Here is a 111,785-nt window from a genome sequence, read left to right on the forward strand (position 1 = left end):
GCCGGCTCAGGGCGTCGAGCTCGTGCGCGGGGAAGTACCCGTGGTGGCGGTAGACCGCCGCGCGTGCGATGAAGTCGGCCGCCGAGACCTCCGGGTGGAACTGCGTCGCGTACACGGCGGTGCCCACGCGGTACACCTGGACCGGGCAGCCGGCCGAGCCGGCGAGCCGCACCGCGTCGTCGGGCAGCCGGCTCGTGGCCTCCTTGTGGCCGACGAGCGCGTCGAACCGCGCGGGGAGGGCGCCCAGCAGCGGATCCTCGCGGCCGGCATCGGTCAGCGTGATCTCGACCGCCGACGCCTCCTCGCCGTGGAGCGTTCCGACCTCGCCGCCGAGCACGCGCGTCAGCACGCCGATGCCGTAGCAGGTGAAGAGCACCGGGTGGTCGGACGCGAGCGCCTGCTCGGCGACGCGGGCGAGGTCGTCCTCGACCCGGCGCTGGACGGGGTGCTTGTGCTCCACGGCGGTCGTCACGTTGTACGGGCTGCCGCCCACCACGACGCCCGCGTAGCGGCGCACGTCGACGTCGCCGATCGACTGGACGTCGAGCCGGAGGTGCTGGAGGCGGCCCGCATCGAGGCCGGCGGCGCGGCGGACCGACTCGTACTCGGGGCCGACGGCCTCGACCTCGGGTCGCGCCGACAGGAAGAGGAAGTCCCGGGTCATCGGCCGCGACCTCCCGTGCGCCGTCGGCCGCCTCCGCCGCGCCGAGTCGGCGTCGCGCCCCGGCGCCGTGCCGAGCGGTCGGACCCTCCTCCGGGTCGGCGAGCTCGCTCGTCGCGCGCCGATTCGTCGCCACGGCCCGCGTCGGCCGAGCCGCGCGAGCTGCGGGTCGTGCGGCCGCGCACGACGCCGACGAACTCCTGGATGTCGTCGTCGTCGCGCTCGACGGACCAGACGAGGGCGATGCGCGTGGGCGCGGCATCCGTCACCGGCACCGCCGCCACGTCGCGCCGGTGGTGCAGGCGGGCCAGGCTGTGCGGCAGGATCGCGTACCCGGTGCCCGCCGCCACGAGTTCGACCGTCATCGCGGGGTCGGGCTGCTCGGGTGCGCGCGGCTCGTCGGCGAGGTCGGCGAGCACCAGGGCCGACGCGTCGGCGAACGCGTGGTCCTTGGGCACCACCGCGACCGCGACCTCCTCCCAGAGCGGGATCACGTGGAGGCCCTCGTCGTCGATCGGCAGGCGCACGAACGCGAGGTCGGCGTCGCGGGCGCGCAGCTCGTCGAGCTGCTCGGGCTGCTCGACGCGCACGGCCTCCAGCGGCAGGTCGGGTCGGCGCTCGGCCCAGGCGCGGAGCCACTTCGCGGGGCTCACCCCCGCGACGTAGCGCAGCCGCAGCGACACGTGCGTCCCCTTTCCGCCGCGCCGCGCGGCCCCCTCAGGCTATCGTTCGCGCGCACGCGCCGGTCGTCCCGCGACGTCCCGCGACCGGCACCCGGCTGGGCGCCCGGGCGCCGGGCGACTACCGTGGAGGGGTGAACGCCGAGACGCCCCGCCAGTCCCAGTCGATGAAGCCGGAGACGGCGGCGAAGAAGCTCGGCATCCTCGTCGATGCGACGCCGGACGAGTTCCGCGCCGGACCGGTCACGCGCGACGAGCTCGCCGCGCTCCAGGTCGACCCGCCCGAGTGGCTCGCCACCCTGCGCCGTGAGGGCCCGCACCCGCGGGGCGTCGTCGCGGCCAAGCTCGGCGTCTCGAACTCGGGACTCGCGCGCGCGGGCATCACCGAGCCGCTCACGACGGCCGAGATCAAGGACCTGCTCGCCGCGCCGCCCGAGTGGCTCGTCGAGGAGCGCGCGCGGCAGGCCGGCGTGCGCGCCGAGAAGCGCCGTCTCGCGGAGCGCGACGCGGAGCGGGCGGCGAACGCCGACCGTCCGCGAGGCGGCGGAGGCGGTGGCGGCGGGGCCTGAGCCCCGCCGACGACGCGGGCCCGGTCAGGCCGCGTAACGCGCGGCGAGGAAGGCCCGCACGTCGCCGAGCTCGCGGTCGGACACCGAGTGGCCGACGCCCTCGTAGACCCGCTGGTCGAGCTCGACGTGGGCGGGCAGCCATTCCTGCGTGCGCCGGACCGACGCCGAGGGGATGACCTCGTCGATCGACCCGCGTCCCCAGAACACCGGCGGCGCGACCTCCGCGAGCCGGTCGTCGCCGGGCCGGTCGCCCGGCATCGAGAAGCCCGCGAGGCTCACCGCGAACGAGAAGCGGTCGGGCGCCCGGCGCAGCAGCTCGATCGCCATCGCACCGCCCTGCGAGAAGCCGAGCAGGCCGATGGGCGTGCCGTCGGGCACGGCGCGATCGACCCAGTCGAGGATCGCGGTCGTGGCCTCGTCGGCGCCGGACACGGCGAACTCCTCGCCCTGCGCGAGCAGCGGGAACCAGGCGTGCCCGTACCCCGTCGAGATCGGCGCGCGCAGCGACGCGATCGCCGGCTCGAGCGGCAGGTAGGGGCTCAGGCCGAAGAGGTCGCCCTCGTGCGAGTTGTAGCCGTGCAGCAGCACCAGCAGGGGTCGGCCGGCCCGGTCGGTCGGCGACGCCGACCAGAGCACCGCCTCGTCGTCGATCCGCATCCGGGCATCGTACCCCGGCGATCGGAGGCCGCCCGACCCGTGACCTCCGAGCATGCGACGGGCACGTGGGGCAGAATCGACCCATGGCCGTACGCACTCCCGACCCGGACTGGAACCCCGGCGACGAGCCGGTGGTCCAGCCGCCCACGAATCCCGGTTGGCTCTCGGACCTCGAGCTCGCGGAGGTGCGCGGGCGCCTCCCGCTGCTCTACGTCGAGGCCGTGCCCGTGCGCGTCGACGGCATGGGGCAGGTCACCGAGGTCGGCGTCCTGCTCCGCGCGAACGCCGTCGGCGAGATGACCCGGACCCTGGTGTCGGGTCGCGTGATGTACGGGGAGACCATCCGCGACGCGCTGTTCCGGCACCTGGAGAAGGACCTCGGCCCGATGGCCTTCCCGCTCCTGCCGGCGAGCCCGGTGCCCGCGACCGTCGCGGAGTACTTCCCGATGCCCGGGATCTCGCCGTTCACCGACGAGCGCCAGCACGCCGTGTCGCTCGCCTACGTCGTGCCCGTCACGGGCACGTGCGAGCCGCGCCAGGACGCGCTCGAGGTGACCTGGGTCTCGCCCGCCGAGGCGGCGAGCGAGGCGTTCGGCGACGAGATGGAGGGCGGCCGCGGCGCCCTGCTGCGACGCGCGCTCGCCGCCGTCGGCGCGCTCGGCTGAGATCGAGGGCTCCAGACCGGCCGGAGCGGGCCCGGCCCCGACGGCTCGGACGTGCGCGCTAGCGCACCATCCGCACCTCGTGGATCGTCTCGCCGAGGAAGGGCTCGTCGTGGGCGCCGCCGTCGGCGGTGAACCCGTTGCGCTCGTAGAAGTGGACCGCGTGCTCGTTCGCCGACGGCACCCACAGGTACACGGAGCCGTCGCCGACCGCGGCGTCGAAGAGCTTCTGGCCGATGCCGTGCCCGTGGTGGGCGTCGAGCAGGTGGATGAAGAACAGCTCGCGCTCGCGCGGCGCGTCGTCGTCGCGGGCGGGGCCCGCACCGGCGAACCCGACGATCTCGCCGTCGACCAGCGCCGCGACGTGCGTGAAGTCGTCGCCCTGACCCATCCAGTGCGTCCAGAGCTCCGCCATGCGGCGCGGCGAGAGGTTCTCGAGCGTCGCCGCGCTCACCAGCTCGTCGTAGTCCTCGTGCCAGCACTGGGCGTGCACGCGACCCAACGCCTCGGCGTCGGAATCGCGGACGGGACGGATGACGACTTCGGCAACGACCTCGGTGCTCATGGCGCTCAGGTTAACCCGGCCCGCCGTCGTGGACGAAATCGGGCGACGGGAGGAGTGCCCGCTCAGGGTGCGCACCGTCCCCGGCTCAGGGCGGCGGAGGCGGAGACGGAGGGTTGCCACTGGCCCTCCGGCGTCCGCGCGTCCATACCGTCGGAGGCATGACATCGAACACCTCGCGGATCAGCGCTGCCGTCGTGGCCGCTGCCGCCGTGGCCGGGCTCGCCGGCTGCGTTCCCACCGGACCGTCGGGTCCCGCTCCCGTCGGCTTCGACGGCGTCCAGTCCGCCACCATCCAGCTCGAGGCCGTCGGCACGTTCGTCTCGCCCGAGGAGGGCGGCTACGAGGCCGCTGGTCGCGGATCCGGCTTCATCATCACGCCCGACGGGCTCGCCGTCACCAACAACCACGTCGTCGCCGGCGCGGGCACCCTCAAGGTCTGGCGCGGCGGCGACACCACCGACGAGCTGAGCGCGAAGGTGCTGGGCACCTCGGAGTGCCTCGACCTTGCCGTCGTGCAGCTCGACGGCGGCGACTACCCGTTCCTCGACTGGCGGAATGGCGACATCGACACCGCGCTCGACGTGTACGCCGCCGGGTTCCCGCTGGGCGATCCGACGTTCACCGAGACCAAGGGCATCGTCTCGAAGGCGAACACCAACGGCGAGACGCCGTGGGCCTCGATCGACGGCGTCATCGAGCACGACGCGCGCATCCGCGGCGGCAACTCGGGCGGTCCGCTGGTCGACCCGCAGGGTGCGCTGGTCGGCGTCAACTACGCGGGCAACGACGCGCTCGACTACAACTTCGCGATCCACCGCGACGCCGTGCTCGACGTGATCCACGACCTCGTGGACGGCGAGGACGTGCTGAGCCTCGGCATCAACGGCGAGGCGCTCGTCGGGGAGGACGGCACGGGTCTCGGCATCTGGGTCAACTCGGTGACGTCGGGTTCGGCGGCCGACACGGCCGGGGTGGAGCCGGGCGACCTGCTCACCCGCATGGAGGGCGTCTCGCTCGGCCTGGACGGCACCATGAAGGAGTACTGCGACGTGCTGCGCACGCACGGCACCGACGCGGCGCTCGCGCTCGAGCTCTACCGGCCCGCCGACGGCATGGTCTACCGCGGCCAGGTCAACGGCGAGGCGCTTCGCGCCGTGCCCGTCGTGGGCAGCGGCACGGACGAGCCCGGCTCCGGTGGGGCGGTGACCGTGACCGACGACACCGGTGCGATCAGCGTCGAGGTCCCGGCATCGTGGTCCGACGTCGACGGCGCTGCGGTGACCGACGCCGAGGGCACGGTCTGGGAGTCGGTCTCCGCCGCGCCCGACCTCGCCGGCTACACCGGCTCATGGGGAACGCCCGGCATGACGGTCTACGCGTCCCGCGACGCCGCCGGGTTGTCGCCCGACGCGGCCGCGGACCTGCTCGCCGACGGCCTCGTCGACCAGGGATGCGTCTCGAAGGGCCGCGAGCCGTACGACGACGGGCTGCACGTCGGCGTCTGGGAGATCTTCACGGACTGCGGCGGCACCGCGACCTTCGTGGTCGTCGGCGCGAACGACGTGACGGGCTCGTACACGGTCGTGGTCGCCGCGCAGGCCGTCACGGACGAGGACCTGTCGGCCGCGGACGGCGTGCTCGGCAGCTTCTACGCCGCCTACTGACGCCCTGCGGCCGCCGCGTCCGCCTGCGCCCGCGCGGCGCGCCGACACCGGACGACGCGACGGCCCCGCACCCATCGAGGGTGCGGGGCCGTCCCGGTGCGCGGAGGGGTCAGCCCTGCGCGCGACGGTTGGTGCGCGTGTTGCGGTTCGGGGAGACGAGGCTGCCGACGCGGAGCGGCTGCTTCTGCGCGCCGCGCGACGACGAGGTCCGCTGCGCGCCGGTGGACTGCGACCCTCGCGACTGCCCCGAGCCCTGCTTCGGCGCGTGCGCCTTCGCCTCCGCCGGACGACCCGAACGGTCCCGGCGCGGTGCCGCGGGGGCCACGTCCGACTGGCCGCCGCGGCCGCGGCCGCGGCTCCGGCGACCCTGGCCCGCGGGCTGGGCGCCGCCTGCGGCGCGCTCCTCGCGCGCAGCGCGCTTGCGCTGCGCGTTCGCGCCCTGCGACCGGCCGCCGCCCTGCTGCGGCTTCGCCTCGCGCGGCGCGGGCTTCACGTACGGGGCGACCTCGCCGACGAGCGCGACGACCTCGGGAGAGGCCGGCGACACCCGCTGCGGTGCGACGCGGATCTCGGCCTTGCGGAGCAGCTTGCCGAGGTCGTCCATCTGGCCCGGGAGCGCGATCGTGACGACGTCGCCCTCGCTGCCGGCGCGGGCGGTGCGGCCGGAGCGGTGCAGGTACGCCTTGTGCTCCATGGGCGGGTCGACGTGGATGACGAGCTCGACGTCGTCGACGTGGACGCCGCGCGCCGCGACATCCGTCGCGACCATGACCTTGACCGAGCCGTCGCCGAACGCGGCGAGGTTGCGGTCGCGCTGCGGCTGCGACAGGTTGCCGTGCAGGTCGACCGAGGGGATGCCCTGGTCGGTCAGCTTCTTCGCGAGCTTCTTGGCGTGGTGCTTGGTCCGCATGAACAGGATGCGCCGGCCGGTGCCCGAGGCGAGCGCCTTCACGAGGTCGTGCTTGGCGTCGGTGTCGGCGACCTGGAACACGTGGTGGGTCATCGCCGCGACGGGCGAGTGCGCCTCGTCGACCGAGTGCAGCACCTCGTCCTGCAGGTAGCGCTTGACGAGCTTGTCGACGCCGTTGTCCAGCGTCGCCGAGAAGAGCAGGCGCTGGCCGTCGCGCGGCGTCTTGTCGAGCAGGCGGATCACGACGGGCAGGAAGCCGAGGTCGGCCATGTGGTCGGCCTCGTCGAGCACGGTGATCTCGACCGCGTCGAGGTGCGCGAATCCCTGCGAGATGAGGTCCTCGAGCCGGCCCGGCGTGGCGACGACGATGTCGACGCCCGCACGCAGCGCCTCGACCTGGCGCTTCTGGTTGATGCCGCCGAAGATCGTGGTGACCTTCAGGTCGTACGCCGCGGCGAGCGGCTCGAACGTCTGGGTGATCTGGGTCGCGAGCTCGCGCGTGGGCGCGAGCACGAGGCCGAGCGGACGGCCCGCGCGGCGGCGGCCGCCGGCGAGCTCGGTGCCGAGGCGCGCCACCATGGGCAGCGCGAACGCGATGGTCTTGCCCGAGCCGGTCTTGCCGCGGCCGAGCACGTCGCGACCCGCGAGCGTGTCGGGCAGGGTGCCGACCTGGATGGGGAACGCCGTGGTCTTGCCGTCGGCGGCGAGGGCCGCGACGAGGGGGGCGGGCACGCCGAGCGCGCCGAAGGTGATGTCGGTCAAGGATGGTCCGTTCCGGATGGCACGGCCGGGCGCGCCGCTGCACTGACGCAGTCGGCGGGGAGGCCCGACGGTGGGGGAGTTGGCGAAGACGCCGGTCGGCGAATCCGTTCGCCGTATGAAGTCAATCGACGGGCTGGGCCCGGAAGCGTGTCTACGACGCAGGCGGCGCGATCGTCGCGCACGCCGGGGACCACCATAGCGGATGCCGCTGCGCGTGACCTGCGCGCCCGGCCGGGACGATGCTCAGCGCGGCATCCGCTCGCCGACCGGGATCTCCTCGCGGACCGTGTTGCCCGGCGGCGCCAGCGGGCACGACCACGACGGGTCGTACGCGCAGGACGGGTTGTACGCGAAGTTCAGGTCGACGACGAGGCTGTCGTCATCGCCGCCCGAGCCGAGGTCGGCGCCCTTGATCGTGTCGAGCAGGTAGCGTCCGCCGCCGTACGTGCCGCCCGGCGCGCCGGCGAGCCCGTCCTTGACGGGCAGGAAGATGCCGCCGCCGTAGGCGGTGAGCCGCCACACGTCGAGCGTGCCGAGGTAGGGGATCCGCACGGTGCCCACGAGCGAGAACGGGATCGGCCCGTCGTTCGAGCTGTCGACGACCATCCGCTGCGGTTCGTCGGGTCGCCGCACCTCGAGCTCGAAGCGCCAGTCGGGGTCGTACGACGCGACGTCGAGGCCCGTGAATCGCGCGCGGTCGTCGGGGAGGAGCGGCGACTGCGGATGTCCGGCGAACAGCTCGTCGCGCCCGGACTTCCAGAGCTCGTGGCCCTTGGCCGGGTCGTGCACGTTGAGGTGCCGCACGCCCGCGTAGAGCCCGAAGACGCGGCGGCGCCAGTCCGCGAGCTGCAGCGCGCCGAGCGTCGCGGTCACGAGGCCGCTCCCGACGCCCGGGCCTCGGCGCGGGCCGCATCGGCGGTGCCGGGCGGGTCGTAGGCCCAGGTCGGGGCGAGCTGCCGCAGGCGCCGCCCGCGGTACTGCCAGAACGCCCAGGTCGGGTACCAGTACAGCGCGTCGAGGGCGCCCGCGCTCGCGCGAAGCTGGTCGCGATACAGGGTTCGGCCGTCCGGGAGCGGCGACACCGCCATCCGGTGGTCCCACGACCGGAACGCGGAGAGGGGTCCGGTGACGGCCCCGCCGCCGTCGCGCAGCATCCGCACGCCGGGCGGCAGCCCGCCCGGATAGGACACGTCGACGAACTCCTCGCCGCTCGGCGCGATGCCGAACGCGAGCGTGCGCAGACGATGCGGTCCCTCCGGCCACGTGGTCGGGAACCCCTCCGCCTCGAGCGACTCGAAGTCCAGCCACGGCGCGACGACCTCGCGCAGCACGGCCGGGCTGCGGATCGCGCGCCACGCGGCGTCCGCATCGCAGTCGAGGGTCAGCTTCAACAGCACCCGCATGACCCGACCATATGGGCGGCCGCAGGGCCGAGCCAAGCGGCCCCGCCGGATTCCGGGCGGTCGCACGGCGACCGCCCTGCTGCCGTGCGGGCGCACGGGCTAGGCTCACGACCATGCCCGACGCCGCCGCATGGCTGCCCTCCCTCGTGGTGTTCGGCGCGGCCGCCCTGGCGTTCGCCGCCGGGCTCATCGTGTTCCGCCGGCTCGGGGTGCGGCGGGAGGTGCGCGACGCCGATGCCGCCCGCGAGCTGGAGACCGCGGCGAAGGCCCGGCTGGTCGGCGCCGACGAGGCCGTGCGCGACGCGCTGCAGGAGATCCGCTTCGCCGACGCCCAGTTCGGCGCCGAGACCGCGCGCGAGCTCGAGCGGACGGTCGCGCAGGCCCGCGGGTGGCTCCGCGAGGCGTTCCTGCTGCAGCAGCGGCTCGACGACGCCGAGCCCGACACCGCGGCGGAGCGGCGGGGCTGGAGCACCCGGATCGCGATGCTGTGCGACTCGGTGGAACGCTCGCTCGCCGATTCCGACGCCGTCCTCGCCTCGCGCCGCGCCGCGGAACGGGGCGCCGCCGACGACGCGCCCGCGCTGCGGGACCGGGCGTCGCGGCTGCGCACGCGTGCCGCGGACGCGGCATCCACGCTCGAGCGGCTCGCGAGCCGCTTCTCGGCGTCCGCGCTCGCCGGGGCCGGAGGGTCGCTGTCGCGGGCCGAGCACGACCTCGCGGTCGCGACCGGCGCGATCGACGAGGCCGGGGAGCGCCTCGACGGCCGGGCGGCGGCACCCGTCGCCGGCCTGCTGGAGCGGTCCGCGCACGCGCTCGACCGCGCGGAGGGCGAACTCTCCCGCGTCGAGCACGTCGAGCTCGACCTCGCGCAGGCGTCGGCGGATGCCGCGGAGCAGGCCGCCGCGCTCGACGAGGAGCTCATCGCGGCGCGGCGCGAGCGCGACCGCGCGGCCGACGTCGACGCCGGATCGGCGCTCGCGGTCGCGATCGGCGAGCTCTCTCCGCTGCTCGTGGGCCGGGAGTCGCGGGCCGGCGATCCGTTCGCCGAGCGCGACCGGCTGCGCGCCGCGCGCGACCGGCTCGAGGCCGCGCGGGCGACCACGCGGCGCGCGGGCGACCGGCTGGACGGCGCACGCGGCGCCCTCCCCGGTGCCATCGCGATCGCGGAGAGCCAGATCCGGGTGGCTGCCGACGCGGTCGAGCGGGCGCGCCGGTTCGCGGGCGCCGACGCCCGGACCCGCCTCGCCGAGGCCGAGCGCCAGCTCGGCATCGCCCGGCGCGAGTCGGATCCCGTCGCGGCGCTCGACGCGGCGAGGCGGGCGGCCGCGCGCGCGAGCGACGCCGAGGCGCTCGCGCACTACGCGGCGCTGCACCGCTGAGCGGCGCCGCCGCTGCCGGCGCTACTTGCCGCCGGCGATCAGGATGTCGGCGCCGGACGTGTACGACGCGTCGTCCGAGAGCAGGTAGGCGACGGCGCCCGCGATCTCGTGCGGTTCGCCCGGGCGGCGCATGGGGATGTTCCCGGCGCGCTCGTCGGGCGCGTTCGGCCGCCCGGCCGCCGCGTGGATCTCGGTGCGGGTCGTGCCGGGGGAGACGGTGTTGACCCGCACGCCGACCGGACCGAACTCCTTCGCGAGCCCCGTCGTCATGATGTTCAGCGCCGCCTTGCTCGCGGCGTACGGGATGTAGGTGTTCGGCGCGCCGTGCGTGGCCGCACCGGACGAGATGTTCACGATCGATCCGCCCGCCCCGCCGAGGTCGGTGGCCATGTGCGCGATGGCCGCGCGGCACAGTGCCATCGGCGCGAGCACGTTGATGCGGAACACCAGCTCGGACTCCTCGATCGAGCCCTCCAGGAACGGGCCGATGCGGCCCGTGATGCCCGCGTTGTTGACGAGGCCCGTGACGCGTCCGAACCGGCGGACGGCCTCCGGGACCACGTCGGCGACCCGGTCGAGGTCGGCGAGGTCGAGCTGCAGCAGCTCGACCCGGGCGCCGGCGGCGCGGCAATGCTCGGCCACGGCCTCGGCCTCGTCGAGCCGCTCCCGCCAGGTGAGCAGCAGGTCGTGGCCGTCGGCGGCCAGGCGCTCGGCGATCGCGCGCCCGATGCCGCGGCCGCCGCCGGTGACGATGGTGACGGGCCGGTCGTCGACATGCGAGGTCATGCACCCACCCTACGAGTGGGGCGCGAAGGTGCGATCGCGTAGCCTGACGCGGTGAGCGAGACCAGCCCCGCGGCGGACCCGGCCGCGCAGTCGACGTACCAGGTCCGGTTCGACCAGGGGGCGCACGGTGCGCGGCGCATCGCCACGGGCGCCGACGTCCTGGTCTGGGCCGACCAGGTCGGCGCCGGGACGTCCGATGCGGATGCCGCGACGGCGCCGCCCGCCGACGTGCTCGGGCTCGCCCCGGCGGTCGTGCTCGCACGGCTCGGCGACGCCCCTGCGGTGGCGGCCTGGATCCTCGCGGAGCAGGAGCGCCTCGGCCGGCGGGCCTTCCTCGCGATCGTCGCCGCAGGGCGCACCGACGGCGGCTTCGCGGCCGACGACGTGCTCGCCGCGGGCGCCGTGATCGACGCGCTCGCCGAACTCGGCATCGACGACACGTCGCCGGAGGCCGCGGTCGCGTGCGCGTCGTTCACGGGGCTCCGGCGCGCGGTCGCGCACCTGGCCACGGCGTCCGTCGGCGGACGGGAGGCGATCGCGGCGGGCGCCGAGCCCGCGGTGCTGCGCGCGGCGGCGATCCGCGACGGCGAGGCCGTCGCCCGGGTGCTCACGCCGCGCTGAGCGACACCTTCCCCGACTTCCGCGCCCGGTGGGCGCGGACCTTCGCCCGGTTGCCGCAGCGCTGCATCGAGCACCAGCGGCGGCTCGCGGCGCGCGAGGTGTCGAGGTAGACGATCCCGCAGCCGCCCGCGCAGATGCGGATGCGGCCCTCGTTGGCCTCGCCGAAGCAGTCGACCGCGTCGCGCGCGATCGTCGAGAGCGCCTGGCCGACGGTCTGCACCGATCGTCCGGCCTGCCGGGAGCCGCCGCCGAGCGTCGGCGGGATGTCGGGCGTCGCGGCGTACAGGTTGACGACGTCGATGTCGGCGGTCGCGAACGGCTCGCCCCGCCCCGCGGCGAGCGCCAGCCTCGTGATCGCGTCGCGCAGCGACGTGGCGTCGAAGAGATCGCGCGAGCGCGACGCGGCCACGGTCATCGGGAAGCGCTCGCGCATCCAGGACGTCAGGTCGTCGGGCGCGTGCAGGCGCTCCGGTGCGACGGCGACGGGCAGGCCGCCGGTGTACGCGAAGTCGAGCGCGAACGAACCGGAGTCGAACCACCATCGCCCGCTGTCGTCCGTGAACCACTGGCCGACGGGGATCGAGACGGTCGAGACGGGCACCGGACCAACCTACCGGCTCGCCCGATCGCGGACGGCCACGATCGGGTCACGGTCGATCCCGCGCCGCACGGCCGGCGCTCAGTCGGCCGCGGCGCTCGCCGCGGCGCGGCGCATCGCCGCCGTGATCTCGCGCCGCCGCCACACGATGAGGTTGCGGCGGTCGAACCCGCGCCGGCACAGGCCGCAGCTGAGCGGGCGCCCGGGCTCGCGGTAGCGGTAGTGCTCGTGGCCCACCGGGCACCGGCCGATCCAGGGCGCCAGCTCGTCGGCGACGGCCCCGTCGTGGGTGCGGCGCCCGACGTACCCGATCTCCGCCGCGATGGTCGCCCAGCGCGGGCCGTGGCCGGCGCGCGGGCCGGCCATCGCGTGGGCGACCTCGTGCAGGAGGATCTGGTGGATCTCGTCGTCGTCGTACCGGGCGGCGAGGTACCGGGAGACGGAGATGCGCTTGGACGTGTAGTTGCAGAGCCCCGCCCGCTTCTTGGCGTTGTCGAACGCGAACGTCCACTCGGCCGGATCGAGGTGCAGGGTGATGAGCGCCTCCGCCCAGACCCGAACCCTCGCGAGATCCGCCATGCGATCGAGGATAGCCCGCACCGCGCGGCATGCCGCCGATCCGGGGGACCCCCGATCGGGGGCTGGACTCACCCCGCGGGTCCGAGGCGGATCCGCACCAGCCGGTCGTCCCCGTCGCGCGGCAGGCCGCGCCCGTCGGTGTTGTTCGTGACGACCCAGAGGTCGTCGTCGGGTCCCGGGACGACGTCGCGCAGCCGTCCGAGTTCGCCGGCGAGCGCGTCCGCGACGTCGGTCGGGGAGGTGAGCGCGGGGGAGGCGAACCAGAGCCGCTCGCCGCGGAGCGCCGCGAGCACGAGCGTGTCGCCGACGACGGCGAGGCCGCTCGGGCTCGCCTCGGAGGTCGGCCACTGCACCGCGGGATCGTGGAACCGGTCGTCGTCGGCGCGGCCCTCCACGACCGGCCAGCCGTAGTTCGCGCCCGGCTCGATGCGATTGAGCTCGTCCCACGTGTTCTGGCCGAACTCGGTCGCCCACATGCCGCCCGCGGCATCCCATGCGAGGCCCTGGGGGTTGCGGTGGCCGAGGCTCCAGACGAGCGTGCCGAACGGGTTGCCGGGGGCGGGTTCGCCGTCCCGCGTCATCCGCAGGATCTTGCCGCCGAGCGAGCCCGGGTCCTGGGCGAGCCCGCCGTCGCCGGTGTCGCCCGTCGTCGCGTAGAGGTAGCCGTCGGGGCCGACCGCGAGACGGCCGCCGTTGTGGCGGCCGCCGCGCGGGATGCCGTCCAGCACGACCTCCGCCTCGCCGAGGCCGAGCTCGCCCGGCGCCCCCGTGAGCGGCATCCGCACGATGCGGTTGTCGTCCGCGGTCGACAGGTAGGCGGCGACGGATGGCGCGGCCGAGCCGTCGCCCGCGAGGTGCGCCAGCCCGAGCAGGCCGCCCTCACCGCCGGGCACGACCCCGGGCACGACGGCCGCCTCGCGGAGGCTCCCGTCGGCGAGGACCTCCACGATCCGGCCGGTGTCGCGCTCGCTCACGAGCACGCCGCCGTCCGGCAGCCGCAGGATCGACCACGGGGCGTCGAGCCCGGTCGCGAGCGTCTCCGGCTCGCCGACCGGTGCGAGGGCGGGCGGCGCGGAGGCCACCGCCGGCGTCGTCGGGTCCGGCGACGGCGGCACGACGACCGGGCCGTCGCCGCCGCCGCCCGAGCACGCCGTGAGCAGGGCGGCGAGTGCCGCCACTGCCGCGAGGACCCCCACGGCTCCCGGTCGGTGAGACCCGGACGGACTCGGCGATGCGCGCATGGACGACCTCCTCCGCATCCCAGTCTGCACGGTGGCGGACGGCCACGGCCCCCCGCCGGCGCGGGACAATGGAGGCATGGAGCACGCGATCGACCTGAACGCGGACCTCGGCGAGTCGTACGGCGCCTGGCGCATGGGCGACGACGCCGCCATGTTCGAGGTCGTCTCGAGCGCCAACGTGGCGTGCGGGTTCCACGCCGGCGACCCGCTCACCATGCACCGCAGCGCCCGCCTCGCGGTGCGCCACGGCGTGGTGCTCGGCGCCCACCCGGGGTACCGCGACCGTGCCGGATTCGGGCGTCGTGCGCTCGACGTCTCCGCCGAGGAGCTCGCCGCCGAGGTGGTCTACCAGCTCGGCGCGCTCGCCGCCGTCGCCCGCGCCGCCGGCACCGAGGTGCGCTACGTCAAGGCTCACGGGGCGCTCTACCACCGGCTCGGCGCCGACCGCTCCGCGGCCGCCGCGACCGCCGCAGCGCTCGTCGCGGCGGCCCCCGGCATCGTCGTGCTCGGTCCGCCCGAGAGCGAGTTCGAGCGCGCCGCCGCCGAGGCCGGCATCCGCTACGCCCGCGAGGCGTTCATCGACCGCGGCTACCTGCCCGACGGCCGGCTCGTGCCGCGCGACCACCCGGATGCGCTCGTCGAGGACCCGATGCGCGCGGCGGACCGCGCGCTCGAGCTCGTGGAGACCGGCGGCATCGCCGCGGCCGACGGGGCGCGGGTCGAGCTGGCTCCCGACTCGCTGTGCCTGCACGGCGACACGCCCGGCTCGGTGGGCATCGCCCGCGCCGTGCGGGCCGCGCTCGCCGAGGCGGGCCACGACGTACGGCCGTTCGCATGAGCGACCGAGCCGTCCGGGTGCTGCCGGCGGGCCGGGCCGCGCTGCTCGTGGAGTGCGACGGGCTGGACGAGGTGCTCGCACTGCACGACGCCCTCGCCGGCTCCGCGCCCGACGGCGTGGTCGAGCTCGTCCCCGCGGCCAGGACCCTCCTCGTGGCGCTCGACCCCGCCCGGCTGCCCCTCGAGTCCGCCGAGAACTGGGTGCGCCGCACGGCCCGCGACCGTGGGTCGATCGACGACGGCCGGGCGGGAGCGCCCGGCGGGGCGGGTGCGCCGCCCGCCGGGGCGAGCAGCGCTGCGGACGACCGCATGGCCGACGCCGTCATCGAGGTCGACTACCGCGGCGAGGACCTGCTCGACCTCGCGGCCGTGCTCGACGTCACGCCCGAGCACCTCGTCGCCCGGCACGTCGCCGCGCACTGGCGGGTCGCGTTCATCGGCTTCGCCCCCGGATTCGGCTACCTCGTCGCCGACGACTGGCCCTTCGACGTGCCCCGGCTCGACGTCGCCCGCACGCGCGTCCCGCCGGGTGCGGTGGGCCTCGCCGGCGCGTTCTCCGGCGCCTACCCCCGTGAGAGTCCGGGCGGCTGGCGCCTGATCGGCCGCACCGACGCCGTGCTGTGGGATCCGGCCGCGGATCCGCCGGCCGCGCTGCTGCCGGGCCGCGGCGTGCGCTTCCGCGAGGCGACCCGATGACCCGGCTGCGCGTCGAGGCGACGGCGGGGCGCGTGCTCGTCCAGGACCTCGGACGGCCCGGGTTCGCCCATCTCGGCGTCGCCGCCTCCGGCGCGCTGGATCGGGGTGCGCTCGCCCTCGCCAACCGGCTCGTCGGCAATCCCGACGCGCACGCGGGGCTCGAGGTCGTGCTCGGCGGCCTCCGCTTCGTGCCCGATGCCGACACCTGGTTCGCGGTCGCCGGCGCGTGGGGATCGGTGCGCGTCGCCGGTCACGAGGTCGGCCCCTACCGGGCCGCACGGGCGCGCGCGGGCGAACCCGTCGAGCTCGCGCCGGCCGACCGGGGCCTGCGGTACCTCGTGGCCGTCCGCGGCGGCCTGGACGAGTCGCCCGTGCTGGGCTCGCGCAGCCGCGACACGCTCTCGGGGATCGGCCCCGAGCCGGTGGAGGCCGGGCGCATCCTCGCGGTGGGACCCGAGCCCGCGGCATCCGTCCCGCTGCTCGACGACGACGCGGCGTGGCCGCCGCCGCTCGGCGCCGTCACGCTCGGCCTGCTGCCGGGTCCGCGTGCGGACTGGCTGACCCCCGGAGCCCTCGCGGCACTGCACGAGTCGTCGTGGCGGGTCTCCGCCTCCGCCGACCGGGTCGGCGCGCGCCTCGAGGGGCCGGCGCTCGAGCGCCGTGTCGCCCGCGAGCTCGTCAGCGAGCCCACCGTGCCAGGCGCCGTCCAGGTCACCGGTGCGGGGGTGCCCACCGTGCTGCTCGCCGACCGGCCCGTGACGGGCGGGTACCCGGTCGTCGCGATCGTCGAGCCCGCGTCGCTCGACCGGCTCGCCCAGGTGCGGCCCGGGCAGGCGGTGCGGTTCCGGCACGCCTGAGCGGGGGCTACGGCTTCGCGAGGAACACCGAGCGCGACGGCGGCGGCGACGGCACCGCCGTGCCGTCCGTCACGACGGGCGCACCCGCGATGAACCGCACGAGCTCCTCGCCGTCGACGAGCTTCGCCGGAACGGGGTCGCTCGCGAGCCGGCGCGGCAGGCCCTCGAACGGCAGCGGGTCGTGGGAGGCGTACATCACCACGTTGCCGAACCGCCGGCCCTTCAGCATCGAGGTGTCGGCCGCGAGGGCGACGTGCTCGTACACGTGCGCGAGCGTCGCCGCCTGCGAGCGCGCGAACGCCAGGCCCGCGCCGTCCGCGACGTTCACCGCGACGATCCCGCCCGGCGCGAGCCGCGGCGACACCAGGCCGTGGAACTCGGCGCTCGTCACGTGCGCGGGCGTCCGCGCACCCGAGAAGATGTCGACGACGGCGAGGTCGACCGCGCCGTCCAGCCCCGCGGGGAGCTTCGCGAGCACCTCGCGGGCGTCGCCGTGCCGAACGCGTACCTGCGCGGTGCGCGGGAGGGGCAGGTGCGCCCGGACCAGGTCCACCAGGTCGGTCTCGAGCTCGACGACCTGCTGTCGCGACCCGGGTCGCGTCGCGATCACGTACCGGGGCAGGGTGAACGCGCCGCCGCCGAGGTGCAGGGCCGTGATCGGCTCGCCCTCCGGACGCACGAGGTCGGCCGCGTGCCCGATCCGACGGACGTACTCGAACCCGAGCCACTCCGGCTCCTCGAGGTCGACATGGGACTGCGGGGTCCCGTCCACGTAGAGCGTCCAGGACCCGGGGCGCGACCGGGACTCCTCGAGTCGGGCGAGGTGTCCGCTCACGGCGAGGCGTCGTTCGAGTTCCGGCACGGATGCCACGCTACCCGCGACCGCTCAGCACGCGCCCCACAGCACGACGTCCAGCCGCGACCCCTCGAGCAGCTCGGCCGGGAAGGGCCCCGCCTCGCGGAGCCGCTCGACCACGCGCCGCGCGACCGGGTGCCCCGCGACGATGACGGCGTTGCCCTCCTCGGCCCCGGCCAGCACCGACGGAGGACCGGCCACGACGACCTCGATCGAGGGGTCGGCGCGGGCGATGCCCCGCGCCTGCGCCGCGAGGCGCGGCCCGCCCGCGGCGTCGGCGACGTTGACCACGAGGAGCCCGCGAGCGTCGAGCCGTTCGAGGCAGGCGCCGAGGAACGTCGGGTCGTCGACGAACGCCGGGGCCTCGAGCCGGGCGTAGAGGTCGACGATGACGAGGTCGAACCTGAGGTCGGGGGCCAGCCGCGCGAGCGCGTCGCGGGCGTCGGCGACGAGGATCGAGATCCCGGCGTCGACGGGGATCGGCAGCCGTTCGGTCACGAGCGCGACGAGCCGGCCGTCGGCCTCGACGACGACCTGTCGCGAGTCGGGGCGGGTCGCGGCGACGTAGCGCGCGAGGCTCATCGCCCCGCCGCCGAGGTGCAGCACCGAGATCGGCGCGCCGGGATCGGCGACCGCGTCGACGACGTTGCCGATGCGCCGCACGTACTCGAAGAAGAGGCGCGTCGGGTCGTCGGCGTCGACGTGCGACTGGGCGGCGCCGTCGACGAGCAAGGTCCACCCCCGCGACGAGAACACGTCGCGCTCGAACTCGATGCCCGGCGCCATGCGGGCATCGTCCCACGCGGCGGAGCCGAACGGCCACCGGGATGAGCAACGCCTGCTCAGTCGCCGGTCGCGGGGGCGCGGCATCCTAGGATCGCAGGGACGAGGGAGGGCGGCATGACCGAGCTGTACGACGAGGTCGGCGGGCCGGACGGCGTGCGCACCGCGGTCGCGTTGCTCTACCGGCGCGTCGTCGCCGACGACGAGCTCGGCCCGTGGTTCCGCGACGTCGACCTCGACCGGCTCCGGTCGCACCAGCGCGCGTTCCTCTCGGCCGCGTTCGGCGGTCCGCAGGTCTTCTCGGGCCGCGGGCTCGCAGATGCGCACGCCGGCCTCGAGATCACGGATGCCGCGTTCGACCGGATCGTGCAGACGCTGCTCACGAGCCTCGCCGATCTCGGCGTCGGCCACGGCGCGGTCGCGCGCGTGGGCGAGCGGCTCGAACGGGTGCGCGGCGAGATCGTCACCGCCTGACGTGGCGACGCCGGTCAGATCCGCAGCTCGCGGCGACCGCGGATGCCGAGCTTGCCGTACGTGGACTGCAGGTGGTTGTTCACCGTGCGCGGCGAGAGGAAGAGGCGCGCGGCGATCTCGTTCGAGCTGAGCCCCTGCGCCGCGAGCGAGGCGACCTCCCGTTCGCGCGGCGTGAGCGGTTCGGTGCCCTCCGCGAAGCGGAGCAGGGGCGTCCGCGCGCCCTCGCAGGCGGCGGCGAGCGCCGTCGCCTGCCGCAGGTCGGCCGTGGCCTCGCGCCCGCGGCCGTCGGCGCGCGCCGCCCGGCCGGCCGAGGCGAGGGCCTCCGCCGCGTACAGCCGCGACCCGACGCGTTCCCACTCGGCCGCCGCCGCCCGCAGGTCGCCGGGGCGGGCCTCCGCCTCGGCCCGCGCGTGGGCGGCGCGCCCGGCGACCTCGACGGCGCCGGTCGCCGCTGCGAGCTCCTCGAGGCGGTCGGCCGCCCGCGCGGTGTGCGTGCGCGAGCCGAAGCGCGCGACGTGGTGCAGGAGCGTCGAGGCGACCGTCACGGCGCCCCGCGGCAGCACCAGGTCGACGCGGTCGAGCAGCCGCGCGCTCGCGCGGTCCGCGGCGCCCTCTGCGGCGTCGATCCACGCGTCGGCGAGGGCCGCGAGCGAGCTCTGGTGTTCGAGGCCGGGCACCACGCGCTCGCGATGGGCCCGGGCGGCGGCCGCATCGCCCTGTTCGGCGGCGACGATCGCGAGGAAGCAGCGTGCGAACTCGCGCAGGGACTTGGGGCCGTGCAGCTCGGCGCCGCCGACCGTGTCGCGGAACCAGCGCGCCGCGGTGTCCAGCCGCCCGAGCTGCCAGAAGACGCGGCCCATCGTCAACTCGTCGATGCGCGCCGTCAGCTCGTCGTCGTCGCGGATCGCGTCGTGGAGCGAGTCGACGACGGTGCCCCGGGCCTCCTCGAGCCGATCCGCGGCGATCAGCACGTGCGCGAGCACGACCTCCGCCCTGCGCGGCGCGATCAGGGACCCCGGACGGCGGGCGAGCTCGACGGCGCGCTGCGCCGCCTCGACCGCCTCGTCGGTCCGGCCCACCAGCGAGAGGGGCATCGCGGACGCGAGGTCGAGCACGGCACCCGCCGGCGCGTCCGCCGCGAGCGAGGCCGCGACCGACTCGACCGAGGCGAGCGCCGCCGTGCCGAGCTCGAGGTCGACCTGCAGCGCCGACTTGCCGAGCCCGATCGTCGCGGACTGCCCGGGCAGTTGGACCTCGAGCGACTCGAGCAGCTCCAGGCCCCGAGCCGTGCCGAGCGGGTCGCCGCCGAGCACGTCCGCACGCGCCCGGCCGATCGCGGCCAGCAGCATCTCGTCGGCGCCGTCGTCGAGGCACGCGCGCTGCGCGCGGTCGAGCGACTCGAGCGCGTCCGCGCCGCGTCCGAGCGACCAGAGCAGCTCGCCGTGGAGCAGCAGCGTGGGGGCGTCGCCGGCACCCGCCTCGACGGCGGCGGCCGCCAGCCGCTCCGCCGTCCGCCGGTCGTGCGCCGAACGCGCGAGGGCGGCGCACCTGGCCAGCAGCGTGGGGTCCGACGGGCGACCGGCGTCGAGCCGCCAGACGGCCACCCGGAGCTCGTCGCCGGCGTCCATCGGCCGGGACGCGACGAGGTCGGCCTCGTCGAGCAGGAGCGACATCGCGCGGATTCGCGGCATCGAATCGCGCACGGCCGCGGCGTAGTGGGGGTGGGCGAGTCCGACCCGCACGCGCGGGGTCGACTCGTCGACGCGGACGAGTCCGCGCATCTCGAGCCCCGCGAGCGCCTCGGCCGCACCGGGCCGGGCGAACTCGTCGAAGGCGAGCGGCTCGCAGAGCGCCAGTCGCTCGATCGCGTCGCGTTCGGCGTCGTCCAGCCCCCGGAGACGGGCCCGGATCAGGTCCCGCAGCGCGGGGGTGCCGACGGGATCGCCGACGAGCTGCCACAGGCCGTCGCGTGAGGCGAGGGAGCCGGCCTCGGCGGCGCCGATCGCGAGCTCGCGGAGGAACAGCGGGTTCCCGTGCGCGGCGCGGTGGAGCTCGACGACGTCGCGGTGCGCGACCACCCCGCCCAGCACGCGGGTGAGCAGCTCCGCGACGTCCTCGACGCGGAGCGGACCGAGGTCGAGCCGGACGGCGTCGGCGGATGCCGCGAGCGGCAGCAGCCCGTCCGGCACCGGGTCGCCCTCGCGCACGGTCGCGGCGAGGCGGAGCACGCCGGCCTCGACGAGCTGGGCGACGAGCGACACGGACACCGGGTCGGCGACGGTGACGTCGTCGATGGCGAGCAGGACCGGGCGCCCGTCGGCCAGTCGGCGCACCGCCGAGGAGGCCGCCGCGAAGAGCGCGACCGGGTCGCCGGCCGCGGTGACGAGCGACGCGGGCTCGCGGGCGAGCACGGGGGCGAGCGCCGACAGGGGGATCGCGCTCAGGGCCGGGTTGCCGCTCGTCGTGAGCACGAGCCATCCGTCGTCGGCGAGGCGTTCCCCGACGGCCTGGACGACGCGCGACTTGCCGATGCCCGAGGCGCCGTAGGCGAAGGCCGCTCGCGACGTCGCCCCGAGCGCCGTCGCGGCGCGCTCGACCTCTGCATCGCGCCCGACGAGGGGCCAGCTCTCGTCGAGCGCGAGGGGCACGTCGGCCGTCCCCCCGGGGTCCAACGACACCATCTCGGTCCTTCAAACTCTCCGGCGAGGCCGGTGGTCTCACTGTACGGCGTCGGCCTGCGGCGATGGCCGTGCGGATTGACCCCCGAACGGGGGAAACCGTGCACGCCGGCCGACCCGTGCCGGCCGCGGCGATGCAGCGCGCCGTGCCTGCCGGGTGAGCAATGCCGGCGGGAGCCTGAGCAACCGTCCGGACGGAATGAGCAGGCCGTGCCCATCCGAGCCCGCGGCCAGGACGGGATGCTCGTCCCGGCGCGACGGACGCGCCCCGCGGAGCCGAGAGGGCACGCGAACCCAGACCTCAGGAGCATCGATGTCATTGCCCGCACTCCTCCACGACCGGGGCTCCGCGCGCCGTCGGACCGCCGACGGCCGTGCGGCCGCGCTCGCCCTGGCCGTCGTCGTCGCCACCGGCGGCGTGCTCGGCGCCGCCGCCGGTGCCCGCGCCGACGAACCGGCCGCGGAGCCGCCCGCGGCGATCGCCGCGCCCGTCGCCGTCAACCATCCGCCGGTCGCCGGCGACGACGCGTACTCGCTCGAGCAGGGCTCGACGCTCGACGTGCCGGCCCCCGGGTTCCTCGCCAACGACGTCGATCCCGATGGCGACGCGATCGTGGGCCATGTCACCGACACCACGAAGGCCGCCTCCGGCTTCGACTGGTTCCCCAACAGCGGCGGCTTCACGTACGAGCCCGCTCCCGCCTTCGTCGGCACCTTCGTCGTCGGGTACCAGGTCCGCGACGAGCACGGCGCGCTCAGCAACTGGGCGAGCATCACGTTCGAGGTGCTGCCCGCGGGCGCTGGCGGATCGGGCGAGCCGTGCGAGGCCGGGTCGAGCCCGGAGTGCACGCCGGCCGAGCCGGGCGAGCCGGTCGAGCCGGTCGAGCCGGGCGAGCCGGGCGAGCCGGGCGAGCCGGGCGAGCCCGCCGAGCCGAGCGAGCCCGCCCCGGCCGACCCCGAGCCCGCGGCGGCTCCGACGCCGCCCACGCCTGCACGCGCCGTCGCGCACGTGCCCGCCGCGACGACCCCGGCCTCCGCCCTCGCCGAGACCGGCACCGACCTGCGGCTCCCGGCCGCACTCGCCGCCATGCTCCTCGCCCTCGGCCTCGTGCTCCGGTTCTCCCGGCGCCGCGCGACGGACGACTGACCCGGATGCCGCGGCGCCGATGGGGGAACGCCGACGCCGCGGCATCCGCATCACCGCTCAGCGATCCCCGACCCACCACCACCGCCCAGAAGGAGCAGGAACCATGAAGATGTTCAGTCAGTTGCGCGACATGGCCGAGATGGTCCAGGCCGCGCCCGGCCTGATCGACCAGGCGAACGCGCTCGCCGAGCAGTCGTCCGCCTACCGCAGCCGGATGGATGCCATGGCCGTGCAGGCGATGCAGGCCGAGCCCGCCGCGGGCGCGCTCGAGCCGATCGCCGGCGTCGACCTCGACCGGTACGCGCGGATCGTCAAGGGCATCGCAGCGTTCGGCTACGACGAGGCCGAGCTGCCCGTCGTGGCCGGCATGTTCGGCGTCGACCCCGAGGCGTGGGCGACCGCGCAGGCCGGGTGGGGTGCACGGATCCAGGCCGACCGCGGCGTCGGCCGGGCGTTCAACGAGCGCTACGCGGCGGTGTGACATGCCGTTCCTCACCGATCTCCGGACCCTCCGGGCCCAGTCGACCGCCATGCGCGAACGGATGGACGTCGGCGCATCGCTCGCCGCCGCCCGGCAGTCGCTCGAGCAGGCGAACCGCGTGATGGCCTCGGCCGTCGCCGCCCACGACCCCGCGCTCGACCTCGCCCGGGTCCGTGCGACCGCGAGCGTCGTCGCCGCCCGGCAGCTGCCGATGGCCATCGGGATGGACGCCGTCGTCGAGCTCGAGCTCGTCGCGACGATGCCGGGCGGCATCCCCGTCCCGGCGACGCGGACCGTGCCCGTCGCACCGCTCCAACTCGCCCGGGTCACGCCGGGCTCGATGGTCGACGTGAGCCTCGTGCCCGGCCGCCCGGACACGCTGCGCATCGAACTGGCCGGCTGACGCGCGGCCGGGTCCGCCCGACGGGAGCGGATGCCGCGTGGGATCGATCCCACGCGGCATCCGCACGTCGAGGCCGGGGCAGGGGGCCGTGGCCGTCGTCAGACGGACGCGCTCGACCGGCCGAGCGGCGCGCGCACGGCCCGGGCCGCCGTCTCCGGCGAGACCACGCCCTGCAGGCGCAGCCACTCGACGGCGCGACGTCGATCGTCGAGCAGGCGGTCGCGTTCCGCTTCCGGGAGCGCGGCGAGGGCGGCGTCGAGCCGGCGTTCGCGGTCGAGGCGGCTCGGCGCCGATCGCTCGCCGGATCCCGTACCGCGGACGTCGACGTCACCCGTCGGAGCCGGTCGGCGAGAGGCGCGACGCGAGGCCCGCGCCACGACCCCACCCAGCACGGCCACCCCGACCGCGGACGCGGTCCAGGCCGGCCACCCCGGCACATCCTGCCGCGCGCCGACCAGTGCCGTGCCCACCGCGATGAGCGTCGCGAGCACGGCCGTCGCCGCGCCGATGCCGCCACTGTCCGGTCGCCCGCGCGCGATGCGGGCGAGGAGCACGAGCTGGACGACGGCCGCGACGAGCAGCGACGCCCCGGCGACCGGCACCGCGACGCGACCGTCGACGTCGTCGATGCCGAGCGGGTCGCCCGCGAGCACCGCGAGGCCGAGGACGGGTGCGGCGAGCACCGGCACGGCGATGAGGGTCGCGACCGCGATCCCCGCTCCGAGCAGGAACCCCACGCGGCGACGCGCGACGAGCACGCCGGAGCCGGCCGGCCCGAGGGCCCGCAGCGCGGCCGGGTGGTCGCGGAGCACATGCGCCTCGAGCTCGTCCCAGTCGACGCGGGCTCCGCGGGGCAGCGTGCGCACCCAGGCCGCGGCGTCCGGGACGCCTCGCGCGCCGGTCACGCCCGGTGCCACGCCGGCCACGTCTCGCGGTCCGACCGCGTGCCCACGCCCTCCGGAAGTGGACGGGCGACCCACGGGTGCCCGGCCCGCACCCGCTCGACGGTGCGCGCGAGCTCGCGGACCGGGTCGGCGACGTGGGGGAGCAGTGCCGGCAGCGTCGGATCGAGCGTCACGAGGACCATGGTCTCGTCGTCGGCGAAGCACGCCTGGATGCCGATCAGCTGCTCGCCCCGCTCACCGGGCAGGGCGTCGGCGTGCACCCACTCGACGCCGGGGCCGAGCCGGGCGCCGTCGACGTGCTCGGCGCGCGAGGTGGGCCGGGCCCGCAGCTCGTCGGCGATCGCGGCCCGGCCCGGCGACGCGAGCACCGAGATCCGCACCGTCGCGGGGAGCGGGACGACACTCGGCCAGAACGTGAGCACGAGGTGGTCCTCGCCGCGGCGGTCCACGGCGTGGGCGAGGAGCGCCGGCACGAGCTCCGCGGCATCCGCCGGCCAGTCCTCGCCGAGCGCACGGACGCGGTCGACGTTGGACCGCACCCACGCGTCGCGGTCGTCGGCTCCGATGCCGGCGGGCACCACGAGCCAGCGCGGACCGAGGTCGGCGACGAGTTCGCCGGCGCTCACGCGGCGGGCCCCGCGGTCGGCGGAAGCCACCGGAGGGTGGCCACGTGCGCGTCGATCGCGAAGCGCGTGGCGGACCGCAGCGGGTCGTCGTCGGGGGCGTCCGGCTCGTGCGGCAGCACGGCCGTGAGGAGCAGGGCGCGGCGGCGACGGCTGCCGGGCACCGGCGTGAGGTACCGCACCGTGGTGACCCCGAGGCGCACGCCGTCCTCCTCGCGCACCTCGCGCTCCTCGAGCCGGATGAACCGCTTGTCGTCGCCGAGCGGCGTCGCGCCGCGCGCGATGAGGCCGGCGACGAACTCGTCCAGCGTGGCGCCGTCGGGGCCCGACTGCACCGACGCCGTGACCGACGCCGGCACGAACGGCACGCCGTCGCCGCTCGAGGTCTGCAGCATCACGGCGACGCCGCCGGCGCGCCGGAGCGCCTCGAACGCCTTCGAGATCGAGGTCCGCGCCGCCGCCCAGAGGTCCGGACGGTGCGCGGCGAGGAGCTCGGCGCGGACGTCGGCGAGCAGCCGGTCGCGCGCATCGTCGTCCGCCTCGAGCCGCGACCAGCCCTCCGGCAGCAGCATCGTGAACTCGGGATCGCGGGCGGCCCCCAGCGCCTCGCGCAGGCTCTCGGTCATCCGTCGACCCTACCGACCGGCGCCCACGAGGCCGTCGTACGTGCGGCTCCAGAGCCCGTCGCCCGTGCCCCACGAGAGCCCGGTGTTGATCCGGCCGAGGTGGGTCCAGGCCGTGCTCACGAGGATGTCGGCGGGCTTGGCGGAGCCGATCGCGCTCGCGGCCTTGCCGGTGAAGAAGCGCGAGATGGAGTCGACGAGCCGGCCGTCGGCGCCGTGGTTGCGCACGAGCTGCGCGAAGCCGTTGCGGATGCCCTCGACGCCGGAGCCCGAGAAGCGGAACGCGGCACGACCCGAGCCGATGACGGTCGAGACCTCGGTGCGGATGGCGCTGCGCCCCGCGCCGGTGAGGACCCCGCCGAGCAGGTCGTCCGCGAACTTCGCCGATCCGAGCTTGCCGAGGCTCCCGAACGGGATGACCCCGATCGCGGCCAGCACCACCTCCTTCGTGCCGGCGTCGCCGCGCGAGGCCTGGTACACGGTGAGCACGAGGGTGGCGATCGCCACGGCGGCCGCGAGCGCGGCGACGAGCGGGCCGCCGACGATGATCGAGGCGATGACGAGCACGTAGCCGACGACCTTGAGGACCTCGAGCGCGCCCGCGACGAACCCGTCCGCCCGGTCCCAGAACCCGTCCTCGATCCGGCCGTCGAGGACCTCGCCGACGTTCGAGGCGGCGCGCTCGAACGCCTCCTCCCACGTGTCGTACTCGCGGTCGAACCACTCGGCCTCGTCCTCCCAGGCCTCGTACGCGGCCTGCTTCGCGCGGTCCTGCTCGGCCTGCGCGGTCGCCTCGTCGCCGTCGGGGTCGACCGGGAGGAGGAACGGCGGCCGCTCGCCGTCGAGATAGCCCGGCGTGGAGACGAACTCGTGCCACCGCTCGTCGCAGGCGTCGGCCCGGCGGTCGAGCCGCGGCTTGACGTCGGCGAGCGCCTCGCCGTAGGCGCGGACCACGGGCCCGGTGGGCCGGTACATCTCGCCTGCGCGGCGGAGCTCCTCGTGGACGTCGCCCACGACCTCGCGCAGTTCGTCCATCGCGAGCCCGCGCTGTCCGGCCGCGCCGTCGGCGATGGACCGGAGCGTGGCGGCGGAATCGATCATGTCGATGCCGAGCTGCTCGATCTCGGCGCCGCGGCGGATGATCGTCGACGGGGTGCCCTCGAGGCGGGCGATCGTGCGTCCGCGTGGCGAGTTCGGGTGCATGCAGGGTGCCTTCCGGTCGGGCGGATGGTCAGTCGGCGTCGAAGCCCGCGGCGGTCTCGCGGTCCCAGTCGCGGAAGCCCTCGAGCACGCCGTGGACGTGCTGCTGGACCTCGGCGACGTCCTCGGCGAGGTGCTTGCGGCGGTTGTCCCAGCGGTCCTCGAAGTCCTCGACCGCCTCGCGGAGGTCGTCGCGGCCGAAGGGGTCGCCGATGGCGTCCTCGAGCACGTCCGCGCGGGTCGCCGCCTGCTGCAGCTCGGCGGTGATCGACTGCAGCTTGGCATCGAGTTCGGCGAGCACCTCGTAGCTCACGACGACGTCGGTCATGCGGACTCCTCTCGGTTCCGCGGGACACGGTACCGGGGGCGCCGGAGGCGGCTCCATGGGGAGCGATCCCCATGCGGTGCAGGGCCGACGCGCGCGTCGGCGGGCCGGACGGAGGGGTCGTGCATCGGCGTCGGCGCGCGATCGCGCGGGTTATACCGGAGAACCGGGCACAAATCAAGAATCCGACTGGACATGGCGCGCGATCCGGTCTATGCTTGACCTTTGCGCTCCCAGACCCACTCTGCCTTCATATTGCGGTCGGCTTCTGCATGCCGGGTCATCCCCGGCATCCACCACGTCTGAGGGGTCCACTCCACCACCACCGACAGTGAACCGGCCCCTCACGGGGCCATGGAGGTCATTTCCTTGGCTGCTGCGCGCAACGCAACCACGCCCACCCCCAAGAACGGACGCGGTGCAAGCCGCCTCTCGTTCGCGAAGGTCACCGACACCCTCACCGTACCGGATCTGCTCGCCCTCCAGACCGAGAGCTTCGACTGGCTCGTCGGCAACGAGGCGTGGCGTGCCCGCGTCGAGGAGGCCATCGAGTCCGGCCGTCAGGACCTTCCCGAGGCCACCGGCCTCGAGGAGATCTTCGAGGAGATCTCGCCCATCGAGGACCTCGGCGAGACCATGCAGCTCTCGTTCTCGAACCCGGAGCTCGAGCCGCCGAAGTACACCATCGACGAGTGCAAGGAGAAGGGCAAGACCTACTCCGCTCCGCTGTACGTCAACGCGGAGTTCATGAACCACCTCACCGGTGAGATCAAGACCCAGACGGTCTTCATGGGCGACTTCCCGCTCATGACCCCGAAGGGCACCTTCGTCATCAACGGCACCGAGCGCGTCGTCGTCTCGCAGCTCGTGCGTTCCCCGGGCGTCTACTTCGAGCGCACGCCCGACAAGACCTCCGACAAGGACATCTACTCGGCCCGCGTGATCCCGAGCCGCGGCGCCTGGCTCGAGTTCGAGGTCGACAAGCGCGACCAGGTCGGCGTCCGCATCGACCGCAAGCGCAAGCAGTCGGTCACCGTCTTCCTGAAGGCCCTCGGCCTCACCTCCGAGGAGATCCTCGAGGAGTTCGCCGGCTACGAGTCGATCGCGCTGACCCTCGAGAAGGACAACATCCTCACCAAGGAGGAGGCGCTCAAGGACATCTACCGGAAGCTCCGTCCGGGCGAGCAGGTCGCGGCCGAGGCCGCGCGTGCGCTCCTCGACAACTTCTACTTCAACCCGAAGCGCTACGACCTCGCCAAGGTCGGCCGGTACAAGATCAACAACAAGCTCGGCCTCGAGGCGCCGCTCACCGACTCGGTGCTGACGGTCCAGGACATCGTCGCCACGATCAAGTATCTCGTCGCCCTGCACGAGGACCGCGCCGAGCTGCCGGGTCGCCGTGGCGGCAAGGACGTCACCATCCGCCTCGACGTCGACGACATCGACAACTTCGGCAACCGCCGCATCCGCGCCGTCGGCGAGCTGATCCAGAACCAGGTCCGCACGGGCCTGTCCCGCATGGAGCGCGTGGTCCGCGAGCGCATGACCACGCAGGACATCGAGGCGATCACCCCGCAGACCCTGATCAACGTGCGACCCGTCGTCGCCGCGATCAAGGAGTTCTTCGGCACCTCGCAGCTGTCGCAGTTCATGGACCAGAACAACCCGCTGGCCGGCCTCACGCACAAGCGCCGCCTGTCGGCGCTCGGCCCGGGCGGCCTCTCGCGCGACCGCGCGGGTGTGGAGGTCCGCGACGTGCACCCCTCGCACTACGGCCGCATGTGCCCGATCGAGACGCCGGAGGGCCCGAACATCGGCCTCATCGGCTCCCTCGCGTCGTTCGCCCGCATCAACTCGTTCGGCTTCATCGAGACGCCGTACCGTCGCGTCGAGAACGGGAAGGTCACCGACCGGATCGACTACCTCACGGCGATGGAGGAGAACGACTACATCGTCGCGCAGGCCAACGCGCCGCTGAAGGCCGACGGCCACTTCGTCGAGGACCGCGTCCTCGCCCGCCGGAAGGGCGGCGAGGTCGACCTGTTCCCGGCCGAGGAGATCGGCTACATGGACGTCTCGCCGCGCCAGATGGTGTCGGTGGCGACCTCGCTCATCCCGTTCCTCGAGCACGACGACGCGAACCGCGCGCTCATGGGCGCCAACATGCAGCGCCAGGCGGTGCCGCTGCTGCGCAGCGACTCGCCGTACGTCGGCACGGGCATGGAGGGCTACGCCGCCGTCGACGCCGGTGACGTCATCACGGCCGACCGCGCCGGCGTGGTCGCCGAGGTGTCCGCCGACGCCGTCACGCTGCAGCTCGACGAGGGCGGCACGCAGACCTACTACCTGCGCAAGTTCGACCGCTCCAACCAGGGCACGTCGTACAACAACCGCGTCGTGGTCTCCGCCGGCGAGCGCGTCGAGGTCGGCGAGGTCATCGCCGACGGTCCCGCGACCGACAACGGCGAGCTCGCGCTCGGCAAGAACCTCCTCGTGGCGTTCATGCCGTGGGAGGGCCACAACTTCGAGGACGCGATCATCCTCAGCCAGAACCTGGTGAAGGACGACGTCCTCTCCTCGATCCACATCGAGGAGTACGAGGTCGACGCCCGCGACACCAAGCTCGGCAAGGAGGAGATCACCCGCGACCTGCCGAACGTCAGCCCGGACCTCCTGGCCGACCTCGACGAGCGCGGCATCATCCGCATCGGCGCCGAGGTCCGCCCCGGCGACATCCTCGTCGGCAAGGTCACGCCGAAGGGCGAGACCGAGCTGTCGGCCGAGGAGCGCCTGCTCCGCGCGATCTTCAACGAGAAGAGCCGCGAGGTCCGCGACACCTCGCTGAAGGTGCCGCACGGCGAGCAGGGCACGATCATCGGCGTCAAGGTGTTCGACGCGCAGGACGGCGACGACGAGCTCGGCTCGGGCGTCAACCAGCGCGTGGTCGTCTACATCGCCCAGAAGCGCAAGATCACCGAGGGCGACAAGCTCGCCGGCCGCCACGGCAACAAGGGCGTCATCTCGAAGATCCTGCCGGTCGAGGACATGCCGTTCCTCGCCGACGGCACGCCGGTCGACGTCATCCTCAACCCGCTCGGCATCCCCGGTCGAATGAACTTCGGCCAGGTGCTCGAGACCCACCTCGGGTGGGTCGCCAAGCAGGGCTGGAAGGTCGAGGGCGACCCCGAGTGGGCCAAGCGCCTGCCCGAGGTCGCACGCGAGGCCGAGCCCGGCACCAAGGTCGCGACGCCCGTGTTCGACGGCGCGCTGGAGCAGGAGATCGCGGGTCTGCTGGACTCGACCCTGCCCAACCGCGACGGCGAGCGCCTCATCGACTCCAGCGGCAAGACGCAGCTGTTCGACGGGCGCTCGGGCGAGCCGTTCCCGTACCCGGTGTCGGTCGGCTACATGTACATCCTGAAGCTCCACCACCTCGTCGACGACAAGATCCACGCGCGCTCGACCGGTCCGTACTCGATGATCACCCAGCAGCCGCTGGGCGGTAAGGCGCAGTTCGGCGGCCAGCGCTTCGGCGAGATGGAGGTGTGGGCGCTCGAGGCCTACGGCGCCGCGTACGCCCTGCAGGAGCTCCTCACGATCAAGTCCGACGACATCCTCGGCCGTGTCAAGGTCTACGAGGCGATCGTCAAGGGCGAGAACATCCAGGAGCCCGGCATCCCCGAGTCCTTCAAGGTGCTCATGAAGGAGATGCAGTCGCTGTGCCTGAACGTCGAGGTCCTCTCGGCCGACGGCACCGCGGTCAGCCTCCGCGACACCGATGACGAGGCCTTCCGCGCTGCGGAGGAGCTCGGCATCAACATCTCCGCGCGCTTCGAGTCGTCGAACATCGACGAGATCTGATCCGCCAGGCACACGAGAACGACTTCAGGAATCTAGGAGAGAAATTGCTCGACGCAACGACGTTCGATGAGCTCCGTATCGGCCTGGCGACCGCCGAGGACATCCGCAAGTGGTCCTACGGCGAGGTCAAGAAGCCCGAGACCATCAACTACCGCACGCTGAAGCCCGAGAAGGACGGGCTCTTCGGCGAGCAGATCTTCGGACCCAGCCGCGACTGGGAGTGCGCCTGCGGCAAGTACAAGCGCGTCCGCTTCAAGGGCATCGTCTGCGAGCGATGCGGTGTCGAGGTCACCAAGTCCTCGGTCCGCCGCGAGCGGATGGGCCACATCGAGCTGGCCGCGCCCGTGACGCACATCTGGTACTTCAAGGGCGTGCCCTCGCGCCTCGGGTACCTGCTCGACATGGCGCCGAAGGACCTCGAGAAGGTCATCTACTTCGCCGCCTACATGGTGATCGACGTGGACGAGGAGGGCCGCCACCAGGACATGCCGGGCCTCGAGAACGAGCTCCGGCTCGAGATCAAGGCCATCGGCGACGCCCGCGACGCGCGCATCGCCGAGCTGATGCAGCGCAAGGAGGAGGAGCTCGCGACCCTGGAGGCCGAGGGCGCCAAGTCCGACCAGCGCAAGCGCGCCGAGGCCGCCGCCGACAAGGAGATGGCCGGCGTCCGCAAGTCGGGCGACGAGCAGATCGCGCACCTCGAGCGCGTGTGGGAGGACTTCCGCACGCTCAAGGTCGGCGACCTGAAGCCCGAGGACTCGGTCTTCCAGGAGCTGCAGGACCGCTTCGGCATGTACTTCGAGGCGTTCATGGGCGCCGAGGCGATCAAGAAGCGCCTCGAGACCTTCGACCTCGCCGCCGAGGCGGACGACCTGCACCTGCAGATCGCCGAGGGCAAGGGCCAGAAGAAGATCCGCGCGATCAAGCGGCTCAAGGTCGTCAACTCGTTCCTGCAGACCGGCAACTCGCCGGCGGCGATGGTCCTCGACGTGGTCCCGGTGATCCCGCCGGAGCTGCGCCCGATGGTCCAGCTCGACGGCGGCCGGTTCGCCACGAGCGACCTGAACGACCTCTACCGTCGCGTGATCAACCGCAACAACCGCCTCCGTCGCCTGCTCGACCTCGGTGCGCCCGAGATCATCGTGAACAACGAGAAGCGGATGCTGCAGGAGGCCGTCGACGCGCTGTTCGACAACGGCCGCCGCGGTCGTCCCGTCACGGGCACCGGCAACCGCGCCCTGAAGTCCCTGAGCGACATGCTCAAGGGCAAGCAGGGTCGCTTCCGCCAGAACCTGCTCGGAAAGCGCGTGGACTACTCGGGCCGTTCGGTCATCGTCGTGGGTCCGCAGCTCAAGCTGCACCAGTGCGGCCTGCCGAAGCAGATGGCGCTCGAGCTGTTCAAGCCGTTCGTCATCAAGCGCCTGATCGACCTGAGCCACGCGCAGAACATCAAGGCGGCCAAGCGCATGGTCGAGCGGTCGCGCCCGCAGGTGTGGGACGTGCTCGAGGAGATCATCCGCGAGCGCCCCGTGCTGCTGAACCGTGCGCCCACGCTGCACCGCCTCGGCATCCAGGCCTTCGAGCCGCAGCTGGTCGAGGGCAAGGCCATCCAGCTCCACCCGCTCGTCTGCGCCGCGTTCAACGCGGACTTCGACGGCGACCAGATGGCCGTGCACCTGCCGCTGTCGGTCGAGGCCCAGGCCGAGGCCCGCATCCTGATGCTGGCGTCGAACAACATCCTCAAGCCGTCGGACGGCCGTCCGGTGACCCTGCCCTCGCAGGACATGATCATCGGCCTGCACCACCTGACGACCGAGAAGGAGGGCGCCGCCGGTGAGGGTCGCGCGTTCTCGTCGATCGCCGAGGCCATCCTCGCGTTCGACCAGAACCGCCCGGGCGAGCTCGCGCTCGACCTCGGCGCCAAGGTGAAGATCCGCCTCGAGGGTCTCCACTTCGGCGAGGGCCAGGAGCCGGAGGGCTTCGTGCCCGGCGAGTCGTTCCTGCTGGAGACGACCCTCGGTCGCGCCATCTTCAACGAGGCGCTGCCGGTGGACTACCCGTACTTCAACGCGCAGGCCGGCAAGTCGCAGATCTCGACGATCGTGAACGACCTCGCCGAGCGCTACCCGAAGACCGAGGTGGCCGCGACGCTCGACCGGATCAAGGACGCCGGCTTCCGCTGGGCGACCCGCTCCGGCGTGACCGTCGCGCTCTCCGACGTCGTCGAGCTCCCGCAGAAGCGCGAGATCGTCTCGAAGTACGAGAAGCAGGCCGCGAAGGTCCAGTCGCAGTTCGAGAAGGGCCTCACGACCGACCTCGAGCGCCGCCAGGAGCTCATCCAGATCTGGACCAAGGCGACCGACGAGGTCGCGAAGGCCATGCAGGAGGAGTTCGCGGCGAACCAGGACAACACCATCAACCGGATGGTGACCTCGGGCGCTCGTGGTAACTGGCTGCAGGTGCGCAACATCGCCGGCATGCGAGGCCTGGTGAACAACCCGAAGGGCGAGATCATCCCGCGCCCGATCATCTCCTCGTACCGCGAGGGGCTGTCGGTGGCGGAGTACTTCATCGCGACCCACGGTGCGCGCAAGGGCCTCGCCGACACCGCGCTCCGCACGGCCGACTCGGGCTACCTCACGCGTCGTCTCGTCGACGTCTCGCAGGACGTCATCATCCGCGAGGACGACTGCGGCACGTCGAAGGGCCTCGAGCTCCCGATCGCCGCGGTCGACGCCACGGGCGCGCTCGTGCGCGACCCGAACGTCGAGAACTCGGTGTTCGCGCGGTCGCTCGCGACCGACGCGGTCAACGCCAAGGGCGAGGTCGTGGCCGATGCCGGCGACGACGTCGGCGACGTGCTCATCGACAAGCTCGTGGCGGCCGGCGTGGAGTCGATCAAGGTCCGCTCCGTGCTGACGTGCGAGTCCGCCGTCGGCGTCTGCGCGAAGTGCTACGGCCGTTCGCTCGCGACCGGCAAGCTCGTCGACATCGGCGAGGCCGTCGGCATCATCGCGGCCCAGTCGATCGGCGAGCCCGGTACGCAGCTGACGATGCGCACCTTCCACACCGGTGGTTCGGCCTCGGCCGACGACATCACGCAGGGTCTTCCCCGCGTGCAGGAGCTCTTCGAGGCTCGCACCCCCAAGGGTGCGTCGCCGATCGTCGAGGCTGCCGGCCGCATCACGATCGACGAGACCGAGAAGCAGCGGAAGGTCATCCTGACGCCCGACAACGGCGACGAGCCGATCGCGTACAACGTGCTCAAGCGCTCGACGCTGCTCGTCGAGGACGGCCAGCACGTCGAGCTCGGCCAGCAGATCATCGTCGGCACCGTCGACCCGAAGGAGGTCCTCCGGGTCAAGGGCGTCCGCGAGGTGCAGAAGCACCTGGTGAACGGCGTGCAGGACGTGTACCGCTCGCAGGGCGTGCCGATCCACGACAAGCACATCGAGGTCATCGTGCGCCAGATGCTCCGCAAGGTCACCGTGGTCGACCACGGCGACACGGAGCTGCTGCCGGGCGAGCTCGTCGACCGTTCGCGGTACAACGAGATCAACCGCGGCGCGCTCACCGAGGGCAAGCGCACGGCGTCGGCGCGCCAGGAGGTCATGGGCATCACCAAGGCCTCGCTCGCGACCGAGTCGTGGCTGTCGGCCGCGTCCTTCCAGGAGACGACCCGCGTGCTCACGCAGGCCGCCATGGAGGGCAAGTCCGACCCGCTCGTCGGCCTCAAGGAGAACGTGATCATCGGAAAGCTGATCCCGGCCGGTACGGGCCTCGCCAAGTACCGGAACGTGTCGGTCGAGGCGACCGAGGAGGCGAAGGCGGAGCGGTACCCGAACCGCATCTTCGCCGACGACGCGTCGTTCACCGAGGGCGACCTCAGCTTCGTCGACTTCGACTCGTTCTCGAGCGACGACTTCACCCCCGGCAACTACAGCTGATGGGAGCGGGCGGCGCCTCGGCGCCGCCCGCGCACCACGACGGGCCCCGGAGCGATCCGGGGCCCGTCGTCGTCTCCGGGCGGAGCCGCGTGCGGGGGAACTGCGGCGACGAGCGCGGTGGAGCCTCACAGTCCGGCTCGCTAGGATCGCGCGGTCGCCCCCTTCCCCCGAACGCGACCCGGAGATCCGCATGCCCGAACGCCCCGGCGTCCTCCGACGCCCCCTGACCTGGCTGATCGCCTCGATGGCCGTGATCGTGCTCGCCACCGGCGCCATCGTGGCATCGGCGGTCCTCCCGTCCCCCGGATCGGGCACCGTCGCCGCCCCCGAGGCTCCGCCGGCCGACGAGGTGCGGCCCTCGCCCGCGGCCGAGCCGCCGCCGGTGGAGGTCGGCTCGGTCTCGGCGGCCGGCGCCTCCCGCATCCCCGCCGAGTGCGCCGGGGCGTACACGATGGACTGGACCGCCGAGTTCGGCGCCGGCTGGGTGCTGAACCCGGCCTGGTCGGTCGGCGACGATGCGCCCGCCCTCTACGGCACCGACTCGGTCGGCGCCCTCGACGTGCTGGCGGAGACGTCCGAGCTCACCTGCGCATGGCTGCCGCCGGACGGCGGCGACGGCGCGCACGGCATGGTGACGAGCATCGCATCGGTGTCGCACGAGCAGCAGACGGCCGCGCTCGGCGCGTTCGACGCCGCCGGTCTCGACTGCTTCGACGAACTCGGCGGCACCCGCTGCATCGCGGAGTGGGAGGGCGACGCGGGCCCGGCCGGCGAGTCCCACTTCTTCCGCGACGGCGTCTGGATCGCCTCACGATGGAACGGCCCCGCCGTCTCCGGGTACACCCACGACATCGTGACCGCGATCTTCGGCTGAGCCGCCCGCCGCCGGGCATCGCGACGCGCCGCGGGAAGCGCCGCGGCCGATCCGCGGAGGACGACGGACGCGTTGCTAGAGTGAGCCGCACCACGGGCGGCCCGGCGCTGCCCGGAAGGAGCGGACGATGAGCAGCACGACTCCCGGATCCGAGCCAGGCCGCGGCGACCTCGACGGCGACGGTCGCCCCGACGCGTCGACCGAGCCCGAGACGGCGGCGGACGCCCCCTCGCCCGACGCTCCGCCGGACGTCGAGGCGCAGCAGGCGGCGGTCGAGCCGACCGCGCCGGACGCGGAGCACGTCGACCGGCTCGAGCCGGCGGATGCCGCGCCCGCCTCGGATCCCGTCGACGCCGAGGAGCACGCCTTCACCGGGACCGATGCCGATGCCGCGGCCGCCGACGACGCGGACCCGGTGCCGACCGAGCCGGGCCCGGCCGAGCGGTCCGACCTGGATGCCGCCGTCGAGCGCGCTCGCACCGAGCATCCGCCCGTCGATGGCGACACGGCGGTCGTCGACGAGCGGCCCGAGCCGGTGCGCGCCGAGGAGGTCGGCCGCGAGACGGGCGTGCCCGAGACGGTCGGCGCCGGCGCGGTCGCCGGCGCCGCGGCAGGTGCCGCCGCCGCACCCGAGGCACCGGCTCCGCCGATGCCGCAGACCATCTACGTGCAGGCACCGGCCCCGCCGCGCGAGCGCGGCAACCGCGGCTTCGGGATCCTCGTCGGCCTCATCGCGACCGTCGGGTTCGCGCTGCTCTACGCGGCGGTCTCGTTCCTCGTGATCCTCGGCCAGAACGGCGGGTCCGCCGCCGGCCGCGTCTTCGGCCAGTTCGCCGCGCAGCCGGTGTTCTGGATCCCGGTGCTGTTCTTCTTCCTGGCGTTCGCCCTCCTGGCGGCGATCCTGAACCGGGCCGCCTGGTGGACGTGGGCGGTCTTCGGGCTCGCGATCGGCATCATCGTCTACTTCTCGTACATCGCCGGCGCCCTGCTCACCGTCGCGGCCTGGCAGTTCACGCCGGAGCAGGCGGCGGACTTCATCCGCGACCGGTGGCTCGACCCGTACGCCATCATCGCCGCCGTCGTCGCTCGCGAGCTCCCGATCTGGTTCGGCGGCTGGATCGCCGCGCACGGCCGGACCGTGACCGAGCGCAACGTGCGGGCGCGCGAGGAGTACGACCGCAGGATCGCGGCGGGCCCGCAGCCGGTGTCCTCGACCCGCTGAACGGAGGCGATGGTCCGGGTACGCTCGATGCCGGGCGCGCCGGATGGTGAGTGCTGCCCATCGACGTGGCGCACCCGGCCTGCTTGGGTGGCTCCCTGACCCTGCACCCCCGAGGAGCGCTGTTGAGCATCACCATGGAGCCCGCCGACCCGGTCCCCGGCACCGGCGCGGACGGGCGGCCGGACCCCGCCTTCGCGAGCGCCCTCGGACTGGTCCCCGCACCGACCGGTCGCCGTTCGGCGGCCTTCGCGGTCGACGCCGCGGTGTGGGCCATCGTGGCCGTGCCGGCCCTCGTCGGGTGGGTGCTGGTCGCCCGTGCCGCGCTCGACCCGGGCACGACCGGCGAGGCGGATGCCGCGGCGCTCGTCGCGCCGCTCGTGCTCGCCGTGGCCGGCCAGCTCCTGCTCGCCGTCCTCGGGATCGTCCAGCTCGCACTGCACGGCCGTCGCGGGGTCACGATCGGCAAGGCGTCGTTCGGCCTCCGCTCGGTGCAGGTCGCGACCTTCGCGCGGCCCGGCTTCCGGCGGGTCGTGCTCCGGGCGCTGGTGCTCTGGTCGGCCCAGGCCGTGCTGCCGGCCGTCGGCCCGGCGGTCTGCTTCGCGTCCGGCCTGTGGGATCCCGAGTCGCGCGGTCGGAGCTGGCTCGACCGCATCGGGCGCTGCTGGGTCGTCGACGCGCGTCGCGGGCTCGACCCGTTCGACGCGAAGGCGCTCCGCCACGCCCGGCGCGCGCTCGACGCGTCGCCCGCGGCGGATCGGGCGCCGCTGCCCTCGCTCGCGACCGACCGCGGGGTCGACGACCGCACGTTCATCCCCGCCGCCCGGTCCAGCTCGGGCGTCGTCGCGGCACCCGCGTCGACCGCGGCCGCGGCCGCTCCCGCGGCCGGCGCCTGGACGCCGCCGCCGATCGCTTCACCGCCCGCGGCGCCTCCCGCGCCTCCCACGCCCGCGCCGGTCGCGCGCCGCGCCGCGACGCTCGTCTTCGCCGACGGCGCGCGGTACGCGGCATCCGGCCTCGTCCTGCTCGGGCGCAGCCCCGCATCCGCCGATGCCGACCGCGGCGACGTCGCCCTGCTTCCGCTCGCCGACGGCACGATGGGCCTGTCGAAGACGCATGCGGCCGTCGAGGTCGGCCCTGACGGCATCCGCGTCACCGACCGCTGGTCGCGCAACGGCACGGCGATCGTCGATGCGGCGGGCGTCGAACGCGAGCTCGAGCCGGGCGTGCCGCACGCCGTCCCGGCCGGCGCCGCCGTCCGCCTGGGCGGGCTGGAGTTCCGCGTCGAGGAGGCCCGCGCGTGAGGCTGAAGCTGGGGCTGCGTCGGCAGTCCGGACCGGGCGTCGACGTCGTCGTGACCGCCGACGCGACCGCGACCGTGGGCGACGTGGCACGGGCGATCGCCGACACGGACCCCGCGGCGGCGCACCTCCCCGCGCACCCGGGCCCCCTGACGCTCGCCGTCGCGCCGCCCACGTCGTCCGAGCCGGTGGTGCTCGACCCCGGCACCCTGGCCGCCGACGCCCCGATCGGATCGGGCTTCAACGCCGCCGTCGTGTCGCCGTCGTCCCGCACCGCCGCGGGAGACGCGCCCGTCGCCATCATGCACGTGCACTCCGGCCCGGACGCCGGCCGGGAGTTCCCGCTGCGACGCGGCCACGGCGTCATCGGACGTGCCGCGGACGCCGACGTCGTGCTCGGCGACCCCCTCGTGTCGAAGCGCCACGCCCGCGTCGAGGTCGACCAGGCCGTCGAGCTCGTCGACCTCAACTCCGCCAACGGGCTGCTCGTCGACGGCGGCGAGGTCGCGCGCGTCCGCGCGCACCCGGGCCTGCGCGTCACGATCGGCGACACGGTCGTGTCGTTCACCCCGGTCGAGGGCACGGACGCCGCGGTCGACCCGGTGCTCGAGCGCGGCGGCGCACTGCTGTTCAACCGCTCGCCGCGCGTCGAGGCGCGCTACCCGGGCACCGCGCACCCGGAGCCGCGGGTCCCGAGCGAGGAGACCCCGCGGCTCTTCCCGTGGCCCATGATCGTCTCGCCGATCCTGATGGGCCTCGGCATCTACGCCATCACCCTCCGCCCCGCGTCCCTGCTCATCGTCGTGCTCACGCCGGTCATGCTCCTCGGCAACCACCTCGGCCAGCGGATGGGCAGCGGGAGGAAGCTGCAGCGCGAGATCGAGACGTTCGAGGTGCAGCTGGAGGACCTCGAGGCGACGCTCGAACAGGGCCGGCACGTCGAGCGCGAGCGCCGGCACGACGAGACGCCCCCGGTGGCGACGGTGTACGAGCAGGCGATGCGGCTCGGCCCCATGCTGTGGACCCGGCGCCCCGAGCACTGGAACTTCCTCGCCGCGCGCCTCGGGGTCGGGCGGGCGCGCAGCCGCGACTCGATCCGGGAGTCCGAGGGCGCCCTGCCCGGAATCCCGACCTACGCGAGGCAGGTCGAGCGGCTCCGCGAGCGGTACCGCGAGCTCGACGACGTGCCCGTGATGGAGCTGCTGCCGAGCTCGGGCGCGCTCGGCGTCGCCGGCCCGGTGCACCTGGCCGCGGACGCGCTGCGAGGCCTCGCCGTGCAGCTGTTCGGGCTGCACGCCCCGAACGACGTCGTCGCGGCGGCGATCGTCGACCCGGCCTGGAGCCGCGAGCTGGACTGGCTGAAGTGGTTGCCGCACGCCTCGAGCGAGCGGAATCCCGTCGCGGGCGCCCCGCTCGCGGACAGCGCGTCGGCCGGCGCCGCCCTCCTCAACGGCCTCGAGGAGCTCATCCTGCAGCGGCTCGCGACGGCACCGGTGCGACGGGGACCGCTCGCCGACGAGGACGGCGCGATGTCGCGGGGTTCGCGCATCGGCAGCCCGGGCGGGGTGCGCGAGGAGCCGCGGCCCGACTCCGCGATGGTGCTCGTGGTCTCGGCGGACGCCCCCGTCGACCGCCCGCGGCTCGTGCAGCTGATCGAGCGCGGCGCCGAAGTCGGCATCCACGCCGTGTTCGTCGGGCCGACGGTGGCCTCGCTGCCCGCCGCCTGCCGGACCTTCGTGGACGTCTCCGACGGGCTCGAGCACGCGCGCGTGGGCGTCGTCCGCTCGGGCATCGAGTACCGCGACGTCGCCGTCGAGGGCGTCTCCCTGCGCTACGCCGAGGTCTTCGCGCGCCGCCTCGCCCCCGTCGTCGACGCCAGCACGGTCGTCGAGGATGCGAGCGACCTGCCGCGGAGCGTCTCGATGCTGTCGCTCATCGGCCCGGAGCGCGCCCACGACGCCGACGCGGTCGTGGAACGCTGGCGGCAGAACGCCTCGATCGTCGATCGCTCGGGCGCGAAGCTGCCGCGGCTGAAGCGCGCGGGCACGCTGAAGGCCTTCGTCGGGCAGGGGAGTCCGGACGCCATGACCCTCGACCTGCGCAGCCAGGGGCCGCACGCGCTCGTCGGCGGCACGACCGGCGCCGGCAAGTCGGAGTTCCTGCAGGCATGGGTGCTCGGGATGGCGGCCGAGTACAGCCCCGACCGGGTGACCTTCCTCTTCGTCGACTACAAGGGCGGCTCGGCGTTCGCCGACTGCGTCGACCTGCCCCACTGCGTCGGCCTCGTCACCGACCTCAGCCCGCACCTCGTGCGCCGGGCGCTGACGAGCCTCCGTGCCGAGCTGCACCACCGCGAGCACCTCTTCAACCGCAAGAAGGCGAAGGACCTGCTCGAGCTCGAGAAGCGCCGGGACCCGGAGACGCCGCCGGCGCTCGTGATCGTGATCGACGAGTTCGCGGCCCTGGCCGGCGACGTGCCCGAGTTCGTCGACGGGGTCGTCGACATCGCGCAGCGCGGCCGTTCGCTCGGCATCCACCTCATCATGGCCACCCAGCGCCCGGCCGGCGTCATCAAGGACAACCTGCGCGCGAACACGAACCTGCGCGTCGCGCTGCGCATGGCCGACGAGTCCGACTCCCGCGACGTCGTCGGCGACGCCGTGGCGGCGGGCTTCGACCCCGGCATCCCGGGCCGGGGCATCGCGAAGACCGGGCCGGGCAGGCTGGTGCCGTTCCAGTCGGCGTACGCGGGCGGGTGGACGAGCGACGAGCCCGAGGCCGCCGACGTGCGGCTCGCCGAGCTCCGGTTCGGCTCGACGACCACCTGGGAGCGCGACGGCGTCGCGGACGACGACGTGCACGCGGGCGACCCGGGCCCGAACGACCAGAAGCGGATGGTCGCCACGTTCATCCGCGCCGCGGGCGCCGCGGGCGTCCCCGCGCCGCGTCGGCCGTGGCTCGACGACCTCGCGACGACCGTCGCGATCGAGGACCTGCCGGCGCGCGGCGACGGCGAGGTCGTGTTCGGCCTCGCCGACATCCCCGAGCGGCAGCAGCAGGCGCCGATGGCGTTCGTGCCCGACCGCGACGGCGCGATGCTCGTCTACGGCACGAGCGGCTCCGGCAAGTCCACGCTGCTGCGGACGCTCGCGGCCTCGATCGGCATGCGACCGGAGGCCGGCGGCGCCGAGGTGCACGCCCTCGACTTCGGATCGGGTGCGCTGCGCTCGCTCGAGGGGCTGCCGCACGTCGGGTCCGTCATCGGCGGCGACGATCCCGAGCGCGTGCAGCGCCTCCTCCGCACGCTCGACGAGCTCCTCGACCGGCGCGGCCGGGCCTTCAGCGCCGCCGATGCGGCGAGCCTCACCGAGTACCGCGAGCTCACCGGCATCCGCGAGCCCCGCGTGCTCCTGCTCGTCGACGGCTTCGCCCAGTTCAAGGCGGACTGGGACTCGACGACCGTGCGGATGCCGTACTACCAGGTGGTCATGCGCGCGCTCGCCGAGGGACGGCCGCTCGGCGTGCACGTCGTCGCGACGGCGGACCGGTCCGGCGCCGTGCCGACGGCCGTGAGCGCGAACGTCACCAAGCGGATCGTGCTGCGGCTGTCGGACGAGGGCGGGTACCAGGTGCTCGGCGTGCCGAAGGACGTGCTCGACGACCGGTCGGCGCCGGGCCGGGCGATCGTCGACGGGTTCGAGACCCAGGTCGCCGTGCTCGGCGGCACGGCGAACGTCGCGGCGCAGTCGACCGCGCTCACGGCCCTCGCCGAACGGCTCCGCGCGGCCGGGGTCGACGAGGTCGCCCCGATCCGCTCGCTGCCCGCGTCCTTCCCCGCGCACGAGCTGCCGACCGAGATCCTCGGCGAGCCGGCGCTCGGCCTCGCCGACGACACGCTCGCCCCGATCGGCTTCGAGCCGGTCGGCACGTTCGCGATCACGGGGCCGCCGCAGAGCGGCAAGACGAACGCGATGCGCGCGGTGATCGACGCCGTGCGGCGCCACGACCCGGACGTGCGCCTCTTCCACATGGCCGGCCGTCGCGCCGCTCTCACGGACCATGCGGACTGGATGCGCAGCGCGACCTCGGTCGACGACGTGAAGGCGCTCGCCCGCGAGCTCGTCGACGTGATCGGCGACCCGAGCGTTCCGGGCCGATACCTGATCGCGGTCGAGAACGTCACCCAGTTCGCCGACTCCGACGCGGAGCGCGCGCTCAAGGAGCTCTTCCAGGCGGTGAACCGCAGCGACCACTTCCTCGTCGGCGACGCGGACGTCGCGAACCTCTCGAGCGGGTTCGGCTTCGTCGGCGACTTCAAGGCCGGGCGCCGCGGGGTGGCGCTGAAGCCCGACGCCTACGACGGGGACTCGGTGTTCAAGACGCCCTTCCCCAAGGTGCGGCGCGCCGACTTCCCGGAGGGCCGCGGCTTCTTCGTGCAGAACGGCCGGGTCTCGCTCGTGCAGCTGCCCCACGCCTGAGCCGGACCGGCGGCCGTCCTGAGCCGGGCCGGCCCCCGTGGGGAGTGCTCCCCATTCACCCGCCCGATGCCGGCTCCTAGGGTGGGACACGGCCGGCCCGGACGGGTGCGGTTCCCGAACACGGAAGGACTCATCATGGCCGCAGACTTCGGCGCCTCCTACGGCGAGATGGAAGCGATGGCGAGCAGGCTCTCGGACGCGCGCGACGACATCCAGTCCCAGCTCGACCAGCTCAAGGGCTCCGTCGACAACCTCCTCGGCAACGACTTCAGGACCCAGCACGCCTCGGGCCGGTTCGGCCAGGGCTACGAGGAGCTCACGACCGGCCTGAAGAACGCGGTCGACGGCATCGGCGAGATGGGCGAGGCGCTGCGCGGCATGATGCAGGCGATCCAGGACCTCGACCAGCAGCTCGCCGGCCGCTGACCCGCGAACCGCACCCGACACGCACGGCGGGGCGGGACCACGACGGTCCCGCCTCGCCGTCCGTCGTCCGCGCCGCCCCCGCGCGGACGGTGCGGCGTAGGCTCGGGGAATGGCGTCGAACTCGACCTCCGCGTGGGCCGTGGCGGGGTTCGCGGCCGCGCTGCAGCTCGCGCTGGTCGTCGCGGCCTTCGGATTCGTGAGCCTGCTCGCCGACCTCGAGCCGATCTCCGACCCGGCGGCCGGCCGCCTCGTCGGCCCGATCGCGGTGGGGGTGTCGACGGGCGCGCTGCTCCTGCTGCTCGGCTTCGGCATGAGCCGGGGCCTGCGGCCGTGGAGCCTCGCCGGGCTCGCGATCATCGTCACCTGGGGCTCGGGCGTGCTCGCGGCGACGGTCGCGTACGCGGCCGCGACGGGCACCCTGCTGGCGGCACTGCTGTTCGCACTCGGGTTCATGACGGTCGGCTTCGGCGCGATGGTGCCCGTCTCGGCGGCCCTCGTCGCGTTGCTCGCCGCGGTCACCACCCGGGCCGAGCGCGGCGGCGTGGAACGGCCGCGCTGGCCGTGGGAGCGCGACGACGAGTGAGCGGCGCGGTCGCGCCGGCGACATCCGTTCCCCGGATCGTGGGCGCGGATCGCGGCCCGCAGTAGGGTGAAGCCCGTGGAGGGATCGGTCGAGGCCCGCGTGAGCCACGAGGTCGACCGCTGGCTCGCCTGGCTGCCGCGGTGGCGACCGGGGACGCACCGCGGTCGCGTCCGGCTGTGCACGCGCTGCTTCGGCTCGCCGATCCTCGCCGCGGCCGGACTCGACGTCGACGTGCCGCATCCCGTGCAGCACGCGTTCTCGATGCGCATGAAGGGCATCATCGACGTCGCCGTCGACGACTACACCGCACGCAACCTGCCCATGCTGCACCGCGAGATCCGGCTGGCCGAGGAGCGCAAGGCGCGCCGCCCGTACCGGGCGGGGGAGGGCCTCGACCCGGAGTACCGCGGGCTCGAGCTCGACCCGGACCCGACGCCGGGCGAGCCGTTCCTGTTCACCCTGCAGGGCCTCGAGGCGGATGCCGCGGCCGAGACCGCCGAGCCCGCGCCCCGCCCGTTCACCCCCGAGGAGAAGGAGGCGCTCCGCGAGGAGGTGCGCCTCGCCGACGACTTCGCGAAGCAGCTCGGCCGGCGCATCTGCGCCGAGCTCGCCCGGCATCGGCAGCGGATCGCGAACGCGGTCGAGCGCCTCGTCGAGCCGCAGGTCGCCGAACTGCTCGCCGACCTCGACCGGGAGCTCGACGCGCCGGGCTGGCCGGGCTGAGCGTTCGCCGAGGGCGTGCGCGATCATTTGACCGCATCGTGACGCCGGATTACCATTGATCGGGTGTGCGCGTTGCCGCGCGCTCGTGCCGTGCCTGCGGATCCCACGGGAGACGCGGTGACGGAACGGGTTCTCACAGGGCGCACACCAGGGCGCCGGCCGCACGGCCGGACCGCCCCCACGGCATACCCACCACTGAAAGGCAGCGCCGCTCGGCGGTGCCGGTGGGTCGTGATGTGAAATCCATCAACCGCTGTCACCGTGCAGCACAACGAGGAGAAGCAGTGCCAACCATTCAGCAGTTGGTCCGCAAGGGTCGCTCGCCCAAGGTCACGAAGACCAAGGCGCCCGCCCTGAAGGCCAACCCCCAGCAGCGCGGCGTGTGCACGCGTGTGTACACCACCACCCCGAAGAAGCCGAACTCGGCGCTCCGCAAGGTCGCCCGCGTGAAGCTCTCGAACGGCACCGAGGTGACCGCCTACATCCCCGGCGAGGGCCACAACCTGCAGGAGCACTCGATGGTGCTCGTCCGCGGCGGTCGTGTGAAGGACCTCCCGGGTGTGCGCTACAAGATCATCCGCGGCGCGCTCGACACGCAGGCCGTGAAGAACCGCAAGCAGGCTCGTAGCCGCTACGGCGCGAAGATGGAGAAGAAGTAATGCCTCGCAAGGGTCCCGCTCCCAAGCGCCCCGTCGTCGCCGACCCGGTCTACGGTTCGCCGGTCGTCAGCCAGCTCGTCAACAAGATCCTCATCGACGGCAAGAAGGACCTCGCGCAGCGCATCGTCTACGAGGCGCTCGAGAACGTCGCGAACAAGTCCGGCCAGGACGCCGTCGCGGTCCTCAAGAAGGCGCTCGACAACGTGCGCCCCACGCTCGAGGTCCGCTCGCGACGCGTCGGCGGCTCGACCTACCAGGTCCCCGTCGAGGTGAAGCCGCACCGCGCGAACACGCTCGCGCTCCGCTGGCTCACGAGCTACGCGAAGGCCCGCCGTGAGAAGACCATGACCGAGCGTCTCACCAACGAGATCCTCGACGCCTCGAACGGCCTGGGTGCCGCGGTCAAGCGCCGCGAGGACACCCACAAGATGGCCGAGTCGAACCGCGCCTTCGCCCACTACCGCTGGTAGCGGGCCGAGCGGATGCCGCGGGCCACGCGCTCGCGGACGCCCCGCGGCATCCGCTCACCCCCACCTCTCACCTTCCCGACCATTCGGAGGAACCCCGTGGCACTTGACGTGCTCACCGACCTGAGCAAGGTCCGCAACATCGGCATCATGGCGCACATCGATGCCGGCAAGACCACCACCACCGAGCGCATCCTGTTCTACACGGGCGTCAACCACAAGATCGGCGAGACGCACGACGGCGCGTCCACGACCGACTGGATGGAGCAGGAGAAGGAGCGCGGCATCACGATCACGTCGGCCGCCGTGACCTGCTTCTGGAACAAGAACCAGATCAACATCATCGACACGCCCGGCCACGTCGACTTCACCGTCGAGGTGGAGCGCTCGCTGCGCGTGCTCGACGGCGCGGTCGCCGTGTTCGACGGCAAGGAGGGCGTCGAGCCCCAGTCCGAGACCGTCTGGCGCCAGGCCGACAAGTACAACGTCCCGCGCATCTGCTTCGTCAACAAGATGGACAAGCTCGGTGCGGACTTCTACTTCACGGTCGACACCATCGTCAGCCGCCTCGGCGCCAAGCCGCTCGTGCTGCAGCTGCCGATCGGCGCCGAGAACGACTTCGTCGGCGTCATCGACCTCGTCTACATGCGCGCCCTCGTGTGGCCCGGCGACGCCAAGGGCGACGTGACCATGGGTGCGAAGTACGAGATCCAGGAGATCCCGGCCGACCTCAAGGAGAAGGCCGACGAGTACCGCCAGCAGCTGCTCGAGACCGTCGCCGAGACCGACGACGCGCTGCTCGAGAAGTACTTCGGCGGCGAGGAGCTCACCGAGGACGAGATCAAGGGCGCGATCCGCAAGCTCACGACCAACTCCGAGGTCTACCCGGTCCTCTGCGGTTCGGCGTTCAAGAACCGCGGCGTCCAGCCGATGCTCGACGCCGTGATCGACTACCTGCCGTCGCCGCTCGACGTGCCGCCCGTGCAGGGCCACGACGTGCGCGACGAGGAGAAGATCATCGAGCGCCACGCCGACGCGACCGAGCCGTTCTCGGCGCTCGCGTTCAAGGTCGCGGTGCACCCGTTCTTCGGTCGCCTCACCTACGTGCGCGTGTACTCGGGCAAGCTCGACTCCGGCGCCCAGGTCATCAACTCGACCAAGGGCAAGAAGGAGCGCATCGGGAAGATCTTCCAGATGCACGCCAACAAGGAGAACCCGGTCGACTCGGTGACCGCGGGCAACATCTACGCGGTCATCGGCCTCAAGGACACGACCACCGGCGACACCCTGTGCGACCCGGACAACCAGGTCGTGCTCGAGTCGATGACCTTCCCGGACCCCGTGATCGAGGTCGCGATCGAGCCGAAGACGAAGGCCGACCAGGAGAAGCTGGGCACCGCGATCCAGAAGCTCGCCGAGGAGGACCCGACCTTCCGCACCGAGCTCAACCCGGAGACCGGCCAGACGGTCATCAAGGGCATGGGCGAGCTGCACCTCGACATCCTCGTGGACCGCATGAAGCGCGAGTTCAAGGTCGAGGCGAACGTCGGCAAGCCCCAGGTCGCGTACCGCGAGACCATCCGCCGTGCGGTGGAGCGCCACGACTACACCCACAAGAAGCAGACGGGTGGCTCGGGCCAGTTCGCGAAGATCCAGTTCAAGGTCGAGCCGCTCGAGGTCGAGGGCGACAAGACGTACGAGTTCGTGAACGCCGTCACTGGTGGCCGCGTCCCGCGCGAGTACATCCCCTCGGTGGACGCGGGCTTCCAGGACGCCATGCAGGTCGGCATCCTGGCCGGCTTCCCGATGGTCGGCGTCAAGGCGACCCTCATGGACGGCCAGGCCCACGACGTCGACTCCTCGGAGATGGCGTTCAAGATCGCCGGTTCGATGGGCTTCAAGGAGGCCGCTCGGAAGGCGAACCCCGTCCTGCTCGAGCCGCTGATGTCCGTCGAGGTCCGTACTCCGGAGGAGTACATGGGCGACGTCATCGGCGACCTGAACTCGCGCCGCGGCCAGATCCAGTCCATGGAGGACGCTGCCGGCGTGAAGGTCGTGCGTGCGCACGTCCCGCTCTCGGAGATGTTCGGCTACATCGGCGACCTGCGGTCGAAGACCTCGGGCCGCGCGGTGTACTCGATGGAGTTCGAGAGCTATGCGGAGGTCCCGAAGGCCGTTGCCGAGGAGATCGTCCAGAAGAACAAGGGCGAGTAGCGCCCGAACGCACGGACCGACAGGTTCGCGTAACATAACAACACAACCCCCCGTAGCTCACCGGTCGCAATCCGGCGCCCGGTGCTGCTACACGAGTCCTGAGGAGGACCCACAGTGGCTAAGGCCAAGTTCGAGCGGACCAAGCCGCACGTCAACATCGGTACGATCGGTCACGTCGACCACGGCAAGACGACGCTCACCGCGGCGATCTCGAAGGTGCTCGCCGACAAGTACCCGTCGGACGTCAACGTCTCGCGCGACTTCGCGTCGATCGACTCGGCTCCCGAGGAGCGCCAGCGCGGCATCACGATCAACATCTCGCACGTCGAGTACGAGACGCCGAAGCGCCACTACGCGCACGTCGACGCCCCGGGTCACGCCGACTACATCAAGAACATGATCACCGGTGCCGCCCAGATGGACGGCGCGATCCTCGTGGTCGCGGCGACCGACGGCCCGATGGCCCAGACGCGTGAGCACGTGCTGCTCGCCAAGCAGGTCGGCGTGCCCTACCTGCTCGTCGCGCTGAACAAGGCCGACATGGTCGACGACGAGGAGATCCTGGAGCTCGTCGAGCTCGAGGTCCGCGAGCTGCTCTCGTCGCAGGGCTTCCCCGGCGACGACGCTCCGGTCATCCGCGTCTCGGGCCTCAAGGCGCTCGAGGGCGACGCCCAGTGGACCCAGTCGGTCCTCGACCTCATGGACGCCGTCGACGAGTCCATCCCGGACCCGGTGCGCGACAAGGACAAGCCGTTCCTCATGCCGATCGAGGACGTCTTCACCATCACCGGCCGTGGCACGGTCGTGACGGGTCGCGCCGAGCGCGGCACGCTGAAGATCAACTCCGAGGTCGAGATCGTCGGCATCCGCCCGACGCAGAAGACCACCGTCACGGGCATCGAGATGTTCCACAAGCAGCTCGACGAGGCCTGGGCCGGCGAGAACTGCGGTCTCCTGCTCCGCGGCACCAAGCGCGAGGACGTCGAGCGCGGCCAGGTCGTCGTGGCCCCCGGCTCGGTCACCCCGCACACGGAGTTCGAGGGCACCGCGTACATCCTGTCCAAGGACGAGGGTGGCCGCCACAACCCGTTCTACGCGAACTACCGTCCGCAGTTCTACTTCCGCACCACCGACGTCACCGGCGTCATCACGCTGCCCGAGGGCACCGAGATGGTCATGCCCGGCGACACCACCGACATGACGGTCGAGCTCATCCAGCCGATCGCCATGGAGGAGGGCCTCGGCTTCGCCATCCGCGAGGGTGGCCGCACGGTCGGCGCCGGTACCGTCACGAAGATCCTCAAGTAATCTTCGCGATCGCGACCTGAGAGGGGTCGGGCCTTCGGGCCCGGCCCCTCGTGCCGTCCCGGCGCGACGCGCGTACCACACGTGTCCGTTCGGGTCCAGATGCCGGGAGGGCATGCCGCCCGAGGAGACCTCGGGTTAGCCTTGGGCGAATGGTTCCCCCGTCGTTCAGAGCCCGCACCGCCGTGCGGCCGGAGGTGCAGGCACTCCGCGCCATCGCGGTGTGCGCGGTGGTGCTCCACCACGGGTGGCCGGCCGTCGCCCCGGCCGGGTACATGGGCGTCGACGTCTTCTTCGTCGTGTCGGGCTTCCTCATCACCGGACTGCTGCTGCGGGAGACCGAGCGCACGGGGCGGATCTCGCTCCGGGACTTCTACCTCCGCCGGGCACGGCGCATCCTGCCCGCCGCGATGGCGGTGCTCGTCGCGGTGACCGTGATGACGTTCGCGGTCGTGCCGCGGTTCGAGTGGCGGTCGTGGCTGCGAGAGGTGGTGGCCAGCGCGCTCTACTTCGAGAACTGGCTCCTCGCGGCCGACTCGCAGGACCCGGCACGCGACGACCTCGCCTCGACGCCGGTGCAGCACTTCTGGTCGCTCTCGGTCGAGGAGCAGTTCTACCTCGGCTGGCCGCTGCTGATCATCGCGGCGACCTGGTTCGCCGCCCGGCGCGCGCGCGACCCGCGCCGGGCCCTGCTCGTCGTGCTGGGCGCCGCGAGCGTCGCCTCGTTCGCCCACAGCGTCGTGCTCACGACGCAGGACCACAACCTCGCCTACTTCTCGACCTTCACGCGGACGTGGGAGTTCGGCGTCGGCGGCATCCTCGCCATCCTGGCGCCGGCGGTCGCCGCCGGACGGGACCGACTGCGATCCGCGATCGGCTGGCTCGGGCTCGCGCTCATCGCCGTGCCGATCCTCGCGTTCGCCTCACCCGAGTTCTTCCCTGGCGTCGTCGTGCTCGTCCCGGTGCTCGGCACGCTCGCCGTCATCTGGGCGGGCATGCCCGAGGGACGGATGTCGCCGGCGCGGCTGACCGGGCTCCGCGCGGCGCAGTGGACGGGCGACATCTCGTACTCGCTCTACCTCTGGCACTGGCCGATCTTCATGTTCGCGCCGTACCTCACGGGCGTGCCGAGCCCGCCGTGGCTCATGGTCCTGCTGGTCGCGGCGTCGTTCGCCGTCGCCGCGGCGTCGAAGCGCTGGGTCGAGGACCCGGCGCGGTTCGGCGTCGGCCGGCGTCGGCCGCGGCCGGCCCTGCTGCTCGGCGGGGTCGCCACGGTCGCCGCGCTGGTCGTCACCGCCGGGATCGTCGGTCCGGACGCGCTCGGCGCCGAGGCCTGCGAACGCCCGGCCCGCACGGGGGAGTGATCGGCTCAGATCTCGATGCCGTCGACCGTCGTGTGCAGGTCGACCGCGCCGTCGACGCTGCGCGCCACGGTGCACGCCTTCTCGATCGCGCGGGCCATGATCGCGGCGAGCTTCTCGCGCTCGTCGGGCTCGAGCGAGGAGAGGTCGATCACGATCTCCTCGTCGATCTCGCGGTAGCGGTTGCCGTCCTTGGACGACCCGTGCGCCCACACCGTGATCGCGACGTCGTCGCCGAGTCGACGGGCGGCGACGGAGTCCGCGCTCATGCCGGCGCAGCCGGCGAGGGCGAGCTTGAACAGCTCGCCGGGCGTGAAGTGGCCGGGCGCGTCGACCGGGCCGATGAGGACGGTCGAGCCGCGCTCGTTGAGGCCCTCGTAGGTCCGGGCGCCGGTCCTCGTCACCGAGACGCTGCCCCGTGCGATCCGCTCGCCGACCGCGTGCGCGTGCTCCGTCATCGAGTCCTCCCAGCTGGTCGATGCAATGATTCCACCATGGTCGCAGGGGTCCCGGCATCCGCTTGACTGGGAGGATCCGGTGAGCCCGTCGCGCGCGACACGCCCGGGTTGCACGGATGCGGCCCGGTATGGCAAACTCATTGAGTTCAACATTTCGAACGGCGCGCCCTGCTGCGCGCCGATCGGATCACTGCCAGGCAGTGCATAGCCACCGGAGCTCCACGGAGCACCACGGGTCAGGCTAGGCCGCGGGCAGCAGGACACGACAACCGACACCCCAGATTCGAGCATGGCCCGTGCCTGCGTGCAGAGGACCATGCCCGTTTTCGCGAGTGCGACACGCCCGAGCGCGGGGGTCGGTCGGGGCTCGAAGGTCGAGCGTGTCGAGGTCACCGCACCGCGGGGTGGTTTCGACAGGCTCGATCACCGGCCTTTGACAGAAGAACAGTGGTGCTTCACACGAAGCGACTACGCGGCGTCCGATGCCCTCGGAAGGGGTAAGACGCCTTGACAGAGAGAGAGTCAGCAATGGCGGGACAGAAGATCCGCATTCGACTGAAGTCGTACGACCACGAGGTCATCGACACCTCGGCGCGCAAGATCGTCGACACGGTGACCCGCGCGGGCGCCACGGTCGTCGGCCCCGTGCCGCTTCCGACGGAGAAGAACGTGGTGTGCGTCATCCGTTCGCCCCACAAGTACAAGGACAGCCGCGAGCACTTCGAGATGCGCACCCACAAGCGCCTGATCGACATCGTGGACCCGACGCCCAAGGCCGTCGACTCGCTCATGCGACTCGACCTCCCGGCCGACGTCAACATCGAGATCAAGCTCTGAGGTACGACATGTCCACCACTGCCAAGAACGTGAAGGGCCTGCTCGGCACCAAGCTCGGCATGACCCAGGTGTGGGACGAGAACAACAAGCTCATCCCGGTCACCGTCATCGAGATCGCCCCCAACGTGGTCACCCAGCTCCGCACCCCCGAGAAGGACGGCTACACCGCCATCCAGATCGCCGCGGGCGCCATCGACCCCCGCAAGGTCACCAAGCCGCTCACCGGCCACTTCGACGCCGCCGGCGTCACGCCGCGCCGGCACGTCACCGAGGTGCGCACCGCCGACGCCGCGGACTACGCGCTCGGCCAGGAGCTCACCGTCGACGGCACCTTCGAGGCCGGCCAGCTGGTCGACGTCGTCGGCACGTCGAAGGGCAAGGGCTTCGCCGGTGTCATGAAGCGCCACAACTTCCAGGGCGTCTCCGCCTCGCACGGTGCGCACCGCAACCACCGCAAGCCCGGTTCGATCGGCGCCTCGTCGACCCCGAGCCGCGTGTTCAAGGGCATGCGCATGGCCGGTCGCATGGGTGGCGAGCGCGTCACCGTCCTCAACCTCCGCGTGCACGCGGTCGACGCCGAGAAGGGCCTGCTGCTCGTCAAGGGCGCCGTCCCCGGTGCGCGCGGCCGTCTCGTGTTCGTCCGCAACGCTGTGAAGGGGGCGTAGTCCATGGCTACCGCCAACACCATCGACGTCCTCGACGTCACCGGCAAGAAGTCCGGTTCGATCGAGCTGCCCGCCGAGCTCTTCGACGTGCAGACCAACGTCCCGCTCATCCACCAGGTCGTCGTCGCCCAGCTCGCCGCCGCTCGCCAGGGCACGCACAAGACCAAGACGCGCGGCGAGGTCTCCGGCGCCGGCCGCAAGCCCTTCAAGCAGAAGGGCACGGGCCGCGCCCGCCAGGGCTCGATCCGCGCGCCGCACATGACCGGCGGTGGCGTCGTCCACGGCCCGCAGCCGCGCGACTACTCGCAGCGCACGCCCAAGAAGATGATCGCCGCGGCCCTGCTCGGCGCCCTCTCCGACCGCGCTCGCGGCGGCCGCATCCACGCGGTCGAGTCGCTCGCCAACGGTGAGACGCCGAAGACGAAGGACGCCGTCGCGCTCCTCGCCTCGGTCGCCCCGTCGAAGCACCAGCTCGTCGTGCTCACCCGCGATGAGGAGCTCTCGGAGCGCGTCGTGCGCAACATCCCGACCGTGCACGCGCTGCCGGTCGACCAGCTGAACGCCTACGACGTGCTCGTCTCCGACGACATCGTCTTCAGCAAGGCCGCGCTCGAGGCGTTCATCGCCGCGAAGTCGGCGAAGAAGGAAGAGGTCTCCGCATGAGCGCCGCGCACAACAAGGACCCCCGCGACATCATCATCGCGCCGGTGGTCTCGGAGAAGAGCTACAACCTGATCGACGAGGGCAAGTACACGTTCATCGTGGACCCCCGCGCGAACAAGACCGAGATCAAGCTCGCCATCGAGAAGATCTTCGACGTCAAGGTCGCTTCGATCAACACCCTCAACCGTCAGGGCAAGACGCGTCGCACGCGCTTCGGCACCGGCAAGCGCAAGGACACCAAGCGCGCGATCGTCACCCTCAAGTCCGGCTCGATCGACATCTTCACGGCTGTCGGCTAAGGAGCAGAGGTAACCCAACATGGCTATTCGCAAGTACAAGCCCACGACCCCGGGTCGTCGCGGTTCGTCGGTCGCCGACTTCGCTGAGATCACGCGCTCGACGCCCGAGAAGTCGCTGCTCAAGCCGCTCTCGAAGACCGGTGGCCGCAACAACCAGGGCCGCATCACGACGCGTCACATCGGTGGTGGCCACAAGCGCCAGTACCGCGTCATCGACTTCCGTCGCAACGACAAGGACGGCGTGCCCGCCAAGGTCGCGCACATCGAGTACGACCCGAACCGCACCGCGCGCATCGCGCTGCTGCACTTCGCGGACGGCACCAAGCGCTACATCCTGGCCCCGGCCAAGCTGTCGCAGGGTGACCTCGTGGAGTCGGGCCCGGCTGCCGACATCAAGCCCGGCAACAACCTGCCGCTGCGCAACATCCCGACCGGTACCGTCGTGCACGCCATCGAGCTCCGCCCCGGCGGCGGCGCGAAGATGGCCCGCTCGGCCGGTGCCTCGGTGCGCCTCGTGGCGAAGGACGGCCCCTACGCGCAGCTCCGCCTGCCGTCGGGCGAGATCCGCAACGTCGACGCGCGCTGCCGCGCGACCGTCGGCGAGGTCGGCAACGCCGAGCAGTCGAACATCAACTGGGGCAAGGCCGGCCGCAAGCGCTGGAAGGGCGTGCGCCCGACCGTCCGCGGTGTCGCGATGAACCCGATCGACCACCCGCACGGTGGTGGTGAGGGCAAGACCTCCGGTGGTCGTCACCCGGTGAGCCCGTGGGGCCAGCCCGAGGGCCGTACCCGTCGCCCCAACAAGGAGAGCGACAAGCTCATCGTCCGTCGTCGCACCGTCGGCAAGAAGCGCAAGTAGGAGTAAGAGAAGATGCCTCGCAGCCTCAAGAAGGGCCCCTTCGTCGACGAGCACCTGCTTCGCAAGGTCGCCTCGCAGAACGACGCGGGTTCCAAGAACGTCATCAAGACGTGGTCGCGTCGCTCGATGATCGTCCCGGCCATGCTCGGCCACACGATCGCCGTGCACGACGGCCGCAAGCACATCCCGGTGTTCGTCACCGAGACCATGGTGGGCCACAAGCTCGGAGAGTTCGCGCCCACCCGCACCTTCCGTGGACACGTGAAGGACGACAAGAAGGGCCGCCGCCGCTGACCGCGGTGGTGTGAAGGAGGAAGAAATGGTGGAGTCGATCGCCCGCGTGCGACACATCCGCGTCACCCCCATGAAGGCTCGCCGCGTCGTCGACCTGATCCGCGGCAAGCAGGCTCAGGAGGCCCTGGCCATCCTGAAGTTCGCGCCCCAGGGCGCGAGCGAGCCCGTGTACAAGCTCGTCGCCTCGGCCATCGCGAACGCTCGCGTCAAGGCCGATGCCTCGAACACCTACCTGGACGAGCAGGACCTCTACATCACGCGCGCATTCGTCGACGAGGGCACCACCCTCAAGCGGTTCCAGCCGCGCGCGCAGGGTCGTGCCTTCCGCATCAACAAGCGAACGAGCCACATCACCGTCGTGCTCGCCACGCCCGAGGAGGGTACGAAGTAATGGGTCAGAAGGTCAACCCGTACGGCTTCCGTCTCGGCATCACCACCGACCACGTGTCGCGGTGGTTCTCCGACTCGACGAAGCCCGGACAGCGCTACGCCGACTACCTCGCCGAGGACGTCAAGATCCGTCGCCTGCTCCAGACGTCGCTCGACCGCGCGGGTGTCTCGCGCATCGAGATCGAGCGCACCCGCGACCGCGTCCGCGTGGACATCCACACGGCGCGCCCGGGTATCGTGATCGGCCGCCGCGGCGCCGAGGCCGAGCGCATCCGCGCCGACCTCGAGAAGCTCACCGGCAAGCAGATCCAGCTCAACATCCTCGAGGTGAAGAACCCCGAGGCCGACGCCCAGCTCGTCGCGCAGGGCATCGCCGAGCAGCTCTCCGCCCGCGTGGCCTTCCGCCGCGCGATGCGCAAGGGCCTGCAGGGCGCGCAGCGCGCCGGCGCCAAGGGCGTGCGGATCCAGGTGTCGGGCCGCCTCGGCGGCGCCGAGATGAGCCGCTCCGAGTTCTACCGCGAGGGCCGCGTGCCGCTGCACACCCTCCGCGCGAACATCGACTACGGCTTCTACGAGGCGAAGACCACCTTCGGCCGCATCGGCGTGAAGGTCTGGATCTACAAGGGCGACATCACCAACAAGGAGCTCGCCCGCGAGCAGGCCGCCCAGAAGCCGTCGCGTGAGCGCAATGACCGCCGTCGTGCGCCGCGCGCGCAGGAGCCGGCCGCAGCAGGAGTTGAGGCATAACCATGTTGATTCCCCGTCGAGTCAAGTACCGCAAGCAGCACCACCCCGGCCGCTCCGGCCAGGCCACCGGTGGCACGAAGGTCGCCTTCGGTGAGTTCGGCATCCAGGCCCTGAGCCCCGCGTACGTGACGAACCGTCAGATCGAGTCCGCTCGTATCGCCATGACGCGTCACATCAAGCGCGGCGGCAAGGTGTGGATCAACATCTACCCCGACCGTCCGCTCACGAAGAAGCCCGCCGAGACCCGCATGGGTTCCGGTAAGGGTTCGCCCGAGTGGTGGGTCGCCAACGTCAAGCCGGGTCGCGTCCTCTTCGAGGTCTCGGGTGTCTCCGAGGAGCTCGCTCGCGAGGCCATGACCCGTGCAATCCACAAGCTGCCCCTCAAGGCACGCATCATCAAGCGCGAGGAGGGCGACGCATAATGGCCGTCGGTTCCAAGGAGCTCGCTGTGACCGAGCTCGACACCTTCGAGGACGAGCGTCTCGTCGACGAGCTGAAGAAGGCCAAGGAGGAGCTGTTCAACCTCCGCTTCCAGGCCGCCACCGGGCAGCTCGAGAGCCACGGCCGCCTGCGCGCCGTGAAGCGCGACATCGCCCGCATCTACACGGTCATCCGTGAGCGCGAGCTCGGCATCCGTGCCACGCCCGCGCCGGTCGAGGCGCCCGCAGCGCCTGCGAAGAAGACGAAGAAGGCCAAGGCCGCCGATGAGGCGGCCGAGGCCGAGACGAAGGAGGCCTGATCATGGCTGAGACCAAGAAGGCTGCGGCCGAGGTCGCCGAGACGGCCGAGCTCGTCCGCGGCTACCGCAAGGTCCGTCGCGGCTACGTCGTCAGCGACAAGATGGAGAAGACCATCGTCGTCGAGGTCGAGGACCGCGTGAAGCACCCGCTGTACGGCAAGGTCATCCGCCGTACGTCGAAGGTCAAGGCGCACGACGAGCAGAACACCGCCGGCATCGGCGACCTCGTCGTGATCTCCGAGACCCGCCCGCTCAGCGCCACCAAGCGCTGGCGCCTGGTCGAGATCGTCGAGAAGGCCAAGTAAGCCCCAGGGCTTGCTTCCCAGAAGGAGTACGAAGTGATTCAGCAGGAATCCCGGCTCAAGGTCGCCGACAACACGGGTGCCAAGGAGCTGCTCACGATCCGCGTCCTCGGCGGATCCAACCGCCGGTACGCGGGCCTGGGCGACGTCATCGTCGCCACGGTCAAGGACGCCATCCCCGGTGGCAACGTGAAGAAGGGCGACGTGGTCAAGGCCGTCATCGTCCGCACCGCGAAGGAGACCCGTCGTCCCGACGGCTCCTACATCAAGTTCGACGAGAACGCCGCGGTGATCCTCAAGAACGACGGTGACCCTCGCGGCACCCGCATCTTCGGGCCGGTCGGCCGGGAGCTGCGCGACAAGCGGTTCATGAAGATCATCTCGCTGGCGCCGGAGGTGCTGTAACCATGGCGAAGATCAAGAAGGGCGACCTCGTCGAGGTCATCTCGGGCCGCACCCAGGCCCGCGGCGGAGACCGCGGCAAGCAGGGTCGCGTCATCGAGGTGCTCACCGAGAGCAACCGCGTCGTGGTCGAGGGCGTGAACTACGTCACCAAGCACGTGCGCGTCGGCCAGACCCAGCGCGGCTCGAAGACCGGCGGCATCGAGACCCACGAGGCCCCGATCCACGTGTCGAACGTCGCGATCGTCGACCCGGAGACGAAGAAGCCGACCCGCGTCGGCTTCCGCACCGAGACGGTCACCAAGGACGGCGTCGAGAAGACGGTCCGCGTCCGCTACGCCAAGAAGTCAGGTAAGGACCTGTGATGACTGACACCGCGACTGCTGCGCCGGCTGGCAAGATCCAGCCGCGCCTCAAGCAGAAGTACAAGACCGAGATCACCTCGGCGCTCACCGAGGCCAACGGCTACGCCAACCCGCACCAGGTTCCCGGTCTCGTGAAGATCGTCGTGAACATGGGTGTCGGCGAGGCCGCGCGCGATGGCAAGGTCATCGACGGCGCCGTGGCCGACCTCACCAAGATCACCGGCCAGAAGCCGCAGGTGACCAAGGCCCGCAAGTCGATCGCCCAGTTCAAGCTCCGCGAGGGCCAGCCCATCGGCGCCCACGTGACGCTGCGCGGCGACCGCATGTGGGAGTTCCTCGACCGCCTGCTCACGCTGGCGCTGCCCCGCATCCGCGACTTCCGCGGACTGTCGGACCGCCAGTTCGACGGCACCGGCAACTACACCTTCGGTCTCACGGAGCAGTCCGTGTTCCACGAGATCGACCAGGACAAGATCGACCGCGTCCGCGGCATGGACATCACCGTGGTGACCACCGCCAAGACGGACGACGAGGGTCGCGCGCTCCTCAAGGCGCTCGGCTTCCCGTTCAAGTCCAACGACAACGCGTAGTAGACTCTACGAGTTTGTGCCCGCGCGGCCCGGGATCCGGAGGGATCCGGGTCCCGGCCGGCGGGACGATCGGCGGCACGCAACCGCGTGCGGCCACCACCACAGGTCAGTCCCCGTGTAACGGGTCCTGAAACCTGGTGAACGTAAGGAACCCATAGTCATGACGATGACCGACCCGGTCGCTGACATGCTGACGCGCCTTCGCAACGCGAACTCGGCGCACCACGACACCGTGTCGATGCCGCACTCCAAGCTCAAGGGGCACATCGCCGAGATCCTCGAGTCCGAGGGCTACATCTCCGGCTTCGAGATCACCGACGCCCGCGTCGGCAAGACCCTCACGCTGAAGCTCAAGTTCGGCCCCAACCGCGAGCGTTCGATCGCGGGCATCAAGCGCGTGTCGAAGCCCGGCCTCCGCGTCTACGCGAAGTCGACCGAGATCCCCAAGGTGCTCGGCGGCCTCGGCGTCGCGATCCTGTCCACTTCCAGCGGTCTGCTCACCGACCGCCAGGCCGAGAAGAAGGGCGTGGGTGGGGAAGTCCTCGCCTACGTGTGGTAGATCCATGTCACGAATCGGACGACTCCCCATCGACATCCCCTCCGGGGTCGACGTGAAGGTCGACGGCCGCGCCGTCACCGTGAAGGGCCCCAAGGGCGAGCTCGCGCTCACCGTGGCCCAGCCCATCGAGGTCAAGGTCGAGGACAACCAGGTCCTCGTCACCCGCCCCGACGACGAGCGCGAGTCGCGTTCGCTGCACGGCCTCACGCGCACCCTCATCGCCAACAACATCATCGGCGTCACCCAGGGCTACTCCAAGGGCCTCGAGATCGTCGGTACCGGGTACCGCGTCGCCCAGAAGGGCTCGGCCGTCGAGTTCGCGCTCGGCTTCTCGCACCCGGTGACCGTCGAGGCTCCCGCCGGCATCACGCTGACGGTCGAGGGCAACAACAAGCTGACCGTCGCCGGCATCGACAAGCAGGCCGTCGGCGAGACCGCCGCCAACATCCGCAAGATCAAGAAGCCCGAGCCCTACAAGGGCAAGGGCATCCGCTACGCCGGCGAGGTCGTGCGTCGCAAGGCCGGAAAGGCTGGTAAGTAATCATGGCCGTCAAGAGCAAGTCGGCTGCGCGTACGCGCCGCCACACCCGGCTTCGCAAGAAGATCGTCGGCACCGAGCAGCGTCCCCGCCTCGTGGTGACGCGGTCGGCCCGCCACGTCTTCGTGCAGGTCGTGGACGACAGCAAGGGCCACACCGTGGCATCCGCCTCGACCATGGAGGCCGACCTCCGTGCGTTCGAGGGTGACAAGACCGCCAAGGCGAAGAAGGTCGGCGAGCTCGTCGCCGAGCGCGCCAAGCAGGCGGGCATCGAGACGGTCGTGTTCGACCGCGGCGGCAACAAGTACGCCGGTCGTGTCGCAGCGATCGCCGACGGAGCGCGAGAGGCAGGGCTGAACCTGTGAGCGAGAAGAACCAGAAGGAGACCGAGGTGACCACCGCTGAGGCACCCGTCGAGACGGCAGCCTCCTCGGAGCCGCCGCGCAACGAGCGCGAGGGCCGCCGTGGCGGCCGCGACCGCGGCCAGGGCCGCGACCGCCGCGACCGCGACGCCGAGAAGAGCCAGTTCCTCGAGCGGGTCGTCACCATCAACCGCGTGTCGAAGGTCGTCAAGGGCGGCCGTCGCTTCAGCTTCACGGCGCTCGTCGTCGTGGGCGACGGCAACGGCCTCGTCGGCGTCGGCTACGGCAAGGCCCGCGAGGTGCCGACCGCGATCTCGAAGGGCGTCGAGGAGGCGAAGAAGAACTTCTTCCGCGTCCCGCGCGTCGGTTCGTCGATCCCGCACCCCGTCCAGGGCGAAGCGGCTGCCGGCGTGGTGCTCCTGCGCCCGGCCGGCCCCGGTACCGGTGTCATCGCCGGTGGTCCGGTGCGCGCCGTGCTCGAGTGCGCGGGCATCCACGACGTGCTGAGCAAGTCGCTCGGTTCGTCGAACACCATCAACATCGTGCACGCGACCGTCGAGGCGCTGAAGCAGCTCGAGGAGCCGCGCGCCGTCGCCGCCCGTCGTGGCCTCGACTACGACGAGGTCGCGCCGGCCCGCCTGCTGCGTGCCGAGGCCCAGGCGGCCGAGGCCGCCGCTGCAGCGAAGGCAGGTGCCTGATGGCCAAGCTCAAGGTGACCCAGATCAAGTCCAAGGTGAGCGAGAAGCAGAACCAGCGCGACACGCTGCGCAGCCTCGGTCTCAAGAAGATCGGCCAGAGCGTCGTTCGCGAGGACACCCCCCAGGTGCGCGGCTACGTCAACACGGTCGCTCACCTCGTGAAGGTTGAGGAGATCGACTGATGGCTGACGAGAAGAAGGACGCCGTCGCCGAGGAGACCCCGAAGAAGGCTCCGGCGAAGAAGGCGGCTGCGAAGCCCGCCGCCGAGAAGAAGGCCCCGGCGAAGGCCGCGGCTGCGAAGAAGGCGCCGGCCAAGGCCGCCGCCGCCGAGTCCGACGACGCGAAGGCCGAGAAGGCCCCCGCGAAGAAGGCCCCGGCGAAGAAGGCCCCCGCCAAGAAGGCGTCCGAGGACGTCGTGCGCGAGCCGGTCCTCAAGGTGCACCACCTGCGCCCGGCGCCCGGCGCCAAGAAGGACCGCACCCGCGTCGGTCGCGGTGAGGGCTCGAAGGGCAAGACCGCCGGTCGCGGCACGAAGGGCACCAAGGCCCGCAACACCGTGCGCCCCGGCTTCGAGGGCGGCCAGCTTCCGTACCACATGCGTGCGCCGAAGCTCCGCGGCTTCAAGAACCCGTTCCGCGTCGAGTACCAGGTGGTCAACCTGGACAAGCTCGCCGAGCTCTACCCCAAGGGCGGCGACGTCACCGTCGACGACCTGGTGGCCAAGGGTGCCGTCCGCAAGAACGAGCGCGTGAAGGTGCTCGGCAACGGCGACATCCAGGTCAAGCTCAACGTGGCGGTCGACAAGGTCTCCGGCTCCGCCGAGCAGAAGATCGTCGCCGCCGGCGGTTCGGTCAAGTAGCGCCGCTGCGCCACACACGGAATTCGAGCCTGTCGGGACCTCGCGTATGATTCACGGGGGTCTCGACAGGCTCGAGCCGCATTCATACTGACTGCGGCGTCAGTAACAGGAGGACGAGTGTTCAACGCCATCGGGCGGATCTTCCGCACCCCCGACCTTCGCCGGAAGATCGGGTTCACGCTGGGCATCATCGCCCTGTTCCGCCTCGGCTCGTTCATCCCGGCGCCGTTCGTGGACTTCGGCAACGTCCAGCAGTGCCTCGCGGCGAACCAGGGTGCGTCGGGCCTCTACGAGCTCGTGAACCTCTTCTCGGGCGGCGCGCTGCTCCAGCTCTCGATCTTCGCGCTCGGCATCATGCCGTACATCACCGCGTCGATCATCGTCCAGCTGCTGCGCGTGGTCATCCCTCACTTCGAGACCCTCTACAAGGAGGGCCAGTCGGGCCAGGCGCGCCTCACGCAGTACACGCGCTACCTGACGATCGCGCTCGGCGTCCTCCAGTCGACGACCCTCATCACCGTGGCCCGCTCGGGCGCGCTGTTCCCGGCCAACTCCGACCCGGCCTGTTCGCAGCTCATCACGAACGACGCCTGGTACGCGATCATGCTCATGGTCGTCACCATGACGGCGGGCACGGGCCTCATCATGTGGCTCGGCGAGCTCGTCACCGAGCGCGGCGTCGGCAACGGCATGTCGCTGCTCATCTTCACCTCGATCGCCGCGACCTTCCCCGGCTCGCTCTGGGCCATCGCGATCTCGCGCGGCTTCGACGTCTTCGCGCTCGTGCTCGGGATCGGGCTCCTCGTGGTCGTCGCGGTCGTCTTCGTCGAGCAGTCGCAGCGACGCATCCCCGTCCAGTACGCCAAGCGAATGGTCGGCCGCCGCACCTACGGCGGCAACAACACGTACATCCCGATCAAGGTGAACATGGCCGGCGTCGTGCCCGTCATCTTCGCCTCGTCGCTGCTGTACCTCCCCGCGCTGATCGCCCAGTTCAACCAGCCCGCCGCCGGCGAGGAGCCGCAGCCGTGGGTCGTCTGGATCACGAACTACCTCACCAAGGGCGACCACCCGCTCTACATGCTGCTGTACTTCCTGCTCATCGTGGGCTTCACGTACTTCTACGTCGCGATCACGTTCAACCCGGACGAGGTCGCCGAGAACATGAAGAAGTACGGCGGGTTCATCCCCGGCATCCGCGCCGGCCGCCCGACCGCGGAGTACCTCGACTACGTGCTCACGCGCATCACGCTGCCCGGCTCGATCTACCTCGGCCTCATCGCGCTGCTGCCGCTCATCGCGTTCTCGTGGTTCGGCGCGAACCAGAACTTCCCGTTCGGCGGCGCCTCGATCCTGATCATCGTCGGCGTCGGCCTCGAGACCGTGAAGCAGATCGACGCCCAGCTCCAGCAGCGCCACTACGAAGGACTCCTCCGATGACGCACGCACCCTCCGCCCGCCTCCTGATCGTCGGCCCTCAGGGCTCCGGCAAGGGCACGCAGGGCGTGCTCGTCGCCGAGGCGTTCGGCGTGCCCCAGGTGGCCACCGGCGACATCTTCCGCGAGAACGTCAAGGGCGGCACCGACCTCGGCAAGCAGGTGCAGGCCATCATCGAGGCCGGCGACCTGGTTCCCGACGAGCTCACCAGCGCGCTCGTGCGCGACCGGCTCGAGCAGGCGGATGCCGCGCGCGGCTTCGTGCTCGACGGCTACCCCCGCAACCGCGGCCAGGTCGACGACCTCGACGCGTTCCTGTCGGGCCGCGACGAGTCGCTCGACGCCGTGATCGAGCTCGTGGTGCCGGAGGAGGAGTCGATCGACCGCCTCCGCCAGCGCGCGATCGACCAGGGCCGGACGGATGACACCGAGGAGGTCATCGCGAACCGCCTCGCGATCTACGAGCGCGAGACCGCCCCGATCCTCGACGTGTACCGCGAGCACGGCCTCGTCGTCCGCGTCGACGGCGTCGGCACGCTCGACGACGTCACCGGGCGCATCTTCGCCGCCCTCGCCGAGCGCGGCCTGCAGCCGAACGGCGACGGGGCGGCCGCGGGCGCCGCGTAACCGGCGCGTCAGGTGTTCAGCCGACTGCGGCTCAAGTCGCCGGCCGAGCTCCGCGCCATGGTGCCCGCCGGTGAGGCGACGGCGGCGCTGCTCGCCGCGGCGCGGGAGCGGATCGTCGTCGGCGCGACACCGCTCGAGCTCGACGCCGTCGCCGACGAGGTGATCCGCGCACGGGGCGGCCGCTCGAACTTCCGGCTCGTGCCCGGCTACCGGCACGCCCTGTGCGTCTCCGTCGACGACGACGTCGTGCACGGCATCCCCGGCGACCGGCCGTTCGCACCCGGCGACCTCGTCTCGGTCGACGGCGGCGCCGAGGTCGACGGATGGAACGGCGACGCCGCCTTCACGGTCGTCCTCCCGGACCCCGCCCGGCCCGAACTCGTGCTCGCGCGCCGACGGCTCGCGGACGCCGCGGACCGGGCGCTCTGGGCGGGCGTCGCCGCGCTCGCGCAGGCCCGGCACCTCAACGAGGTCGGCGAGGCGATCGAGGCCTCCGTCGAGGCGTCCGGGCCGTACGGCATCCTCGAGGGCTACGGCGGCCACGGCATCGGCCGGGCCATGCACGAGGAGCCCTCCGTGTTCAACCACGCGGTCCGCGGGCGCGGACCGCGGGTGCGGCCGGGCCTCGTCGTCGCGATCGAGCCGATGATCACCAGCGGCGACGCGGAGACCTTCGTGCGCGAGGACGGCTGGAGCATCGCCACGGTCGACGGCGGCGACGGTGCCCACGCCGAGCACAGCGTGGCCGTGCACGACGCCGGGATCTGGGTGCTCACCGCCCCCGACGGCGGCGCCGCCGGCCTGGAGCCGTTCGGGGTGCGGCCCGCGCCGATCGCGTGACCTCCCGCGCCGCGGCATCCCTCACGTCGCCATGATGCCCGACAGCTCGGCGAGCAGACCCGGGTAGTCGGTCGCTCCGCGGACCAGCCGGCGCACGTTCTCCGGGTCGGAGAAGGCCTCGACGAACTGGTCGAAGACCGACTGGAACTCCGCGCGGCCGTCCTCGGCGAACGCGATGAACGCCACGACGTGCACGCGTGCGTCGCCCCACGCGATCGCGTGCTCGTCGATCGCGATCGCGATGGCGCTCCGCTCCGCGGTCATGGTCATCGCGTGCGGCACGGCGAGCAGGTCGGTGAAGGCCGTCGACGACATCCGCTCCCGCTCGAGCGCGCCCTCGACGTACGCGACGTCGATCACGCCCGCCGCGAGCAGCCGGTCGCCGAGCAGCCGGATGATCGCCTCGCGGTCCCGGCCGCCGACCCCGCGCACGAACAGGTCCGGGCCGATCGAGCTCGACAGCGTGCGCGCGAGCCGGGCACGCCGGCGCGCGCGCCGCAGCCGCGACACCTCGGCGCGGACGTGCTCGACGTCGTCGTCCGTCGGGAACGGCGAGACGATCGCGACGGCGGGCAGCGGCGACGCCGGCGGCAGCACCGCGACGACGAGGTCGGCGTCGGCCGGATCGCCCTCGGCGAACTCCACGTCGTCGCCGAGGGCGCCCCGCAGCCGCTCCAGCAGGAGGTCGCGCGCATCGTGGTACTCCGGCACGTCCAGGGTCACGCGCAGCACGTCGCCGCGGGAGCGCGTGCGTTCGAGCTGCGCGCCGATGTGCATCGCGAGGTAGGCGATCTCGTCGTCGTTGACCGTGATGCCCTCGAGCCGCCCGAGTTCGCTCGCGAGGTAGACCGCGAGGTCGTAGATGAGCGGGTACGACGACTTGATCGACGCCGTGAGCGGGTTGCGCGAGTAGCTCTGGTCGGCCGCTCGGGCGGCGAGGTTCTCGACGTGGAGGGCGAGCCGCTCGATGAATCCCTCGTCGCCGAGCTCGACCAGCCAGTCGCGCGAGATGCGGGCGATGATGTCGCGGATGACCGCGGCGCGCGCCGGTCCGCTCCGCGGCGTGGCGGCGCGCGTGCCGATGAGCCGGGCGAGGTGCTCCACCTCGGCGTCGGGCAGGTGCACGTCGAACCGCTCCCGGACGAGCCGGTCGACGAGCCCGACGATGGGGTCCGGTTCGTCGGCGTCGGTCGACGTCCCGCCGGTGCCGGGAACGTCGGCCGGGCCGCCGAGCACGTGATCCCGGGCGACGCGGTCCAGCGCGATGGCGACGTGGAGCAGCACGTCGTCGAGCGCGTACTCGTTCGGCGCGTAGCCGGCGGCGTCGAGCCCCGCCACGAGGTCGGCGCGGAAGTCGTCCATGGGCGGGAACCCGGCTCGGAGGGTCGACAGGTCGCGCACGCCGCGCCGGCCCTCCTCGCGCACGAGCGTGCCGACCAGGCGGCGCATGGCGGTCTCGGGCCCGGCCAGCCGGACCCGGCTGCCCTCCCGGTCGAGTCGCAGGCCCGTGCCCTGCAGTCGGGCGCGGACCCGCCCGAGGTCGGCCTCGACGGTGGACTCGCTCACGTGCGAGCCGGCGGCGACGTCGAAGACGTCGAGGCCGTCGGGGGCGTCGAGCAGGTCGCGCATGAGCCGCGCCCGGCGGCCGTCGGGGCCGGCGGGATCCGCGTCCTCGCCGCGCTCGTGGAGCAGGCGCGCCCACGCGCCGCGGTCGAGCCGGTACCCCTCGGGCCCGGACTCGACGACCGCCTCCGCGCCGGCGTTCGCCTGCGACGCGTACGTGCGCACGGTGCGCGGGGTGACGTCGAGCCGGTCGGCGAGCCGGGCGGCGGTCACCCAGTCGTCGTCGGCGGCGAGGGCCTCGACGAGGCGTTCCCACTTCTCCGACACGTCCGCTCGCTTCCGATCACTGCGCCGCACCGCGCACTCGCGTCGGGCGGGTGCAGCCAAGTCAACCACTCCGTCGCGATCGCGGGGAGCGGTTGCGAATCATCTTCCGGGGGTGCGGAAGGCGATCTGTTGGCAGCCCGCGGATGCCCGAGGCCAGACTCGGGAGTGTTCGCGGCACCAGTCGTGACCGATCGATGAGGACCGGGCCAGGCTCGGCGAGGAGGCCGGAGATGCGGATCGTCGTGGTGTGCGGGGCGGGCGCCTCGAGCACCTTCGCCGCGCTGCGCATCCGTCGCGCCGCCGAGGCGCGCGGCATCGCCGCCGACGTCCGGGCCGCGGGGGAGCAGACCCTCGCGGACGCGCTCGCCGACGCCGACGCCCTGCTCGTGGGCGTGCACCTGGCCGACCGGCTGGCGTCGCTCGAGGAGCTCGCCGGCGCGGCATCCGTCCCGCTGGCCGTCCTCCCGGGCGAGACCCGCACGCTCGACGGCGATGCGGCGCTCGACCTCGCGATCGCGATCACGGGGGTCCCGCGATGAACGACACGCCCACGCCGCGCACGCCTGTTCCCAGCGCGGATGCACGGGTCTATGGTGATCACGGGAACGGACGCCAGCGACGGAGGCCGGAGACATGGTGGAGCGCACTGTTCGAGTCGGATCGAGCCACGGACTGCACGCCAGGCCGGCCAAGCTGTTCACGCAGGCCGCAGCCGGGTCGGGATCGAGTGTCACCATCGCGAAAGCGGGCGGTGCCCCGGTCAACGCGGCGAGCATCCTCGCCGTCATCGCGCAGGGGATCGACCACGGCGACGAGGTCACCGTGGCCGTCGACGGGGGCGACGAGCAGCGCGTGCTCGACGAGCTCATCGAGCTGCTCAGCACCGACCACGACGAATAGCCCGCGGCGTCCGTCGCCGATCGAACCGAACGGGGAGGGCGAGTGATGGAGTTCAGAGGCACCGGGATCGGCCAGGGTGTGGCCGTCGGACCGGTCGTGCGGATGGCGGAGCGGTTGCCGGATCCGGTGGACCGACCGAGCCACCTCGATCCGGCCCGTGAGGAGGAACGCGCCCGCGCATCGCTCTCGGTGGTCGCCGAGGAGCTGCAGCGCAAGGGCCGCCAGGCCGGCGGATCCGCGCAGGACGTGCTCGAGGCCCAGGCGATGATGGCCGAGGACCCGACGCTCGTCGAGGACATCGTGAAGCGGCTCGCCGAGGGCAAGACGGCCGAGCGCGCCGTCTTCGAGGCCTTCGCCGCGTTCCGCGACCTGCTGACGTCGATGGGCGGCTACATGGGCGAGCGCGCCGCCGACCTCGACGACGTCTCGCAGCGCATCGTCGCGCACCTGCTGAAGGTGCCCGCGCCGGGCGTGCCGAACCCGGGGCACCCGTTCGTGCTGGTCGCCCGCGACCTCGCGCCCGCCGACACGGCGCTGCTCGACCTCGGGCAGGTGCTGGGACTCGTCACGATCGACGGCGGCCCGACCTCGCACACCGCGATCCTCGCCCGCGAGAAGTCGATCGTGGCGATCGTCGGTGCGGCGGATGCCGCGGCGCTCGCCGACGGCGACACCGTGATCGTCGACGCGGAGAACGACCTGGTCGTGCAGTCCCCGTCGCCCGACGAGGTCGCCACGGCCGAGGAGCGCATCGCGGAGCGCGCGGCGCGCGCCGCCGCGCCGGTCACGCCGGGCGCCCTGGCCGACGGGAGCTCGGTGCCGCTGCTCGCGAACCTCGGCTCGGCCGACGGCGCGGCGAACGCGCTCGAGCTGGGCGCCGAGGGCGTGGGCCTGTTCCGGACCGAGTTCCTCTTCCTCGACGCCGACCGCGCGCCGAGCGTGAGCGAGCAGCAGGAGCAGTACACGCGACTGCTCTCGGCCTTCGCCGGCAAGAAGGTCGTCGTGCGCGTGCTCGACGCCGGCGCCGACAAGCCGCTGTCGTTCCTCAACGACGCCGAGGAGGAGAACCCCGCTCTCGGGCTCCGCGGCATCCGGGCCCTGCGCCACTCCGAGGTCATCCTGCGCGAGCAGCTGACGGCGCTCGCCGCGGCGGACGCGGCGACCGACGCCGACCTCTGGGTCATGGCGCCGATGATCGCGACGGTCGACGAGACCCGCTACTTCGTCGCGCTGTGCCGGGAGCTCGGCCTCAAGACCTCCGGGGTCATGGTCGAGACGCCGTCGGCGGCGCTCATCGCGGACCGCGTGCTCAAGGTCGCGGACTTCGCCTCGATCGGCACGAACGACCTGACCCAGTACACGATGGCGGCCGACCGGCTGCTCGGCACGGTCGCGAACCTGCAGGACCCGTGGGCGCCGGCCGTGCTGCGGCTGGTCTCCGAGGTCGGGGCCGCGGGCGCCGAGATCGGCAGGCCCGTCGGCATCTGCGGCGAGGCCGCCGCCGACCCGTTGCTCGCCGTGGTCCTCGTGGGCCTCGGCGCCACCACCCTGTCGATGTCGCCATCGGCACTCGCAGACGTCCGCGCCTCCCTCGCGCGGTACACCCGGGAGGATGCCGAGCGCATCGCCCGGGCAGCCCTGGCCGCAGAGGGAGCGGCCGAGGCCAAGCAGGCGGCGAACGCGGCCGCCGAGTCCGCACCCACCCCCACCGGCACGAACGTGCCGTGACCCAGCACTGGAGGCATCATGACGACGACGTCAGCTGAGGCGAAGCGACCGGGCGGAGCCCGAGTCGCCGTCCAGCGCTTCGGAACCTTCCTCAGCGGCATGATCATGCCGAACATCGCGGCATTCATCGCCTGGGGATTCATCACCGCGCTGTTCATCCAGGTCGGGCCCTTCCCGATCCCGGAGATCGGCGGGTTCCCGAGTCCGGACGGCACGGAGAACGTCGGCCTCGTGGGCCCGATGATCACCTACCTGCTGCCGCTGCTCATCGCCAACATGGGCGGCCGGATGGTCTACGACACCCGAGGCGGCGTCGTGGGCACGATCGCGACCGTCGGCGTCATCGTCGGCGCGGGCATCCCGATGTTCATCGGCGCGATGATCATGGGCCCGCTCGCGGCGTGGGTCATGAAGCAGGTCGACCGGCTGTGGGAGGGCAAGATCAAGGCCGGCTTCGAGATGCTGGTCAACAACTTCTCCGCCGGCATCGTCGGCATGCTGCTCGCCCTCGTCGGCTTCTACGCGTTCGCGCCGGCCGTCACCGCGATCAGCAACGGCCTCGAGGCCGCGGTGAACTGGCTGGTCCTCGCGGGCCTGCTGCCGCTGGTGTCGATCCTCGTCGAGCCCGGCAAGGTGCTGTTCCTGAACAACGCCATCAACCACGGCGTGTTCACCCCGCTCGGCATCCAGCAGTCGGAGGAGCAGGGCAAGTCGATCCTGTTCCTCATCGAGGCGAACCCCGGCCCGGGCCTCGGCATCCTGCTCGCGTTCGCGATCTTCGGCGTCGGGCTCGCCCGTGCGAGCGCGCCCGGTGCGATCATCATCCAGTTCTTCGGCGGCATCCACGAGATCTACTTCCCGTACGTGCTCATGAAGCCGCTGCTGATCATCGCGGCGATCGCCGGTGGCATGACCGGTGTCGCGACCAACGTGATCTTCGGCTCCGGCCTGCGCGCCCCGGCGGCTCCCGGCTCGATCATCGCGGTGCTGCTGCAGACCGCGTCCGACAGCTACGTCGGCGTCATCCTCTCGGTGGTCTTCGCCGCGACCGTGTCCTTCGTGATCTCCGCGATCATCCTCAGGGCCAGCCGCAGGCGCGACCTCGAGCTCGGCGGCGGCGACCTCGCGGCCGCGGTCGCCCAGACCGAGGCGAACAAGGGCAAGTCCTCGAACGTCCTCTCCGGCCTCCAGGCCGAGGGCGTCGCGGCGGGCGGCGGCCTCGTCTCCGAGGGCGAGCAGGCGGCGTTCGACCACAAGCCGATCCACTCGATCGTCTTCGCCTGCGACGCCGGCATGGGCTCGTCCGCCATGGGCGCGACCGTCCTGCGGAACAAGATCAAGAAGGCGGGCATCGACAGCGTCACGGTGACCAACAAGGCGATCGCGAACCTGGCCGACGACGTCGACCTCGTGATCACGCACCAGGACCTGACGGAGCGGGCGAAGCTGCAGTCGCCGGGTGCGCTCCACGTGTCCGTCGAGAACTTCATGAACTCGCCGAAGTACGACGAGATCGTGAACCTGCTCGAATCGGAGGGCGTCCGCTGACGACCCCCGACGGATGACGCGGCGCCCGAGGCGCGGTCCCACCCCGAGTGGCGGCCGCGGCTCGGGCGGTCGCGTCATCCGGCCCCGGCGCGTGCGGCCGCACGTCGCCGCACCACGACCGACCACCACCGCGAAGCGATGAGGAAGAAGGAGCACCCATGACCGACCAGATCCTGTCGCCCGGCGACGTCCGCCTGGCCCCCGGTTCGGCGAGCCGGGAGGAGGCCATCCGAGCCGCGGGGGCGATCCTCGTGGAGGGGGGCGCGGTGCGCCCCGAGTACGTGGACTCGATGCTCGAGCGCGAGGGCAGCGTCTCGACCTACATGGGCAACTGGCTCGCCATCCCGCACGGCACGAACGAGGCGAAGGACCAGATCCTGCGCTCCGCGCTGTCGTTCATCCGCTACGACGAGCCCATCGACTGGGGTGGCGAGCCGACGCGCTTCGTCGTCGGGATCGCGGGGCTCGGCGACGAGCACCTCGAGATCCTGTCGAAGATCGCGATGATCTTCTCCGACGAGGACGAGGTGGGCAAGCTGCTCGAGGCAGGCTCGGCGGAGGAGCTCTCGGCGATCCTCTCCGAGGTGAACGAGTCGTGAAGGCCGTCCACTTCGGCGCCGGGAACATCGGACGCGGGTTCATCGGGCTGCTCCTGCACGACGCCGGCTACGAGGTCGTCTTCGCCGACGTCAACGCCGAGCTGATCGACGCGCTCGCCGCCTCCGACCGGTACACGGTGCACGAGGTGGGCACCGGCGCGCGGGACCTCGTCGTCGACCGGTACCGGGCGATCAACTCGCAGACGGATGCCGCGGCGCTGGCCGCCGAGCTCGTCGACGCCGACGTGCTGACCACGGCCGTCGGACCGAACATCCTGAAGTTCATCGCGCCGCACGTGCTGCAGGCGCTGCGCGACCGCGACCCGGCGGCGCGGCCGCTCGCCGTGATGGCCTGCGAGAACGCGATCGACGCCACGAGCCTGCTGCGCGAGGAGACCCGGCACCTGGCCGGGCCCGACGAGTGGGTGGAGCTCGAGCGTCGCGCGGTGTTCGCGAACACGGCGGTCGACCGGATCGTCCCCGGCCAGCCCGAGGGCGCCGGCCTCGACGTCACCGTGGAGACCTTCTCGGAGTGGGCGATCGAGGAGCCGCCGTTCGGCGACGCGCCGCCGGTCATCCCCGGCGCGCACTTCGTCGACCGCCTGGGGCCGTACATCGAGCGCAAGCTGTTCACGGTGAACACCGGGCACGCGTCGACGGCGTACTTCGGCTTCCTCTCGGGGTACGAGCGGATCGCCGAGGCGCTCGCCGACCCGTCCGTCGCCGAGCGCGTCGAGGCCGTGCTGCACGAGACGTCGGCCCTCATCGTCGCCAAGCACGGGTTCGGCGTCGGCGAGATGGCGGAGTACCGCGAGGTCATCCTGGGCCGCTTCCGCAACGAGGCGCTGCCCGACACCGTCGAGCGGGTCGGGCGCCAGCCGCTGCGCAAGCTGTCGCGCCGCGAGCGCTTCATCGCGCCGGCGGCCGAGCTGGCCGAGCGGGGGCTGTCCGTCGACGGGCTGCTCGCCGCGGTCGAGGCGGCGCTCGGGTTCGACGTCCCGTCCGACCCGGAGAGCGTCGAGCTGCAGCAGCGGCTGGCGACGGACGCCCCGGGCACGTTCGTGCGCGAGGTGTGCGGCGTCGAGCCGGGTCATCCGCTGCACGACCGACTCGTCGAGGTCGTCGCCCGCCGCACCGCAAGCTGACACGCGGACCGATTGGCGAATCGCGACCGATTCGCCTATAGTTGACCCTTGGTGTTTTGCACACCCGCTTCGGCCTGCCCGATGGGCATCGCCGAGGTCGTGCATCATCATCGCACGACCGACAACCCAAACTCCAAGCGATAGTGAGGCTATGGCCAAGAAAGACGGCGTCATCGAGATCGAAGGCTCGGTCATCGAGGCTCTCCCGAACGCGATGTTCCGGGTGGAGCTGACCAACGGGCACAAGGTGCTCGCCCACATCTCCGGAAAGATGCGCCAGCACTACATCCGCATCCTCCCCGAGGACCGCGTGATCGTGGAGCTGAGCCCGTACGACCTGACCCGCGGCCGCATCGTCTACCGCTACAAGTAAACGGCCTGTCGGAAAGTAACGGCCCGCGGCGCCCCGCGGGTACGAGGACAGCGAAAAAAGGAACCACGACTGTGAAGGTCAACCCCAGCGTCAAGCGCATCTGCGACAAGTGCAAGGTCATCCGCCGCCACGGCCGCGTGATGGTCATCTGCGAGAACCCGCGCCACAAGCAGCGCCAGGGCTAGTCCGCGCGACGCAACCGAATACCGGCACTTCCACGAACCCGCGCCATGCGCGCGGGGGACACCCTCGGACGGAGGCCGAGGCACCGGAAGTGCTCCACACCTCCGACACATCCAACAGGAGAAGCCAACATGGCACGTCTGGCAGGAGTCGACATCCCGCGCGAGAAGCGCGTGGAGATCGCACTGACCTACATCTACGGCGTCGGCCGTACCCGCGCGCTGGAGACGCTCACCGCGACCGGCATCGACGGGAACATCCGCGTCAAGGACCTCAGCGACGACCAGCTCGTCGCGCTCCGCGACCACATCGAGGGGACCTACAAGGTCGAGGGCGACCTCCGCCGCGAGGTCGCCGCCGACATCCGCCGCAAGGTCGAGATCGGCTCCTACGAGGGCATCCGCCACCGCCGCGGCCTCCCGGTCCGCGGCCAGCGCACCAAGACCAACGCTCGCACCCGCAAGGGCCCGAAGCGCACCGTCGCGGGCAAGAAGAAGCCCGGCCGCAAGTAACCGCTCGTCGCCAGTCTTAGGAGATTTCACACATGGCAGCACCCAAGGCGGCTACTCGCAAGCCGCGTCGCAAGGAGAAGAAGAACATCGCCGTGGGCCAGGCCCACATCAAGTCGACGTTCAACAACACCATCGTGTCCATCACGGACACGACCGGTGCCGTGATCAGCTGGGCGTCCTCGGGCGGCGTCGGCTTCAAGGGCTCGCGCAAGTCGACCCCGTTCGCCGCGCAGCTCGCCGCCGAGTCGGCCGCGCGTCAGGCGCAGGAGCACGGCATGAAGAAGGTCGACGTCTTCGTCAAGGGCCCGGGCTCGGGCCGCGAGACCGCGATCCGCTCGCTCCAGGCCGCGGGCCTCGAGGTCGGCAGCATCACCGACGTGACGCCGCAGGCGCACAACGGCTGCCGCCCGCCGAAGCGTCGCCGCGTCTAGTTCTTCGAGCCGTCGATCGGAGGGTGACGCGTCGCGCGCGCCCTCCGGTCGGCGGAGTCCCGTTCTCTCAACAACTCAAGATCCTCGAACTCGCAGGTGTCATATAGCGGACACCCTGCCGAAAGGAATCACACCGTGCTGATCGCACAGCGTCCGACGCTCACCGAAGAGAACATCTCGGAGTTCCGTTCGCGTTTCGTGATCGAGCCCCTCGAGCCGGGCTTCGGTTACACCCTGGGGAACTCGCTCCGCCGCACCCTCCTCTCCTCGATCCCCGGCGCGGCCGTGACGAGCATCCGCATCGACGGCGTGCTCCACGAGTTCTCGACCGTCCCGGGCGTGAAGGAGGATGTCACCGAGATCATCCTCAACATCAAGAACCTGGTCGTCTCCAGCGAGCACGACGAGCCCATCACCGCGTACCTGCGCAAGCAGGGCTCCGGTGAGGTCACCGCCGCCGACATCTCCGCGCCCGCGGGCGTCGAGGTGCACAACCCCGACCTGGTCATCGCGACGCTCAACGACTCGGCGAAGTTCGAGCTCGAGCTCACGATCGAGCGCGGTCGCGGCTACGTCTCGGCCAGCCAGAACCGCAACGAGTACTCCGAGGCCGGCCAGATCCCGGTCGACTCGATCTACTCGCCGGTCCTGAAGGTCACCTACCGCGTCGAGGCCACCCGTGCCGGCGAGCGCACCGACTTCGACCGCCTCGTGGTCGACGTCGAGACCAAGCAGGCCATCTCGCCGCGCGACGCCATCGCGTCGGCCGGCCGCACGCTCGTCGAGCTGTTCGGCCTCGCGCGCGAGCTCAACAGCGCCGCCGAGGGCATCGAGATCGGCCCGGCCCCGGTCGACGCCGTGCTCTCGAGCGAGCTGTCGATCCCGATCGAGGACCTCGACCTCTCGGTCCGCTCCTACAACTGCCTCAAGCGCGAGGGCATCAACACGGTGTCGGAGCTCGTGGCCCTGTCGGAGTCGCAGCTGATGAACATCCGCAACTTCGGCCAGAAGTCGGTCGATGAGGTCAAGGACAAGCTCACGGAGATGGGCCTCGCGCTGAAGGACTCCGTCCCCGGCTTCGACGGCGCCCACTTCTACACGGGCTTCGACGACGAGAACTAGCAGGCCACGGGCCGCACCAACCCCACACCACTGGAGATAACGAACCATGCCGAAGCCCACGAAGGGCCCCCGCCTCGGAGGCGGACCCGCGCACGAGCGCCTGCTGCTCGCGAACCTCGCCGCCGCGCTGTTCACGCACAAGCGGATCACCACGACCGAGACGAAGGCCAAGCGCCTGCGTCCGTTCGCCGAGCGACTGGTCACGTTCGCCAAGCGCGGCGACCTGCACGCGCGTCGTCGCGTGCTCGCCGTGATCGGCGACAAGTCGGTCGTCCACGAGCTGTTCGCGGTCATCGCGCCCCAGGTCGCCGACCGTGAGGGCGGCTACACCCGCATCACCAAGATCGGCAACCGCAAGGGCGACAACGCCCCCATGGCCGTGATCGAGCTCGTGCTCGAGCCGGTGCAGCCGAAGCAGCGTGCCGCGAAGCCCGCCGCCGAGGAGGCCCCCGCCGCCGAGGAGACCCCGGCCGAGGAGGTCACCGAGGCCGAGGCCGCGGTCGACGAGGCCGCCGGCGCCGAGGCGTCGGAGGAGTCGGCAGAGGCTCCCGCCGAGGAGACCGAGACCGCCGAGGCGAAGTAGCCAGGCCCTCCAGCACCCGAAGCCCCCGCAGCCCCACGGCTGCGGGGGCTTCGTGCGTCCGGGCGCTCAGCCGCCCGCGGCGCGACCCAGCGCCGCCGCGACGGCGTCGGCGTAGATCCCGCCCGCGGAGGGCCCGGGATGGATGCCGTCGGAGGCGAGCAGGTCGGCGTGCCCGTCGATCGCGGCCTCCCAGTCGGCGACCTGCACGCCGGGATTCGCAGCGGCCACGCGCGCGATCCGCGCATTGACGTTCGCGGTCCACTCCATCGGGCCGGCCACGGTGACGAACACCACGTGGCGGTCGGGTCCGGCGAGGTCCACCATGTCCTGCAGCACCCAGTCGGGGAAGTCGCCGTTCGTGCCGAGGTCGATCACGACGTAGGGCCGCAGGCGGCCCGACGCGGCCAGCGCCTCCACGATGCCCGGGCCCTCGCGGGGCTGTCGCGACACGGTCGCGTCGACGACGATGCCGGGCAGCTCGGCCTGCAGCTCGGGGGCGGCGGCGAGCATGACCGAGTCCCCGATCGCCGTGACCACGTCGCCCGGTGGCGGAGGGGGTGGCTGGGGCTCGGCTGCAGCGGTCGGAGGCGGCGCCGCCGCCGTCGGTCCGGTGGCCTCCGGCGCCGGCGATGCGTCGGCGGCGGGCGTTCGGGCAGCGGATGCCTCGGGCTCGGGCGTCGACAGGGCGGCGAGGCCCCGTTCGACCGCCGCCTGCGCCTCGCTCGCCGTGGGGGCCGAGGCCACGGCGGCCACGCTGCCGGCCCCGAGCACGCCGGCGACCACGATGGACGCTGTCAGGGCGAGGCGTTCCCCGGCGGAGCCGCGGACGAGCCCGGCACCCGCGCCGCGCAGCGCCCCCCGGACGCCGAGTCGCCGCACGGGCTCCTCGAGCCACCGATAGGAGGCGGCCGCGCAGATCGCGGTGAGCACCACGGCGACGACGCCGATCGGGAGTCGCCGCTCCGTCGCCCCAGGGCCGAGCGCGGCGGCGAGCAGCACCAGGATCGGCCAGTGCCAGAGGTACAGGCCGTACGAGCGCACGCCGACGGCGCGGAGCGGCCGCGCGTCGAGCAGCGCACCCAGCCTCGGCTCGGCGGTGATCGCGGCGATGAGCACCGTGGTCGCGACGGCGACGCCGAACAGCCCGCCGCGGTACGTCGCCGGGTCGTCCTCGCGGAGGAGGAATCCGGCGGCGACGATCGCGGCGAGGGCCGCGGCCCCGGCCGTGCCGGCGGCGACCCGTCGGAGGAGCGGCCGGCGTGCGACCGCGGGCACGGGGACCGCGGCGCGACGGACGGCGAGCGCGGCGCCGCAGAGCAGGCCGAACCCGTGCGTCGCGGTGCCGTAGTAGACGGTCGTCGGGTCCGTTCCCGGCGCCCACGCGAGCGCCATCGCCGCTGCCGAGCACAGGCCGGCCGCCGCCACCAGCGCGACGGCCGTGCGGGCGCGGCCGGCCCGCAGCAGCGCGACCACGCCGATCACGGCGAACGGCCAGACCAGGTAGAACTGCTCCTCGATCGCCAGCGACCAGAGGTTCCGGAACAGCTCGGGCGAGGTCGCGGCGAAGTAGTCCGCCCCGTTCGCGATCGCCAGCCAGTTGAAGCTGAAGGTGAGTCCGCCGAGGAGCTGCCATCCGATGCCGACGAGGACGTCGCCGCCGATCATGCCCGCGACCGCCGTCGCGGCCACGAGGACCAGGAGGAGCGCCGGCAGGAGGCGCCGCGCCCGCCGGACCCAGAATCCGCGGAGCGCGGCGCCCTGCACGGGTCGCTGCAGCAGCAGTCCGGTGATCAGGAAGCCGCTGATCACGAAGAACACGTCCACCCCGACGAATCCGCCTGGGACGGCGCCGGGGAAGGCGTGGAACGCGATGACGAGCACCACCGCGATCGCGCGGAGGCCGTCGAGTCCCGCGATCCGGCGTGGACGTGCGGCGTCCTCCGGGCGCACGGGACCGCCCGGCGCGTGATGACCGCGCCGGTCGACGTCCTCCGGGCGCGAGGCCGGCGTCGTCGATGCCACCGGCCCATGGTACGCACCGTAGGCTGGTGCCCATGGGAGCGCGCGGATGACGATGCGGATCCGTATCGACCTCGCCTACCAGGGCACGGGCTTCGCGGGCTGGAGCCGGCAGCCCGGCCTGCGCACCGTCCAGGGCGTGGTCGAGTCCGCGTTCGCGACGCTCTTCCGGCGGGAGGGCGTCGCACCGCGGCTCGTCGTCGCCGGTCGCACCGACGCCGGCGTGCATGCCACCGGCCAGGTCGCCCACCTCGACGTGGAGCCCGCCGCGTTCGATGCGGTCACGCGACCGCGCCGCGGGGATCGGACCGGCGGCGCGACCGCCGAGCCGTTCTCCGTCCTCGCCCGGCGTGCGGCCGGCATCCTCGGTTCCGACGAGGACGTCGTGCTGCGTTCCGCGCGCCGCGCGCCGGAGGGCTTCGACGCGCGCTTCTCGGCGATCTGGCGCCGGTACTCGTACCGCGTCGCCGACCCCGCCGCGGAGCGGGATCCGCTGCAGCGACACCGGACCGTGTGGGTCCCGCGCCCCCTCGACGCCGAGGCGATGGACGTCGCGGCGCAGACCCTCATCGGCCTGGGCGACTTCGCGGCGTTCTGCAGGCCGAGGGAGGGGGCGACGACCATCCGGACGCTGCAGTCCTTCCGCTGGCGGCGCGACCCGGGCGGTGTGCTCGTGGCGAGCCTGCAGGCCGACGCGTTCTGCCACTCGATGGTCCGGGCGCTCGTCGGCGCCTGCGTCGCCGTCGGGGAGGGGCGCCTCGACGCGGCCGGTCCGTCGGAGCTCATGCGGGCGGGCGAGCGCACGAGCGCGTTCAAGGTGCTGCCCGCGAAGGGCCTCACGCTGACCGAGGTCGGCTACCCGGCCGACGAGGAGCTCGCCGCGCGAGCGGAGCGCACGAGGGCACGTCGCGAATTGCACGTGGATGGAGTCGTCGGGTAAACTAACCCTTTGGTGCCGTCGTCTGCGTCGGTACCCGATGTTGAGCCCTCCACCGGAGCGTTCCCCCGCATCGCGGGAGAACCCCCACCGGAGCGGGATTCACGAACCCCTCACTCGATCAGAAAGCAGCACTACTGTGACGCGCACCTACACCCCGAAGGCGAACGAGATCCAGCGCGACTGGGTCGTCATCGACGCCACCGACATCGTGCTCGGCCGCCTCGCGAGCCACGCTGCCGCGCTCCTGCGCGGCAAGCACAAGGCGATCTTCGCGAACCACGTCGACACCGGCGACCACGTGATCATCGTCAACGCCGGCAAGGTCGCCCTGACCGGCCAGAAGCTCGAGCAGAAGAAGGCCTACCGCCACTCCGGCTACCCGGGCGGCCTCAAGGCCGTCGGCTACGCCGAGCTGCTCGAGAAGAACCCCGTCCGCGCCGTCGAGAAGGCGATCCGCGGCATGCTCCCGAAGAACTCCCTCGGGCGCGCCCAGATCAAGAAGCTCAAGGTCTACGCCGGCCCGGAGCACCCGCACGCGGCCCAGCAGCCGAAGCCGTACACCCTGACCCAGGTCGCCCAGTAAGCCCGGCGCCGACGCGAAAAGGACTCAAGACACCACCATGGCGAAGATCGCAGACCAGATCGACCAGGCTCCCGAGAGCTACACCACCGAGTCGGCTCCGGCCGCCGCTCCCGCGGCGCGTCCCGTGCTGAACGTGTCGGGCGCGGCCGTCGGCCGTCGCAAGCAGGCCATCGCGCGCGTGCGCGTGGTCCCCGGTGCGGGCAACATCACGGTCAACGGCCGTGAGTTCGCGGACTACTTCCCGAACAAGCTCCACCAGCAGCTCATCACCGACCCCTTCACGGTCCTCGAGCTCGGCGGCTCGTACGACGTCGTCGCGCGCATCACCGGCGGCGGCCCCTCGGGCCAGGCCGGTGCCCTCCGCCTCGCGATCGCTCGTGCGCTGAACGAGATCGACCGCGAGAACAACCGTCCGACCCTGAAGAAGGCCGGCTTCCTCACGCGCGACGCCCGCGTCATCGAGCGCAAGAAGGCCGGTCTCAAGAAGGCCCGCAAGGCGCCCCAGTTCTCGAAGCGCTGAGCGCGAGAACCGGCACCTCACATGCCTCGGCTCTTCGGAACCGACGGGGTCCGGGGCCTGGCCAACCGTGAACTCACGGCTGACCTGGCCCTGGGCCTCGCCCAGGCGGCTGCCGCGGTCCTCACCCAGGGCCGCCACGCCGACGAACTCCGGGCGGCCGGCCGCCGCCCGGTGGCGATCGTCGCCCGCGACCCGCGCGTGTCGGGCGAGTTCCTGACGGCCGCCGTCTCGGCCGGCCTCGCCAGTTCCGGCGTCGACGTCCTCGACGCCGGCGTCATCCCCACGCCCGCGACGGCGTTCCTCATCGACAGCATCGGCGCCGACTTCGGCGTGATGATCTCGGCGTCGCACAACCCCGCTCCCGACAACGGGATCAAGTTCTTCTCGTTCGGCGGCACGAAGCTGCCCGACGAGGTCGAGGACCGCATCGAGTCCTACCTCGGCAAGCAGAAGCTCGCCCCGACCGGCGACGGCGTCGGTCGAATCCGCCGCTTCGCCGACGCCGAGGACCGCTACGTGGTCCACCTGCTCGGCACGCTGCCCAACCGCCTCGAGGGCCTCACCGTCGTCCTCGACTGCGCGCACGGCGCCGCCGCCGGCGTGTCGCCGGAGACCTTCCGCGACGCCGGCGCCGAGGTCATCGTGATCGGCGCCGATCCCGACGGCATGAACATCAACGACGGCGTCGGCTCGACGCACCTCGAGCACCTGCAGCAGGCCGTGCTCGAGCACGGCGCCGACCTCGGCATCGCGCACGACGGCGACGCCGACCGCTGCCTCGCCGTCGACGCCGACGGCAACGTCATCGACGGCGACCGCATCATGGCGATCCTCGCCGTCTCGATGCAGGAGCGCGGCACGCTCACCGACGACACCCTCGTGGTCACGGTGATGTCGAACCTCGGCCTGAAGCGCGCGATGGCCGAGCGCGGCATCCGCGTCGTCGAGACCAGGGTCGGCGACCGGTACGTGCTCGAGGCCCTCGCCGAGGGCGGCTACGCCCTCGGCGGCGAGCAGTCCGGGCACGTCATCATGACCGAGTTCGCGACCACGGGCGACGGCGTGCTGACCGGCCTCCACCTGGCGGCCGAGATGGCCCGCACCGGCAAGTCGCTCGCCGAGCTCGCCGAGGTCATGACGGTCTACCCGCAGGTGCTCGTGAACGTCCGCGACGTCGACCACCACGCGCTGCACGACGACGCCGGCATCGCCGACGCCGTCCGCGGCGTCGAGGCGGAGCTCGGCGACACCGGGCGCGTGCTGCTGCGCCCGTCGGGCACCGAGCCCATGGTGCGCGTCATGGTCGAGGCCGCCGAGCAGGCGGACGCCGAGTCGCACGCCAACCGTCTCGCCGACGTCGTCCGCGAGCGCCTGGCGCACTGAGGCGGCGGGCGCGGGCCGCCGTCAGAGCTTGCGCAGCAACACGCTCGACACGGTGTGGTCGGCGTCCTTGCGGAGCACGAGCGAGGCCCGCGACCGGGTCGGCCGGATGTTCTGCAGCAGGTTCGGCTCGTTGATCGACTGCCAGATCGAGCGCGCCCTGGCGCGAGCCTCGTCCTCGGTCAGGCTGGCGTAGCGGTGGAAGTACGAGCGCGGGTTCGAGAACGCCCCGCGCTGCAGCTTGAGGAACCGCTCCTCGTACCAGCGGGCGATGTCGCGCGTGCGCGCGTCGACGTAGATCGTGAAGTCGAACAGGTCGCTCACCGCGAGCCGATGGCCCGGGCCGGGCGGCTGCAGCACGTTGAGCCCCTCGACGATCAGCACGTCGGGGCGCCGGACCGTGATCTGGGCGTCGGGCACGATGTCGTAGGCGAGGTGCGAGTAGAAGGGCGAGCGGACCTCCGGCGCGCCGGACTTCACCTCGCTCACGAACCGGAGCAGGGCCCGGCGGTCGTACGACTCGGGGAAGCCCTTGCGCGCCATGAGGCCGCGGCGCTCGAGCTCGGCGTTGGGGAAGAGGAAGCCGTCCGTCGTGACGAGCTCGACCCGCGGGGTGTGCTCCCAGCGGGCGAGGAGCTCGCGGAGCAGGCGCGCGATCGTCGACTTGCCCACGGCGACCGACCCGGCGACGCCGATGACGAACGGCGTCGCCTCGAAGCGCTCGCGGAGGAAGGTGCTCGTGACCTCGTGCAGCGCCTTCGTGCCGCCGACGTAGAGGTTCAGCAGCCGGCTGAGCGGGAGGTACACCTCGGCGACCTCGCGGAGGTCGAGGGGTTCGCCGAGGCCGCGCAGCTGCACGATCTCGGTCTCTCGGAGCGGCGCCGGCATGGACGGCGCGAGGGCCGCCCACGAGTCTCGGTCGAGTTCGACGAACGGGGAGGGCTGCGTGTGCGTCGACGGGCTCTGCGGATCGGGCACCGGGACAGTCTAGTGCGGGCGCGCCGACGCCCCTGACGGGCCCTCCGACGGAGCGCCGACGGGTGCTCCGGCCGAGCGTCGACGCCTGCTCCGACGGGGTGTCGAGGCGTCCAGGGTCCGCCCTCCACCGGCCCGGCGGTCGCACAGGTCGCCGCGGATACAATCGAGCCCATGTGTGGAATCGTCGGATACGTCGGAGAGCGCAACAGCCTCGACGTCCTCATGGGCGGCCTTCGCCGCCTCGAATACCGTGGCTACGACTCGGCGGGCGTCGCCGTCGTCGACGGCTCGGGCGACATCGAGACGGCCAAGCGCGCCGGCAAGCTGCAGGTGCTCGCCGACGAACTCGATCGGCACCCCATCCGCCCCGGCGGAACCGGCATCGGCCACACCCGCTGGGCGACCCACGGCGGGCCCACCGATCGGAACGCGCACCCGCACCTCGGCGACGAGGGCCGGCTGGCGCTCATCCACAACGGCATCATCGAGAACTTCGCCGAGCTGAAGGACGGGCTGCTGGCCGAGGGCTTCTCGTTCGAGTCCGAGACCGACACCGAGGTCGCCGCGGTCCTCCTCGGCAGGCTCTACGGCGAGACCGGCGACCTGCGCGAGGCGTTCCGTCGCACGGTGTCGCAGCTCGAGGGCGCGTTCACGCTCCTCGCCGTCCACAAGGACGAGCCGGGCGTCGTCGTCGGCGCGCGCCGGAACTCCCCGCTCGTGATCGGGCTGGGCGACGGCGAGAACTTCCTCGGGTCCGACGTCGCGGCGTTCGTGGAGTACACCAAGCGCGCGGTCGCGATCGGCCAGGACCAGATCGTCGCGATCACCGCCGAGGGCGTCACGGTCACCGACTTCGACGGCGCCGTCGTCGAGGTCGAGCCCTTCGACGTCGCGTGGGACGCGTCGGCCGCCGAGAAGGGCGGCTGGTCGTCCTTCATGCGCAAGGAGGTCTCCGAGCAGCCCGACGCGGTGGCGAACACGATCCGCGGCCGGATCACCGACGGGGTCGTGGCCATCCCGGAGCTCGAGGGCTTCGGAGACGACGCGCTGCGCGACATCCGCCGCATCACGGTCGTCGCCTGCGGCACCGCCGCGTACGCGGGCATGGTGGCGAAGTACGCCATCGAGCAGTGGGCCCGCATCCCCGTCGAGGTCGAGCTGAGCCACGAGTTCCGCTACCGGGACCCGGTCATCGACGAGCACACGCTCGTCGTCTCGATCAGCCAGTCCGGCGAGACCATGGACACGCTGATGGCCGTGAAGTACGCGCGCGAGCAGGGCGCCAGGGCGATCTCGGTCTGCAACACGCAGGGCGCCACCATCCCGCGCGAGTCCGACGCGGTCGTCTACACCCACGCCGGTCCCGAGGTCGCGGTCGCCTCGACGAAGGCGTTCGTCGCCCAGATCACGGCGCTCTACCTCTTCGGCCTCCACCTCGCTCGCGTGCGCGGCACGCTCAGCGACGCCCGGCTCGCCGAGCAGGTCGAGGAGCTGCAGGCCGTCCCCGAGAAGATCGGCACCGTGCTCGAGCAGGCGGACCGGGTCGGCGAGCTCGCGCACTGGATGAGCGACACCCGCTCGGTGCTCTTCCTCGGCCGCCACGTCGGGTACCCGATCGCGCTCGAGGGCGCGCTGAAGCTCAAGGAGCTCGCGTACATCCACGCCGAGGGCTTCGCGGCGGGCGAGCTCAAGCACGGCCCGATCGCGCTCATCGAGCCGGGCCAGCCGGTCTTCGTGGTCGTGCCGAGCCCGCGCCACTCGGCGAACCTGCACCCGAAGGTCGTCTCGAACATCCAGGAGATCCGCGCGCGCGGCGCCCGCGTCATCGCGATCGCCGAGGCGGGGGATGCCGCGGTGCTGCCGTTCGCCGACGAGGTGATCCGGATCCCGCTGGCCGCGCCGCTCTTCGAGCCGCTGCTCGCGGTCGTGCCGCTGCAGATCTTCGCGATGGAGCTCTCGCAGGCCAAGGGCCTCGACGTCGACCAGCCGCGCAACCTGGCGAAGTCCGTCACCGTGGAGTGAGCGCGGCGCGGGTGCCGGCCGGTCCGGCACCCGCGCGCGCCTCCGGTGCGGCAGACTCGAACCGTGGGCACGGGAGGGAACGCGTGATCGCGGGCATCGGCATCGACGTGGTCGACATCGCGCGCTTCGGGCGGTCGCTCGAGCGCACGCCCGGACTGACGGAGCGCCTGTTCGCCGAGAGCGAACGCGAGCGGCCGGTGCGGTCCCTCGCCGCGCGCTTCGCGGCGAAGGAGGCGCTGATCAAGGCGCTCGGCGGCCACGCCGTCATCCGCTGGCACGACATGCGCATCGTGCAGGACGCCGACGGCAACCCCGACTTCGCCCTCTCCGGCGCACTGTCCGCCCACGTCGAGTCGCTCGGCATCGACCGCGTCCACCTGTCCATGAGCCACGACGCCGGCATCGCGAGCGCCTTCGTGGTGCTCGAGCGCGGCGTCGGACGGGCGGCCTCCTCGCGGGAGGCGCTCGCCGCACCGACCGAGGAGACCCCGTGAACCCGCGCCACGTGCGCTCGCCCTTCCGAGAGGCCGTCGTCGACCTCGACGCCGTGCGTGCGAACGTCGCGCACCTCGCCTCGATCGTCGCGCCGGCGCGCGTGATGGCGGTCGTCAAGGCCGACGCGTACGGCCACGGAGCCGTCCCGGTCGCACGGGCCGCGCTCGCCGGCGGCGCGCACGAGCTCGGCGTCGCCGACCTCGACGAGGCGCACGCGCTGCGCGACGCCGGCATCGACGCGCCCCTGCTGGCGTGGCTGCACGATCCGGCGGCCCGGTTCGAGCCCGCGATCGCGCACGGCATCGAGCTCGGCGTCTCGTCGCTCGCGCAGCTCGAGGCGATGGCGGATGCCGCGACCGGGGCCGGGAGCGCGGCGACCGTGCACCTCAAGCTCGACACCGGCCTCAGTCGCAACGGCATCGCCCGGGACGACTGGGCGTCCGTGGTCGCGCGCGCCGCCGACCTCGAGGATGACGGCCGGATCCGGGTCCGCGGGCTGTTCAGCCACCTGTCGAACACGTCCCCGGGCGAGGACGCGGCGCAGCTCCAGGCGTTCCTCGACGGGGTGGCCCGAGCCGAGCGGGCGGGGCTGTCGCCCGACGTGCGACACCTCGCGGCCACGGCCGGCGCCCTGCGGATGCCCGACGCGCGCCTCGACCTGGTCCGCGTGGGCATCGGCGTCTACGGCGTGCCGCCGTTCGGCGACGGCACGACCGCAGCCGAGCTCGGCCTGCGCCCGGCGATGACGCTGCGCGGGCGCATCGCCGCGGTCCGGCGGGTGGATCCCGGCACCGGGGCGTCCTACGGCTACACGTGGCGCGCGCCGCATCCGACCACCCTCGCGCTCGTGCCGCTCGGCTACGCCGACGGCGTGCCGCGGCAGGCGTCGGGCCGCGCGGAGGTCGCGATCGACGGCGTCCGGTACCCCGTCGCCGGCCGGATCGCCATGGACCAGTTCCTCGTCGACGTCGGCGAGGCGGAGGTCGCCGTCGGCGACGAGGTCGTGCTCTTCGGCGATCCGGCCACCGGCGCGCCGTCGGCCGACGACTGGGGCGACGCGGCCGACACGATCGGCTACGAGATCGTCACGCGCATCGGGTCGCGCGTGCCGCGCACGCACCTGGAGGGGTCCTGATGCGCCGCACGATCCCCGACGCCGACGCGATGGAGTCGCTCGGGCGCGAACTCGGCGGCGAGCTGCGGGCCGGCGACCTCGTGGTGCTCACCGGCCCCCTCGGGGCCGGCAAGACGACGCTCACCCGGGGCATCGGCGCGGGGCTCCGGGTCCGCGGCCCGGTCCAGAGCCCGACGTTCGTGCTCGCGCGCACGCATCCGAACCTCGCCGGCGGGCCCCCCCTCGTGCACGTCGACGCGTACCGACTGGGCGGCGCCGCCGAGCTCGAGGACCTCGACCTCGACTTCGCGCGCGCGGTCGTGGTCGTCGAGTGGGGTGCCGGGCTCCTCGACGGCGTGAGCGACTCGTGGCTCGAGGCCGTCATCGCCCGTCCGCACGGCGCCTCGGGCGAGACGACGGCCGACGACGACCTGGACGCCGACGAGCCGCGCACCGTCGACCTGCTCGGGCACGGTCCGCGGTGGGCGGGCACGCCCTTCTCGGTGCAGGCGGAACTCGAGGGCGGCCGGGGCTGACCTCGTGCCTGCGTCGGCCGGTGCCGGCGCACGGCGGGCTCCCGGCCCCGCGCATCTAGGCTTGATGCCATGCTCCTCGCGATCGACACGTCCACCGGGACGAGCGTCGCCGTGGTCGACCGGGACGGCGGCATCCTCGCCGAGGTCGGCACCGACGACACCATGCGGCACGCCGAGGTCATCGGCGACGGCATCCGCGACGTGCTCGATCGCGCGGGCGTGACGCCCGCCGACCTCTCCGGCGTCGCCGCAGGCATGGGCCCGGGGCCGTTCACGGGACTCCGCGTCGGCATCGCCGCCGCTCGGGCGTTCGCGCTCGGCATCGGGCGCCCCGTCGTGCCCGTGGTCAGCCACGACGCGGTCGCGCTGGCGTGGTACGCCGCCGGGGGAGCGGGTCCGCTGCAGGTGGTGACCGACGCGCGCCGGCGCGAGTCCGCCGTGACGGAGTACGACGGCCTCGACGCCGACGGGCTGCCCGTCCGGGTCCGGCCGCCGCGACTCGAGCCGCGCGACGCCGTGCCCGAGGCCGCCGGCGTGCGCCTCGATGCCGACACCGTCTCGGCCGGTTCGCTCGGCATGGTCGCCGAACTGGCCCACGCCGCACGGCGGCTGCCCGTCGCCGACGACGAGGCGCTCTACCTGCGCGCGCCCGACGTGACGCCGTCCGCCGGGAAGCGGGTGCTCCGGTGAGCCTCATGCTGCGCCGGGCCGGCCTCGACGACCTGGCCGCGATCATGCGGCTCGAGCGGGAGACCTTCGCCGGCGACGCCTGGTCGGAGTCCGCGATGCGGTCCGAGCTGTCCGGCGCCCATACGTACTACCTCGTCGCGATCGACGACGCACGGCCCGCCGATCCGGTCGCGTACGCGGGCCTGCTCGCGCCGCGCGGGTCGGGGCAGGGCGACATCCAGACCATCGCCGTCGACACGGCGCACCGCGGCCGCGGGCTCGGTCGCGCGCTCATGCACGCGCTCATCGACGAGGCGCGGCGGCGCGAGGCGACGGAGGTGTTCCTCGAGGTGCGTGCGGACAACCCCGTGGCGCAGGCGCTCTACGAGTCCCTCGGGTTCGTCGGGATCGGCGTCCGTCGCGGCTACTACCAGCCCGACGGGGTCGACGCGATCGCGATGCGCCTCGAGGTGCCGCCCGCCGTCGCCCGCCCCGCCGTCGCCCGCCCCGCCGCGGCGGCCGACCGGCCCGACTCGCCCATCGCCCCCGCAGGAGGACCGCTGTGAACCGCGACGCCCCGCTCGTGCTCGGCATCGAGACCTCCTGCGACGAGACCGGCGTCGGCATCGTCCGCGGCACCGAACTGCTCGCCAACGCCATCGCCTCGTCGATGGAGGAGCACGCGCGCTACGGAGGGATCGTGCCGGAGGTGGCCGCGCGCGCCCACCTCGAGGCGCTCGGCCCCACGATCCGTGCGGCGCTCGACGAGGCATCCGTCGACCTCGCCGACCTCGACGCCGTCGCCGTGACGAGCGGACCCGGGCTCGCGGGCGCGCTCATGGTGGGCGTCGGCGCCGCCAAGGCGCTCGCGCTCTCGCTCGGGACGCCCGTCTACGCCGTGAACCACCTGGTCGGGCACGTCGGCGCCGACCTGCTCGGCGGCGAACCGCTCGAGACGCCGAGCATCGCGCTGCTCGTCTCGGGCGGGCACACGTCGCTGCTGCTCGTGCGCGACCTCGACTCCGACGTCGAGCTGCTCGGCGAGACGATCGACGACGCCGCCGGCGAGGCCTTCGACAAGGTCGCGCGACTGCTCGGCCTGCCGTACCCCGGAGGCCCCGAGATCGATCGGGCCGCGGTCGGCGGCGACCCCGACGCCATCCGCTTCCCCCGCGGCCTCACGCGTCCGAAGGACCTCGAACGGCATCGCTACGACTTCTCGTTCTCGGGCCTCAAGACCGCCGTGGCGCGGTGGGTCGAGCAGCGCGAGGCGGCCGGCGAGCCCGTGCCGCTCGCCGACGTCGCGGCGAGCTTCCGGGAGGCCGTCGTCGACGTGCTCGTGTCGAAGGCCATCGCGGCGTGCACCGACCTCGGGGTGCCCCGTCTGCTCCTCGGCGGCGGGGTCGTGGCCAACCGGCGGCTGCGCGAGGTCGCGGAGCAGCGCGCGGATGCCGCGGGCATCGCGCTGCGCATCCCGCCGCTGTCGCTCTGCACCGACAACGGCGCCATGATCGCCGCGCTCGGGTCCCGCCTGATCATGGCCGGGCACGAGCCGTCCGGCCTGGGGTTCGGGGCGGACTCGACCCTGCCGGTGACCGACATCCAGACCTGAGTCGCGACGGGCAGCGGTCCCCACCGCGGCGCAGGCGGCGCTCGCGCTATGGTGAGCGTGAAAGACCCCGCGAACGCGGGGCGTCGACCCGCGTCCCGAATCGTTGACACCGCGCCCGGGGCGCTGCCAGCATGGCCGGGTCCACGCTTGCACATGAGGGAGAGCAGCACATGACCGACCCCAACACGCCGGATCCGAACGCGCAGAACGTCCCGCCGCCGCCGCCCGCGCAGCCGTCGCAGCCGGCGCCCGCGTACGGCTCCAGCCCGTCGTACGGCTCGAGCCCGTCGTACGGCGCCCCGGCGTCGCAGAAGACCAACGTCCTGGCGATCGTGTCGCTGGTCTCGGCGTTCTTCATCTCGCTCGTCGCGATCATCACGGGCCACATCGCCCTGAGCCAGATCAAGAAGACCGGCGAGCAGGGCCGCGGCCTCGCCATCGCCGGCCTGATCATCGGCTACGCCGGGCTCGTCATCGGCATCATCGTCGCGATCGTCTGGTTCGCGATCATCGGCGCCGCGATCAGCAGCGGAAACTACACGACGTACTGATCCACCCGCAGCACGGAAGGGGCTCGACATGAGCGATCCCACCACCCCCGACCGACCGACGGAGCCGGACGCGCCGAACCCGTCGGAGCCGGCGGTGCCCGTGGAGCCCGTCGAGCCCCCCGTGCCCGCGGAGCCCGCCCCGCCCTCCGTGCCGGAGCCGGAGCCCAGCCCGCCGAGCGCGCCCGAACCGCCGACGGCGCCCGAGACGCCGGCCGCGCCGGAGGTCCCCGGTGCCCCCGAGCCGCCCGGTGCTCCCGAGCCGCCGGCGCCGCCCGCCCCTCCGGTCGTGCCGCCGCCGGCGGGCCCGGCGACGCCGTACGGCGCAACGAGCACCCCGCCTCCGCCCGCCGCCGACGCAGGTGCGCCCGGCGCCGCCGCCACGGCCGGCGGGCCGTGGGATCCCGTCGCGCCGCCCGCGGCCGGCGCGGTCCCTCCCGCCGTGGGCTCGGTCGCCTACGGCGCCTCGGCCGCGTACGCCGCCCCGTCGTCCGCCCGGCCCACCCCGGTCCTCAGCCTGATCTCGCTGATCGCGGGCATCATCGGCGTGGTCGGCTCGCCCATCGCGATCATCCCGTTCGTCGGCGGCGTCCTGCAGCTCTTCGTGCCGACGGCAGCCGTCATCCTCGGCTTCCTCGGGCGCAGCAAGGAGCCCGCGTCCCGGGGCATGTGGCTGACCGGCCTCATCCTCGGCTTCGTGGGCATCGGAATCGCCCTGCTCTCCTTCATCCTCTGGGGCGTGCTGTTCGGCGCGCCCGGTCGGTACTACTTCGGCTACTGAGGCGCCCGTGACGGACGAACGGATGCCGCCCGACGCAGACGGGCCGCGGAGCCCGGCCACGCCGGCCCGGCCGCCGGTGCGCGACGAACCCCGCACCGCCGCGCCGCGCCCGGAACGCCGCCCCGCCGAACCGGCCCGCCCCGCGGACCCGCCGGCGTCGGGCGCCGCCCGGCCCGCCGCGCCGACCGAGTACGACGTGCCGTTCGACACGGGCGAGCTGCACGCGCTGCCGACGGGCCAGCTGCTCACCGTCGGCCGCCCGGCCTCGCCCCGCGTGGAGTCCGTCGCCGAGTACGAGGAGGAGGACGAGCAGCGTCGCGTCTACAGCCGCGTCGCCGCCGTGATCGGCTCGATCGGCGCGATCGCGTCGCTCTTCGTCGGCTGGATGCTGCCGCTCTCGCTCGCGGCGATCGTCTTCGGGGTGCTCGGGCTGCGCCGCGAGGAGCACGGCCGCGTGCTCGCATTCGTCGGGATCGGCACGGGCGTGACCGGCCTCGTGTTCTCGGGCGTGTGGATCGGCTACTACGCGATCGTGTTCGACGCGCTCCCGACCTGAGCCTCGGCCGGCGGCATCCGCTCGACGAGGACGGCGACGTGCCGGCCCTCCTCGCGCGTGAGCACGATCGTGGCCGACGCGTCGCCCTTGAGCTTGAGGCGCGTGCGCAGCGCTGCGGGGTCGACGTCGACCCCCCGCTTCTTGATCTCGAGCGTGCCGACCCCGCGCTCCTGCAGTTCACGTCGGAGGCTGCGCTCGTCCGCGGGCAGTCGCTCCAGCACGCGGAAGCCGCGCGCGAACGGCGTGTGCACCTCGCGGTCGCCGGTCAGGTACGCGATGCCGTCGCTCAGCATCCAGGCACCCATCGAGCGCGCGAGGTCGCCGATGAGCCGGGCGCGGATGACGGCGCCGTCGGGCTCGTACAGGTAGTCGCCGAGCGGCCCCACCGGGGCGTCCTCGGAGTCCGCCGGGGCGACCAGCTCGTGGGCCGCGTCGCCGCGGATCACGAGCGCCGCGCGGCCGATGCCCGCGCGAGCGAGCGCGCCCGTCCAGACGACGAGTTCGACGACGTCGCCGTCGACCGACACCCACTGGGCCTCCGCGCCGTCGGGGACGACGTCGCGGTCGGTGCCCGGGCCGAGCTTCACCCCGACGGGCATGCGCTCGGCGAGGCCGAACACGAAGTCGAGCGGCGGCGAGTACTCGGCGGCGTCGGCCAGGCGGGTCGTGGTCCCACCGGACGTGGTGCGGCGCGCGGGGTCGAGCCACGCCGCATCGATGCCGCCGAGCGCGACGTCCTCAGCGCGTGCGTGCAGGACCCGCACCTTGGGGAACGGCGTGAGGTTGAAGGCCGCGACGGCGGCCGTGACCTCGTCGGCCTCCGCGGCGGTCACCTCGAGGTCGATCGCGGCCATGGCGAGGGCGTCGCCGCCGATGCCGCAGCCGAGGTCGGCGACGTGGCGGAACCCGGCGCGGGCGAACCGTCCGGCGTGCAGCGCGGCGACGCGGAGGCGGGTCGCCTGCTCGAGGCCGGGTCCGGTGAAGAGCATCCGGTCGGCGAACTCGCCGAACTTGGCGCGCGCCTTCGAACGGAGCCGTGACTGGCTGAGCACGGCCGCGACGAGCCCGGGGTCGTGGCCCCGCTTGCGCAGGTCGGCGACGACCCTGACGACGTCGGACCGCGACGAGTACGCGGGCAGCGAGTCGAGCAGCGCGAGGCCCTCGGGGGAGAGCAGCCGCACCAGCTCGTCGCGTTCCACGCGGGCCACGCTAGCACCGCGCCCGGCGCTGGCACTCACGTTGCACGAGTGCCAGAACCCCCTTAGACTCGGCTTAGCACTCTCGTCCAGAGGCTGCTAACCCCAGTCTTCGTCAAGAAAGAGGTCAACCGTGTCGGTTTCCATCAAGCCGCTCGAGGATCGCATCGTCATCAAGCAGGTCGAGGCCGAGCAGACCACCGCCTCCGGCCTGGTCATCCCCGACACCGCCAAGGAGAAGCCCCAGGAGGGCGAGGTCGTGGCGGTCGGCCCGGGCCGCATCGACGACAACGGCAACCGCGTGCCGCTCGACGTGGCCGTCGGCGACAAGGTGATCTACTCGAAGTACGGCGGCACCGAGGTGAAGTTCGGCGGCGAGGACTACCTCGTGCTGTCGGCCCGCGACGTGCTCGCGGTCGTCGTCCGCTAGTCGACACCGGCTCGTCCGCGGCCCGGATGCCACACGGCATCCGGGCCGCGTCGCGTCTCCGGGACGACGCGAACGGGGCCCGGTCCGCGTGCCGTGCGGCCGGCTCGCGTCCGCGGCGGGATGTCGACGGTGGACGGCAGTCGACGCGCCGTGACGTGTCCGCGGTCGCGCGTAGGCTTGCCGCGTGTCATCCGCTCCGTCCACCGCCGCGCCGGCGCGCGGCCTGACCGACGGTCCGAGCCGCAGCGGACTCGTCTTCGCGGTCTCGGCCTACGGCCTCTGGGGGTTCCTCCCCGTCTACTTCATCGCCCTCGCACCGACGGGTCCCGTCGAGATCGTGGCGTGGCGCATCCTGCTGTCGCTCGTCTTCTGCGGCGCCCTCATCGCGATCACGCGCACCTGGCGTCCCTTCCGCGCGCTCCTGCGCGACCGCCGGGTGGTGCTCACGATGGGCGCGGCCGGCGTGCTCATCTTCGCCAACTGGCTGACGTACGTCTACGCCACCCTGAGCGGGCAGGTCGTCGAGGCGGCGCTGGGGTACTTCATCAACCCGATCGTGACGGTCTTCCTCGGCGTGCTCGTGCTCCGCGAGCGGCTGAACGCCGTGCAGTGGACGGCGGTCGGCATCTCCATCGTCGCGGTCGCGGTCCTCGCCGTCGGGTACGGGCAGCTGCCCTGGATCGCACTCGTGCTCGCCTTCAGCTTCGGCTTCTACGGGCTCATCAAGAAGCACGTCGGGCCCCGGGTCGACGCGATCTCGGGGCTCACGCTCGAGACGGCGTGGCTCGCGCCGGTCGCCGCGATCCTGCTCGTGGTCGTCGCCTCGACGACGGGCCTCACGATGGGCACGGTGAGCGGATGGCACACGGTGCTGCTGGCCGGCGCGGGTGCGGTCACCGCCGTCCCGCTCCTGCTGTTCGCGGCCGCGTCGCGGCGACTCCCGCTGATCTACATGGGCTTCATCCAGTACTTCGCGCCCTTCATCCAGTTCCTCGTCGGCGTGTTCGTGCTCCAGGAGCCGATGCCGCCGGAGCGCTGGCTCGGGTTCGGCCTGGTCTGGATCGCGCTGGTCGTGCTCACGTTCGACCTCGTGCGCGGTGCGCGGGCGGCGCGCCGCGCGGCCTCGCTCGAGCCGGTCTGAGTCAGGGCACGGCCCCCGGACGGGGGTTCGCGCCGCGGGGCCGGAATGGTGCACGCGTGCGCGAAACTGCGGCGGAACGCCGGATTCGTGCGCATGACCTTCGCCGCATGACACTCGGATAACGATTCCGTGTGCGTTACCGGGTTGTGATCGCCGCAATCTTGTTTCCGCTCCGGCCCGGCAATACGGTCGATACACCGGCGTCGACAGACGCTGTTTGTGTACCGATCCTTCAGTCCCAAGGAGCATCATGAGCGTATTCGCGAGGGCCAACGCCTCGCGCTCGGCTCGCGCGGCTTGGACGGGCATCGCCGTTGCCGGCGTTTCCGCCCTCCTCCTCACCGCGTGCAGCACGGGCGGCGACACCGCACCGGCCGAGTCAGAGGCGCCGGCAGACACCGGTGACGCCCTGCCCATCGAGGCGGGTGACCGCGACCTCACCCTGAAGGTCGGCACCATCCTGCCGCAGTCCGGCACCCTCGCCTTCCTCGGCCCGCCCGAGGAAGCCGGTGTGGCGCTCGCCGCGGAGGAGATCAACGACGCCGACGCAGGCATCTCGGTCGAGGTCGTCTACCGCGACTCGGGTGACACCACGACCGACATCGCGACCGTCTCGGTCACCGACCTCCTCTCGCAGGACGTGTCGGCGATCATCGGTGCGGCGTCGTCGGGCGTGTCCTTCACGGTCATCGACCAGATCACGTCGGCCGGCGTCGTGCACTTCTCGCCGGCCAACACGTCGCCCGACTTCACGGACTACGACGACAACGGCCTGTACTTCCGCACGGCCCCGTCCGACCTGCTCCAGGGCGAGGTCCTCGGCAACCTGATCGCGTCCGACGGCGCGTCGACGCTGGGCCTGCTCGTGCTGAACGACCCGTACGGCACGGGTCTGGCCGACGCCACCAAGGAGGCCTTCGAGGCCGCCGGCGGCGAGGTCGTGGCCGAGGAGCTGTTCAACACCGGTGACTCGAACTTCGACGCGCAGCTGTCGTCGATCAACGCCGCCAACCCCGACGCGGTCGCGGTCATCACGTTCGACGAGGCGAAGGTCGTCGTGCCGGCGCTCGTCGGCGCGGGCTACCCGGGCGACCAGCTGTACTTCGTCGACGGCAACCTGGCCGACTACAGCGCGGACTTCGCTCCCGGCCTGGTCGCCGGCGCGAAGGGCACGCTGCCCGGCCCGCAGCTCGAGGCGGACTTCCAGGACCGCATGCTGGGCATCGACCCCGCCCTCGACAGCTTCAGCTACGGCCCGGAGTCGTACGACGCGCTCATCCTCATCGCGCTGGCCGCCTACGCGGCGAACAGCACGGACGGTGCGGACATCGGCGCGTACCTGCAGCAGGTGTCGGGCGGCTCGGGCGACGGTGAGAAGGTCACGACCTTCGCCGACGCCGCGGCGCTCCTCGCCGAGGGCCAGCAGGTCGACTACGACGGTGCGTCCGGTCCGATCACGCTCGACGAGAACGGTGACCCGACCGAGGCCACCATCGGCATCTACCAGTACGGTGACGACAACACCTACACCCGCATCGGCTGATCTGCTGACGCGGTAGGGAGGGCCCCGGCTTCGGCCGGGGCCCTTTCGCGTGCCCGGGCCGTGGCGACCCATCGCAAGTGCGGGGCCGTTCCGGGGTGGTCGTCGTGCGCGTGGACGGGGGCCGAGGGGCGGCGGGATGCTGCGCGGTGCGGCGGACCCGGTCGCTGGGCGGGAACCTGCGCGAGGGGACGAGCGACGCGCGCGGACCCGGACACGGGGCGATGCGGCCTGCGCACCGAGCGAGGTGGGCGACGGCCGGCGGACCGGGTCGCGGGCGATGGCCGTGCGGGAGCGCCGCTGTGCGGGCGCTGGAGGACGTTCCGGCGTGTGATGCGCCCCGCGGGACGGGCCGGTCGAATCGGCCCTCTCGCGCCCGTCCTCGGCTCGACGCCGCTGCGGCACGTCCGGTCACCTGTCGCGGCGCGAGTCGACCGCGTCGCCGCGCGCCGCGAGAGCTCGGCGGCTCCTCCGACGAGGGCCGGGAACGATCCCCGTCGGCTCGACGCGCGCCGGACACGACGAAGGGGGCGGATGCCATGCGGCATCCGCCCCCTTCGGGTCGAGTCCGGCTACTCCTGGCCGAGCGTGCCCAGGTAGAGCCCGATGACCTTCGGGTCGTTGAGCAGCTCGCGGCCGGGACCCTCGTAGGCGTCGCGGCCCTGGTCGAGGACGTACCCGCGGTCGCAGATCTGGAGGCAGCGACGGGCGTTCTGCTCGACCATGATGGTCGTGACGCCGGCGCGGTTGATCTCCTTCACGCGGAGGAACGCCTCGTCCTGGCGCACGGGCGAGAGGCCCGCGCTCGGCTCGTCGAGCAGCAGGACGTGCGGCCCCATCATCAGCGCCCGCGACATCGCGACCATCTGCCGCTCGCCGCCCGACAGGGAGCCGGCGCGCTGCGACAGCCGCTTGCCGAGCTCCGGGAAGATGTCGACGACGAACTCCAGGCGGTGCTTGAGGTCCTTGGGCTTCTGGAAGACGCCCATCTCGAGATTCTCCTGGATGGTCAGCGACGGGAACACGTTGTTCGTCTGCGGGACGAACCCGACCCCCTTCGCGACCAGCTTGTTCGCCTTCAGGTTCGTGATCTCGTTGCCCTGCAGGAAGATGCCGCCCTCGCGGACCTTCACGAGGCCGAAGATCGCCTTCAGGAGCGTCGACTTGCCGGCGCCGTTCGGGCCGATGATGCCGATGAGCTCGCCGTCGCGGGCCGTCAGCGAGCAGCCGTTGAGGATGTTCACGCCGGGAAGGTAGCCCGCCGTGACGTCCCGCACCTCGACGACGAGGTCGCGTGTGTCGACCGTGGCCGTGCCGGCCGCCGACTCCGCGCTCGCCGCGGATTCACTGTTCGTCATCGATGAGCTCCTTCATGGCGTTGACGTGCTCGGCGGCGTCCGGGTCGTCGTCGCCGAGGTCGGTGTCGTGGTGCGCGCCCAGGTAGGCGTCGATCACGGCCGGGTCCCGCATGACCTCGTGCGGGTCGCCCTCGGCGACGATCTTGCCCTCGGCCATGACGATCACCCAGTCGGCGATGTGCCGCACCATGTGCATGTCGTGCTCGACGAAGAGCACGGTCATGCCCTGGGCCTTGAGGTCCAGGATGTGGTCGAGCAGCGACTGCGTGAGCGCGGGGTTCACACCGGCCATCGGCTCGTCGAGCATCACCAGCTGCGGGTCGCTCATGAGTGCGCGGGCCATCTCGAGGAGCTTGCGCTGGCCGCCCGAGAGGCTGGCCGCGTAGTCCTCCTGCTTGGCGTCGAGCTTGAAGCGGGTCAGCAGCTCCTGCGCCTTCTGCTCGATCTCCTCCTCCTGCTTGCGCCAGAGGAAGGGCAGGATCGAGCGGAACAGGTTCTCGCCGGCCTGGTGCTTCGCGCCGAGCTTCATGTTGTCGAGCACGGTGAGCAGGCCGAGCGCCTTGGTGAGCTGGAACGTCCGGATGAGGCCCATCCGGGCGACCCGGTAGGCCGGCACGTGCGCCAGCGAGCGACCGTCGAACTGCCACTTGCCCTCGTCGGGCTTGTCGAAGCCCGTGAGCAGGTTGAAGAACGTGGTCTTGCCGGCACCGTTCGGCCCGATGAGCGCCGTGATGGCGTTCCTCGGGATCTCGACGTGCTCCACGTCGACGGCCGTGAGGCCGCCGAACGTGCGCTTGACGCCGTCGGCGATGATGATCGGGTCGACCTTCTTGACCCCGGGGGCCGGGTCGCCGACGTGGAGGCCGGTCGTCTTGACCGGCTTGGCGGGGGGAGCGACGTTATCGGACAAAAGCCAACTCCTTCTTGTTGCCGAAGATGCCCTGTGGCCTGAAGACCACGAGGAGCATGATCACGATGCCGACCAGGATGAAGCGCAGCTGGCCGGCCTGGACCTGCGTCATGAACGGGAACCAGCCCGCCTCGACTCCGCGGGAGATGAAGCCCGAGAAGAACGAGAGCAGCACCCAGAAGATCATCGAGCCCACGATGGGGCCGAGGATCGTCGCGGCGCCGCCCAGCAGCAGGATCGCGTAGATGAAGAAGGTGAGCGACGTCTGGTAGTTCGCGGGCACGACCGCGCGCGGCATGATGAAGATCATGCCCGCGAGGGTGCCGAAGACGCCACCCAGGATCAGGCTCTGCATCTTGTACGAGTAGACGTTCTTGCCGAGGGCGCGCACGGCGTCCTCGTCCTCGCGGATGCCCTTGATCACGCGGCCCCACGGGCTGCGCATGAGCAGCCACGTGAACAGGGCGGCGAGGATCACGACGGTCCAGCCGAGGATGCGGATCCACCAGTCGTACGCGTTGTACGTGAACGGGCCGAACCCGTACGTGCCCGGCGGAATGGGGTTCAGCGCGGCCAGGCCGCCCTTGTACCCCTGGAGGCCGCTCGCCGACCCGGTGATGTCGTCGAACGTGTTGGTCGTGAAGATCAGTCGCAGGATCTCCGCGGCCGCGATCGTCACGATGGCGAGGTAGTCGGCCCGCAGTCGCAGGGTCGGGATACCGAGGATCAGCGCGAACACGATGGACGCGCCGATGCCGACGAGCACCGAGGCCCAGACGGGGAAGCCGAACGACAGCGTCGAGATGGCGTACCCGTAGGCACCGAGGGCCATGAAGCCCGCCTGACCGAAGTTGAGCAGGCCGGTGTACCCGAAGTGGATCGCGAGGCCGAGGGCGGCCAGGGCGTATGCCGCGGTCGTCGGGCTGATGAGCTCCTGCGCCGCGTTCGAGAAGATCTGAATCCAGTCGATCATGTCGGCCCCTTATCCGATTCTCTCTCGGCGACCCAGGATTCCCTGCGGTCGGAACAGCAGCACGAGGATCAGCACCAGCAGTGCGCCGACGTACTTCATGTCACTCGGCAGCCAGAGCGTCGACACCTCGATGAAGAGGCCGACGATGAGCGAGCCGACGAGGGCGCCGAACGCGGTGCCGAGACCGCCCAGCGTGACCGCCGCGAAGATGAGCAGCAGGATCTGGAAGCCCATGTCCCAGCTGACGCCGGGGCGGAAGTACGCCCAGAGGATGCCCGAGAGGCCGGCGAGCGCCGCACCGAGCACCCACACGATGCGGATGACGCGGTCGACGTCGATGCCGCTCGCCGCGGCGAGCGGGGCGTTGTCGGAGACCGCGCGCGTGGCCTTGCCGATGCGGGTCCGGAGCAGGAAGTACGCGACGCCGAGCAGCACGACCACGGAGGTCGCCATGCTGACGACGTCGATCCACGAGAGCAGGATCGGTCCGAGCTGGATCTCGCGCGGGAGGGTCGCACCGGGCAGCTGGCGGGTCGAGCCGCCGTAGAAGAACTGGTACGTGTACCGCAGCGCGAGCGAGAGGCCGATGCTGACGATCATCAGGGGGATCAGGGCGACGCCGCGTTTGCGCAGCGGCTTCCAGATCACCGCGTCCAGTCCCCAGCCCAATCCGGCCGAGAGCACGATGGCGATGATGATCGCGAGCCAGACCGGCACGCCGAGCGTGGTGCTGAACGTCAGCATCATCAGGGCGCCGAACGTGATCATCTCGGCGTGGGCGAAGTTCGACAGGCCCGTGGTGCCGAAGATCAGCGAGAGCCCGATGGCCGCGAGGGCGAGCAGCAGGCCGAAGTTGAGGCCGTTCACCACGCGGATCAGGACCTGCGCCGCGTAGTTGGTCGTGACCCGTTGGCCCTCGCCGAGGAAGAAGTTCACCGCCTTGTTCTTGGTGAGCCCGAACTCCGCGTCGACCGTGGACTGGCCGTCCTCGACGACCACGCCCTCCGGGAGGGTGTCCTCGTCGAGCGAGACCTCATAGGCCTCCTTCTCGGGGACGCCGAGTCGCCACTGGCCGTTCTCGTCGGTCTCGGTCTCGGCTTCGAAGCCGCGACCGGAGACGGAGATCCTCACCCCCTCGAGCGGCTCGTCGTTGTACTTGACGTTGCCGCTGAAGAAGTACTCGAACTCCTCGGCCTGTCCGTCCGTACCCCCTTCGTCCGCCATCGCAGGGGACGCTGCGATGCCGGACAGAGTGAGTGCGGACAGAAGGAGTCCGAGGAGGAGGAGCCACCTCCCACGAGAGCGTGGGCGGACTGATTGCGTGGATTCCACTGCACCTCCAAAGGTCCCGGCATGGGGGTCGACCGGGTTCGCCTTTCCTGCGACGACGTCGTCACAGTACGTGCCGATTATGTCCCATGTGTTTCAGCCGGGATCACAAGCGGCCCTCGATTGTTATCCGGGGAATGGCGGGCGCGCAAACTCGCTTAAACTCTCTGTACCGCGACGATGCGCCCGTGCCCGCGAACCCGCGGTCCGCGGGCGATCGAGCACGACTCGAGACGAAGGGGCGACATGGATCAGGCCGATCCGTTCGGATTCACGGGACTCACGTACGATGACGTCCTCCTGCTGCCGGGGCACACCGACGTGATCCCCAGTGAGGCCGACACCAGTTCGCGCCTGACCAAGCGCATCACCGTGGCGACGCCGCTGCTGTCGGCGGCGATGGACACCGTGACCGAGTCGCGGATGGCGATCGCCATGGCCCGCCAGGGCGGAATCGGCATCCTGCACCGCAACCTCTCGATCGCCGAGCAGGCCGAGATGGTCGACCGTGTGAAGCGCAGCGAGTCGGGCATGGTCTCGAACCCGGTGACGACGACGCCGGATGCCAGCGTGGCCGAGGTCGACGAGCTGTGCGCCACCTACCGGGTGAGCGGCCTGCCCGTGGTCGACGCCGACGGCGTGCTCGTGGGCATCATCACGAACCGCGACATGCGCTTCGTCTCCGACTTCGAGAAGGCGACGACGAAGGTCGCAGACGTCATGACGACGGCGCCCCTCATCACCGGCCGCGTCGGCATGGACCCGGACGAGGCCGTCGCGATCTTCGCGCAGCACAAGGTCGAGAAGCTGCCGCTCGTCGACGACGCCGGCCGGCTGACGGGCCTCATCACCGTCAAGGACTTCGACAAGTCGGAGCAGTACCCGAACGCCACGAAGGACGCCGAGGGCCGGCTGCGCGTCGGCGCCGCGATCGGCTTCTTCGGCGAGGCGTGGGAGCGCGCCGAGGCGGTGCGCGACGCGGGCGTCGACGTCATCGTGGTCGACACCGCGAACGGCGAGTCCGCCGGCGTGCTCGACATCATCCGTCGGCTCAAGGCCGACCCGACGTTCGCGCACATCGACGTGATCGGCGGCAACGTCGCGACGTACGAGGGTGCGAAGGCCCTCGTCGACGCGGGCGCCGACGCCGTCAAGGTGGGCGTCGGCCCGGGGTCGATCTGCACCACCCGCGTCGTCGCCGGCGTCGGCGTGCCGCAGGTCACCGCCGTGTACGAGGCCTCGAAGGCCACGAAGCCGGCGGGCGTCCCGCTCATCGCCGACGGCGGCCTGCAGTACTCGGGCGACATCGCGAAGGCGCTCGTCGCCGGCGCCGACACGGTGATGCTGGGCTCGCTCCTCGCGGGCACCGCGGAGAGCCCGGGCGAACTCGTCTTCCAGAACGGCAAGCAGTTCAAGGCCTATCGGGGCATGGGTTCGCTGGGCGCCATGCAGACGCGCGGCAAGAAGACCTCGTACTCGAAGGACCGCTACTTCCAGGCCGACGTGCCGAGCGACGAGAAGCTCATCCCCGAGGGGATCGAGGGCCAGGTGCCCTATCGCGGACCCGTCTCGGCGGTGGCGTACCAGCTCGTCGGCGGCCTGCGCCAGTCGATGTTCTACGTCGGTGCGCGCACGGTGGCCGAGCTGAAGACCAAGGGCCGCTTCGTGCGGATCACCCCGGCCGGTCTCAAGGAGTCGCACCCGCACGACGTGCAGTTCGTCGTCGAGGCGCCGAACTACACGCGCTGAGGGTCGGTGCGGCGAGGCCTCCGATGGGGAGCCGCTCGCCGCATCATCCCCGGTCGTGCGCGTCGGCGATCCGGGCGATCGCCTCGGACAGCACCTCCGGAGAGCACGCGAGGTTCAGCCGCGCGTGTCCTCGGCCGACCTCGGCGCCGAAGTGCGGTCCGTTGGCCAGCGCGACGCGGGCGCGCTCCAGCGCGACCGCGGCCGGGTCGTCGCCCCACCCGAGCGCGGTGAGGTCGAGCCAGGCGAGGTAGGACGCGTCCGGCATGCGGTACCGCACCGTCGGCAGTTCGTCGGCCAGGAGGTCGGCGAGCAGCCGGCGGTTGTCGTCGATCGCGGCGATCACGCCGTCGAGCCAGGTCGCGCCGTGCCGGAACGCGGCGATCGACGCGATCGCGCCGAACTGCCCCATGCGCCACTCGACCTCGTACGGGAACGCCTCGCGGACGGCGTCGCCGCGCGCGCTCGCCGTCACGACCATCGCGGCCTTGAGGCCCGCGAGGTTGAACGCCTTGCTCGCGGCGGTCACCGCGAGTCCGTGCTCCCGCGCGGCATCCGACACCGTCAGGAACGGCACGTACGGCGATGCGGGCTGCGCCAGCGGCCCGTGCACCTCGTCGGCGACGATGGTCGCGTCGAACCGAGCCGCGAGGTCGGCGAGCGCCGCGAGTTCGTCGCGGCTCGGCACGAACCCGACGGGATTGTGCGGATTGCAGAGCACCATGGCGCGCGCACCGCGCGCGAACGCCGCCTCGATGCCGACGAGGTCGAGGCTCCACCCCGCGTCGATGCCGCCGGCGAGCGGGACGTCGACGACCCTCGCCCCGGCCTCGGTCACGAGGTCGAAGAACGGCGGGTAGATCGGCGGCGTGATCACCACACCGGAACCTGCCGGCACGGCGCGGCGGAGGATCTCGACGATCCCCGCGCTCACGTCCGAGACGCAGCTGACGCGCGCCGGGTCGGGCTCCCAGCCGAGCCGCTCGGCCGCGAAGGGCGCCAACGCCTCGGCCACGGGTCGGCTGCCCGAGTTGTAGCCGGTGTCCGAGCGGCGGATGGCGGCGTGCAGCGCCTCGGCGATCGGCTCGGCCAGCGGGTAGTCCATCTCGGCGATGGGCAGCGGCAGCACGTCGGGGTCGTAGCTGCGCCACTTCGCGCTCGTCCGGGTGCGGAGGAGGTCCAGCGGGTCGGCGGCGACGCGGTGCATGCCACCAGCCTGCCCCCGGGCGGCCCGGCACGCCACTGCGGATCGCGGCCGCTCGCGGCGCGGCATCCGTCTGTGTAGTCTGGTCGGCTGCCCGTCGGGCGGCGCGGCACGAGCCGCGATCCCGAACGGAACTGGCGCACCATGGGCTTCGTCGACGTCAACGGCGTCTCCTTCTCACTCCCCGACGGCCGGCCGCTGCTGTCCGACCTCGCGTTCCGCGTGGCCGAGGGCCGCACGACCGCGCTCATCGGGCAGAACGGCGCGGGCAAGACGACGCTCCTGCGGATCATCCGCGGCGAGCTCCGCCCCGACGAGGGGAGCGTGCAGGTCGAGGGCGGACTCGGCGTCATGGACCAGTTCGTCGGGCGGGGCGAGGTCGTCGACGGCGTCGACCGGACCGTGCACGGGCTGCTCGTCTCCGTCGCACCGACACGCGTGCGCAGGGCCGCGATCGAGCTCGAGGCGGCCGAGCAGGCGCTCATCGAGTCCGACGACACGGCCGCGCAGGTGCGCTACGCATCGGCGCTCGCCGACTACGCCGAGTCGGGCGGATACGACCAGGAGGTCGTCTGGGATCGCTGCACGGTCGCCGCGCTCGGTCTGCCGTTCGAGCGGGCGAGGTGGCGCGAGCTGGCGACGCTCTCGGGCGGCGAGCAGAAGCGGCTCGCGCTCGAGGCGCTCCTGCGAGGCCCCGAGGAGGTGCTCGTCCTCGACGAGCCCGACAACTCGCTCGACGTGCCGGGCAAGCGATGGCTCGAACAGCAGCTGCGGGCCACGCCCAAGACGGTGCTGCTCGTCTCGCACGATCGCGAGCTGCTGGCCCGCGCGGCCGACCGGATCGTGACGCTCGAGGCCGGTGCCGCGGGCAGCACCGCATGGGTGCACGGCGGGAGCTTCCGCGGATACCACGCGGCGCGCGAGGCGCGCTTCGCGCGGCTCGACGAGCTGCGCCGGCGGTGGGACGAGCAGCACGCGCAGCTGAAGCAGCTCGTGCAGGCCCTGAAGGTCAAGGCCACGTACAACGACGGCATGGCCTCCCGCTACCAGGCCGCGCTCACGCGGCTGCGGAAGTTCGAGGAGGCCGGCCCGCCCGAGGAACGGCCCCCGGCGCAGGCCGTGTCCATGCGGCTCCGGGGGTCGCGCACCGGCAAGCGCGCGGTCGTGTGCGAGGGGCTCGAGCTCGCCGGGTTGATGCGGCCCTTCGACCTCGAGGTCTGGTACGGCGACCGGGTCGCCGTGCTCGGCTCGAACGGGTCGGGCAAGTCGCACTTCCTCCGCCTGCTCGCGGCGGGCGGCACCGATCCCGACCCGGCGAAGGGTCACGTGACCGATGTCGGCGCGACGCTCGCGGCGGTGCCGCACGAGGGTCGTGCGATGCTCGGCGCCCGGGTCGTGCCGGGGTGGTTCGCGCAGGGCCACGAGTTGCCCGGGCTGCGGGGGCGCACGCTGCTGGACATCCTGCATCGCGGCGACGCGAACCGCGAGGGCATGGCCCGCGAGGCGGCGAGTTCGGCGCTCGACCGCTACGGGCTCGCCGGCGCCGCCCTGCAGCGGTTCGAGGCGCTCTCGGGCGGGCAGCAGGCGCGACTGCAGATCCTGCTGCTGGAGCTCTCGGGTGCGACCCTGCTGCTGCTCGACGAGCCGACCGACAACCTCGACCTCGTCTCGGCCGAGGCGCTGGAGGACGCGCTCTCGCGCTTCGACGGGACCGTGCTCGCGGTCACCCACGACCGCTGGTTCACGCGGACGTTCGACCGGTACCTCGTGTTCCGCGCCGACGGCGAGGTCGTCGAGGCGGACGAGCCCGTGTTCGACGAGGCGCGGGTCGCGCGGGCGCGCTGAGGCCGCCTGCGCCCCGGCGGCATCCGTGTCGGTCGTCGGGGCGCTTCGGTAGGGTTGACGGGTGACCCAGGAGATCGAGATCGGCCGCTCCAAGCGGGGCCGTCGCGTCTACGCGTTCGACGACATCGCCATCGTGCCGAGCCGGCGCACCCGTGACCCGGAGGACGTCTCGGTCGGGTGGTCGATCGACGCGTACCAGTTCGACATCCCGTTCCTGGCCGCGCCGATGGACTCGGTCGTCTCGCCGCAGACGGCGATCATGATGGGCCAGCTCGGCGGCCTCGGCGTCCTCGACCTCGAGGGCCTCTGGACGCGCTACGAGGACCCGGAGCCCGCGCTCGCCGAGATCCGCAACCTCACCGACGAGCAGGCGACGGCCCGCATGCAGGAGCTGTACTCGGAGCCGATCAAGCCCGACCTGGTGTCCGCCCGCCTCGCCGAGATCCGCGCGGCCGGCGTCACGGTCGCCGGCGCGCTCTCGCCGCAGCGCACCCAGGAGCTGTACGAGACGGTGGTTGCGGCCGGCGTCGACCTCTTCGTCATCCGCGGCACGACGGTCTCGGCCGAGCACGTGTCGAAGAACCAGGAGCCGCTGAACCTCAAGAAGTTCATCTACGAGCTCGACGTGCCCGTCATCGTGGGCGGCGCGGCGACGTACACCGCGGCCCTGCACCTCATGCGCACGGGCGCCGCGGGCGTGCTCGTCGGCTTCGGCGGCGGTGCCGCCTCGACCACGCGCACCACGCTCGGCATCCACGCGCCCATGGCCACCGCGGTGGCGGATGTCGCGGGCGCGCGCCGCGACTACCTCGACGAGTCCGGCGGGCGCTACGTGCACGTCATCGCCGACGGCGGCGTGGGCGCCGCGGGCGACATCGTCAAGGCCGTCGCGTGCGGCGCCGACGCGGTCATGCTCGGTGCGGCGCTGGCGCGCGCGACGGACGCGCCGGGCGGCGGATGGCACTGGGGCCCGGAGGCGCACCACGCGAAGCTGCCGCGCGGCCAGCGCGTGCAGGTCGGCCAGGTCGCCCCGCTCGAGGAGATCCTCTACGGCCCCGCGCCCGCGGCCGACGGCACCGCGAACCTCGTGGGCGCCCTGCGCAAGTCGATGGCCACGACCGGGTACTCCGACCTGAAGGAGTTCCAGCGCGTCGAGGTCGTCGTGGCGCCGTACCCGGCGGTCTGACCTCCGGCGACCGCCCGTCCTACACCGGGCCGGCGCGCCTGTCGACCCTGCCCGCGTCCCAGCAGATTCCATGGCACCCCCGCGGGGGGAGCGGGTAGCGTGGAGCGGGACGGGCGGCGCCGCCGCGGTCCGCCCGGGGATGGGGAGCGACGATGGCGAGACTGAAGTCGGTGACGCGTTCGAACAAGCTCGGACCGGAGGAGCGCGAGGCGGCGATCGCCCGCCTGAAGGAGAAGGAACTCGACGTCCTGGTCGTCGGCGGCGGGATCGTCGGCACGGGATCGGCGCTCGACGCCGTGACGAGAGGCCTCTCCACCGGTCTCCTGGAGGCACGCGACTGGGCGTCCGGCACGTCCAGCCGATCATCCAAGCTCGTGCACGGCGGCATCCGCTACCTCGAACAGCTCGACTTCCGCCTCGTGCGCGAGGCGCTCATCGAGCGCGGCCTGCTGCTGCAGCGGATCGCGCCGCACCTCGTGAAGCCCGTGCGCTTCCTCTACCCGCTGCAGAAGCGCATCTTCGAGCGCATCTACATCGGCGCCGGCATGCTGCTGTACGACATCTTCAGCTACTCGGGCGGGCGCCCGCCGGGCGTGCCCCACCACCGGCACCTGTCGAAGCGCCAGGTCATGCGGGCGATCCCGTCGCTCTCGAGCGACGCGCTCGTCGGCGGGCTCACCTACTACGACGCGCAGGTCGATGACGCCAGGTACGTGGCATCCCTCGCGCGCACGGCGTCGTTCTACGGCGCGCACGTCGCGAGCCGCGTCAAGGTCGAGGGCTTCGTGAAGGTCGGCGAGCGAGTGGTGGGCGTGAAGGCCCACGACCTGCAGACCGACGAGCACTTCGAGATCCGGGCGAAGCAGGTCGTCAACGCCACGGGCGTCTGGACGGACGACACCCAGCGCATGGTGGGCGAGCGCGGCACGTTCAAGGTGCGCGCGTCCAAGGGCATCCACCTCGTGGTGCCGCGCGATCGCATCCAGTCCGCGATGGGCATGATCTTCCGCACCGAGAAGAGCGTGCTGTTCGTCATTCCGTGGGGCCGGCACTGGCTCATCGGCACGACCGACACCGACTGGAACCTCGACAAGGCGCACCCGGCCGCGACGGCGGCCGACATCGACTACCTGCTCGAGCACGTCAACGCCGTCATGGCGATCCCGCTCACCCGGGAGGACGTCGAAGGCGTGTTCGCGGGCCTGCGGCCGCTGCTCGCCGGCGAGAGCGAGTCGACGTCGAAGCTCTCGCGCGAGCATGTCGTGGCGCACACCGTGCCCGGCCTCGTCGTGGTCGCCGGCGGCAAGTGGACGACCTACCGCGTGATGGCGAAGGACGCGATCGACGCGGCCGCCGACGCCATGGACGGTCGCGTGCCGAAGTCCACGACGCAGGACATCCCCCTCCTCGGCGCGGAGGGCTACCAGGCGGCGTGGAACAAGCGCGGCAAGATCGCCCGGGCGTTCGGCGTGCACAAGGTGCGCATCGAGCACCTGCTGAACCGCTACGGCACGATGACCGACGAGCTGCTCGACCTGATCCGCGAGAACCCCGAGCTCGGCGAACCGCTGCCGGGCGCCGACGACTACCTCGGCGCGGAGATCGTGTACGCCGCGTCGCACGAGGGCGCACTGCACCTGGACGACGTGCTGGCGCGGCGCACGCGCATCTCGATCGAGGCGTGGGACCGCGGCGTGTCCGCCGCGCCGGTCGCGGCCAAGCTCATGGCCGGCGTGCTCGGCTGGGACGCCGAGCGCGAGTCGCTCGAGGTGGAACGGTACCTGCAGCGCGTCGCGGCCGAGCGCGCCTCGCAGCAGCAGCCCGACGACGAGTCGGCCGACCGCGTGCGGCTCGAGGCGCCGGACATCGTGAAGGTCGACTGACCGTCGAGCACGGATGCCGCGGGCGAGCGCCCCGCGGCATCCGTCGCCCGCCGCCGGGTGCCGCGACGGCGGGCGCCTCGCAGGAGGCGTGCATCCCGCCCGGCTAGAATCCGAGCGACATGCTCCGGATGATGCTGCGCCCGCGGTGGGTGCTCGCCCTGCTCGCCGCGCTCGGCGTCGCGGCGGGCTTCGCGCTCCTCGCGCAGTGGCAGGTGGATCGCGCCGTCGAGCAGGCGACCATCGAGGTGCGCCCGACCGAGGAGGTGCGTCCGCTCGGCGACGTCGTGGAGCCGGACGGCCCGACCGAGCAGGCCGCGACCGGGCAGCGCGTCTCGGTCGCGGGCACCATCGTCCCGGGCGACACCGTGCTCGTGCAGGGCCGCCTCAACGACGGCGTCGCCGGCTGGTGGGTCGTCGCCCACCTCGAGGTGACGGATGCCGCGCCCGGCGGCCTCCCGGTCGCGGTCGGCTGGGCCGCCGACGAGGAGACGGCACGCGACGCGCTCGCCGAGGTGGACCGCGCCGCGGCCGACGGCGGCGAGGTCGAGGTCGTCGGCCGGTTCCTGCCGTCGGAGGCGCCGGTCGCGCCGGGTCCGGAGGACGACCCGCAGGCGATGACCACCGTGGCCGTCGCGCACCTCGTCAACGTCTGGGCGGACTACGACGACCGGTCCGTGTACTTCGGCTACGTCACCGCGGGGGAGCCCGCCGCCGGCCTCGAGGCGATCGCCTCGCCGCCGCCGGAGCAGGAGGCCGAGCTCAACTGGCTGAACGTCTTCTACGCCGTCGAGTGGGTCGTGTTCGCCGGCTTCGCGGTGTTCCTCTGGTACCGGCTGGTGCTCGACGCCGTGCAGCGCGAACGCGAGCAGGCCGAGCAGGACGCGGAGGAGGCCGCGGCGGCCGCGGTCGCCGGCGACGCCGACCGCGCCGAGGCGGCGGCGCGCGACTGACCCGGCAGCGGGCGGGCGCGGTTCCGCCCGCGGCGAACTCCGGCCGCGACCCCTCCCTGCGGGGTGAGGATGCCGGTGTGGGCGACGAACGAGGAAGCGACGACCGGGGCGGGCCGCGTCCCGCGGCGGACGACGACGCGACGATCCCGGAGACGCCGCTGGACGCCTACTCCCGCGTCGTGACCGGCGTCGCCCGCGACCTCCTCCCGAGCATGGCCAGCCTGGCGGTGCGCTCCCGACGCGGGGCCGGCACCGGTTCGGCGAGCGTCGTCTCCGCCGATGGGGTGCTCCTGACCAGCGCGCACGTCGTGGCGGGCGCCGACCGCGCCGAGGCGGCGTTCGGCGACGGCACCTCGGTCGACGCCGACGTCGTCGGGCGCGACCCGCTGTCGGACCTCGCCGTGCTCCGCGCCCACGGCGCGGTGCCGCCGCCCGTTCCCCTCGGCGACGCGCGCAGCCTGCGCGTCGGACAGCTCGTCGTCGCGCTCGGCACGCCGCTCGGGCTCGCGGGAAGCGTGACCGCGGGCATCGTCTCGAACCTCGGCCGCTCCCTGCCGACCGCCGCCGGCCGGGTCGTCGACGAGGTCATCCAGACCGACGCCGCGCTGAACCCCGGCAACAGCGGCGGCGCGCTCGCCGACGGACGGGGTCGCATGGTCGGCGTGAACACCGCCGTGGCCGGCGTCGGCCTCGGCCTCGCGGTGCCCATCAACCCGGCCACCCGCGCCATCATCGACGCCCTCGTCGCGCACGGCCGGGTCCGGCGGGCGTGGCTCGGGATCGCGGGCGCCCAGGTGCGGCTCGCGCCCGAGCTCGCCGCGCGCATCGGCTCGCCCACGGGCCTGCAGGTCACGTTCGTCGTCGCCGGGAGCCCGGCCGAGGCCGCCGGCATCCGCCCCGGCGACATCGCGGTCAGCCTCGACGGCACCGGCATCGTGACCGCGACCGCCATCCAGCGGCTCATGGTCGAGGACGCGATCGACCGCGAGGTCGAGATGACGCTGTGGCGCGGCGGCGCGCTCGTCGACGTGTTCGTGGTGCCGCGCGAGCTCGTCGGATCGTAGCCACGGGCGGGGACCGTGCGGCGCCGGGGCGCGGCATCCGTCACGGCCATCGCCCAGCCGGGCGCCCCGTAGACTGGACGCCATGCCCCTCGCGCCCAAACCGGCTGATTTCCCGCGCATCCGCGGGGCCCTGAAGTTCTACATGGTGGCCTCGGTCATCACGGGCGTCATGCTCCTCCTGCTCTGCACGGAGATGCTGCTGAAGTACGTCTGGCACCTCGAGCTCTTCGCGTTCGGCCCGAACGGGCTGCTCGCCTTCGAGCCCGTCGTCGAGACCCCCGAGGGGCTCGAGTCGACCGGCACGGGCGTGAACCTCTCGACCGGCATCCTGATCGCGCACGGCTGGTTCTACGTCGTGTACCTGTTCAGCAACTTCCGGCTGTGGAGCCTCATGCGCTGGCCGTTCTGGCGCCTGCTCGTGCTCGCCTCCGGCGGCATCGTGCCGTTCCTCTCCTTCATCCTCGAGGCCCGCATCGGCCGCGAGGTCCGCGACTACCTCGCGACGCGCGAAGCGGATGCCGCGGCCGCGCGCCCCGCGTCCGACTCCGACTCCGAGCCCGTGGAGGCCGCCCAGTGAGCGAGACCCAGCAGCGACCCGTCCTCGTCGTGGACTTCGGCGCGCAGTACGCGCAGCTGATCGCGCGACGCGTGCGCGAGGCATCCGTCTACTCCGAGATCGTGCCGCACACGATCACGGCCGAGGAGGTGCGCGCGAAGGACCCGATCGGGATCGTGCTGTCGGGCGGGCCGTCGTCGGTGTACGAGCCGGGCGCGCCGTCGCTCGACCCGGGCATCCTCGAGCTCGGGGTGCCGACGCTGGGCATCTGCTACGGCTTCCAGGTCATGGCGCAGCAGCTCGGCGGCGAGGTCGCGCACACCGGCCACCGCGAGTACGGCTCGACCGCGGCCACCGTGCGCGTCGACGACCGGAACCTGCTGCTCGGCGGACAGCCCGAGCACCAGACCGTGTGGATGAGCCACGGCGACTCCGTCTCGGTCGCGCCCGAGGGCTTCGAGGTGCTCGCGTCGACCGCCACCACGCCCGTCGCCGCGTTCGCGAGCGACGACCAGGGCTTCTACGGCGTGCAGTGGCACCCCGAGGTCAAGCACTCGCCGTACGGGCAGGACGTCATCGAGAACTTCCTGCACAAGGCGGCGCGGATCCCCGCGGACTGGAACCCCGACAACGTCATCGCCGAGCAGGTCGCGCGCATCCGCGCACAGGTCGGCTCTGCGCGCGTCATCTCGGCACTGTCGGGCGGCGTCGACTCGGCGGTCTCGACGGCGCTCGTGCACGAGGCCGTCGGCGACCAGCTCACCGCCGTGTTCGTCGACCACGGGCTGCTCCGCAAGGGCGAGCGCGAGCAGGTGCAGGAGGACTACGTCGCGGCCACCGGCGTGCGCCTCGTGACCGTCGACGCGGCCGACACCTTCCTCGCCGCGCTCGCGGGCGTCACCGACCCGGAGGAGAAGCGCAAGATCATCGGGCGGGAGTTCATCCGCGCCTTCGAGCAGGCCGAGCGCGACCTCGTCGCCGAAGCCGCGGCCGAGGGTGAGAAGGTGAAGTTCCTCGTCCAGGGCACGCTCTACCCCGACGTCGTCGAGTCCGGCGGCGGCACGGGCACCGCGAACATCAAGAGCCACCACAACGTGGGCGGCCTCCCGGAGGACCTGCAGTTCGAGCTCGTCGAGCCGCTGCGCACGCTCTTCAAGGACGAGGTGCGCGCCATCGGCCGCGAGCTCGGCCTGCCGGAGGCGATCGTCGGCCGCCAGCCGTTCCCGGGCCCGGGCCTCGGCATCCGCATCGTCGGCGAGGTCACCCGGGACCGCCTCGAGGTGCTCCGCGAGGCCGACGCCATCGCGCGCGCCGAGCTGACCGCGGCGGGCCTCGACGGCGAGATCTGGCAGTGCCCGGTCGTGCTGCTCGCCGACGTGCGCTCGGTCGGCGTGCAGGGCGACGGCCGCACCTACGGGCATCCGATCGTGCTGCGCCCGGTGTCGTCGGAGGACGCGATGACGGCCGACTGGACGCGCGTGCCGTACGAGGTGCTCGCGAAGATCTCGAACCGCATCACCAACGAGGTGCGCGAGGTCAACCGCGTCGTGCTCGACGTCACGTCGAAGCCGCCGGGGACCATCGAGTGGGAGTGAGGTCGCGCGAGCGCGCGACCTGAGCCGGAGGGCGCGGACCGCGGGGTCCGCGCCCTCCGTCGTTCCCCGTGGGAGCGCGGTTCAGTCGAGGAGCCGGCGGATGGCGGACCGGTGCGCGCCGGGGTCGATCGCGTCGCCGCGCCGTGCCGTGACCTGGTGGAGGAGCGCGCCGTCGCAGTAGTCGGCGATCCAGCGCGCACGTCGGGGCACGTCGTCGGCGCCGACAGCGGCGACCATCCCCTCGGCGATCGTGAGGAACCGGGCGTGCGCTGCGACGACCGCATCGGGTGCGCCGATGGAGATCGCGAAGCGGGCCCGGGTGAGCTCCGCCTGCGCGACGCCGAAGACCTCGAGGTAGTGCGCGAGCCGATCGGCGAGCTCGTCGCGCGTGCCCGGCGGAGGCGCCCCGGCGTCGTCGTGCCAGAGCGCGAGGTCTCGCGCCTCGAGCCGGTCGACGACCGCGTCGACGAGCGCGCGGCGGGTGCGGAAGACGTTCGACGTGCTCCCGGTCGGCACGCCGGCCGCGGCGTCGACCGCGCGGTGCGTGAGCGCCTTGAGGCCGTCGGCCGCCACGAGGGCGAGTGCGGTGTCGGCGAGGATCGTGCGGCGGTCGGGCATGGCGTGAGTCTAGCGAGCTCACTACAGCCGTAGTCGACGAGCGACTACATATGTAGTATCATCGGGTCCGTGGAACGGATCGTCATCGTCGGCGGCGGCATCGCCGGTCTCGCGCTCGCCGCGTCGCTCGACCCGGCCCGGCGCAGGGTCACGCTCGTGGAGCAGCGTCCCGAGCCGCCGAGGGTCGGCACGAGCCTCGCCGTCTGGCCCAACGCGGCCGACGCGCTGCGCGAGATCGGGATCTTCGACCGACTCGCCGCGGTGAGCCCGTCGGTCGACCGGTTCCCGATCATCGCCTCACGTGGCCGTCGGCTCGAGTCGTCCGTGCCCGAGTCGATCCTGGTCGCGCGCTCGGACCTCCTCGACGCGCTCGACGACGCCGTGCCCGCCGCCGTCGACCGTGTCGTCCGACGGGTCGACCGGCTCGACGACGACCCGCTCGTCGGGGCCGACCTCGTCGTCGGCGCCGACGGCGTGCACTCCGTCGTCCGACGCGACGGATGGGGCGACCGATCGCGCGCCGTGGCGACGCCGGTCCTCGCCGTCCGGGGCGTCCACCGGGGGCGGGTCGACGAGGCGGACCTCGGCGAGTACTGGGGGCGCGGGCAACTGTGGGGGCTCGGCCCGCACCGCGACGGCACGAACTGGTACACGGCCTTCCGCTCCGCGCTGGGCCCCCGCGACGTCGACGTCGTCGCCGCGCTCCGGGAGGCGTCCGCGATCGCCGTACCACCGGCCGTCGCGGAGATCCTCGCGGCCGCGGAGCCCCGCACGACGCTCGCCCAGCGCATCATGGTCGCCCCGCGCCTGCGCAGCTACGCCAGCGGGCGACGCGTGCTGATCGGCGACGCCGCCCACGCCATGACCCCGAACCTCGGCCGAGGCGGCGGGGAGGCGCTGACGGATGCGGTGACCCTCGCCG

Annotated in this window: 117 protein-coding genes (2 of these 117 running past the window's edge); 87 read left to right on the plus strand and 30 right to left on the minus strand. The window is 72.5% G+C overall.

Annotation, left to right across the window (positions count from 1 at the left end; all coding sequences use genetic code 11):
• Both ABD230_RS17505 and ABD230_RS17510 read right to left on the minus strand, forming a co-directional pair.
• Positions 1-664 carry the 5' portion of a glutamine amidotransferase gene (locus ABD230_RS17505; RefSeq protein ID WP_344377910.1) on the minus strand. Its footprint begins 83 nt before the window's first position, so 664 of the gene's 747 nt are visible here — the first part of the coding sequence; the start codon lies at positions 662-664; its stop codon lies off the left edge, out of view.
• Positions 661-1,344: a LysR family transcriptional regulator substrate-binding protein gene (locus ABD230_RS17510; protein ID WP_344377913.1), complete on the minus strand. Its 684-nt coding sequence runs from the start codon at positions 1,342-1,344 to the stop codon at positions 661-663. Before ABD230_RS17510 ends, ABD230_RS17505 begins: the two co-directional genes overlap by 4 nt.
• A 164-nt stretch (positions 1,345-1,508) precedes the next feature.
• On the opposite strand from ABD230_RS17510, the gene ABD230_RS17515 reads away from it, so the two are divergent.
• Entirely contained in the window at positions 1,509-1,910 is a 402-nt protein-coding gene (locus tag ABD230_RS17515) for a DUF5997 family protein (protein ID WP_344378284.1), read from the plus strand.
• A 24-nt stretch (positions 1,911-1,934) separates the two neighbouring features.
• On the opposite strand, the gene ABD230_RS17520 is transcribed toward ABD230_RS17515, so the two are convergent.
• Positions 1,935-2,567 (minus strand): alpha/beta hydrolase, encoded by a 633-nt coding sequence (locus ABD230_RS17520; protein ID WP_344377917.1) that lies wholly within the window; start codon positions 2,565-2,567, stop codon positions 1,935-1,937.
• An 83-nt stretch (positions 2,568-2,650) separates the two neighbouring features.
• On the opposite strand from ABD230_RS17520, the gene ABD230_RS17525 reads away from it, so the two are divergent.
• Positions 2,651-3,232 (plus strand): NUDIX hydrolase family protein, encoded by a 582-nt coding sequence (locus tag ABD230_RS17525; protein WP_344377921.1) that lies wholly within the window; start codon positions 2,651-2,653, stop codon positions 3,230-3,232.
• A gap of 58 nt (positions 3,233-3,290) precedes the next feature.
• Here ABD230_RS17525 and ABD230_RS17530 read toward each other — a convergent pair whose 3' ends face one another.
• Positions 3,291-3,794: a GNAT family N-acetyltransferase gene (locus ABD230_RS17530; RefSeq protein WP_344377924.1), complete on the minus strand. Its 504-nt coding sequence runs from the start codon at positions 3,792-3,794 to the stop codon at positions 3,291-3,293.
• A gap of 158 nt (positions 3,795-3,952) precedes the next feature.
• Here ABD230_RS17530 and ABD230_RS17535 point away from each other — a divergent pair, with 158 nt between their 5' ends.
• Positions 3,953-5,458 carry a trypsin-like peptidase domain-containing protein gene (locus ABD230_RS17535; RefSeq protein ID WP_344377927.1) on the plus strand — a complete coding sequence of 502 codons (1,506 nt, stop codon included), beginning with the start codon at positions 3,953-3,955 and terminating at the stop codon, positions 5,456-5,458.
• Between the two features lie 109 nt (positions 5,459-5,567).
• Here ABD230_RS17535 and ABD230_RS17540 read toward each other — a convergent pair whose 3' ends face one another.
• From ABD230_RS17540 to ABD230_RS17550, 3 genes are all read right to left on the minus strand, one after another.
• Positions 5,568-7,130: a DEAD/DEAH box helicase gene (locus tag ABD230_RS17540; protein ID WP_344377929.1), complete on the minus strand. Its 1,563-nt coding sequence runs from the start codon at positions 7,128-7,130 to the stop codon at positions 5,568-5,570.
• Positions 7,131-7,373: 243 nt separating this feature from the next.
• The gene (locus ABD230_RS17545; protein WP_344377932.1) at positions 7,374-8,003 is read right to left on the minus strand and encodes a DUF1684 domain-containing protein; all 630 of its coding nucleotides are present in this window, start codon (positions 8,001-8,003) and stop codon (positions 7,374-7,376) included.
• Positions 8,000-8,533, minus strand: a complete 534-nt coding sequence (locus ABD230_RS17550) for a hypothetical protein (protein ID WP_344377934.1) — start codon at positions 8,531-8,533, stop codon at positions 8,000-8,002. The genes ABD230_RS17545 and ABD230_RS17550 overlap by 4 nt, the downstream gene beginning before the upstream one ends.
• 113 nt (positions 8,534-8,646) lie before the next feature.
• Here ABD230_RS17550 and ABD230_RS17555 point away from each other — a divergent pair, with 113 nt between their 5' ends.
• The gene (locus ABD230_RS17555) at positions 8,647-9,912 is read left to right on the plus strand and encodes a hypothetical protein (protein WP_344377942.1); all 1,266 of its coding nucleotides are present in this window, start codon (positions 8,647-8,649) and stop codon (positions 9,910-9,912) included.
• A gap of 21 nt (positions 9,913-9,933) precedes the next feature.
• Here the strand turns inward: ABD230_RS17555 and ABD230_RS17560 are convergent, their stop codons facing one another.
• The gene (locus tag ABD230_RS17560; protein WP_344377946.1) at positions 9,934-10,698 is read right to left on the minus strand and encodes an SDR family NAD(P)-dependent oxidoreductase; all 765 of its coding nucleotides are present in this window, start codon (positions 10,696-10,698) and stop codon (positions 9,934-9,936) included.
• Between the two features lie 51 nt (positions 10,699-10,749).
• On the opposite strand from ABD230_RS17560, the gene ABD230_RS17565 reads away from it, so the two are divergent.
• Entirely contained in the window at positions 10,750-11,319 is a 570-nt protein-coding gene (locus ABD230_RS17565) for a hypothetical protein (RefSeq protein WP_344377948.1), read from the plus strand.
• On the opposite strand, the gene ABD230_RS17570 is transcribed toward ABD230_RS17565, so the two are convergent.
• The 3 genes from ABD230_RS17570 to ABD230_RS17580 all read right to left on the minus strand — a co-directional run bounded on the left by ABD230_RS17570 (position 11,306) and on the right by ABD230_RS17580 (position 13,692).
• The gene (locus tag ABD230_RS17570; protein ID WP_344377952.1) at positions 11,306-11,920 is read right to left on the minus strand and encodes a CGNR zinc finger domain-containing protein; all 615 of its coding nucleotides are present in this window, start codon (positions 11,918-11,920) and stop codon (positions 11,306-11,308) included. The two genes, ABD230_RS17565 and ABD230_RS17570, sit on opposite strands and share 14 nt — an antisense overlap.
• A 78-nt stretch (positions 11,921-11,998) precedes the next feature.
• The gene (locus tag ABD230_RS17575; protein WP_344377957.1) at positions 11,999-12,496 is read right to left on the minus strand and encodes a SprT-like domain-containing protein; all 498 of its coding nucleotides are present in this window, start codon (positions 12,494-12,496) and stop codon (positions 11,999-12,001) included.
• Positions 12,497-12,564: 68 nt separating this feature from the next.
• Positions 12,565-13,692, minus strand: coding sequence for a PQQ-dependent sugar dehydrogenase (locus ABD230_RS17580; protein ID WP_344377961.1), 1,128 nt, complete (start codon positions 13,690-13,692; stop codon positions 12,565-12,567).
• A gap of 121 nt (positions 13,693-13,813) precedes the next feature.
• Between ABD230_RS17580 and ABD230_RS17585 the strand changes: the two genes are divergently transcribed.
• Genes ABD230_RS17585 through ABD230_RS17595 form a run of 3 tightly spaced genes read left to right on the plus strand, consistent with a single transcriptional unit; the run spans position 13,814 to position 16,127 of the window.
• Positions 13,814-14,575 carry a LamB/YcsF family protein gene (locus tag ABD230_RS17585; protein WP_344377964.1) on the plus strand — a complete coding sequence of 254 codons (762 nt, stop codon included), beginning with the start codon at positions 13,814-13,816 and terminating at the stop codon, positions 14,573-14,575.
• Entirely contained in the window at positions 14,572-15,270 is a 699-nt protein-coding gene (locus ABD230_RS17590; protein ID WP_344377967.1) for a 5-oxoprolinase subunit B family protein, read from the plus strand. Before ABD230_RS17585 ends, ABD230_RS17590 begins: the two co-directional genes overlap by 4 nt.
• A complete protein-coding gene (locus ABD230_RS17595) occupies positions 15,267-16,127 on the plus strand; it encodes a 5-oxoprolinase subunit C family protein (protein WP_344377970.1) in 861 nt (286 codons plus the stop codon). Before ABD230_RS17590 ends, ABD230_RS17595 begins: the two co-directional genes overlap by 4 nt.
• A gap of 7 nt (positions 16,128-16,134) precedes the next feature.
• On the opposite strand, the gene ABD230_RS17600 is transcribed toward ABD230_RS17595, so the two are convergent.
• Together ABD230_RS17600 and ABD230_RS17605 are read right to left on the minus strand one after the other, a co-directional pair.
• Complete coding sequence (locus ABD230_RS17600; protein ID WP_344377973.1) at positions 16,135-16,989, minus strand: spermidine synthase; 855 nt, start codon at positions 16,987-16,989, stop codon at positions 16,135-16,137.
• Between the two features lie 24 nt (positions 16,990-17,013).
• Positions 17,014-17,769: a spermidine synthase gene (locus ABD230_RS17605; RefSeq protein WP_344377976.1), complete on the minus strand. Its 756-nt coding sequence runs from the start codon at positions 17,767-17,769 to the stop codon at positions 17,014-17,016.
• A 114-nt stretch (positions 17,770-17,883) separates the two neighbouring features.
• Here ABD230_RS17605 and ABD230_RS17610 point away from each other — a divergent pair, with 114 nt between their 5' ends.
• The gene (locus tag ABD230_RS17610) at positions 17,884-18,240 is read left to right on the plus strand and encodes a group I truncated hemoglobin (protein ID WP_344377978.1); all 357 of its coding nucleotides are present in this window, start codon (positions 17,884-17,886) and stop codon (positions 18,238-18,240) included.
• Between the two features lie 14 nt (positions 18,241-18,254).
• On the opposite strand, the gene ABD230_RS17615 is transcribed toward ABD230_RS17610, so the two are convergent.
• Positions 18,255-20,918 (minus strand): LuxR C-terminal-related transcriptional regulator, encoded by a 2,664-nt coding sequence (locus ABD230_RS17615; protein WP_344377982.1) that lies wholly within the window; start codon positions 20,916-20,918, stop codon positions 18,255-18,257.
• A gap of 313 nt (positions 20,919-21,231) precedes the next feature.
• Here ABD230_RS17615 and ABD230_RS17620 point away from each other — a divergent pair, with 313 nt between their 5' ends.
• The 3 genes from ABD230_RS17620 (at position 21,232) to ABD230_RS17630 (ending at position 22,949) form a co-directional block, all read left to right on the plus strand.
• Positions 21,232-22,065: an Ig-like domain-containing protein gene (locus ABD230_RS17620; RefSeq protein WP_344377985.1), complete on the plus strand. Its 834-nt coding sequence runs from the start codon at positions 21,232-21,234 to the stop codon at positions 22,063-22,065.
• A gap of 103 nt (positions 22,066-22,168) precedes the next feature.
• Positions 22,169-22,546: a hypothetical protein gene (locus tag ABD230_RS17625; RefSeq protein ID WP_344377987.1), complete on the plus strand. Its 378-nt coding sequence runs from the start codon at positions 22,169-22,171 to the stop codon at positions 22,544-22,546.
• Between the two features lies 1 nt (position 22,547).
• Positions 22,548-22,949: a hypothetical protein gene (locus tag ABD230_RS17630; protein ID WP_344377991.1), complete on the plus strand. Its 402-nt coding sequence runs from the start codon at positions 22,548-22,550 to the stop codon at positions 22,947-22,949.
• A gap of 98 nt (positions 22,950-23,047) precedes the next feature.
• Here the strand turns inward: ABD230_RS17630 and ABD230_RS17635 are convergent, their stop codons facing one another.
• Genes ABD230_RS17635 through ABD230_RS17655 form a run of 5 tightly spaced genes read right to left on the minus strand, consistent with a single transcriptional unit; the run spans position 23,048 to position 26,628 of the window.
• On the minus strand, positions 23,048-23,854 hold the full coding sequence (locus ABD230_RS17635) for a hypothetical protein (RefSeq protein ID WP_344377992.1): 807 nt from the start codon (positions 23,852-23,854) through the stop codon (positions 23,048-23,050).
• On the minus strand, positions 23,851-24,480 hold the full coding sequence (locus ABD230_RS17640) for a hypothetical protein (RefSeq protein WP_344377994.1): 630 nt from the start codon (positions 24,478-24,480) through the stop codon (positions 23,851-23,853). The genes ABD230_RS17635 and ABD230_RS17640 overlap by 4 nt, the downstream gene beginning before the upstream one ends.
• On the minus strand, positions 24,477-25,103 hold the full coding sequence (locus ABD230_RS17645) for a hypothetical protein (RefSeq protein WP_344377996.1): 627 nt from the start codon (positions 25,101-25,103) through the stop codon (positions 24,477-24,479). Before ABD230_RS17645 ends, ABD230_RS17640 begins: the two co-directional genes overlap by 4 nt.
• 9 nt (positions 25,104-25,112) lie before the next feature.
• Positions 25,113-26,303, minus strand: a complete 1,191-nt coding sequence (locus tag ABD230_RS17650; protein WP_344378000.1) for a hypothetical protein — start codon at positions 26,301-26,303, stop codon at positions 25,113-25,115.
• A gap of 28 nt (positions 26,304-26,331) precedes the next feature.
• Positions 26,332-26,628 (minus strand): hypothetical protein, encoded by a 297-nt coding sequence (locus ABD230_RS17655; protein ID WP_344378003.1) that lies wholly within the window; start codon positions 26,626-26,628, stop codon positions 26,332-26,334.
• Positions 26,629-26,994: 366 nt separating this feature from the next.
• Here ABD230_RS17655 and rpoB point away from each other — a divergent pair, with 366 nt between their 5' ends.
• The 14 genes from rpoB to ABD230_RS17725 all read left to right on the plus strand — a co-directional run bounded on the left by rpoB (position 26,995) and on the right by ABD230_RS17725 (position 50,046).
• Complete coding sequence (gene rpoB / locus ABD230_RS17660) at positions 26,995-30,486, plus strand: DNA-directed RNA polymerase subunit beta (protein WP_344378005.1); 3,492 nt, start codon at positions 26,995-26,997, stop codon at positions 30,484-30,486.
• A gap of 44 nt (positions 30,487-30,530) precedes the next feature.
• Entirely contained in the window at positions 30,531-34,433 is a 3,903-nt protein-coding gene (rpoC, locus tag ABD230_RS17665; protein WP_344378008.1) for a DNA-directed RNA polymerase subunit beta', read from the plus strand.
• Positions 34,434-34,623: 190 nt separating this feature from the next.
• A complete protein-coding gene (locus tag ABD230_RS17670) occupies positions 34,624-35,307 on the plus strand; it encodes a hypothetical protein (RefSeq protein WP_344378009.1) in 684 nt (227 codons plus the stop codon).
• A 127-nt stretch (positions 35,308-35,434) separates the two neighbouring features.
• A complete protein-coding gene (locus tag ABD230_RS17675) occupies positions 35,435-36,529 on the plus strand; it encodes a hypothetical protein (RefSeq protein ID WP_344378010.1) in 1,095 nt (364 codons plus the stop codon).
• A gap of 122 nt (positions 36,530-36,651) precedes the next feature.
• A complete protein-coding gene (locus tag ABD230_RS17680) occupies positions 36,652-37,830 on the plus strand; it encodes an RDD family protein (protein ID WP_344378013.1) in 1,179 nt (392 codons plus the stop codon).
• Entirely contained in the window at positions 37,827-42,305 is a 4,479-nt protein-coding gene (locus ABD230_RS17685; protein ID WP_344378015.1) for a type VII secretion EssC family protein, read from the plus strand. Before ABD230_RS17680 ends, ABD230_RS17685 begins: the two co-directional genes overlap by 4 nt.
• Before the next feature lie 135 nt (positions 42,306-42,440).
• Positions 42,441-42,731, plus strand: coding sequence for a WXG100 family type VII secretion target (locus ABD230_RS17690; RefSeq protein WP_344378019.1), 291 nt, complete (start codon positions 42,441-42,443; stop codon positions 42,729-42,731).
• 109 nt (positions 42,732-42,840) lie between these two features.
• The gene (locus ABD230_RS17695; protein ID WP_344378021.1) at positions 42,841-43,314 is read left to right on the plus strand and encodes a hypothetical protein; all 474 of its coding nucleotides are present in this window, start codon (positions 42,841-42,843) and stop codon (positions 43,312-43,314) included.
• A gap of 75 nt (positions 43,315-43,389) precedes the next feature.
• Positions 43,390-44,037, plus strand: coding sequence for a spermidine/putrescine ABC transporter substrate-binding protein (locus ABD230_RS17700; protein WP_344378024.1), 648 nt, complete (start codon positions 43,390-43,392; stop codon positions 44,035-44,037).
• Between the two features lie 284 nt (positions 44,038-44,321).
• Complete coding sequence (gene rpsL, locus ABD230_RS17705) at positions 44,322-44,696, plus strand: 30S ribosomal protein S12 (protein WP_022889720.1); 375 nt, start codon at positions 44,322-44,324, stop codon at positions 44,694-44,696.
• Positions 44,696-45,166 (plus strand): 30S ribosomal protein S7, encoded by a 471-nt coding sequence (rpsG, locus tag ABD230_RS17710; protein WP_121477586.1) that lies wholly within the window; start codon positions 44,696-44,698, stop codon positions 45,164-45,166. Before rpsL ends, rpsG begins: the two co-directional genes overlap by 1 nt.
• A gap of 96 nt (positions 45,167-45,262) precedes the next feature.
• Positions 45,263-47,377, plus strand: a complete 2,115-nt coding sequence (gene fusA / locus ABD230_RS17715; RefSeq protein WP_344378031.1) for an elongation factor G — start codon at positions 45,263-45,265, stop codon at positions 47,375-47,377.
• 114 nt (positions 47,378-47,491) lie between these two features.
• On the plus strand, positions 47,492-48,685 hold the full coding sequence (gene tuf, locus ABD230_RS17720; protein ID WP_344378034.1) for an elongation factor Tu: 1,194 nt from the start codon (positions 47,492-47,494) through the stop codon (positions 48,683-48,685).
• Between the two features lie 149 nt (positions 48,686-48,834).
• On the plus strand, positions 48,835-50,046 hold the full coding sequence (locus tag ABD230_RS17725) for an acyltransferase family protein (protein WP_344378037.1): 1,212 nt from the start codon (positions 48,835-48,837) through the stop codon (positions 50,044-50,046).
• 5 nt (positions 50,047-50,051) lie between these two features.
• Here ABD230_RS17725 and ABD230_RS17730 read toward each other — a convergent pair whose 3' ends face one another.
• Positions 50,052-50,501: an OsmC family protein gene (locus ABD230_RS17730; protein WP_344378040.1), complete on the minus strand. Its 450-nt coding sequence runs from the start codon at positions 50,499-50,501 to the stop codon at positions 50,052-50,054.
• A gap of 528 nt (positions 50,502-51,029) precedes the next feature.
• Here ABD230_RS17730 and rpsJ point away from each other — a divergent pair.
• The 23 genes from rpsJ to map all read left to right on the plus strand — a co-directional run bounded on the left by rpsJ (position 51,030) and on the right by map (position 63,572).
• On the plus strand, positions 51,030-51,338 hold the full coding sequence (gene rpsJ / locus ABD230_RS17735) for a 30S ribosomal protein S10 (protein ID WP_017201594.1): 309 nt from the start codon (positions 51,030-51,032) through the stop codon (positions 51,336-51,338).
• An 8-nt stretch (positions 51,339-51,346) separates the two neighbouring features.
• Complete coding sequence (gene rplC / locus ABD230_RS17740) at positions 51,347-52,003, plus strand: 50S ribosomal protein L3 (RefSeq protein WP_344378044.1); 657 nt, start codon at positions 51,347-51,349, stop codon at positions 52,001-52,003.
• 3 nt (positions 52,004-52,006) lie between these two features.
• Complete coding sequence (rplD, locus tag ABD230_RS17745; RefSeq protein WP_344378046.1) at positions 52,007-52,666, plus strand: 50S ribosomal protein L4; 660 nt, start codon at positions 52,007-52,009, stop codon at positions 52,664-52,666.
• The gene (gene rplW, locus ABD230_RS17750) at positions 52,663-52,965 is read left to right on the plus strand and encodes a 50S ribosomal protein L23 (RefSeq protein WP_344378048.1); all 303 of its coding nucleotides are present in this window, start codon (positions 52,663-52,665) and stop codon (positions 52,963-52,965) included. Before rplD ends, rplW begins: the two co-directional genes overlap by 4 nt.
• A gap of 19 nt (positions 52,966-52,984) precedes the next feature.
• Positions 52,985-53,824, plus strand: a complete 840-nt coding sequence (rplB, locus tag ABD230_RS17755) for a 50S ribosomal protein L2 (RefSeq protein ID WP_344378050.1) — start codon at positions 52,985-52,987, stop codon at positions 53,822-53,824.
• Positions 53,825-53,836: 12 nt separating this feature from the next.
• A complete protein-coding gene (rpsS, locus tag ABD230_RS17760; protein ID WP_129233333.1) occupies positions 53,837-54,118 on the plus strand; it encodes a 30S ribosomal protein S19 in 282 nt (93 codons plus the stop codon).
• Positions 54,119-54,143: 25 nt separating this feature from the next.
• The gene (gene rplV / locus ABD230_RS17765) at positions 54,144-54,509 is read left to right on the plus strand and encodes a 50S ribosomal protein L22 (protein ID WP_344378055.1); all 366 of its coding nucleotides are present in this window, start codon (positions 54,144-54,146) and stop codon (positions 54,507-54,509) included.
• Positions 54,509-55,255 (plus strand): 30S ribosomal protein S3, encoded by a 747-nt coding sequence (rpsC, locus tag ABD230_RS17770; RefSeq protein WP_234659715.1) that lies wholly within the window; start codon positions 54,509-54,511, stop codon positions 55,253-55,255. The genes rplV and rpsC overlap by 1 nt, the downstream gene beginning before the upstream one ends.
• 2 nt (positions 55,256-55,257) lie before the next feature.
• Entirely contained in the window at positions 55,258-55,677 is a 420-nt protein-coding gene (rplP, locus tag ABD230_RS17775; protein ID WP_344378061.1) for a 50S ribosomal protein L16, read from the plus strand.
• Positions 55,677-55,994: a 50S ribosomal protein L29 gene (rpmC, locus tag ABD230_RS17780; RefSeq protein WP_344378065.1), complete on the plus strand. Its 318-nt coding sequence runs from the start codon at positions 55,677-55,679 to the stop codon at positions 55,992-55,994. Before rplP ends, rpmC begins: the two co-directional genes overlap by 1 nt.
• 2 nt (positions 55,995-55,996) lie before the next feature.
• The gene (gene rpsQ, locus ABD230_RS17785) at positions 55,997-56,299 is read left to right on the plus strand and encodes a 30S ribosomal protein S17 (RefSeq protein ID WP_344378069.1); all 303 of its coding nucleotides are present in this window, start codon (positions 55,997-55,999) and stop codon (positions 56,297-56,299) included.
• A 33-nt stretch (positions 56,300-56,332) separates the two neighbouring features.
• Positions 56,333-56,701: a 50S ribosomal protein L14 gene (rplN, locus tag ABD230_RS17790; RefSeq protein WP_344378072.1), complete on the plus strand. Its 369-nt coding sequence runs from the start codon at positions 56,333-56,335 to the stop codon at positions 56,699-56,701.
• A gap of 2 nt (positions 56,702-56,703) precedes the next feature.
• Positions 56,704-57,063, plus strand: a complete 360-nt coding sequence (gene rplX / locus ABD230_RS17795) for a 50S ribosomal protein L24 (RefSeq protein ID WP_344378075.1) — start codon at positions 56,704-56,706, stop codon at positions 57,061-57,063.
• Entirely contained in the window at positions 57,063-57,653 is a 591-nt protein-coding gene (rplE, locus tag ABD230_RS17800) for a 50S ribosomal protein L5 (RefSeq protein ID WP_344378078.1), read from the plus strand. Before rplX ends, rplE begins: the two co-directional genes overlap by 1 nt.
• A 160-nt stretch (positions 57,654-57,813) precedes the next feature.
• Positions 57,814-58,212, plus strand: coding sequence for a 30S ribosomal protein S8 (gene rpsH / locus ABD230_RS17805; RefSeq protein WP_344378081.1), 399 nt, complete (start codon positions 57,814-57,816; stop codon positions 58,210-58,212).
• A gap of 4 nt (positions 58,213-58,216) precedes the next feature.
• The gene (gene rplF, locus ABD230_RS17810; protein WP_344378083.1) at positions 58,217-58,753 is read left to right on the plus strand and encodes a 50S ribosomal protein L6; all 537 of its coding nucleotides are present in this window, start codon (positions 58,217-58,219) and stop codon (positions 58,751-58,753) included.
• A 2-nt stretch (positions 58,754-58,755) separates the two neighbouring features.
• On the plus strand, positions 58,756-59,115 hold the full coding sequence (rplR, locus tag ABD230_RS17815; protein WP_344378086.1) for a 50S ribosomal protein L18: 360 nt from the start codon (positions 58,756-58,758) through the stop codon (positions 59,113-59,115).
• Entirely contained in the window at positions 59,112-59,810 is a 699-nt protein-coding gene (gene rpsE / locus ABD230_RS17820; protein WP_425546259.1) for a 30S ribosomal protein S5, read from the plus strand. The genes rplR and rpsE overlap by 4 nt, the downstream gene beginning before the upstream one ends.
• Entirely contained in the window at positions 59,810-59,992 is a 183-nt protein-coding gene (gene rpmD / locus ABD230_RS17825) for a 50S ribosomal protein L30 (RefSeq protein WP_344378089.1), read from the plus strand. The genes rpsE and rpmD overlap by 1 nt, the downstream gene beginning before the upstream one ends.
• The gene (gene rplO / locus ABD230_RS17830; protein ID WP_344378092.1) at positions 59,992-60,669 is read left to right on the plus strand and encodes a 50S ribosomal protein L15; all 678 of its coding nucleotides are present in this window, start codon (positions 59,992-59,994) and stop codon (positions 60,667-60,669) included. Before rpmD ends, rplO begins: the two co-directional genes overlap by 1 nt.
• A 117-nt stretch (positions 60,670-60,786) precedes the next feature.
• Positions 60,787-62,109: a preprotein translocase subunit SecY gene (gene secY, locus ABD230_RS17835; protein ID WP_344378096.1), complete on the plus strand. Its 1,323-nt coding sequence runs from the start codon at positions 60,787-60,789 to the stop codon at positions 62,107-62,109.
• Complete coding sequence (locus tag ABD230_RS17840; protein ID WP_344378099.1) at positions 62,106-62,732, plus strand: adenylate kinase; 627 nt, start codon at positions 62,106-62,108, stop codon at positions 62,730-62,732. Before secY ends, ABD230_RS17840 begins: the two co-directional genes overlap by 4 nt.
• 12 nt (positions 62,733-62,744) lie before the next feature.
• The gene (map, locus tag ABD230_RS17845; RefSeq protein ID WP_344378103.1) at positions 62,745-63,572 is read left to right on the plus strand and encodes a type I methionyl aminopeptidase; all 828 of its coding nucleotides are present in this window, start codon (positions 62,745-62,747) and stop codon (positions 63,570-63,572) included.
• Positions 63,573-63,593: 21 nt separating this feature from the next.
• Here the strand turns inward: map and ABD230_RS17850 are convergent, their stop codons facing one another.
• Entirely contained in the window at positions 63,594-65,462 is a 1,869-nt protein-coding gene (locus ABD230_RS17850) for a BglG family transcription antiterminator (protein WP_344378106.1), read from the minus strand.
• Between the two features lie 230 nt (positions 65,463-65,692).
• Between ABD230_RS17850 and ABD230_RS17855 the strand changes: the two genes are divergently transcribed.
• From ABD230_RS17855 to rplQ, 12 genes are all read left to right on the plus strand, one after another.
• On the plus strand, positions 65,693-66,001 hold the full coding sequence (locus ABD230_RS17855) for a PTS sugar transporter subunit IIB (RefSeq protein WP_344378108.1): 309 nt from the start codon (positions 65,693-65,695) through the stop codon (positions 65,999-66,001).
• 94 nt (positions 66,002-66,095) lie between these two features.
• Positions 66,096-66,362, plus strand: a complete 267-nt coding sequence (locus ABD230_RS17860) for an HPr family phosphocarrier protein (RefSeq protein ID WP_344378112.1) — start codon at positions 66,096-66,098, stop codon at positions 66,360-66,362.
• 45 nt (positions 66,363-66,407) lie between these two features.
• Positions 66,408-68,090: a phosphoenolpyruvate--protein phosphotransferase gene (gene ptsP / locus ABD230_RS17865; protein ID WP_344378113.1), complete on the plus strand. Its 1,683-nt coding sequence runs from the start codon at positions 66,408-66,410 to the stop codon at positions 68,088-68,090.
• Positions 68,091-68,108: 18 nt separating this feature from the next.
• Positions 68,109-69,638: a PTS mannitol transporter subunit IIBC gene (locus ABD230_RS17870; protein WP_344378116.1), complete on the plus strand. Its 1,530-nt coding sequence runs from the start codon at positions 68,109-68,111 to the stop codon at positions 69,636-69,638.
• A 158-nt stretch (positions 69,639-69,796) separates the two neighbouring features.
• Entirely contained in the window at positions 69,797-70,237 is a 441-nt protein-coding gene (locus tag ABD230_RS17875) for a PTS mannitol transporter subunit IIA (protein ID WP_344378119.1), read from the plus strand.
• Positions 70,234-71,382, plus strand: a complete 1,149-nt coding sequence (locus tag ABD230_RS17880; protein WP_344378122.1) for a mannitol-1-phosphate 5-dehydrogenase — start codon at positions 70,234-70,236, stop codon at positions 71,380-71,382. Before ABD230_RS17875 ends, ABD230_RS17880 begins: the two co-directional genes overlap by 4 nt.
• 151 nt (positions 71,383-71,533) lie before the next feature.
• A complete protein-coding gene (gene infA / locus ABD230_RS17885) occupies positions 71,534-71,755 on the plus strand; it encodes a translation initiation factor IF-1 (RefSeq protein ID WP_011186713.1) in 222 nt (73 codons plus the stop codon).
• Between the two features lie 71 nt (positions 71,756-71,826).
• The gene (gene rpmJ, locus ABD230_RS17890; protein WP_056734976.1) at positions 71,827-71,940 is read left to right on the plus strand and encodes a 50S ribosomal protein L36; all 114 of its coding nucleotides are present in this window, start codon (positions 71,827-71,829) and stop codon (positions 71,938-71,940) included.
• Between the two features lie 129 nt (positions 71,941-72,069).
• Positions 72,070-72,450 (plus strand): 30S ribosomal protein S13, encoded by a 381-nt coding sequence (gene rpsM / locus ABD230_RS17895; protein WP_344378130.1) that lies wholly within the window; start codon positions 72,070-72,072, stop codon positions 72,448-72,450.
• A 32-nt stretch (positions 72,451-72,482) separates the two neighbouring features.
• Complete coding sequence (gene rpsK / locus ABD230_RS17900) at positions 72,483-72,881, plus strand: 30S ribosomal protein S11 (protein WP_344378135.1); 399 nt, start codon at positions 72,483-72,485, stop codon at positions 72,879-72,881.
• A gap of 135 nt (positions 72,882-73,016) precedes the next feature.
• Positions 73,017-74,003 carry a DNA-directed RNA polymerase subunit alpha gene (locus ABD230_RS17905; protein ID WP_344378137.1) on the plus strand — a complete coding sequence of 329 codons (987 nt, stop codon included), beginning with the start codon at positions 73,017-73,019 and terminating at the stop codon, positions 74,001-74,003.
• Between the two features lie 46 nt (positions 74,004-74,049).
• Positions 74,050-74,586 carry a 50S ribosomal protein L17 gene (rplQ, locus tag ABD230_RS17910; protein ID WP_344378139.1) on the plus strand — a complete coding sequence of 179 codons (537 nt, stop codon included), beginning with the start codon at positions 74,050-74,052 and terminating at the stop codon, positions 74,584-74,586.
• A gap of 66 nt (positions 74,587-74,652) precedes the next feature.
• Here the strand turns inward: rplQ and ABD230_RS17915 are convergent, their stop codons facing one another.
• Positions 74,653-76,608 (minus strand): acyltransferase family protein, encoded by a 1,956-nt coding sequence (locus ABD230_RS17915; protein WP_344378141.1) that lies wholly within the window; start codon positions 76,606-76,608, stop codon positions 74,653-74,655.
• A 52-nt stretch (positions 76,609-76,660) separates the two neighbouring features.
• Here ABD230_RS17915 and ABD230_RS17920 point away from each other — a divergent pair, with 52 nt between their 5' ends.
• The 4 genes from ABD230_RS17920 to glmM all read left to right on the plus strand — a co-directional run bounded on the left by ABD230_RS17920 (position 76,661) and on the right by glmM (position 80,031).
• Positions 76,661-77,545: a tRNA pseudouridine synthase A gene (locus tag ABD230_RS17920; protein ID WP_344378290.1), complete on the plus strand. Its 885-nt coding sequence runs from the start codon at positions 76,661-76,663 to the stop codon at positions 77,543-77,545.
• 136 nt (positions 77,546-77,681) lie between these two features.
• Complete coding sequence (gene rplM / locus ABD230_RS17925) at positions 77,682-78,128, plus strand: 50S ribosomal protein L13 (protein ID WP_344378143.1); 447 nt, start codon at positions 77,682-77,684, stop codon at positions 78,126-78,128.
• A 37-nt stretch (positions 78,129-78,165) separates the two neighbouring features.
• Positions 78,166-78,648, plus strand: a complete 483-nt coding sequence (gene rpsI / locus ABD230_RS17930) for a 30S ribosomal protein S9 (protein WP_344378145.1) — start codon at positions 78,166-78,168, stop codon at positions 78,646-78,648.
• A gap of 21 nt (positions 78,649-78,669) precedes the next feature.
• The gene (gene glmM / locus ABD230_RS17935) at positions 78,670-80,031 is read left to right on the plus strand and encodes a phosphoglucosamine mutase (protein WP_344378148.1); all 1,362 of its coding nucleotides are present in this window, start codon (positions 78,670-78,672) and stop codon (positions 80,029-80,031) included.
• Positions 80,032-80,052: 21 nt separating this feature from the next.
• On the opposite strand, the gene coaA is transcribed toward glmM, so the two are convergent.
• Complete coding sequence (gene coaA, locus ABD230_RS17940; protein ID WP_344378151.1) at positions 80,053-81,006, minus strand: type I pantothenate kinase; 954 nt, start codon at positions 81,004-81,006, stop codon at positions 80,053-80,055.
• Positions 81,007-81,177: 171 nt separating this feature from the next.
• Here coaA and glmS point away from each other — a divergent pair, with 171 nt between their 5' ends.
• The 10 genes from glmS to ABD230_RS17990 all read left to right on the plus strand — a co-directional run bounded on the left by glmS (position 81,178) and on the right by ABD230_RS17990 (position 89,339).
• Positions 81,178-83,028: a glutamine--fructose-6-phosphate transaminase (isomerizing) gene (gene glmS, locus ABD230_RS17945; RefSeq protein WP_344378155.1), complete on the plus strand. Its 1,851-nt coding sequence runs from the start codon at positions 81,178-81,180 to the stop codon at positions 83,026-83,028.
• 83 nt (positions 83,029-83,111) lie between these two features.
• A complete protein-coding gene (locus ABD230_RS17950; RefSeq protein WP_344378158.1) occupies positions 83,112-83,522 on the plus strand; it encodes a holo-ACP synthase in 411 nt (136 codons plus the stop codon).
• A complete protein-coding gene (gene alr / locus ABD230_RS17955) occupies positions 83,519-84,658 on the plus strand; it encodes an alanine racemase (protein ID WP_344378160.1) in 1,140 nt (379 codons plus the stop codon). Before ABD230_RS17950 ends, alr begins: the two co-directional genes overlap by 4 nt.
• On the plus strand, positions 84,658-85,173 hold the full coding sequence (gene tsaE / locus ABD230_RS17960; RefSeq protein ID WP_344378163.1) for a tRNA (adenosine(37)-N6)-threonylcarbamoyltransferase complex ATPase subunit type 1 TsaE: 516 nt from the start codon (positions 84,658-84,660) through the stop codon (positions 85,171-85,173). Before alr ends, tsaE begins: the two co-directional genes overlap by 1 nt.
• Before the next feature lie 69 nt (positions 85,174-85,242).
• Positions 85,243-85,863, plus strand: a complete 621-nt coding sequence (gene tsaB / locus ABD230_RS17965) for a tRNA (adenosine(37)-N6)-threonylcarbamoyltransferase complex dimerization subunit type 1 TsaB (RefSeq protein ID WP_344378168.1) — start codon at positions 85,243-85,245, stop codon at positions 85,861-85,863.
• A gap of 5 nt (positions 85,864-85,868) precedes the next feature.
• Positions 85,869-86,408, plus strand: coding sequence for a ribosomal protein S18-alanine N-acetyltransferase (gene rimI, locus ABD230_RS17970; RefSeq protein WP_344378295.1), 540 nt, complete (start codon positions 85,869-85,871; stop codon positions 86,406-86,408).
• Positions 86,405-87,454, plus strand: a complete 1,050-nt coding sequence (gene tsaD / locus ABD230_RS17975; RefSeq protein WP_344378171.1) for a tRNA (adenosine(37)-N6)-threonylcarbamoyltransferase complex transferase subunit TsaD — start codon at positions 86,405-86,407, stop codon at positions 87,452-87,454. The genes rimI and tsaD overlap by 4 nt, the downstream gene beginning before the upstream one ends.
• 170 nt (positions 87,455-87,624) lie before the next feature.
• Positions 87,625-88,005 (plus strand): DUF4190 domain-containing protein, encoded by a 381-nt coding sequence (locus tag ABD230_RS17980; RefSeq protein WP_344378173.1) that lies wholly within the window; start codon positions 87,625-87,627, stop codon positions 88,003-88,005.
• A gap of 28 nt (positions 88,006-88,033) precedes the next feature.
• Entirely contained in the window at positions 88,034-88,783 is a 750-nt protein-coding gene (locus ABD230_RS17985) for a hypothetical protein (RefSeq protein WP_344378175.1), read from the plus strand.
• A gap of 22 nt (positions 88,784-88,805) precedes the next feature.
• Positions 88,806-89,339: a hypothetical protein gene (locus ABD230_RS17990; protein ID WP_344378178.1), complete on the plus strand. Its 534-nt coding sequence runs from the start codon at positions 88,806-88,808 to the stop codon at positions 89,337-89,339.
• Here ABD230_RS17990 and ABD230_RS17995 read toward each other — a convergent pair.
• A complete protein-coding gene (locus tag ABD230_RS17995) occupies positions 89,306-90,538 on the minus strand; it encodes a class I SAM-dependent methyltransferase (RefSeq protein WP_344378181.1) in 1,233 nt (410 codons plus the stop codon). The genes ABD230_RS17990 and ABD230_RS17995 overlap by 34 nt on opposite strands.
• Before the next feature lie 130 nt (positions 90,539-90,668).
• On the opposite strand from ABD230_RS17995, the gene groES reads away from it, so the two are divergent.
• The 3 genes from groES to ABD230_RS18010 all read left to right on the plus strand — a co-directional run bounded on the left by groES (position 90,669) and on the right by ABD230_RS18010 (position 93,649).
• The gene (groES, locus tag ABD230_RS18000; RefSeq protein WP_055894868.1) at positions 90,669-90,965 is read left to right on the plus strand and encodes a co-chaperone GroES; all 297 of its coding nucleotides are present in this window, start codon (positions 90,669-90,671) and stop codon (positions 90,963-90,965) included.
• A gap of 184 nt (positions 90,966-91,149) precedes the next feature.
• Positions 91,150-92,106 (plus strand): EamA family transporter RarD, encoded by a 957-nt coding sequence (gene rarD / locus ABD230_RS18005; RefSeq protein WP_344378186.1) that lies wholly within the window; start codon positions 91,150-91,152, stop codon positions 92,104-92,106.
• Between the two features lie 250 nt (positions 92,107-92,356).
• On the plus strand, positions 92,357-93,649 hold the full coding sequence (locus ABD230_RS18010; protein ID WP_344378188.1) for an ABC transporter substrate-binding protein: 1,293 nt from the start codon (positions 92,357-92,359) through the stop codon (positions 93,647-93,649).
• A 569-nt stretch (positions 93,650-94,218) separates the two neighbouring features.
• Here the strand turns inward: ABD230_RS18010 and ABD230_RS18015 are convergent.
• Genes ABD230_RS18015 through ABD230_RS18030 form a run of 4 tightly spaced genes read right to left on the minus strand, consistent with a single transcriptional unit; the run spans position 94,219 to position 98,111 of the window.
• Positions 94,219-95,004 carry an ABC transporter ATP-binding protein gene (locus tag ABD230_RS18015; RefSeq protein WP_344378190.1) on the minus strand — a complete coding sequence of 262 codons (786 nt, stop codon included), beginning with the start codon at positions 95,002-95,004 and terminating at the stop codon, positions 94,219-94,221.
• Positions 94,991-95,914 (minus strand): ABC transporter ATP-binding protein, encoded by a 924-nt coding sequence (locus tag ABD230_RS18020; RefSeq protein WP_344378193.1) that lies wholly within the window; start codon positions 95,912-95,914, stop codon positions 94,991-94,993. The genes ABD230_RS18015 and ABD230_RS18020 overlap by 14 nt, the downstream gene beginning before the upstream one ends.
• Complete coding sequence (locus ABD230_RS18025; RefSeq protein WP_344378298.1) at positions 95,904-96,884, minus strand: branched-chain amino acid ABC transporter permease; 981 nt, start codon at positions 96,882-96,884, stop codon at positions 95,904-95,906. Before ABD230_RS18025 ends, ABD230_RS18020 begins: the two co-directional genes overlap by 11 nt.
• A 12-nt stretch (positions 96,885-96,896) precedes the next feature.
• Positions 96,897-98,111 (minus strand): branched-chain amino acid ABC transporter permease, encoded by a 1,215-nt coding sequence (locus ABD230_RS18030; protein WP_344378196.1) that lies wholly within the window; start codon positions 98,109-98,111, stop codon positions 96,897-96,899.
• A gap of 351 nt (positions 98,112-98,462) precedes the next feature.
• Here ABD230_RS18030 and guaB point away from each other — a divergent pair, with 351 nt between their 5' ends.
• Complete coding sequence (gene guaB / locus ABD230_RS18035) at positions 98,463-99,965, plus strand: IMP dehydrogenase (RefSeq protein WP_344378199.1); 1,503 nt, start codon at positions 98,463-98,465, stop codon at positions 99,963-99,965.
• 43 nt (positions 99,966-100,008) lie between these two features.
• On the opposite strand, the gene ABD230_RS18040 is transcribed toward guaB, so the two are convergent.
• Positions 100,009-101,169 (minus strand): MalY/PatB family protein, encoded by a 1,161-nt coding sequence (locus ABD230_RS18040; protein WP_344378203.1) that lies wholly within the window; start codon positions 101,167-101,169, stop codon positions 100,009-100,011.
• A 141-nt stretch (positions 101,170-101,310) separates the two neighbouring features.
• Between ABD230_RS18040 and ABD230_RS18045 the strand changes: the two genes are divergently transcribed.
• The 7 genes from ABD230_RS18045 (at position 101,311) to guaA (ending at position 110,245) form a co-directional block, all read left to right on the plus strand.
• Positions 101,311-103,011 (plus strand): ABC-F family ATP-binding cassette domain-containing protein, encoded by a 1,701-nt coding sequence (locus ABD230_RS18045; protein WP_344378211.1) that lies wholly within the window; start codon positions 101,311-101,313, stop codon positions 103,009-103,011.
• Between the two features lie 61 nt (positions 103,012-103,072).
• Entirely contained in the window at positions 103,073-104,197 is a 1,125-nt protein-coding gene (locus ABD230_RS18050) for a GuaB3 family IMP dehydrogenase-related protein (protein ID WP_344378214.1), read from the plus strand.
• Positions 104,198-104,349: 152 nt separating this feature from the next.
• Complete coding sequence (locus ABD230_RS18055) at positions 104,350-106,080, plus strand: glycerol-3-phosphate dehydrogenase/oxidase (RefSeq protein ID WP_344378216.1); 1,731 nt, start codon at positions 104,350-104,352, stop codon at positions 106,078-106,080.
• Between the two features lie 119 nt (positions 106,081-106,199).
• Entirely contained in the window at positions 106,200-107,030 is an 831-nt protein-coding gene (locus tag ABD230_RS18060) for an SURF1 family protein (RefSeq protein WP_344378218.1), read from the plus strand.
• A gap of 143 nt (positions 107,031-107,173) precedes the next feature.
• On the plus strand, positions 107,174-108,094 hold the full coding sequence (locus tag ABD230_RS18065; protein WP_344378301.1) for a S1C family serine protease: 921 nt from the start codon (positions 107,174-107,176) through the stop codon (positions 108,092-108,094).
• An 82-nt stretch (positions 108,095-108,176) separates the two neighbouring features.
• Positions 108,177-108,671 (plus strand): DUF3817 domain-containing protein, encoded by a 495-nt coding sequence (locus tag ABD230_RS18070; protein WP_344378220.1) that lies wholly within the window; start codon positions 108,177-108,179, stop codon positions 108,669-108,671.
• Entirely contained in the window at positions 108,668-110,245 is a 1,578-nt protein-coding gene (gene guaA / locus ABD230_RS18075) for a glutamine-hydrolyzing GMP synthase (RefSeq protein ID WP_344378222.1), read from the plus strand. Before ABD230_RS18070 ends, guaA begins: the two co-directional genes overlap by 4 nt.
• A gap of 81 nt (positions 110,246-110,326) precedes the next feature.
• On the opposite strand, the gene ABD230_RS18080 is transcribed toward guaA, so the two are convergent.
• Positions 110,327-110,863: a TetR/AcrR family transcriptional regulator gene (locus ABD230_RS18080; RefSeq protein ID WP_344378225.1), complete on the minus strand. Its 537-nt coding sequence runs from the start codon at positions 110,861-110,863 to the stop codon at positions 110,327-110,329.
• 69 nt (positions 110,864-110,932) lie between these two features.
• Here ABD230_RS18080 and ABD230_RS18085 point away from each other — a divergent pair, with 69 nt between their 5' ends.
• Positions 110,933-111,785 carry the 5' portion of an FAD-dependent oxidoreductase gene (locus ABD230_RS18085; RefSeq protein WP_344378228.1) on the plus strand. It continues 263 nt past the right edge of the window, so only the first 853 of its 1,116 coding nucleotides appear in the window; its start codon is at positions 110,933-110,935; its stop codon lies beyond the right edge, outside the window.

This window comes from Agromyces tropicus (assembly GCF_039531345.1).
Lineage (GTDB): Bacteria > Actinomycetota > Actinomycetes > Actinomycetales > Microbacteriaceae > Agromyces > Agromyces tropicus.

Bases quoted from the DNA above. Each gene is read 5' to 3' on its own strand.
- ABD230_RS17515 (WP_344378284.1), top strand. From the start codon at position 1,509: ATGAAGCCGGAGACGGCGGCGAAGAAGCTCGGCATCCTCGTCGATGCG.
- ABD230_RS17520 (WP_344377917.1), bottom strand. From the start codon at position 2,567: ATGCGGATCGACGACGAGGCGGTGCTCTGGTCGGCGTCGCCGACCGAC.
- ABD230_RS17525 (WP_344377921.1), top strand. From the start codon at position 2,651: ATGGCCGTACGCACTCCCGACCCGGACTGGAACCCCGGCGACGAGCCG.
- ABD230_RS17530 (WP_344377924.1), bottom strand. From the start codon at position 3,794: ATGAGCACCGAGGTCGTTGCCGAAGTCGTCATCCGTCCCGTCCGCGAT.
- ABD230_RS17535 (WP_344377927.1), top strand. From the start codon at position 3,953: ATGACATCGAACACCTCGCGGATCAGCGCTGCCGTCGTGGCCGCTGCC.
- ABD230_RS17550 (WP_344377934.1), bottom strand. From the start codon at position 8,533: ATGCGGGTGCTGTTGAAGCTGACCCTCGACTGCGATGCGGACGCCGCG.
- ABD230_RS17555 (WP_344377942.1), top strand. From the start codon at position 8,647: ATGCCCGACGCCGCCGCATGGCTGCCCTCCCTCGTGGTGTTCGGCGCG.
- ABD230_RS17560 (WP_344377946.1), bottom strand. From the start codon at position 10,698: ATGACCTCGCATGTCGACGACCGGCCCGTCACCATCGTCACCGGCGGC.
- ABD230_RS17575 (WP_344377957.1), bottom strand. From the start codon at position 12,496: ATGGCGGATCTCGCGAGGGTTCGGGTCTGGGCGGAGGCGCTCATCACC.
- ABD230_RS17585 (WP_344377964.1), top strand. From the start codon at position 13,814: ATGGAGCACGCGATCGACCTGAACGCGGACCTCGGCGAGTCGTACGGC.
- ABD230_RS17590 (WP_344377967.1), top strand. From the start codon at position 14,572: ATGAGCGACCGAGCCGTCCGGGTGCTGCCGGCGGGCCGGGCCGCGCTG.
- ABD230_RS17595 (WP_344377970.1), top strand. From the start codon at position 15,267: ATGACCCGGCTGCGCGTCGAGGCGACGGCGGGGCGCGTGCTCGTCCAG.
- ABD230_RS17605 (WP_344377976.1), bottom strand. From the start codon at position 17,769: ATGGCGCCGGGCATCGAGTTCGAGCGCGACGTGTTCTCGTCGCGGGGG.
- ABD230_RS17610 (WP_344377978.1), top strand. From the start codon at position 17,884: ATGACCGAGCTGTACGACGAGGTCGGCGGGCCGGACGGCGTGCGCACC.
- ABD230_RS17620 (WP_344377985.1), top strand. From the start codon at position 21,232: ATGTCATTGCCCGCACTCCTCCACGACCGGGGCTCCGCGCGCCGTCGG.
- ABD230_RS17625 (WP_344377987.1), top strand. From the start codon at position 22,169: ATGAAGATGTTCAGTCAGTTGCGCGACATGGCCGAGATGGTCCAGGCC.
- ABD230_RS17630 (WP_344377991.1), top strand. From the start codon at position 22,548: ATGCCGTTCCTCACCGATCTCCGGACCCTCCGGGCCCAGTCGACCGCC.
- ABD230_RS17645 (WP_344377996.1), bottom strand. From the start codon at position 25,103: ATGACCGAGAGCCTGCGCGAGGCGCTGGGGGCCGCCCGCGATCCCGAG.
- ABD230_RS17650 (WP_344378000.1), bottom strand. From the start codon at position 26,303: ATGCACCCGAACTCGCCACGCGGACGCACGATCGCCCGCCTCGAGGGC.
- ABD230_RS17655 (WP_344378003.1), bottom strand. From the start codon at position 26,628: ATGACCGACGTCGTCGTGAGCTACGAGGTGCTCGCCGAACTCGATGCC.
- ABD230_RS17670 (WP_344378009.1), top strand. From the start codon at position 34,624: ATGCCCGAACGCCCCGGCGTCCTCCGACGCCCCCTGACCTGGCTGATC.
- ABD230_RS17675 (WP_344378010.1), top strand. From the start codon at position 35,435: ATGAGCAGCACGACTCCCGGATCCGAGCCAGGCCGCGGCGACCTCGAC.
- ABD230_RS17690 (WP_344378019.1), top strand. From the start codon at position 42,441: ATGGCCGCAGACTTCGGCGCCTCCTACGGCGAGATGGAAGCGATGGCG.
- ABD230_RS17695 (WP_344378021.1), top strand. From the start codon at position 42,841: ATGGCGTCGAACTCGACCTCCGCGTGGGCCGTGGCGGGGTTCGCGGCC.
- rpsG (WP_121477586.1), top strand. From the start codon at position 44,696: ATGCCTCGCAAGGGTCCCGCTCCCAAGCGCCCCGTCGTCGCCGACCCG.
- ABD230_RS17725 (WP_344378037.1), top strand. From the start codon at position 48,835: ATGGTTCCCCCGTCGTTCAGAGCCCGCACCGCCGTGCGGCCGGAGGTG.
- ABD230_RS17730 (WP_344378040.1), bottom strand. From the start codon at position 50,501: ATGACGGAGCACGCGCACGCGGTCGGCGAGCGGATCGCACGGGGCAGC.
- rpsJ (WP_017201594.1), top strand. From the start codon at position 51,030: ATGGCGGGACAGAAGATCCGCATTCGACTGAAGTCGTACGACCACGAG.
- rplC (WP_344378044.1), top strand. From the start codon at position 51,347: ATGTCCACCACTGCCAAGAACGTGAAGGGCCTGCTCGGCACCAAGCTC.
- rplD (WP_344378046.1), top strand. From the start codon at position 52,007: ATGGCTACCGCCAACACCATCGACGTCCTCGACGTCACCGGCAAGAAG.
- rplW (WP_344378048.1), top strand. From the start codon at position 52,663: ATGAGCGCCGCGCACAACAAGGACCCCCGCGACATCATCATCGCGCCG.
- rplB (WP_344378050.1), top strand. From the start codon at position 52,985: ATGGCTATTCGCAAGTACAAGCCCACGACCCCGGGTCGTCGCGGTTCG.
- rpsS (WP_129233333.1), top strand. From the start codon at position 53,837: ATGCCTCGCAGCCTCAAGAAGGGCCCCTTCGTCGACGAGCACCTGCTT.
- rplV (WP_344378055.1), top strand. From the start codon at position 54,144: ATGGTGGAGTCGATCGCCCGCGTGCGACACATCCGCGTCACCCCCATG.
- rpsC (WP_234659715.1), top strand. From the start codon at position 54,509: ATGGGTCAGAAGGTCAACCCGTACGGCTTCCGTCTCGGCATCACCACC.
- rplP (WP_344378061.1), top strand. From the start codon at position 55,258: ATGTTGATTCCCCGTCGAGTCAAGTACCGCAAGCAGCACCACCCCGGC.
- rpmC (WP_344378065.1), top strand. From the start codon at position 55,677: ATGGCCGTCGGTTCCAAGGAGCTCGCTGTGACCGAGCTCGACACCTTC.
- rpsQ (WP_344378069.1), top strand. From the start codon at position 55,997: ATGGCTGAGACCAAGAAGGCTGCGGCCGAGGTCGCCGAGACGGCCGAG.
- rplX (WP_344378075.1), top strand. From the start codon at position 56,704: ATGGCGAAGATCAAGAAGGGCGACCTCGTCGAGGTCATCTCGGGCCGC.
- rplE (WP_344378078.1), top strand. From the start codon at position 57,063: ATGACTGACACCGCGACTGCTGCGCCGGCTGGCAAGATCCAGCCGCGC.
- rpsH (WP_344378081.1), top strand. From the start codon at position 57,814: ATGACGATGACCGACCCGGTCGCTGACATGCTGACGCGCCTTCGCAAC.
- rplF (WP_344378083.1), top strand. From the start codon at position 58,217: ATGTCACGAATCGGACGACTCCCCATCGACATCCCCTCCGGGGTCGAC.
- rplR (WP_344378086.1), top strand. From the start codon at position 58,756: ATGGCCGTCAAGAGCAAGTCGGCTGCGCGTACGCGCCGCCACACCCGG.
- rpmD (WP_344378089.1), top strand. From the start codon at position 59,810: ATGGCCAAGCTCAAGGTGACCCAGATCAAGTCCAAGGTGAGCGAGAAG.
- rplO (WP_344378092.1), top strand. From the start codon at position 59,992: ATGGCTGACGAGAAGAAGGACGCCGTCGCCGAGGAGACCCCGAAGAAG.
- ABD230_RS17840 (WP_344378099.1), top strand. From the start codon at position 62,106: ATGACGCACGCACCCTCCGCCCGCCTCCTGATCGTCGGCCCTCAGGGC.
- ABD230_RS17855 (WP_344378108.1), top strand. From the start codon at position 65,693: ATGCGGATCGTCGTGGTGTGCGGGGCGGGCGCCTCGAGCACCTTCGCC.
- ABD230_RS17860 (WP_344378112.1), top strand. From the start codon at position 66,096: ATGGTGGAGCGCACTGTTCGAGTCGGATCGAGCCACGGACTGCACGCC.
- ptsP (WP_344378113.1), top strand. From the start codon at position 66,408: ATGGAGTTCAGAGGCACCGGGATCGGCCAGGGTGTGGCCGTCGGACCG.
- ABD230_RS17870 (WP_344378116.1), top strand. From the start codon at position 68,109: ATGACGACGACGTCAGCTGAGGCGAAGCGACCGGGCGGAGCCCGAGTC.
- ABD230_RS17875 (WP_344378119.1), top strand. From the start codon at position 69,797: ATGACCGACCAGATCCTGTCGCCCGGCGACGTCCGCCTGGCCCCCGGT.
- infA (WP_011186713.1), top strand. From the start codon at position 71,534: ATGGCCAAGAAAGACGGCGTCATCGAGATCGAAGGCTCGGTCATCGAG.
- rpsM (WP_344378130.1), top strand. From the start codon at position 72,070: ATGGCACGTCTGGCAGGAGTCGACATCCCGCGCGAGAAGCGCGTGGAG.
- rpsK (WP_344378135.1), top strand. From the start codon at position 72,483: ATGGCAGCACCCAAGGCGGCTACTCGCAAGCCGCGTCGCAAGGAGAAG.
- rplQ (WP_344378139.1), top strand. From the start codon at position 74,050: ATGCCGAAGCCCACGAAGGGCCCCCGCCTCGGAGGCGGACCCGCGCAC.
- ABD230_RS17920 (WP_344378290.1), top strand. From the start codon at position 76,661: ATGCGGATCCGTATCGACCTCGCCTACCAGGGCACGGGCTTCGCGGGC.
- rpsI (WP_344378145.1), top strand. From the start codon at position 78,166: ATGGCGAAGATCGCAGACCAGATCGACCAGGCTCCCGAGAGCTACACC.
- glmM (WP_344378148.1), top strand. From the start codon at position 78,670: ATGCCTCGGCTCTTCGGAACCGACGGGGTCCGGGGCCTGGCCAACCGT.
- glmS (WP_344378155.1), top strand. From the start codon at position 81,178: ATGTGTGGAATCGTCGGATACGTCGGAGAGCGCAACAGCCTCGACGTC.
- tsaE (WP_344378163.1), top strand. From the start codon at position 84,658: ATGCGCCGCACGATCCCCGACGCCGACGCGATGGAGTCGCTCGGGCGC.
- tsaB (WP_344378168.1), top strand. From the start codon at position 85,243: ATGCTCCTCGCGATCGACACGTCCACCGGGACGAGCGTCGCCGTGGTC.
- rimI (WP_344378295.1), top strand. From the start codon at position 85,869: ATGCTGCGCCGGGCCGGCCTCGACGACCTGGCCGCGATCATGCGGCTC.
- ABD230_RS17980 (WP_344378173.1), top strand. From the start codon at position 87,625: ATGACCGACCCCAACACGCCGGATCCGAACGCGCAGAACGTCCCGCCG.
- ABD230_RS17985 (WP_344378175.1), top strand. From the start codon at position 88,034: ATGAGCGATCCCACCACCCCCGACCGACCGACGGAGCCGGACGCGCCG.
- ABD230_RS17990 (WP_344378178.1), top strand. From the start codon at position 88,806: ATGCCGCCCGACGCAGACGGGCCGCGGAGCCCGGCCACGCCGGCCCGG.
- ABD230_RS18010 (WP_344378188.1), top strand. From the start codon at position 92,357: ATGAGCGTATTCGCGAGGGCCAACGCCTCGCGCTCGGCTCGCGCGGCT.
- ABD230_RS18015 (WP_344378190.1), bottom strand. From the start codon at position 95,004: ATGACGAACAGTGAATCCGCGGCGAGCGCGGAGTCGGCGGCCGGCACG.
- ABD230_RS18030 (WP_344378196.1), bottom strand. From the start codon at position 98,111: ATGGCGGACGAAGGGGGTACGGACGGACAGGCCGAGGAGTTCGAGTAC.
- guaB (WP_344378199.1), top strand. From the start codon at position 98,463: ATGGATCAGGCCGATCCGTTCGGATTCACGGGACTCACGTACGATGAC.
- ABD230_RS18040 (WP_344378203.1), bottom strand. From the start codon at position 101,169: ATGCACCGCGTCGCCGCCGACCCGCTGGACCTCCTCCGCACCCGGACG.
- ABD230_RS18045 (WP_344378211.1), top strand. From the start codon at position 101,311: ATGGGCTTCGTCGACGTCAACGGCGTCTCCTTCTCACTCCCCGACGGC.
- ABD230_RS18055 (WP_344378216.1), top strand. From the start codon at position 104,350: ATGGCGAGACTGAAGTCGGTGACGCGTTCGAACAAGCTCGGACCGGAG.
- ABD230_RS18060 (WP_344378218.1), top strand. From the start codon at position 106,200: ATGCTCCGGATGATGCTGCGCCCGCGGTGGGTGCTCGCCCTGCTCGCC.
- ABD230_RS18070 (WP_344378220.1), top strand. From the start codon at position 108,177: ATGCCCCTCGCGCCCAAACCGGCTGATTTCCCGCGCATCCGCGGGGCC.
- ABD230_RS18080 (WP_344378225.1), bottom strand. From the start codon at position 110,863: ATGCCCGACCGCCGCACGATCCTCGCCGACACCGCACTCGCCCTCGTG.